General features: G+C 37.3%; 106 protein-coding genes, 1 pseudogene, 3 riboswitches and 1 other annotated feature (1 of these 111 running past the window's edge). Of the genes and pseudogenes, 78 read left to right on the top strand and 29 right to left on the bottom strand.

Annotation, left to right across the window (positions count from 1 at the left end):
- The 6 genes from JKP73_RS19195 to JKP73_RS19170 form a co-directional block, all read left to right on the top strand.
- Nucleotides 1-599: the 3' portion of a tripartite tricarboxylate transporter permease gene (locus JKP73_RS19195; RefSeq protein ID WP_021290448.1), read on the top strand. Its footprint begins 895 nt before the window's first position; 599 of the gene's 1,494 nt are visible here — the last part of the coding sequence; its start codon lies beyond the left edge, outside the window; the stop codon is at nt 597-599.
- Nucleotides 600-651: 52 nt separating this feature from the next.
- On the top strand, nt 652-1,992 hold the full coding sequence (gene gudD / locus JKP73_RS19190; RefSeq protein ID WP_160807575.1) for a glucarate dehydratase: 1,341 nt from the start codon (nt 652-654) through the stop codon (nt 1,990-1,992).
- Between the two features lie 38 nt (nt 1,993-2,030).
- Nucleotides 2,031-3,101, top strand: coding sequence for an Ldh family oxidoreductase (locus tag JKP73_RS19185; protein WP_021290450.1), 1,071 nt, complete (start codon nt 2,031-2,033; stop codon nt 3,099-3,101).
- An 89-nt stretch (nt 3,102-3,190) separates the two neighbouring features.
- On the top strand, nt 3,191-4,729 hold the full coding sequence (gene garD / locus JKP73_RS19180) for a galactarate dehydratase (RefSeq protein ID WP_200411685.1): 1,539 nt from the start codon (nt 3,191-3,193) through the stop codon (nt 4,727-4,729).
- Between the two features lie 213 nt (nt 4,730-4,942).
- A complete protein-coding gene (locus JKP73_RS23570) occupies nt 4,943-5,173 on the top strand; it encodes a DinB family protein (protein WP_308436513.1) in 231 nt (76 codons plus the stop codon).
- Nucleotides 5,174-5,560: 387 nt separating this feature from the next.
- Entirely contained in the window at nt 5,561-5,971 is a 411-nt protein-coding gene (locus JKP73_RS19170) for a GNAT family N-acetyltransferase (protein ID WP_038245881.1), read from the top strand.
- Nucleotides 5,972-6,036: 65 nt separating this feature from the next.
- Here JKP73_RS19170 and JKP73_RS19165 read toward each other — a convergent pair whose 3' ends face one another.
- Nucleotides 6,037-6,285 (bottom strand): hypothetical protein, encoded by a 249-nt coding sequence (locus JKP73_RS19165; protein ID WP_021290454.1) that lies wholly within the window; start codon nt 6,283-6,285, stop codon nt 6,037-6,039.
- Nucleotides 6,286-6,648: 363 nt separating this feature from the next.
- Here JKP73_RS19165 and JKP73_RS19160 point away from each other — a divergent pair, with 363 nt between their 5' ends.
- Nucleotides 6,649-6,915, top strand: coding sequence for a hypothetical protein (locus tag JKP73_RS19160; protein ID WP_021290455.1), 267 nt, complete (start codon nt 6,649-6,651; stop codon nt 6,913-6,915).
- Nucleotides 6,916-7,019: 104 nt separating this feature from the next.
- On the opposite strand, the gene JKP73_RS19155 is transcribed toward JKP73_RS19160, so the two are convergent.
- Nucleotides 7,020-7,838: a C40 family peptidase gene (locus tag JKP73_RS19155; RefSeq protein ID WP_200411684.1), complete on the bottom strand. Its 819-nt coding sequence runs from the start codon at nt 7,836-7,838 to the stop codon at nt 7,020-7,022.
- 767 nt (nt 7,839-8,605) lie between these two features.
- Here JKP73_RS19155 and JKP73_RS19150 point away from each other — a divergent pair.
- From JKP73_RS19150 to JKP73_RS19135, 4 genes are all read left to right on the top strand, one after another.
- Entirely contained in the window at nt 8,606-9,085 is a 480-nt protein-coding gene (locus tag JKP73_RS19150) for a DinB family protein (protein WP_021290458.1), read from the top strand.
- Between the two features lie 216 nt (nt 9,086-9,301).
- On the top strand, nt 9,302-9,511 hold the full coding sequence (locus JKP73_RS19145; RefSeq protein ID WP_200411683.1) for a hypothetical protein: 210 nt from the start codon (nt 9,302-9,304) through the stop codon (nt 9,509-9,511).
- Between the two features lie 50 nt (nt 9,512-9,561).
- Nucleotides 9,562-9,762, top strand: a complete 201-nt coding sequence (locus JKP73_RS19140; RefSeq protein ID WP_200411682.1) for a hypothetical protein — start codon at nt 9,562-9,564, stop codon at nt 9,760-9,762.
- A 354-nt stretch (nt 9,763-10,116) separates the two neighbouring features.
- Complete coding sequence (locus JKP73_RS19135) at nt 10,117-11,043, top strand: S66 peptidase family protein (RefSeq protein ID WP_021290460.1); 927 nt, start codon at nt 10,117-10,119, stop codon at nt 11,041-11,043.
- Nucleotides 11,044-11,129: 86 nt separating this feature from the next.
- Here the strand turns inward: JKP73_RS19135 and JKP73_RS19130 are convergent, their stop codons facing one another.
- Together JKP73_RS19130 and JKP73_RS19125 are read right to left on the bottom strand one after the other, a co-directional pair.
- A complete protein-coding gene (locus JKP73_RS19130; RefSeq protein WP_038245877.1) occupies nt 11,130-11,384 on the bottom strand; it encodes a spore coat protein in 255 nt (84 codons plus the stop codon).
- A gap of 11 nt (nt 11,385-11,395) precedes the next feature.
- The gene (locus tag JKP73_RS19125) at nt 11,396-11,581 is read right to left on the bottom strand and encodes a hypothetical protein (RefSeq protein ID WP_021290462.1); all 186 of its coding nucleotides are present in this window, start codon (nt 11,579-11,581) and stop codon (nt 11,396-11,398) included.
- A gap of 145 nt (nt 11,582-11,726) precedes the next feature.
- Between JKP73_RS19125 and JKP73_RS19120 the strand changes: the two genes are divergently transcribed.
- Nucleotides 11,727-12,581 (top strand): DUF72 domain-containing protein, encoded by an 855-nt coding sequence (locus tag JKP73_RS19120; protein ID WP_021290463.1) that lies wholly within the window; start codon nt 11,727-11,729, stop codon nt 12,579-12,581.
- 37 nt (nt 12,582-12,618) lie between these two features.
- Here the strand turns inward: JKP73_RS19120 and JKP73_RS19115 are convergent, their stop codons facing one another.
- The 3 genes from JKP73_RS19115 to JKP73_RS19105 all read right to left on the bottom strand — a co-directional run bounded on the left by JKP73_RS19115 (nt 12,619) and on the right by JKP73_RS19105 (nt 13,881).
- Nucleotides 12,619-13,053: a TspO-related membrane protein gene (locus JKP73_RS19115; RefSeq protein ID WP_155974791.1), complete on the bottom strand. Its 435-nt coding sequence runs from the start codon at nt 13,051-13,053 to the stop codon at nt 12,619-12,621.
- A 104-nt stretch (nt 13,054-13,157) separates the two neighbouring features.
- Nucleotides 13,158-13,325: a TspO-related membrane protein gene (locus JKP73_RS19110; protein WP_021290464.1), complete on the bottom strand. Its 168-nt coding sequence runs from the start codon at nt 13,323-13,325 to the stop codon at nt 13,158-13,160.
- A 100-nt stretch (nt 13,326-13,425) separates the two neighbouring features.
- Nucleotides 13,426-13,881 (bottom strand): hypothetical protein, encoded by a 456-nt coding sequence (locus JKP73_RS19105; RefSeq protein WP_160807571.1) that lies wholly within the window; start codon nt 13,879-13,881, stop codon nt 13,426-13,428.
- A gap of 742 nt (nt 13,882-14,623) precedes the next feature.
- On the opposite strand from JKP73_RS19105, the gene thrS reads away from it, so the two are divergent.
- The 5 genes from thrS (at nt 14,624) to JKP73_RS19080 (ending at nt 19,493) form a co-directional block, all read left to right on the top strand.
- Nucleotides 14,624-16,537: a threonine--tRNA ligase gene (gene thrS, locus JKP73_RS19100; protein WP_200411681.1), complete on the top strand. Its 1,914-nt coding sequence runs from the start codon at nt 14,624-14,626 to the stop codon at nt 16,535-16,537.
- A 27-nt stretch (nt 16,538-16,564) separates the two neighbouring features.
- Nucleotides 16,565-17,296 (top strand): class I SAM-dependent methyltransferase, encoded by a 732-nt coding sequence (locus tag JKP73_RS19095; RefSeq protein WP_038245874.1) that lies wholly within the window; start codon nt 16,565-16,567, stop codon nt 17,294-17,296.
- A gap of 96 nt (nt 17,297-17,392) precedes the next feature.
- The gene (locus JKP73_RS23650) at nt 17,393-17,437 is read left to right on the top strand and encodes an erythromycin resistance leader peptide (RefSeq protein WP_126410072.1); all 45 of its coding nucleotides are present in this window, start codon (nt 17,393-17,395) and stop codon (nt 17,435-17,437) included.
- A gap of 318 nt (nt 17,438-17,755) precedes the next feature.
- A complete protein-coding gene (erm, locus tag JKP73_RS19085; protein WP_200411680.1) occupies nt 17,756-18,583 on the top strand; it encodes a 23S ribosomal RNA methyltransferase Erm in 828 nt (275 codons plus the stop codon).
- Between the two features lie 40 nt (nt 18,584-18,623).
- The gene (locus JKP73_RS19080; RefSeq protein ID WP_038245873.1) at nt 18,624-19,493 is read left to right on the top strand and encodes a putative RNA methyltransferase; all 870 of its coding nucleotides are present in this window, start codon (nt 18,624-18,626) and stop codon (nt 19,491-19,493) included.
- 54 nt (nt 19,494-19,547) lie between these two features.
- On the opposite strand, the gene JKP73_RS19075 is transcribed toward JKP73_RS19080, so the two are convergent.
- Entirely contained in the window at nt 19,548-20,075 is a 528-nt protein-coding gene (locus JKP73_RS19075; RefSeq protein ID WP_021290469.1) for a DinB family protein, read from the bottom strand.
- 169 nt (nt 20,076-20,244) lie between these two features.
- Here JKP73_RS19075 and JKP73_RS19070 point away from each other — a divergent pair, with 169 nt between their 5' ends.
- Together JKP73_RS19070 and JKP73_RS19065 are read left to right on the top strand one after the other, a co-directional pair.
- Nucleotides 20,245-21,576, top strand: coding sequence for an NAD(P)/FAD-dependent oxidoreductase (locus JKP73_RS19070; protein WP_038245872.1), 1,332 nt, complete (start codon nt 20,245-20,247; stop codon nt 21,574-21,576).
- Nucleotides 21,577-21,609: 33 nt separating this feature from the next.
- A complete protein-coding gene (locus JKP73_RS19065) occupies nt 21,610-22,638 on the top strand; it encodes a serine hydrolase domain-containing protein (RefSeq protein WP_101953565.1) in 1,029 nt (342 codons plus the stop codon).
- A 15-nt stretch (nt 22,639-22,653) separates the two neighbouring features.
- Here JKP73_RS19065 and JKP73_RS19060 read toward each other — a convergent pair whose 3' ends face one another.
- From JKP73_RS19060 to JKP73_RS19040, 5 genes are all read right to left on the bottom strand, one after another.
- Entirely contained in the window at nt 22,654-24,207 is a 1,554-nt protein-coding gene (locus JKP73_RS19060) for a polyamine aminopropyltransferase (RefSeq protein WP_021290472.1), read from the bottom strand.
- An 87-nt stretch (nt 24,208-24,294) separates the two neighbouring features.
- The gene (locus JKP73_RS19055) at nt 24,295-24,690 is read right to left on the bottom strand and encodes a DUF350 domain-containing protein (RefSeq protein WP_021290473.1); all 396 of its coding nucleotides are present in this window, start codon (nt 24,688-24,690) and stop codon (nt 24,295-24,297) included.
- A 30-nt stretch (nt 24,691-24,720) separates the two neighbouring features.
- Nucleotides 24,721-25,323, bottom strand: a complete 603-nt coding sequence (locus JKP73_RS19050; protein WP_021290474.1) for a DUF4247 domain-containing protein — start codon at nt 25,321-25,323, stop codon at nt 24,721-24,723.
- Nucleotides 25,324-25,411: 88 nt separating this feature from the next.
- Nucleotides 25,412-26,080 (bottom strand): PspA/IM30 family protein, encoded by a 669-nt coding sequence (locus JKP73_RS19045; RefSeq protein WP_038245870.1) that lies wholly within the window; start codon nt 26,078-26,080, stop codon nt 25,412-25,414.
- 78 nt (nt 26,081-26,158) lie between these two features.
- Entirely contained in the window at nt 26,159-26,668 is a 510-nt protein-coding gene (locus JKP73_RS19040; protein WP_038245869.1) for a DUF4178 domain-containing protein, read from the bottom strand.
- A 168-nt stretch (nt 26,669-26,836) separates the two neighbouring features.
- On the opposite strand from JKP73_RS19040, the gene JKP73_RS19035 reads away from it, so the two are divergent.
- The 3 genes from JKP73_RS19035 to JKP73_RS19025 all read left to right on the top strand — a co-directional run bounded on the left by JKP73_RS19035 (nt 26,837) and on the right by JKP73_RS19025 (nt 28,069).
- Nucleotides 26,837-27,484: a pentapeptide repeat-containing protein gene (locus JKP73_RS19035; protein ID WP_051739259.1), complete on the top strand. Its 648-nt coding sequence runs from the start codon at nt 26,837-26,839 to the stop codon at nt 27,482-27,484.
- A gap of 16 nt (nt 27,485-27,500) precedes the next feature.
- Nucleotides 27,501-27,809, top strand: a complete 309-nt coding sequence (locus JKP73_RS19030) for a CHY zinc finger protein (RefSeq protein ID WP_038245868.1) — start codon at nt 27,501-27,503, stop codon at nt 27,807-27,809.
- 104 nt (nt 27,810-27,913) lie between these two features.
- Nucleotides 27,914-28,069, top strand: a complete 156-nt coding sequence (locus JKP73_RS19025; RefSeq protein WP_021290479.1) for a DUF1540 domain-containing protein — start codon at nt 27,914-27,916, stop codon at nt 28,067-28,069.
- Nucleotides 28,070-28,258: 189 nt separating this feature from the next.
- Here JKP73_RS19025 and JKP73_RS19020 read toward each other — a convergent pair whose 3' ends face one another.
- The 4 genes from JKP73_RS19020 to JKP73_RS19005 are packed head-to-tail and all read right to left on the bottom strand — an operon-like array spanning nt 28,259 to nt 31,883.
- Nucleotides 28,259-29,044 (bottom strand): energy-coupling factor transporter transmembrane component T family protein, encoded by a 786-nt coding sequence (locus JKP73_RS19020; RefSeq protein WP_160807564.1) that lies wholly within the window; start codon nt 29,042-29,044, stop codon nt 28,259-28,261.
- Nucleotides 29,019-30,698 (bottom strand): ABC transporter ATP-binding protein, encoded by a 1,680-nt coding sequence (locus JKP73_RS19015; protein WP_160807563.1) that lies wholly within the window; start codon nt 30,696-30,698, stop codon nt 29,019-29,021. Before JKP73_RS19015 ends, JKP73_RS19020 begins: the two co-directional genes overlap by 26 nt.
- On the bottom strand, nt 30,695-31,276 hold the full coding sequence (locus JKP73_RS19010; RefSeq protein WP_021290482.1) for an ECF transporter S component: 582 nt from the start codon (nt 31,274-31,276) through the stop codon (nt 30,695-30,697). The genes JKP73_RS19015 and JKP73_RS19010 overlap by 4 nt, the downstream gene beginning before the upstream one ends.
- Complete coding sequence (locus JKP73_RS19005; RefSeq protein ID WP_267903277.1) at nt 31,269-31,883, bottom strand: YkoF family thiamine/hydroxymethylpyrimidine-binding protein; 615 nt, start codon at nt 31,881-31,883, stop codon at nt 31,269-31,271. The genes JKP73_RS19010 and JKP73_RS19005 overlap by 8 nt, the downstream gene beginning before the upstream one ends.
- Nucleotides 31,884-31,979: 96 nt before the next feature.
- A riboswitch (TPP riboswitch) is annotated at nt 31,980-32,084 on the bottom strand.
- A gap of 221 nt (nt 32,085-32,305) precedes the next feature.
- Between JKP73_RS19005 and JKP73_RS19000 the strand changes: the two genes are divergently transcribed.
- The 13 genes from JKP73_RS19000 to JKP73_RS18940 all read left to right on the top strand — a co-directional run bounded on the left by JKP73_RS19000 (nt 32,306) and on the right by JKP73_RS18940 (nt 45,892).
- Entirely contained in the window at nt 32,306-32,686 is a 381-nt protein-coding gene (locus JKP73_RS19000) for a hypothetical protein (protein ID WP_038245866.1), read from the top strand.
- Nucleotides 32,626-33,390, top strand: coding sequence for a membrane protein insertase YidC (gene yidC, locus JKP73_RS18995; protein WP_200411678.1), 765 nt, complete (start codon nt 32,626-32,628; stop codon nt 33,388-33,390). Before JKP73_RS19000 ends, yidC begins: the two co-directional genes overlap by 61 nt.
- A gap of 80 nt (nt 33,391-33,470) precedes the next feature.
- A riboswitch (PreQ1 riboswitch) is annotated at nt 33,471-33,517 on the top strand.
- A gap of 183 nt (nt 33,518-33,700) precedes the next feature.
- On the top strand, nt 33,701-34,219 hold the full coding sequence (gene queF, locus JKP73_RS18990; protein ID WP_438874673.1) for a preQ(1) synthase: 519 nt from the start codon (nt 33,701-33,703) through the stop codon (nt 34,217-34,219).
- A 50-nt stretch (nt 34,220-34,269) separates the two neighbouring features.
- Nucleotides 34,270-34,899 (top strand): queuosine precursor transporter, encoded by a 630-nt coding sequence (locus JKP73_RS18985; protein WP_021290486.1) that lies wholly within the window; start codon nt 34,270-34,272, stop codon nt 34,897-34,899.
- A gap of 593 nt (nt 34,900-35,492) precedes the next feature.
- Nucleotides 35,493-36,902, top strand: a complete 1,410-nt coding sequence (locus JKP73_RS18980) for an APC family permease (RefSeq protein ID WP_200411676.1) — start codon at nt 35,493-35,495, stop codon at nt 36,900-36,902.
- A 371-nt stretch (nt 36,903-37,273) separates the two neighbouring features.
- A complete protein-coding gene (locus JKP73_RS18975) occupies nt 37,274-37,933 on the top strand; it encodes a GntR family transcriptional regulator (protein ID WP_021290488.1) in 660 nt (219 codons plus the stop codon).
- Between the two features lie 284 nt (nt 37,934-38,217).
- Nucleotides 38,218-38,706 carry a thioesterase family protein gene (locus JKP73_RS18970; protein ID WP_308436512.1) on the top strand — a complete coding sequence of 163 codons (489 nt, stop codon included), beginning with the start codon at nt 38,218-38,220 and terminating at the stop codon, nt 38,704-38,706.
- Entirely contained in the window at nt 38,707-39,771 is a 1,065-nt protein-coding gene (gene pdhA, locus JKP73_RS18965; RefSeq protein WP_038245863.1) for a pyruvate dehydrogenase (acetyl-transferring) E1 component subunit alpha, read from the top strand.
- Nucleotide 39,772: 1 nt separating this feature from the next.
- Entirely contained in the window at nt 39,773-40,795 is a 1,023-nt protein-coding gene (locus JKP73_RS18960) for an alpha-ketoacid dehydrogenase subunit beta (protein WP_021290491.1), read from the top strand.
- 11 nt (nt 40,796-40,806) lie between these two features.
- Nucleotides 40,807-42,027, top strand: coding sequence for a dihydrolipoamide acetyltransferase family protein (locus JKP73_RS18955; RefSeq protein ID WP_200411675.1), 1,221 nt, complete (start codon nt 40,807-40,809; stop codon nt 42,025-42,027).
- Nucleotides 42,028-43,464 carry a dihydrolipoyl dehydrogenase gene (gene lpdA / locus JKP73_RS18950; protein WP_200411674.1) on the top strand — a complete coding sequence of 479 codons (1,437 nt, stop codon included), beginning with the start codon at nt 42,028-42,030 and terminating at the stop codon, nt 43,462-43,464.
- Between the two features lie 103 nt (nt 43,465-43,567).
- On the top strand, nt 43,568-44,995 hold the full coding sequence (gene nhaC / locus JKP73_RS18945; RefSeq protein WP_200411673.1) for a Na+/H+ antiporter NhaC: 1,428 nt from the start codon (nt 43,568-43,570) through the stop codon (nt 44,993-44,995).
- Between the two features lie 132 nt (nt 44,996-45,127).
- Nucleotides 45,128-45,892: a GNAT family N-acetyltransferase gene (locus JKP73_RS18940; RefSeq protein WP_160807558.1), complete on the top strand. Its 765-nt coding sequence runs from the start codon at nt 45,128-45,130 to the stop codon at nt 45,890-45,892.
- Between the two features lie 114 nt (nt 45,893-46,006).
- On the opposite strand, the gene JKP73_RS18935 is transcribed toward JKP73_RS18940, so the two are convergent.
- Complete coding sequence (locus tag JKP73_RS18935; protein WP_021290496.1) at nt 46,007-47,548, bottom strand: ABC-F family ATP-binding cassette domain-containing protein; 1,542 nt, start codon at nt 47,546-47,548, stop codon at nt 46,007-46,009.
- Between the two features lie 520 nt (nt 47,549-48,068).
- Here JKP73_RS18935 and ade point away from each other — a divergent pair.
- From ade to qoxD, 16 genes are all read left to right on the top strand, one after another.
- Nucleotides 48,069-49,817: an adenine deaminase gene (ade, locus tag JKP73_RS18930; protein WP_021290497.1), complete on the top strand. Its 1,749-nt coding sequence runs from the start codon at nt 48,069-48,071 to the stop codon at nt 49,815-49,817.
- A 105-nt stretch (nt 49,818-49,922) separates the two neighbouring features.
- Nucleotides 49,923-50,789 (top strand): aminoglycoside 6-adenylyltransferase, encoded by an 867-nt coding sequence (locus JKP73_RS18925; RefSeq protein WP_160807557.1) that lies wholly within the window; start codon nt 49,923-49,925, stop codon nt 50,787-50,789.
- 204 nt (nt 50,790-50,993) lie between these two features.
- Complete coding sequence (locus tag JKP73_RS18920; protein WP_308436511.1) at nt 50,994-53,246, top strand: glycoside hydrolase family 84 protein; 2,253 nt, start codon at nt 50,994-50,996, stop codon at nt 53,244-53,246.
- Between the two features lie 123 nt (nt 53,247-53,369).
- Nucleotides 53,370-54,197 carry a MurR/RpiR family transcriptional regulator gene (locus JKP73_RS18915; protein ID WP_038245858.1) on the top strand — a complete coding sequence of 276 codons (828 nt, stop codon included), beginning with the start codon at nt 53,370-53,372 and terminating at the stop codon, nt 54,195-54,197.
- A 102-nt stretch (nt 54,198-54,299) separates the two neighbouring features.
- Nucleotides 54,300-55,967 (top strand): alpha amylase family protein, encoded by a 1,668-nt coding sequence (locus JKP73_RS18910; protein ID WP_200411671.1) that lies wholly within the window; start codon nt 54,300-54,302, stop codon nt 55,965-55,967.
- 263 nt (nt 55,968-56,230) lie between these two features.
- On the top strand, nt 56,231-57,565 hold the full coding sequence (locus JKP73_RS18905) for an ABC transporter substrate-binding protein (protein ID WP_200411670.1): 1,335 nt from the start codon (nt 56,231-56,233) through the stop codon (nt 57,563-57,565).
- A gap of 56 nt (nt 57,566-57,621) precedes the next feature.
- Nucleotides 57,622-58,530: a carbohydrate ABC transporter permease gene (locus tag JKP73_RS18900; protein ID WP_160807554.1), complete on the top strand. Its 909-nt coding sequence runs from the start codon at nt 57,622-57,624 to the stop codon at nt 58,528-58,530.
- A 14-nt stretch (nt 58,531-58,544) separates the two neighbouring features.
- Nucleotides 58,545-59,366 (top strand): carbohydrate ABC transporter permease, encoded by an 822-nt coding sequence (locus JKP73_RS18895; RefSeq protein WP_160807553.1) that lies wholly within the window; start codon nt 58,545-58,547, stop codon nt 59,364-59,366.
- Nucleotides 59,367-59,484: 118 nt separating this feature from the next.
- Nucleotides 59,485-61,152, top strand: coding sequence for an ROK family protein (locus JKP73_RS18890; protein WP_200411669.1), 1,668 nt, complete (start codon nt 59,485-59,487; stop codon nt 61,150-61,152).
- 58 nt (nt 61,153-61,210) lie between these two features.
- Nucleotides 61,211-62,734 carry a DUF4127 family protein gene (locus JKP73_RS18885; RefSeq protein WP_200411668.1) on the top strand — a complete coding sequence of 508 codons (1,524 nt, stop codon included), beginning with the start codon at nt 61,211-61,213 and terminating at the stop codon, nt 62,732-62,734.
- A 68-nt stretch (nt 62,735-62,802) separates the two neighbouring features.
- The gene (locus JKP73_RS18880; RefSeq protein ID WP_438874672.1) at nt 62,803-64,368 is read left to right on the top strand and encodes an FAD-dependent oxidoreductase; all 1,566 of its coding nucleotides are present in this window, start codon (nt 62,803-62,805) and stop codon (nt 64,366-64,368) included.
- A 143-nt stretch (nt 64,369-64,511) separates the two neighbouring features.
- Nucleotides 64,512-65,219, top strand: coding sequence for an alpha/beta hydrolase (locus JKP73_RS18875; RefSeq protein ID WP_200411666.1), 708 nt, complete (start codon nt 64,512-64,514; stop codon nt 65,217-65,219).
- Nucleotides 65,220-65,690: 471 nt separating this feature from the next.
- Complete coding sequence (gene qoxA, locus JKP73_RS18870; protein ID WP_021290510.1) at nt 65,691-66,650, top strand: cytochrome aa3 quinol oxidase subunit II; 960 nt, start codon at nt 65,691-65,693, stop codon at nt 66,648-66,650.
- Nucleotides 66,651-66,690: 40 nt separating this feature from the next.
- Nucleotides 66,691-68,643: a cytochrome aa3 quinol oxidase subunit I gene (gene qoxB, locus JKP73_RS18865; RefSeq protein ID WP_021290511.1), complete on the top strand. Its 1,953-nt coding sequence runs from the start codon at nt 66,691-66,693 to the stop codon at nt 68,641-68,643.
- A complete protein-coding gene (gene qoxC / locus JKP73_RS18860) occupies nt 68,636-69,232 on the top strand; it encodes a cytochrome aa3 quinol oxidase subunit III (RefSeq protein WP_021290512.1) in 597 nt (198 codons plus the stop codon). The genes qoxB and qoxC overlap by 8 nt, the downstream gene beginning before the upstream one ends.
- Nucleotides 69,233-69,517 carry a cytochrome aa3 quinol oxidase subunit IV gene (qoxD, locus tag JKP73_RS18855; RefSeq protein ID WP_021290513.1) on the top strand — a complete coding sequence of 95 codons (285 nt, stop codon included), beginning with the start codon at nt 69,233-69,235 and terminating at the stop codon, nt 69,515-69,517.
- Nucleotides 69,518-69,611: 94 nt separating this feature from the next.
- On the opposite strand, the gene JKP73_RS18850 is transcribed toward qoxD, so the two are convergent.
- Nucleotides 69,612-69,851 (bottom strand): hypothetical protein, encoded by a 240-nt coding sequence (locus JKP73_RS18850; protein ID WP_021290514.1) that lies wholly within the window; start codon nt 69,849-69,851, stop codon nt 69,612-69,614.
- Between the two features lie 158 nt (nt 69,852-70,009).
- Between JKP73_RS18850 and JKP73_RS18845 the strand changes: the two genes are divergently transcribed.
- From JKP73_RS18845 to JKP73_RS18825, 5 genes and pseudogenes are all read left to right on the top strand, one after another.
- On the top strand, nt 70,010-70,393 hold the full coding sequence (locus tag JKP73_RS18845; RefSeq protein ID WP_021290515.1) for an ArsR/SmtB family transcription factor: 384 nt from the start codon (nt 70,010-70,012) through the stop codon (nt 70,391-70,393).
- Nucleotides 70,380-72,488: a heavy metal translocating P-type ATPase gene (locus JKP73_RS18840; RefSeq protein WP_200411665.1), complete on the top strand. Its 2,109-nt coding sequence runs from the start codon at nt 70,380-70,382 to the stop codon at nt 72,486-72,488. The genes JKP73_RS18845 and JKP73_RS18840 overlap by 14 nt, the downstream gene beginning before the upstream one ends.
- A gap of 284 nt (nt 72,489-72,772) precedes the next feature.
- A riboswitch (cyclic di-AMP (ydaO/yuaA leader) is annotated at nt 72,773-72,924 on the top strand.
- 143 nt (nt 72,925-73,067) lie between these two features.
- Nucleotides 73,068-73,724, top strand: a complete 657-nt coding sequence (locus JKP73_RS18835) for a potassium channel family protein (RefSeq protein WP_021290517.1) — start codon at nt 73,068-73,070, stop codon at nt 73,722-73,724.
- Between the two features lie 3 nt (nt 73,725-73,727).
- Complete coding sequence (locus tag JKP73_RS18830; protein WP_160807550.1) at nt 73,728-75,080, top strand: TrkH family potassium uptake protein; 1,353 nt, start codon at nt 73,728-73,730, stop codon at nt 75,078-75,080.
- A gap of 51 nt (nt 75,081-75,131) precedes the next feature.
- Nucleotides 75,132-75,412: a binding site (T-box leader), on the top strand.
- 69 nt (nt 75,413-75,481) lie between these two features.
- Nucleotides 75,482-76,724 (top strand): annotated as a pseudogene (locus tag JKP73_RS18825) (MFS transporter).
- Between the two features lie 203 nt (nt 76,725-76,927).
- Here JKP73_RS18825 and JKP73_RS18820 read toward each other — a convergent pair.
- Nucleotides 76,928-77,524 (bottom strand): YdhK family protein, encoded by a 597-nt coding sequence (locus JKP73_RS18820; RefSeq protein WP_021290520.1) that lies wholly within the window; start codon nt 77,522-77,524, stop codon nt 76,928-76,930.
- A 184-nt stretch (nt 77,525-77,708) separates the two neighbouring features.
- On the opposite strand from JKP73_RS18820, the gene JKP73_RS18815 reads away from it, so the two are divergent.
- Both JKP73_RS18815 and JKP73_RS18810 read left to right on the top strand, forming a co-directional pair.
- Entirely contained in the window at nt 77,709-79,097 is a 1,389-nt protein-coding gene (locus JKP73_RS18815) for a HAMP domain-containing sensor histidine kinase (protein ID WP_200411664.1), read from the top strand.
- On the top strand, nt 79,090-79,782 hold the full coding sequence (locus JKP73_RS18810; protein ID WP_200411663.1) for a response regulator transcription factor: 693 nt from the start codon (nt 79,090-79,092) through the stop codon (nt 79,780-79,782). Before JKP73_RS18815 ends, JKP73_RS18810 begins: the two co-directional genes overlap by 8 nt.
- A 24-nt stretch (nt 79,783-79,806) precedes the next feature.
- Here the strand turns inward: JKP73_RS18810 and JKP73_RS18805 are convergent, their stop codons facing one another.
- Complete coding sequence (locus JKP73_RS18805; protein ID WP_021290523.1) at nt 79,807-80,127, bottom strand: four-helix bundle copper-binding protein; 321 nt, start codon at nt 80,125-80,127, stop codon at nt 79,807-79,809.
- Between the two features lie 116 nt (nt 80,128-80,243).
- Here JKP73_RS18805 and JKP73_RS18800 point away from each other — a divergent pair, with 116 nt between their 5' ends.
- The 3 genes from JKP73_RS18800 to JKP73_RS18790 all read left to right on the top strand — a co-directional run bounded on the left by JKP73_RS18800 (nt 80,244) and on the right by JKP73_RS18790 (nt 84,654).
- Nucleotides 80,244-80,861: an NUDIX hydrolase gene (locus JKP73_RS18800; RefSeq protein ID WP_021290524.1), complete on the top strand. Its 618-nt coding sequence runs from the start codon at nt 80,244-80,246 to the stop codon at nt 80,859-80,861.
- Nucleotides 80,862-80,957: 96 nt separating this feature from the next.
- The gene (locus JKP73_RS18795; RefSeq protein ID WP_021290525.1) at nt 80,958-82,487 is read left to right on the top strand and encodes an FAD-dependent monooxygenase; all 1,530 of its coding nucleotides are present in this window, start codon (nt 80,958-80,960) and stop codon (nt 82,485-82,487) included.
- A 133-nt stretch (nt 82,488-82,620) separates the two neighbouring features.
- Nucleotides 82,621-84,654, top strand: coding sequence for a heavy metal translocating P-type ATPase (locus tag JKP73_RS18790; RefSeq protein WP_021290526.1), 2,034 nt, complete (start codon nt 82,621-82,623; stop codon nt 84,652-84,654).
- 88 nt (nt 84,655-84,742) lie between these two features.
- Here the strand turns inward: JKP73_RS18790 and JKP73_RS18785 are convergent, their stop codons facing one another.
- Both JKP73_RS18785 and JKP73_RS18780 read right to left on the bottom strand, forming a co-directional pair.
- The gene (locus JKP73_RS18785) at nt 84,743-85,321 is read right to left on the bottom strand and encodes an ATP-dependent Clp protease proteolytic subunit (protein ID WP_021290527.1); all 579 of its coding nucleotides are present in this window, start codon (nt 85,319-85,321) and stop codon (nt 84,743-84,745) included.
- Between the two features lie 74 nt (nt 85,322-85,395).
- Nucleotides 85,396-86,058: an RNA polymerase sigma factor gene (locus tag JKP73_RS18780; RefSeq protein ID WP_021290528.1), complete on the bottom strand. Its 663-nt coding sequence runs from the start codon at nt 86,056-86,058 to the stop codon at nt 85,396-85,398.
- Between the two features lie 283 nt (nt 86,059-86,341).
- Between JKP73_RS18780 and helD the strand changes: the two genes are divergently transcribed.
- The 6 genes from helD to JKP73_RS18750 all read left to right on the top strand — a co-directional run bounded on the left by helD (nt 86,342) and on the right by JKP73_RS18750 (nt 93,855).
- Nucleotides 86,342-88,645 (top strand): RNA polymerase recycling motor HelD, encoded by a 2,304-nt coding sequence (helD, locus tag JKP73_RS18775; protein ID WP_234447139.1) that lies wholly within the window; start codon nt 86,342-86,344, stop codon nt 88,643-88,645.
- A 561-nt stretch (nt 88,646-89,206) separates the two neighbouring features.
- Nucleotides 89,207-90,184 carry an ABC transporter substrate-binding protein gene (locus JKP73_RS18770; protein WP_200411661.1) on the top strand — a complete coding sequence of 326 codons (978 nt, stop codon included), beginning with the start codon at nt 89,207-89,209 and terminating at the stop codon, nt 90,182-90,184.
- A gap of 21 nt (nt 90,185-90,205) precedes the next feature.
- Nucleotides 90,206-91,213 carry a FecCD family ABC transporter permease gene (locus JKP73_RS18765; protein WP_200411660.1) on the top strand — a complete coding sequence of 336 codons (1,008 nt, stop codon included), beginning with the start codon at nt 90,206-90,208 and terminating at the stop codon, nt 91,211-91,213.
- Nucleotides 91,214-91,250: 37 nt separating this feature from the next.
- The gene (locus JKP73_RS18760) at nt 91,251-92,228 is read left to right on the top strand and encodes a FecCD family ABC transporter permease (protein ID WP_369759847.1); all 978 of its coding nucleotides are present in this window, start codon (nt 91,251-91,253) and stop codon (nt 92,226-92,228) included.
- Between the two features lie 13 nt (nt 92,229-92,241).
- Entirely contained in the window at nt 92,242-93,030 is a 789-nt protein-coding gene (locus JKP73_RS18755; RefSeq protein WP_200411659.1) for an ABC transporter ATP-binding protein, read from the top strand.
- A gap of 18 nt (nt 93,031-93,048) precedes the next feature.
- A complete protein-coding gene (locus JKP73_RS18750; RefSeq protein WP_021290534.1) occupies nt 93,049-93,855 on the top strand; it encodes an alpha/beta hydrolase in 807 nt (268 codons plus the stop codon).
- Nucleotides 93,856-93,914: 59 nt separating this feature from the next.
- Here JKP73_RS18750 and JKP73_RS23435 read toward each other — a convergent pair whose 3' ends face one another.
- Entirely contained in the window at nt 93,915-94,886 is a 972-nt protein-coding gene (locus JKP73_RS23435) for a hypothetical protein (protein ID WP_200411658.1), read from the bottom strand.
- Nucleotides 94,887-95,396: 510 nt separating this feature from the next.
- On the opposite strand from JKP73_RS23435, the gene JKP73_RS18740 reads away from it, so the two are divergent.
- The 3 genes from JKP73_RS18740 (at nt 95,397) to JKP73_RS18730 (ending at nt 98,566) form a co-directional block, all read left to right on the top strand.
- On the top strand, nt 95,397-96,404 hold the full coding sequence (locus tag JKP73_RS18740; RefSeq protein ID WP_021290536.1) for an ABC transporter substrate-binding protein: 1,008 nt from the start codon (nt 95,397-95,399) through the stop codon (nt 96,402-96,404).
- A 96-nt stretch (nt 96,405-96,500) separates the two neighbouring features.
- Entirely contained in the window at nt 96,501-97,361 is an 861-nt protein-coding gene (locus tag JKP73_RS18735; RefSeq protein ID WP_021290537.1) for an ABC transporter permease, read from the top strand.
- Nucleotides 97,358-98,566, top strand: coding sequence for a quaternary amine ABC transporter ATP-binding protein (locus JKP73_RS18730; RefSeq protein WP_021290538.1), 1,209 nt, complete (start codon nt 97,358-97,360; stop codon nt 98,564-98,566). Before JKP73_RS18735 ends, JKP73_RS18730 begins: the two co-directional genes overlap by 4 nt.
- A gap of 57 nt (nt 98,567-98,623) precedes the next feature.
- Here the strand turns inward: JKP73_RS18730 and pdxK are convergent, their stop codons facing one another.
- A complete protein-coding gene (gene pdxK, locus JKP73_RS18725; protein WP_021290539.1) occupies nt 98,624-99,421 on the bottom strand; it encodes a pyridoxine/pyridoxal/pyridoxamine kinase in 798 nt (265 codons plus the stop codon).
- A gap of 158 nt (nt 99,422-99,579) precedes the next feature.
- On the opposite strand from pdxK, the gene JKP73_RS18720 reads away from it, so the two are divergent.
- The 5 genes from JKP73_RS18720 to cydC all read left to right on the top strand — a co-directional run bounded on the left by JKP73_RS18720 (nt 99,580) and on the right by cydC (nt 106,946).
- A complete protein-coding gene (locus tag JKP73_RS18720; RefSeq protein WP_160807543.1) occupies nt 99,580-100,674 on the top strand; it encodes a glycosyltransferase family 2 protein in 1,095 nt (364 codons plus the stop codon).
- Between the two features lie 417 nt (nt 100,675-101,091).
- Nucleotides 101,092-102,444 (top strand): cytochrome ubiquinol oxidase subunit I, encoded by a 1,353-nt coding sequence (locus JKP73_RS18715; RefSeq protein WP_038246115.1) that lies wholly within the window; start codon nt 101,092-101,094, stop codon nt 102,442-102,444.
- Nucleotides 102,441-103,454 (top strand): cytochrome d ubiquinol oxidase subunit II, encoded by a 1,014-nt coding sequence (locus JKP73_RS18710; RefSeq protein ID WP_021290542.1) that lies wholly within the window; start codon nt 102,441-102,443, stop codon nt 103,452-103,454. The genes JKP73_RS18715 and JKP73_RS18710 overlap by 4 nt, the downstream gene beginning before the upstream one ends.
- 43 nt (nt 103,455-103,497) lie before the next feature.
- A complete protein-coding gene (gene cydD, locus JKP73_RS18705; protein WP_021290543.1) occupies nt 103,498-105,234 on the top strand; it encodes a thiol reductant ABC exporter subunit CydD in 1,737 nt (578 codons plus the stop codon).
- Nucleotides 105,231-106,946, top strand: a complete 1,716-nt coding sequence (gene cydC / locus JKP73_RS18700) for a thiol reductant ABC exporter subunit CydC (RefSeq protein ID WP_200411657.1) — start codon at nt 105,231-105,233, stop codon at nt 106,944-106,946. The genes cydD and cydC overlap by 4 nt, the downstream gene beginning before the upstream one ends.
- Nucleotides 106,947-107,185: 239 nt before the next feature.
- Here cydC and JKP73_RS18695 read toward each other — a convergent pair whose 3' ends face one another.
- The 4 genes from JKP73_RS18695 to JKP73_RS18680 all read right to left on the bottom strand — a co-directional run bounded on the left by JKP73_RS18695 (nt 107,186) and on the right by JKP73_RS18680 (nt 110,475).
- The gene (locus tag JKP73_RS18695; RefSeq protein WP_021290545.1) at nt 107,186-107,776 is read right to left on the bottom strand and encodes a 5' nucleotidase, NT5C type; all 591 of its coding nucleotides are present in this window, start codon (nt 107,774-107,776) and stop codon (nt 107,186-107,188) included.
- Nucleotides 107,773-108,882: a bifunctional diaminohydroxyphosphoribosylaminopyrimidine deaminase/5-amino-6-(5-phosphoribosylamino)uracil reductase RibD gene (gene ribD, locus JKP73_RS18690; protein WP_200411656.1), complete on the bottom strand. Its 1,110-nt coding sequence runs from the start codon at nt 108,880-108,882 to the stop codon at nt 107,773-107,775. Before ribD ends, JKP73_RS18695 begins: the two co-directional genes overlap by 4 nt.
- Complete coding sequence (locus JKP73_RS18685; protein ID WP_200411655.1) at nt 108,875-109,630, bottom strand: GTP cyclohydrolase II; 756 nt, start codon at nt 109,628-109,630, stop codon at nt 108,875-108,877. The genes ribD and JKP73_RS18685 overlap by 8 nt, the downstream gene beginning before the upstream one ends.
- 251 nt (nt 109,631-109,881) lie before the next feature.
- Nucleotides 109,882-110,475, bottom strand: coding sequence for a TetR/AcrR family transcriptional regulator (locus JKP73_RS18680; protein ID WP_021290548.1), 594 nt, complete (start codon nt 110,473-110,475; stop codon nt 109,882-109,884).
- Between the two features lie 152 nt (nt 110,476-110,627).
- Between JKP73_RS18680 and JKP73_RS18675 the strand changes: the two genes are divergently transcribed.
- From JKP73_RS18675 to JKP73_RS18665, 3 genes are all read left to right on the top strand, one after another.
- Nucleotides 110,628-111,536 (top strand): ABC transporter ATP-binding protein, encoded by a 909-nt coding sequence (locus JKP73_RS18675; RefSeq protein WP_200411654.1) that lies wholly within the window; start codon nt 110,628-110,630, stop codon nt 111,534-111,536.
- Nucleotides 111,536-113,137, top strand: a complete 1,602-nt coding sequence (locus tag JKP73_RS18670) for an ABC transporter permease (RefSeq protein WP_200411653.1) — start codon at nt 111,536-111,538, stop codon at nt 113,135-113,137. The genes JKP73_RS18675 and JKP73_RS18670 overlap by 1 nt, the downstream gene beginning before the upstream one ends.
- Before the next feature lie 142 nt (nt 113,138-113,279).
- Nucleotides 113,280-115,019: an ABC transporter ATP-binding protein gene (locus tag JKP73_RS18665; protein ID WP_234447138.1), complete on the top strand. Its 1,740-nt coding sequence runs from the start codon at nt 113,280-113,282 to the stop codon at nt 115,017-115,019.
- Nucleotides 115,020-115,343 lie beyond the last annotated feature (324 nt).

The raw sequence follows: 115,343 nt of genomic DNA, 5'->3' as shown, positions 1-115,343 counted from the left end.
TCGCAAGTGAATCAGCTAATAATGGTCTAATCGGTGGTGCATTGATCCCTTTGTTATCGTTAGGGATACCTGGGGACAGTACAACCGCGGTTTTGGTCGGAGCATTTTTATTACAGGGAATTCAAGTAGGTCCATTATTTATTCCGACAAATCCTGATTTATGGGATGGCATTATCTATGCGCTTATCATGGCAAATATCATCATGTTTTTCTTGATGTTCTTCTCGATTAAATATATGGCAAAGATTATTTATATTCCGAAATATATCATTTATCCGATTATCATTGTTATGTGCGTTGTAGGTTCTTATGCCATTAACAATGGTGTCATGTTTGATGTTTGGACACTGCTACTATTCGGTTTGGCAGGATATGTGTTTATGAAAATTGGAATACAAGTTGCACCATTCTTGATTGGTTTCATTTTAGGAGGTCAATTGGAAAAGTACTTTATTGATAGTTTAAAAGGCAGTGGAGGAGATTTAACGATCTTTTTTACGAAAGGCCCGATTGCATTGGGATTATGGCTCTTAATTGCTGTTTCGATCATCTATGCGATCGTGGATAACCGAAGAACAAAAAAATCTACTGCCATCTAACGCAAAGAAATGAAGGAAACTGATTTTACTTGGAAAGATTGGAGAGGATTGAATGAATTCGGTAATGCAGATGACTCCTACCATCGAGGAAATGTCTGTTATCCCTGTTGCAGGGCATGATAGTATGCTGTTAAATCTTAGCGGGGCACATGGTCCATTTTTTACAAGGAACATTGTTATCCTGAAAGATAGCGCCGGTAATGTAGGGGTTGGAGAAGTTCCCGGAGGTAAAGGGATTCGTAAAACATTAAAAGATACAGAGAAGTTGGTTATTGGAAGCTCAATCGGTAATTATAATAATTTGCTCAAGAAGGTAAAAGAGTCGTTTGCTGAGCGGGACGTCTACGGCAGAGGGGAACAAACATTTGATTTACGTATTACAATTCACGCTGTAACGGCATTAGAGGCAGCTTTACTTGATTTGCTAGGCAAGCATCTCAACGTACCAGTCGCTGCATTGTTAGGAGAAGGCCAACAACGAGATAAAGTAAAAATGTTAGGTTATTTATTTTACATAGGAGATCGAAATAAAACGGATCTGCCATATATCGGCGCAAGGGATGAAGAAGAAGAGTGGCTACGACTCCGTCATGAAGAAGCATTGACACCGGAGGCGATCGTCAATTTGGCTACAGCTGCTGAAAAACGATATGGATTCAAGGATTTTAAGTTAAAAGGTGGTGTATTAGATGGAAAAGAAGAGATGAAAGCAGTTCGTGCATTGGCCGAGTGTTTTCCTGATGCTCGTATAACGCTTGATCCCAATGGAGCGTGGTCGCTTAAGGAAGCAATTGACTTATGCAGGGATCTAGATGGAATATTGGCTTATGCAGAAGACCCGTGTGGTGGGGAGAACGGTTATTCCGCAAGAGAGGTAATGGCGGAATTTAAACGGTATACAGGATTACCGACTGCAACGAATATGATTGCCACTGATTGGCGGCAAATGGGACATGCGATTCAGTTAAATTCTATTGATATCCCGCTTGCCGATCCACATTTTTGGACGATGCAAGGATCGGTACGGATTGCCCAAATTTGTAATGATTGGGGATTAACCTGGGGTTCTCATTCTAATAACCACTTTGATATTTCATTAGCAATGTTTACGCATGTCGCAGCAGCAGCTCCGGGTAAGATAACAGCAATTGATACACATTGGATCTGGCAGGATGGTCAACGCCTTACAAAGGAGCCTTTTCGTATTTCAGGAGGCCATGTGACTGTTCCAAACAAGCCAGGACTTGGAGTAGAGGTAGATATGCAACAAATAAAGAATGCACATAGGCTTCATGATGAAATGAAGTTGGATACTAGAGATGATTCTGTTGCAATGCAATACCTCATTCCTAGTTGGGAGTATGACCCAAAGCGTCCTAGCATGGTTAGATAATGTCAGATGACTGAATATGAAATACGGAGGGCTTCATTTTGAATTTTAATAAGGACCAATTAATTCACTATGTGGAAAATATTTTTAAAACAGTCGGATTATCGTCAAAAGATAGTCATACGGTTGCAGATAGTCTGGTTGCTGCTAACTTGAGAGGTGTGGACTCTCATGGAGTCACGAGAGTTCCGATTTATGTGAAGCGTTTGAAAGAAGGTGCGGTGAATCCTCGTCCAAATATCAAGGTGATCCAAGATAATAATTCAACTCTTTTGGTTGATGGGGACGATGGGATGGGTCAAGTAATTGGGCAAAAAACAATCGAAATCGGCATTGAAAAAGCAAAGAAAAACGGTGGGGTTCATATAGGTGTTACTAGATCAAGCCATTTTGGTGCTGGAGCGTATTTTGTAAAACAAGGTGTTGAAGAAGATATGATAACTTTTGCAATGTCAAATGCACCTTCAACAATGGCTCCTTGGGGTGGGGTCCGACCGTACTTTGGGACCAATCCATATACCTTTGCAATTCCTACAGGCAAGAAAGAACCAATCATATTGGATATGGCAACGAGTGTAGTTGCAAGAGGGAAAATCATTATGGCTGCTCAGAACGGAACAGATATACCAACTGGGTGGGCGATTGATAATAAAGGTCAGCCGACCACTGATTCTAATTCTGCTCTCAAAGGGACTGTTTTGCCATTCGGTGGGCCGAAAGGATATGGGATTGCAATGATGATTGACATTATGAGTGGGGTGCTAACCGGTGCAGGGTTTGGCCCCCATATCAAGAATATTTATGGTGACTTTGATAAACCACAAAATGTCGGGCATTTCTTTCAGTTGATTGATATCAATACCTTCATGCCAGCTAAATTATTTAAACGACGCATTAATCAAATGATTGATGAAATTAAATTATCGCCAGCAGTTGAAGGAATCGATGAGATATTCATTCCAGGTGAAATTGAGCATAAGATGGAGCAAACAAAACGTAAAAATGGCATCGACTTATCAAAGGAAGTCTATGATGATATCAAAAAAGTAGGGGCTGATTGCGGGGTGGACATTCGAGATTATGAAGGAAAACGGAACGACACCATCCGCTGATTAAATGAGACTAAGACATGGAACAGGTATATTATTGTACCTGCTAAATAAAAGAGGGAATGCTTTAAATTAGAAAGGGTGAATTAGCCATGTCATTAAATAATTTAAAAAAAGAAACAACGCTTTATATTAGGTTGAATGATAAAGATAATGTTGCGACAATTGTAAATCCAAGAGGGGTAAAAGAAGGAGCTGCACTCTTTAATGGATCTCGAATCCAAGAGTTTATACCGGAAGGACACAAAGTAGCTTTGACCGATTTAGATAAAGATGAAGCGATTGTTCGTTACGGAGAAATAATTGGCTATGCAGCAGTCTCTATTAAAAAAGGAAGTTGGGTAAAGGAAACCTTGGTTAGGTTGCCGTCTCCTCCTAAACTAGATGATTTGCCAATCGCAACAAGGAAACTTGAAGAACAACCTCCCTTAGAAGGCTATACATTCGAAGGATATCGCAATAATAATGAAAGCGCTGGAATTAAAAATATCCTCGGAATTACAACAAGTGTTCAATGTGTGGTTGGTGTTTTAGATTATGCAGTAGCAAAAATTAAACAAGAATTGTTACCTAAATATTCGAATGTTCATGATGTAGTAGCACTTAACCACAATTATGGTTGTGGAGTTGCCATTAATGCACCCGAATCTGAGATTCCAATACGCACACTTCAAAATATGTCAACCCATCCAAACTTTGGAGGCGAAGTCATGGTTGTAGGATTAGGATGTGAAAAACTATTGCCTGATCGGCTTATTCAAGCGGATGACAAACAGCTCAACATTCTATCCTTGCAAGATCAAAAGGGATTTACAAAGATGATAGACGCCATTATGAAGATGGCAGATCAGCGCTTACAAAAGTTAAACCAACGAGAGAGAGTCACCTGTCCAGTTTCCGATTTAGTGGTGGGGTTGCAGTGCGGAGGTAGTGATGCTTTCTCTGGGGTGACGGCAAATCCTGCTGTAGGATACGCCGCAGATTTGTTAGTACGTGCTGGTGCAACCGTAATGTTTTCAGAAGTGACGGAAGTTAGGGACGCTGTCCATTTATTAACTCCACGTGCTGTTAATAAAGAGGTTGGACAAGCGTTAATCGATGAAATGAAATGGTATGATACGTATTTACAAAAGGGGATGGCAGATCGAAGTGCAAATCCTTCCCCGGGAAACAAAAAAGGTGGTCTTGTTAATGTCGTTGAAAAGTCTCTCGGATCGATTGCTAAATCAGGAAGCAGCCTAATCACCGATGTTGTAGCACCAGGAGAGAAGGCAACAAAGAAAGGATTAATTTTCGCAGCTACACCTGCCAGTGATTTTGTCTGCGGGACATTGCAGCTAGCATCTGGAATGCACCTTCAAGTGTTTACGACAGGCCGTGGTACACCCTATGGATTAGCGATGGCACCTGTCATTAAGGTATCTACACGGAATGCGTTGAAGAATCAATGGGATGACTTAATAGATGTCAACGCGGGGCGAATTGCAACTGGAGATGCTACAATCGAAGAGGTTGGCTGGGAACTTTTCCATTTTATATTGGATGTAGCTAGTGGCCGTAAACAAACTTGGGCAGAGCATTGGGGGATTCAAAATGACTTGAGCCTATTCAATCCAGCACCAATCACGTAGGTTAGTTGGATCATTCATAGCAATGATATATATTTTATTGAAGTGACCGCAGAAGGTCACCTTTTTTTGTTTGTAACAAACATTGATACTGAAGATATAAAGGGTTATTAAGTAGGACTGTCGAACATTGAATATATAGGAAGGAGCTCAGGTCCATGGGAACAGATACAAGTTCTGAGATATTATTTAACCAGTTACAAACTTATCGTTCAGATGTTTTATCCGTTACCTGAAAACGTCACCCGGGATGATGCTGAAGCCATACCCGAAAATTTCAATAACAATATCCGCTGGAATCTTGGTCATATATATCTTGATCAATTTCTTTGGATTGAAGCTTTAACAAAAGAACAGAGTGAAACAACAACACTAGTTAATTCTTGGTTTGGATTTGGGACATCCCCCAGTGATTTCACCACGGATACCCCAACATTCAAGCGTTGATATCATTGCTTGAAAACCAGCCTGCAATCCTCAAAAAAATATATGGTCAAAGACTTAGAGTAGAATTCCCTCCTATCGATATGGGGGTAAAAACGATTGAGCAAGTTTTAATTCGAACGATTTTTCATGAAGGAATGCACTTACAAGCGATTATGGATATTAAAAAATGTCTGAAGTAAGGCGGGAGCCTACAAATGGTTAATCGTACAATGAGTTATGAATGGTTAAAGGAGCAATAAATATGGTTATGCGTGGTATTGTTATGTAAATGAGCTGTCAATTTTTATTGAATTAGCCTTTGATCATTATTCGTTAATGGAAGGGGGGACTACTGTGGTAAAATTGCGATTAAACTCTTCAAACTAACTAATTGAGGAGGAATGTAAATTGGTTATAACGTATAAACATGATAAAACAATTGATAAAGAACCATTAATTTGTTTATATAATGATGTACATTGGACGGCATATACGAAGGATATACCTCTTCTTCAACAAGCTTTACTGCAATCAGAAGAAGTGATTTCTGCTTGGGATGGGGAACAGTTAGTTGGCCTAATTCGTGCGATCGGAGATAGGTTAACCATTATTTATATTCAAGACCTACTAGTATTAACTGCCTACCAGAAACAAGGCATTGGCACACAATTAATGCAAATGATCTTGAAGAAGTATCAACATGTACGCCAAAAGGTTCTTTTGACTGAAGAGGCGCCTGATGTAAGATATTTTTATGAGAAAAATGGTTTTCAATCTTGTGATAGGGGTAGTGCTATAGCATTTGCTAAGATAAATTAGCAAAGAAAATCCTGCTGTTTACAGCAGGATTTTTGAGTTAACCAGAGAATATCGGAAACACGATTCTATTTTTTAGGTCGTTTGATTTTCGTTTTCAGTTTTACAAATCGTTCTTTCAATGTTTCCTCTGTAGCTACAAAAAAGATTCCCATAATAAAGATAAATACAGCTCCCATTACTGTTCCAATACCAATTCCTGTGAAAGAGCTTCCTTTATGGATGAAAAATCCATATAAAAAGATCGCAATACCAATAATTAAAATAGTTGCACCTGTAAATTTCACGGCACGCATGATTTTTTTTCGTTTTTTCATTGTTGTCATCCTCTCCTTGAATGGATGAATCGATATTCTAATATCATCTCTTCTTATTACATACCCGTTTTCATAGAAAGGAAAAACTAGCAAGTCTATTCGTATGTGGAATATTTTGGGGATAGAAATGTAAAGGATAAGATGGGTGTGTTATTAAAATACAATAAATGGTATAAAATAACACACGAGTTACATTAGCCTCTAATGAGCTTAACCTCTTAACTTTTTCTAATCTTGGACCTTCTAAGTTTGTAAAATGATGTATAAATTAGAAAAATATAAAGTTAATGTATAAATATGCTATTATTGCAAACGGTAAGAATGAGTTGCATAAGCAACAAAAATTTCTAGGAGGTTTTTATAGTGGCACAACAAAACCAACAGCTACAACAAGCACAACAACAGGCACAACAAGCGCAACAAGCTGTTCAACAGGCACAAGCTAGTGCAGATCCGCAACAATTACAACAAGCTCAACAGCAGTTACAGCAGGCGCAGCAAACGTTGCAAAATGCACAAAACCAAGCAGGAGCTAATGCACAGCAGGATCCTAATTTCCAACAGGTGCAGCAGCAATTGCAACAAGCTCAACAGCAGGCACAGCAAATTCAACAAAATCAACAACAATAATTATTTAGATAGAAAGCTGTCTACATTCGTAGACAGCTTTCAATAATAAGAAAAAATACAAGTGCAACACGTTTGCACTTGTATTATTATGTTTTTATTGGCGATTATTCTGTAATAGACTTAGCGCCAATATAGTGGTTTTTCCAGTAATCGATACTGATATCTGCTACGCTAACCCCATCATTTCCAGCATGGATCATTTGATTATCGCCAATATAGATTCCACTATGAGATGCACCTTCTGTTTCATAGGTACCTTCAAAGAATACAACATCTCCAACACTTGGAGCATCTACATGGACACCATCGTTTTGCCACATTTCACTATGTGTACGTGAAACATCAATACCCACTTGGTCAAACACATAGTTAATAAATCCACTGCTGTCCATTCCGTCCGTAGTGGTTCCTCCCCATACATAAGGAGTTCCTATTACACTTTCTGCAGCAGCAACGATATCAGCTTGAATATCAGAATTATCCCCAGACTCTGTAATCGTTAGATCAGTGGAAGATTCACTTCCTGATAATCCCATTGCTTCAGAAGTATTTGGACCTACTATACCATCAACTTGTAAACCTTGATCTGCTTGATAATCTCTTACCGCTTGTTCGGTTATTGGACCAAAAATGCCGTCAACTGTATATGTATAATAGCCTTGGTCTTGTAGCAATGCTTGTACATCTTCTACAGATTCACTCACATCCCCGCGCTGAATGAGTGATGCCTCATTTGATGAAGTATCTTCCTGCTGTTCTACATTAGGGATATTGCTCTCGCTAATGGTTAAATCTCCTTCCGAAGCACCAGCTCCTGCATTGGCAAAAACACTCCCGCTAAAAATAGGGGTAAGAGCCAAGGAAGTAACAAATGCTGTAGAAAGTACATATTTTCTTGCTTTGTGATTGGTCTGTGCCAACATAATTCCTCCTTTGCCTTTATTAACTCTACTATCTAACTAGTAAAAATCAATGAAATATGATTCGACAAATTCCATCATATTTTTTAACTATCTGTAATGTATCACATAAAAATATCAGTGAGATAACATAGTGATTAAGGAGAAATAACAAATTATTTTAATAAATGACATCAAAAATAAAAGTAAAAAAGGAACTATTTTCATAGAAATGAAGGAAATATCTCCATTATTTTCATGGCTTCCTCCGTTGTTCATATTACATTCATGTTAGGATCTTTACGAATTTCATACCGTCAAGAAACATTCGTGGCAGTTTGTTTCCTTTCTTTTCCAACTTCACGTGAATCTTTTTAAAGGATTTTTAGCTTACGGGGTGGAATCAATTACTATATGATAACAACACGCAAAAATGGATAAGTAGATGGTAAAGGAGGAAGATTCTATTTTTGTGTCAAATGAATATGGCCGTGTCAACGCAGCTTAATAAACATCATCAACAGATGCATATAAAAAAACAAAAAATAAAGAGATCCAGCAAGAATGGACACTTGACTGGATCTCTTCTCCCAAGTGGGGATTTAGGATAGTATCACTTTTCTGGGACCAGACTTTTTCCGAGTGAAAAACAATGGAACCATCGAAAAGGATTATGGAAGTATCTTTATCTTACGAGTTTAAAGGCCTATATGCAGTAATGTTGTAAGAATATCTGACAGGGTTTTTTAAATTTAATTTGTAGTGGAGCTTTTAAATAAGGAGGAAATAGGATGAAGAAGTTGTTTGAATATAATTGGCAAGTACGGAAAGAGTGGCTTACCTGGTGTGAATCGTTGTCCGAACAAGAGCTATTAAAGAGAAGGGTGGGTGGCATCGGAAATATACTCCATACTTTACTGCATATTGTAGATGTAGAGTATAGTTGGATTGCCTTGTTGCAAGGAAAACCAGAGCCAATAGAACCATCCTTGCTAGATTATGCGAGCTTGGATAAAGTAAAGCAGCTATCGGACCACTATCATCCAGAGGTTAACCATTTTGTGGAGAATTGGACAAGTGATTTGGAATGGGTATTACTTGAAGACGTTAATGCGAAAGGTGAACAGGAAATATTTTATTATGGAGAGGTAATGCGCCATATAATCGCACATGAAATACATCATATTGGACAACTTTCGGTTTGGTCACGTGAAATCGAGAGGAAGCCTATTACGGCAAACTTCATTCGAAGAGGGTTGTTTGATAAGTAAATAGTTTATATGAAAAACTCTGTTAGATTAACTTACAAGATAATTGCAGTTACGTTCCTTCACTATAAAATGAAAGCATAGACAAACATTTTGTATTCTATCTATTAATAGGGAAAAGGAAAGGAGATACCAGTTTGAAGGATAGTACAGTCTTCTCATCCATTGCAAATAGTAGTCTTTTGGAAGAAGTGACGGTGGAACAATTAATGCTATGGTATGAAGAAGGTTCACCCATTTCAAGGAATGGAAACTTTTTTCTATGACTTGGAACAATACATAAAACATTTGAATCCGGACGATGAAACACTAACCATGGCCAATGTCTTTCATCGTAGTGGGATTATTCCTTCGGTCGATGGACCACTGGGGACGGTTCATGATTTTGTAAATGAAGAAGCAGCTAACGTACACCATGCTCACTTCTAAACTTAACGCAATTTCAAGAAATAAAAGAAAAACTACTTCACATGATAAACATGGTGTTAAATAAGGTGGGATTAGATGGTTTTGTTTATCCGCAAATGTCGGAAGCTATTCCTGGTATTAAAGCAGAACAGGTAGCATCAACAACAATCCCGGAAATCAACATTAGCGGCCTTCCATTAATTACAGTGCCGGCTGGCTATTATACAATGGTTCACCCTTTGCTTTGGCTTTTTGGGGAAAATGTGGAGTGAGGCAGAATTAGTTGGTGGCATACGCTTATGAACAAGCTACAATGCATCGAATAGCTCCCAAGCTTGAAAGTAATTTCTAAGCAGTGCAGACTCTCGTCTGATCGGGAGTCTCTTTTTATTTTCTCACAAATAATAAAATTTACGACAGTGGCTAATTAACCAAGTATCTAGCTGCATCCTGCTTAGCGAACAGCGCCTAGTGAAGCATCCCTTATCTCATTACGATAAAGAGACTTTGTCGCACATATGCCCTTGTGACGGTTAGTAGCGCCTACTTGAGCAATTGCTCTTAAGTAACAAATTAATCGCCCACGAATAAGATGAAAGAGAGATTATTTGTGAGGAGGTTCCATAATGGCAATTAAGCCACCCATTTTGCAACAAGGCGATACGATCGGCATTGTAACTTTAGGTAGTCCTTTAGCTGCAAATATCATTAATGATCGAATAAATACCTTACAAAACTTCGGCTTTCAAGTCGTATTAGGACAACAAGTTTATGCAGAGAATGGCTTCCTTGCAGGTACGGACGAAGAACGTGCCATGGATCTTATGGATATGTTTTCCGATGAACAAGTGAAATTGATATTGCCTACTAGAGGTGGCGTAGGAGTTGCGGGGATACTTCCATTTCTCGATTATTCGTTTATTGAGGATCATCCAAAATTAATTAGTGGATATAGTGATATTACTGTTTTATTAAATGTATTAGCACAGAATAGCAATTTAATCACATTACAAAGTCTTATGCTTATTGATTTTTCTTTGAGTACGCCGAGTTACAATTATGATCAATTTTTCAATGCAACATCACTTTGGTCTCCTCAAAGACAAATTCAAAATCCTCCCCAGTTGCCGCAAGTAAGCAGGGTAAGCGGAAATGTTACAGGCCCAATTGTTGGTGGGAATCTCACCTCTTTTGTCGATACGCTTGGAACCCCTTATGAAATTGATACAACAGGTAAAATACTACTACTTGAGGAGACGCATGAACCGATAAATACTGTTTATCGGTACATGAATGCACTAAAGTTAGCTGGTAAGTTCGATGATTGTATTGGCATTGTATTAGGAGAATGTACAAATTGTCCAACAGCCTATGGGGTAACATATGAGGACTTTATTAATAACTTTGTGGTGCCATTAGGTAAACCGTTAATGACGAATGTTGCTACTGCTCATGGTATATATAAAGCGGCGATTCCAATTGGTGCAACGGCAAATTTGGATACAGTGAATAATAGGCTGACCGTAATGGAACCTACCATTACTTTACCTTAAATAACGATTAAATGAGCCATTTGGAGATCGAATAAATGTAGAGACGGAGCATCGAAAATCAATGGATTATTCGATACTCCAACTGATTATTGACCAGCAGATAGTTCTGATTGAACCTGCTGGATTTCTTGTTGTGTTGCCGCTTGTGGCGGCTTATAAAACCCGTGTTGTGTTGCATAGCTGTATACAGTTCGTTGTCTTGACTCATCGCCATTTCTTAAATTAATTAGGGTTTGTCGTAGTCCCGGATTGTTTGCTTCACTAATGTAACCAGCATAGCTTTTTAAACTTGCATTTAAGCCATTTAAGTAATCGTTGACAATATCCTTATCTTGTAACATCTATCTTCCTCCTATTGTAAAAATGGTAATAACTGCTGTTGTGCCTGTCTAGCAGATTGCGCATCTCTCAGCAGAATGGACTTCAATTCTGGATCCATTGCAGATTCAGCATAAGTCTCTAATTTATTAGCGATCATCCCATGCTCACCAATCATCTTTCTTAGGTTTTCCAACTCTGTTTGTGTTAGTTGGTTCATGGCACAAGCTCCTTTCCATATTAGTAAAGCCTAGTTTTTCCATTTTAATGAGGAATATGCAGTGGCAAAGGTATAGCTCTTGCTGAATTTTTGTTATTCATTTTGCAATTCCTCTTGTGCTATTATATTGGCAGGAGGGTTCATAATGATTTACATAGGATTGACTGGTTGGGGGGATCATTATTCACTCTACCCTGATCAATTGAAATCAAAAGATAAACTTTCAGAATACAGCAGCCATTTTCTTGTAGTTGAAGTAGATGCTTCTTTTTATGCAGTTCAGCCTGTACGTAACGCAGAAAAATGGGTACGTGAGACACCAGAGAACTTTCGATTTGTTGTCAAGGCATATCAAGGTATGACAGGACATCAGAGGGGAGAAGAAGACCCGTTTGAGACAAAGCAGGAGATGTTCCAAGCGTTTAAAGATTCTTTGGCACCATATCAACGTGTTAATAAATTAGCAATGGTCTTATTTCAATTCCCGCCTTGGTTTGAATGCAATAAAGACAATGTCACGTACCTTCGTTATTGTAAACAAATGATGGGAAATATACCAGTTGCCTTAGAATTCAGAAATCAATCTTGGTTTCATGAGCGCTTCCGAAATAGTACATTATCATTTATGAAAGAAGAAGGCTGGATTCACTCCATAGCTGATGAACCGCAGGCTGGTAATGGATCAGTCCCATGTGTACCAGTTGCCACTAACTCCTCGAAGACACTTATTCGAATGCATGGCCGCAATATACACGGTTGGAACAAACCAAGCAGCGCTGAAACCAACTGGCGGGATGTTCGTTATTTATATAAATATAATCAACAAGAATTATTGGAATGGAAACAGCGAATTACCGAGCTTAGTAAGAATTCAAAAGATATCATTATTGTATTTAATAATAATTCTGGTGGAGATGCTGCAGGAAACGCAAAAGAATTGCAGGAATTGCTTGGAATAGAGTACAAGGGACTATCTCCAAAACAATTGGATCTATTTTAATGTAAACAAAACCGCGACATTATCGTCTCGGTTTACTTCATTTCGTTTTAGCTGCAATCAATATGCCGATGCCAACCAGTATACTGCAAGCGACTAACACCCACTGCAGCAACTCATACGGAGCTTTGACATAAATAGCAATAAAGGTCCATATAAACACAAGCGGGTATAAGAAATCAGATTTACGAACTGTAACTAGAAGAGTGATTATACTTACGATAATTAATGTAAGGATTGTCCATCCTAATTCACTTATCCTTAAAATAGGCCAGAGATTGTTACGTACCAAGTATGTAAATAAGTTAACAATACTTGCTAAAGAAACCCAACCAAAGTAAATAGCAAAAGGCGCGTAATCAAGAAAGGTGCTATTCGGATTAGAGGTTACTCGTTGATACATCTGAATAAGCGAAAATAATAATAGGAATATAATGATAGTAGAAAGGAATATATACTCAACGTAAGAATCCATGCTGCATTTAACAAAAGGTTAACAGGAAAGAGGGTTTTCATCGAATGATAAAGAGGTTGATTATCAGGTTTAGCAAAGAATCCTTTAATTACCCATATAACCAATCATATATAAATGATTCCCCAAATGGAAAAAGCGTAGCCAGCTGGTTGAATAAGTGTATCCTGCTGATCAGCGATACGTCCTACATTTGAGCCGACTGAATAATTAATACTAAGTGTAAGAATAAGAAAGATCAGATTACGGATTGTTATTCCAATTGGTGGATTCAAATGGTCTTCCTCCTTTTGTTAAATGGTATACAGTCCTTTTATACAAAAAGGCTAAACGTACTTTACTTATATTTAGAATGGAGAAAGACCATTATGTTGTTTAATTTATTATTGTACTTGCAATGCCACGAATTTGCCATTCTCCATCTATCAAGGCGAGAAGTACATAATCCAAAAATTCCGCGCCACCTTCTCTTGTTGCATTGACTTTAACCAGATAGTGTTCACTATCTGTTATTCGTTCTTGTAAAGGAAGCGGAATTTCTTCACTTAAGCTAGCTTTATCTAATGCTTTAACGGAAACGACGGCTATTTCTGAAACGCTATTCCCTTGTTTCTCAGCGAATTCAAACTCGTCAATAACCTCTCTTTTTGTCATTCCAATAAAATCAAGATATTCTTCTCCTAATAATTGTAATGATGCTTCATAGTTGCCTTCCTTCAACCCTTGGTAATAATTTGTGACAAGGTCCTCCACTTTGGATTCATCAGATTTCATACACCCAATACAAGTAATCAGGAATAAGCAGGCAATAAATAAACCGATCTTTTTCATTCTCTTTCTCCTTTGCAAGTTGCTATCAGTTGGTTTCATGTTGGGACACCTAACTAAACAGCTTTCTGTTTTTACATCAATGTAAGTTTATGCAAGTAATCTAATACTTGTTAGTTGTTTTAAAAATTTTCTGCGGTATTGTATAAATCACCCTTGTTTTTTATGGACGAATAGTGTAGGATATATAAAAATAAAAACGTTAAAGAAGTGATGAACAGGACATGGGTTACTTTTGATGGTTAGCAGAGAGGGGAGGATGCTGGAAACTTCCTATCCTAGCAAAGTAACTTACCACCTTGTGAGCAGTATTGGAGAAATCAAGTAACCATTATCGTAAAGCCTGCGTTAAAGGACCATAAGTCAATCGGCATAGCTTGTCGGTTGGGAAAATGGGTGGAACCACGGATCAACACATTCGTCCCTTGTTTTGGGATGCATGTGTTTTTTTAATACTACAAAAGTTTATATCAAGAAATGCAAGGAAGGGGACATGGATGATTGTCACTCGTTACTAGAGAGGGAAGAGATGCTGGGAACTTCCTAACGAAAGATAATCATTTACCACCTCGGAAGCTGTATTGGGGAACCATAGTATCCAATTACCGTTAGCTGCGTTAAGGCATATAAAGCCAATTTAAGTTTTATTGGAAAATTAGGTGGAACCACGGGTTACGCACTCGTCCTTTGTTTTAAGGATGGGTGTGTTTTTTATTAAATTATTTTATAAAGGAGGACGAATAAAATGGAGAAATTCGTTCACATTCAATTTCCCGATGGAAAAGAGAAGAAATATGAAAAAGGTATACAGTTATCAGAAATTGCATCGTCCATTAGTCAAAGTTTACGAAAAAAAACAGTGGTAGGAAAAGTTGATGGCAAATTAGTTGATCTAAGTTATCGTATTGAGAGAGATGCATCTGTATCTCTTCTTACAACCAATTCTGAGGAAGCATTAGAGGTATTGAGGCGTTCTACAGTACTCGTTTTAGCGCAAGCGGTGAAAAGGTGTTATTTCAATGTTAAATTAGGAACTGGTTCTGTCTTAGACAATGGATATTATTATGATTTTCAGATTCATCAGAGCATTCCTTTAGATGAATTAAAAAAGATTGAAGCCGAAATGGAAAACATTATTCAAGAAAAGCTAGAATTTAAACGCAAGGTTTTATCCTATGAAGAAGCTGTTCAATTGTTCAAAGAGAGGGGAGAATTATATAAGCTAGAAGAAATACAAGAGCTTCCGAAAGATGGAGAAATAACACTGTATAAGCAAGGAGAATTCATTGATGTTTCTCATGGTCCCCAGTTACCACATACTGGGTTCATTAAGGCTTTTAAATTGACGCATATTTCAGGTGCCTATTGGCGCGGAGATAATCAAAATCAGGTTCTCCAACGTGTATACGGTACTGCCTTTCATAAGCGTTCCGAGTTAGAGAGCCATCTTCTTTTCTTAGAAGAAGCAAGTAAACGGGATCATCGGAAGCTAGGGAAGCAACTAGAGCTCTTCATGTTTTCAGAAGAGGCACCCGGGATGCCGTTTTATTTGCCAAATGGCCAAATTATTCGAAATGAGTTAGAGACATTTTTACGAGAATTACAAGATAAGGCAGGTTATAAAGAGGTACGCACACCGCTAATTATGAATCAACGTCTTTGGGAAGAAACTGGACATTGGGACCATTATCATGAAAATATGTATTTCTCGGAAGTAGATGGTATAAGTTTTGCGATGAAACCAATGAACTGCCCAGGACATATGTTAGTGTTTAAAAATAGTCTTTATTCTTATCGTGATCTACCACTTAGAATGGCTGAATTTGGTCAAGTACATCGCCATGAATCTAGTGGAGCTTTGAATGGGCTGTTTCGTGTACGTTCTTTTTGTCAGGATGATGCTCATATTTTTGTGCGGGAAGATCAAATAGAAGACGAGATCAAGCAGGTGTTTCACCTAATAGATCAAGTTTATAATACCCTTGGTTTTTCTTATACTGTAGAACTATCTACCCGGCCAGACCATTCTCTAGGAGAGGATCATCTTTGGGAAATAGCTGAAAAAGCATTAATTCATGTACTGAAGGATTTGAATATAAATTACCAGCTTAACACTGGCGATGGGGCTTTTTATGGGCCAAAAATCGATTTCCATATTAAAGATGCTTTAAATCGAAGTCACCAATGTGCGACAATTCAGTTGGACTTTCAAATGCCAAATAAATTCGATTTATCTTATGTTAATGAAAATAATGAAAAGATACGTCCCGTTGTTATTCATCGCGCTATTTTTGGTTCTATTGATCGGTTTTTAGGGATTTTGATTGAACACTTCGCGGGAGCATTTCCTGTATGGCTAGCCCCAGTGCAGGCGCAAATACTTCCTATTTCAGAGGTACATCTAGAGTATTGCTTCTATATTCAAGCTAGACTAGAAGCATTAGGAATAAGGGTGGGAATAGATAATCGAAATGAAAAATTAGGGTATAAAATTAGAGAAGCGCAGCTGAAAAAGATTCCGTTTATGTTGGTGCTTGGAGATAAAGAAATGGAGAATAGAACCGTCAATGTTCGGCACTATAGTGAACAGCAATCCACGAGTTGGAAGTTAGGTCGTTTTGTAGATCATATTTGTGAAAAGGTGATGAAAAGACTGTGATAGTCATTTATTAGGGAGGAAGAAGTTATGAAACAGAATAAATATGATGACGTTCTATTTTTTAATGAATATAAGAAGATGCCACGTTCGATAGGTGGATTAGAAGCTACTGGTGAGTGGCCGGTTTTTCAGCAGATGCTTCCAAATATGAGAGAAAAGCGTGTGCTTGATCTAGGATGCGGTTTTGGATGGCACTGCCGCTATGCTAAAGAACAAGGAGCTCGTGCAGTGGTAGGAGTGGATATTTCTGAACGGATGCTCGAACGTGCCCGCGAAGAAACGAAACACCATTCGATTACCTATAAGCGAACAGCTATTGAAGATATCGAATTTGCACCCGATTCGTTTGATATCGTAATAAGCTCCTTAGCATTTCATTATGTGAAAACAATCGATGTTGTTTTTTATAAAGTATTTCAATTGCTGAAGCGTGGCGGAGCATTTGTTTTTTCTGTAGAGCATCCGATTTTCACATCCCAATCTGCTCAGGATTGGTATTATGATTCAGATGGAAATCGCTTGCATTGGCCGGTCGATAATTATCAAACCGAAGGCATACGACATACAATGTTTTTAACAGAAAATGTGGAGAAATATCACCGAACGATTTCAACCTATATGAATGATTTAATTAAAGCAGGCTTTCGAGTAACGAAGGTCTCGGAACCAAAGCCTCATTCAGGAATGCTAGATAAACAGGGGATGGAAGATGAAATAAGAAGACCAATGTTTCTGTTAGTAGCTGCTGAGAAACAGTAGCATCTACTGGGTAGAGGTCAAAACTTGATTTTGACTTTTCCTATCAAGCTATTTATAATGACAACTAGATGACAAATAAAGGAGGATTATTAAAAATTGACACATTTTATGAGACTTCGTTTCCCAGCTTTGAACCAGTAATTAAATACGTTCAGAGGCTCTGTTTGTTGATGCAGAGTAAACGGGATCAGTCTGTCTTTTTTTAATAATTTTATTTATATCGTACTGCTGACTGAAAGGTGACTCGTTTTGCCTTTCTTTTTCTATGTTTCTAAAGTATGTACGTTTAAAAAAACAACAAATTTATCGATTGAATGAACCTTTGAATGGATGTTCATTGATTTCAACGAAGTTGTATGGTTGGGGACATCCAAATGATTGTCACGTCTTACGTACTTCTTTTCCTTTTTACTCTGATCACAGGCAGTTGCCTGTGATTTTTTAGAAAGGAAGAGGAAAATGACAAAGCGGATTCATAAATATGGCCGGAAAAAATTAAGTAATGGTGAACCACCAAATTATTTAGGTCAGCATTTACTTCATCATAAGCCTATCATTAATGAAATGGTTAAACAGGCGAATATAAGTAAGGAAGATAGCGTACTGGAGTTAGGAGCGGGGGAGGGTGCTCTAACAACAATTTTAAGCAAAAAAGCTAGGAGAGTAATCGCTGCCGAATATGATCAGAGATTTGTATCTATTTTAAAGGAAAAAACAAAGAATGGTTCAAATACGAAAAATATTCATGAAGACATTTTAAAAATTCAATTACCAAGTCAAAACTTTATTGTTGTTTCTAGTATTCCATATGCAATTACAACACCGATTATGAAATTGCTCCTTAACCACCCATCAAGTGCCTTTCAAAGGGGAGTACTCGTCATAGAGAAAGGTGCAGCAAAACGATTTCCTTCTAAGTTTATTAAGGATGCATATGTACTAATTTGGCGTATGTGGTTTACTATTTCCTATTATAAAGATATATCTAGATACCATTTTTCTCCCCCGCCTAGCGTGGACTCTGCGATGCTGGTGATAATTAGAAAAAAAGAATCGTTTCTTTCTACAAATGATTATTTAGCTTTTTATGGACTCGCAGAATATGCATTAAGACGACCGGAATTGGAGTTTCAAATGGTTTTACGACCGATATTTACTCCACCTCAAATCAAGCATTTAAAAAGAAACTTGGGAATTCATAAAGAGACACCAATTGGATTATTAACGGAATTACAATGGTCTATCCTGTTTACTACAATGAAACAGTATGTTGCTCGTCCGCTCTGACCGAAGCCAAGTAAACGAAAAAGCAAACGAGGTGCTTATCATGACAAAAAGCAAAAAAATAAAAAGCGCTGAACTTGTATCTGAATGGAGTGATATATTTAGATGCCCGCATTGTGGTACAAAGATGCAGGTGGAAGCATGGAAGAGCTTGACTTGTGTCCATCATCATACGTTTGATTTTACGAAACAAGGCTATCTTAACTTAATGAAGCAGCCAATCAAAAGTAACTATGATAAAACGTTGTTTGAAGCAAGGCAGCATGTAGTTGGAGAAACTGAGTTATTTCAGCTTTTGCATCAACGTATAAGTGAAATTCTGTCACGTCTGAATAAAGAAACCATCACCATATTAGACGTTGGCTGTGGTGAAGGATCGCATCTACACCAGATAATGGAAGGTCGATTGGATCGTTCATTAGTGGGCATTGGCTTGGATATTGCTAAAGAAGGCATATTGCAAGCAGCTAAAAATTATATAGACCCGATTTGGGTGGTGGGAAATCTTGCGAATGCTCCCTTCCAAAAAAATGTATTTGATGTAGTAATAAATATCCTTTCGCCATCGAATTACGTTGAGTTTAAACGGTTGGTGGCTTCTAATGGCCTTATTATTAAGGTAGTGCCTCGTAATAACTATTTAAGCGAATTGAGAGAAGTTCTTATGAAGAGTGAGAAGCGAGAGATGAACAATAAGGATGAAGTGGTGAGCCTATTTCAAGACCATTTTGAAACAACTAAACGCATCCCCTTAACGTATCGTCATAAATTGAACCAAACGGTACTACAGGACTTGGTACGAATGACTCCACTTGCTTGGTCGGCCGATCCAAAGCGTATTCAGTCATTTACAGAGCAGGAGTCAGCAGAGATTACGATTGATTTGGATATTCTCATTGGTAGGAATAATTAGAAACTAGAGTAAAAAAACATACACCTACTCGCTTAGTGGGTGTATGTTTTTTGCTTATTTATTCGTTAGTATCCCTAAATAGGCTTGCCAAGGACCAACGTCTTTTTGATATCGCTTTGCCATGACTCGTACTATTTGAGCGATATGGGTTAGATCATGGACTACCCATGTAGATAGTAACTCGCTTAACTTTACTTCGCCAAAGACTGGATGTAAGCCTATGGCGTCCAGATGCGATTCAAGCGAAGGAATGGTTTCTAGTCTAGATAAGTTATGCGCACGAAGCGTTTTAAAATCCATAAGTTTTTGTTGAATTGGGTTATTCGTATCTTTATTTAAATGAGCATACCGATCAAATGGTGGAATAGGTGCATGTTCATCTCCATGGAGAATAGCTTCTAATCGAGGAATCCAGTTATGCTTTTCACTTTCAATAAGATGGTCTATTACCTCATAACTATTCCACGTCCTATCTCCCTCGTTACATTGTAACCAACCATGAGATAAGTTGGATAATAAACAATCCAGTGCTTGTGGGGTGTTATCTAGAACCTCGAGAGCCCCTTTTAATGAAAATTGCATTCCATCACTCCCTTAAGAGATCGCCTTGATACATTTAGTATATCATGATGATGTTAGCTATAGGGTGATATTTCGAAATAATATGTTATTTCAAAAAACAATCAATTACCGTATACTGGATATAAATAAAGGATGGGTGAACGGAGATTCGAGGAAGGGGAGGAAAAGCATGTTAGAAAGAGCAATTATTATTGGTGGAAGTATTGCTGGAAAATTGGCTGCGAAGGCCTTATCCACATCTTTCCGAGAAGTAATTATCCTAGAAACTGGTCCAAGATGGGATGAGAAAACACCAAGAAAGAGAGTTCCGCAAACATATCATCCACATGTGCTGCTAAAGGGGGGAGAAGAAGCAATAGAGGAATTATTTCCTCGTTTTCTTGATGAATTAATTGCGGATGGCGGAATTATAACGAACTTTACAAGGGATCTAAAGTGGCATCACTTTGGAGCATGGAAACAGCGATTTACCGGCGAATTAGTAATGGTTCAACAAAGTCGACCAATGCTGGAATGGCACTTGCAACAACGAATTAATAACATAGCTAATATTGAAACCAAATATGGGATGCGGGTGGACCGGCTGTTGGCAAATTCACGTTATAACCAAGTCATCGGTGTTAATGTTCGTTCATTGCAAACAAACGAGGAAGAAAATATGACAGCTGATTTAGTAGTTGATGCTAGTGGATTCGGTTCAAACGTAATGAATTGGTTGAAGCCGTTTCGAGTAAATGTAGTGGAAGAAAAAGTCGCGATTAAGCTGTTTTACGCCACAAGGTATTTCCGTTTACATCATCATGAAGAACTGGATTGGTGTAATATGTTAATATCCCCAAGTTTTCCAGAAAACCCTTATGGAGCTTTTATTCAAACGGTTGAAGGAGAGCGATTTTCAGTAACATTTAGTGGTTATGCTAATGAACAGCCTCCAAAAACGGAAAATGCGTTTCAGGCGTATGCAAAAAAACTGCCAACATCTGAAGTTACGAAATTTTTAGCAAAAGCGGACCCCATTTCTAAAATAAATATTCATAAGATCCCTTATCAAGTAAGGCGGAGATTTGATCTAGTAAATCTTCCAGCCGGATTGTTGGTAATAGGCGATGCCCACTGCCGCTTTGATCCTGTCTTTGGACAAGGGATTTCTGTAGCTGCAATGGAGGCTTTGGCCTTACAAGAAAGCTTAGTAGAAACGAGAACGTTTAATCGTAAGTTTGGTAGGGAATTTCATCGTGCTATCGCCAAAGTGATAGCAACGCCATGGGATATGGCAACTACAGAGGTATTGCGTCACCCCGACATTAAAGGGGATCGATCCGTTATTCTGCCATTTAAGCAATGGTACAGTAGAAAGGTTTATGAGCTATCCGCTGTCGATCCAGAAATATATTTACGGCTAGTGAAGGTTATGAATTTAATGGAGCCTCCGACGCATCTATTCCACCCTAGCGTAGGTAATGCCATCTTAACAAGTAAGAAGCAATCGAGGAAAGTCTAGTTAACGAATAAAACAATTAAGGGGGGGTACATGATGAATAAAAACGTAACTAAAAGGTTTCAATATATAACCAAACAAATGAACTATTCAGGTGCATTGTTGGTACGTGAGGGTAGACAACCATCCATAAAATTAAGTTCTGGCTATAGGAATCGTTCAGAAGAATTACCAAATGAAGTGAACACCAGGTTTGGAATTGCATCTGGTTGTAAGCTCTTTACTGCTATTGCCATTTGTCAACTTATTCAATTAGGGAAGTTATCCTTTCATGACGATATTCAAGATTACTTAGATATTGAATTGCCATGGACGAATGGAATTACGGTGCATCATTTACTGACACATACGTCGGGGGTGCCTGATTATTTTGATGAGGAAGTGATGGGAGATTTTGAAGAATTGTGGGAAGAAAATCCAATGTATCAATTTCGCCAATTATGTGATTTTATTCCATTATTTCAACAACAGCCAATGAAAATGCAGCCTGGAGAAAGGTTCCATTATAATAATACCGGCTATATATTACTTGGTCTTATCGTGGAAAAAGTAACCGGAACATCGTTTACGCAATATATAGAAGAACATATTTTTAAAAAAGCTCATATGTATCATTCGGGTTACTTTTCATTTGACTCATTACCAAGCCAGACTGCTCTAGGGTATATTGATGAACCTGATGGAACATGGCGTACAAATATGTATTCATTACCTATACGAGGGGGGGCTGATGGAGGAGCATTTATTACGGTTGATGATATGGAAAGGCTTTGGGATGCATTAATGAATTACGAATTATTAAATGCTGATTATACAAAAAAATTACTAACACCACATGTTCATGAAAACGAGAACTCTTTCTATGGTTATGGTATTTGGATTGAGAAAAGTAGAGAATCCATACGAAAGTATCATTTGATGGGGTATGATCCTGGGGTGAATTTTCATTCCGCTTATTATCCAGATAATGCTATTACTTTCGTTGCATGTTCCAATACTTCAAATGGATCTTTTCATCTTATGAAAGAACTAGAAAATAACTTACGTTTAAAGCAGCTCCATTGATGAGCTGCTTTTCTATTAATAACTGCGCCATGCCTTTTCATATTTTTCAATTAGGCTTGGACGTATCAGGGTATTCACCTCTGGGGAAACTGTATCTCCCTTATTATTGGTAATATGCTGCTGATCGATGTCCTTTCCAAAAGTAGTTAATCCAGCTAATACGTCATTGGTTAGGAATTTTGTATCTACGTTTATATCGACTTCCTCCAGGTTGACTGCTTCTCGTTTAGCTAATACAAATCCCCAATCACCAAAGCTTGGTATATCAACATGAAGGTTATCCGTTTCTAGATTTGCTGCCTCGATGGTCTGATTAATGGACCAATATACCTCTGTTGCAAAGGTTGGACTAGTTGCTTGAACCATCATGGACCCGCCGGGTTTTAGATGATTACGAAGTAGTTGGTAGAATTCTAAGGTGTATAACTTGTTTAATGACTCATTGTTCGGGTCTGGCAAGTCAACTAGGATGACATCGTAAAATGTTTGGTCTTTCTTTAAATATTGAAAGGCATCTTGATTAACGACTTCTACTCGGTCATCTTCAAAGGCATGATTGTTCAATTCGGTAATTTCATGATTTGTCTTGCCCAATTCAGTGACTTTTGGATCAAGGTCGACCAATGTCATTGATTCTATCTGATCGTATTTTTGTAGCTCACGTAAGGCTAGACCGTCACCCCCACCAAGAACAAGTACATTTTTAGGTGATTTTGCTGTTGCCATGGCAGGGTGTACTAGTACTTCGTGGTAGCGGTATTCATCTTCTGAACTGAATTGCAGCTGCCCATCAAGGAAGAGTCTTAGATCTCCTTGTTCTTTTGTTAAGATCACTTGTTGATAATCGGTTTGCTCATTGTAAACAATAGGGTCTTCGTACAGCTTTTGTTCAAATAAAAATGCTGTTTTTTCACCAAATAAAACGCCGAAAACAAGAATAACAAAGATAATTATTCCAGCAATAAAATGTCGTTTAAATGTTCGTATCTCTTTTCTGAAGTAGTATAAAACCCACAATGCGACAAGGACATTAATAATAGCAACAAGAAAGGCAGTTTTCACAAGGCCGAATTGTGGTCGAAATAAATAAACAAACAATAATCCACCAATTAAGCCACCTGCATAATCAGAAAAAAGTACTTTTGCCGTACTTTTTTGCACGGTTACGCCTATCTCGTTTGCTTTTCGGATCAATATTGGCAGTTCTACACCAGTTAAACCACCAACCACAAGGGTAATAAAATATAAGAAAAATGCGTCCATGCCAGAACTCAAGAAGGCGGTTACTCCAAATAATACAAAAGTAGAGAAACCAGCAAGAATACCAATTGCGTATTCAATCCAAACAAAAGACAATATTAAGTTTTTCGTTACTTTTTCACTTATGGAGGCTCCTATCCCCATACCGGTGAGGAAAAGGGAAATAGTGAGCGTATACTGTTTAACCCCATCCCCAAGTAAGTAGGATCCAGCGGCACCAAATAAGACTTCAAATATAATACCACAAATAGAGACGATTCCTGACGCCCAATAGATAGCTTTGCTTTGCTTTATACTTAAATCATTCACAGTTAGGACTCCCTGTTCAAATTCATCTAAACCTATTTTAAAGAAAAAGGCAATCGACTGCTAGCCGATTGCTGCGTGTGGATTTTATTATGTAATGGATGCTCCAATAACAAATCCTAATCCCACGGATACACACATACTGATAATTCCAACGGAAATATTCCCTTGTTTTAATTGTTCTTCTACGGAGAACTTGCGGGTGAACAGCTCGAATAATACGTATGCTACCATTTGCAAGACAATTCCAACTACACCCCAAATAAGCGTATCAAGAATATGTGCGCTATTATAGATAGAAAATGCAAGAACAATAGATATACCTACGATTTTACCGCCGATAGATAAAGAAACTGCATGATTTCCTTTTAATACTTCATCCCAATCTTTATATTGCTTTGTTATCATTTCAAAGATAGCCAAGCCAACTAAAATAATTGCAACCGCGATAAGGAAATATACAATTGTTAATACGAATGGTTCCATTCTTTTCTTCCTTTCTCCATTAGTTTATTTTTACTTCCCAGATCCAGGCCCTCCACCACGTACGGAGGAAGAACGTATGGATTTGGAGTCGCCTGAATTTTTATAAAAACCACCAGATGAATAATAGCCGCCATAACAATCATTGGTGTTGACGCATTTATTTTTTCTCTTTTTAGCCCAATCGTCGACATCAAGAACTTCGTCCAATAGCCACAACGCAAATAGCCCATTAAAAAAACTTGGTTGATAGTTATCACGTACAAAGTTTTTCGAGGCAACTTCTACTGTAGAATTATCAGGATCTTCCTCATCCTCTGTTATAATGACGAATAAATTATTATAGACAAGTGCTTGCTTTTGGTCACTTTTTTCACTTACTTTTTGAGGTTCCTTATACTCCTGTAATTCAGAAACTACTTCATCCACACTTTTATTTTCCGCTATGTAGATTTCTGAGATGTCAGAGGAGTCTTCTTGACTGCTAACCACATCATGAAAGGTATAAGTATCATTTATAAATTCAGCAATTCCATCGTTAAACGCGGTTGAGCCTGCTGCTTGATTCATACTACCACCACAAGCTGATAGGACAAGCGTAAAAGAAACCAGCACAAAGAAAAGTGATTTTTTCATGGTTTCACCTTCTTCTTTTATGGAATCAATTTTTCAGACATCAGAGGGGGGACCTTTCCTTTCCTCTGATGTCTGATGTTAAAACCAGTTATTCTTTCCCTAGTTTTTTCTTTAATGCTGCAAGCTCATCATCTACATCATTTTTTTCTAATGCTTCAAATTCGTCGTCTAAGCTACGGTTTGACTGACGTAAATCTTCGCTTGTTTCTGCCTCAGCTTCAAATTTTAGTACCTTTTCTTCCATACGCTCGAAACCTTGTTTGGATTCATCACTGCCAATACCAGATAATGTGCGATTCATTTTGGTTCTCGTTTTGGCAGATTCTGCTCTTGCTTTTAAGGAGTCTTTTTTCAGCTTCATTTCTTGATATTCAGCTTTCATCTCATCCAATTTCGTACGTAGAGAAGTAGAGTCTTGCTTCGCGCGATCATACGATTCTTTTAGAGAATCAGCAGATTGTTGATGTGCTTTTTTATCCTCTAACGCACGTTTTGCTAAATCATCATTTCCAGCTTCAATCGCTTTAATCGCCTGCTCATCCCGTTTTTCAACCATTTTTTTAGCATCTTCGTATTTACGGAGCATCATTTTTTCATTGGCAATTTGCTTTGCTACAGCGGATTCGGCTTCACGGATATCTTCTTCCATATCACGCATGAATTGATCGAGCATTTTTACAGGATCCTCTGCTTTATCAAGGGCAGAATTCAATTCGGATTCGACCACGGTTTTCATTCGTTTAAAAAATTTAAACATCTTGTTCATTCCTCCAATAATTTTATTTAAAATGTAAGTAACTTAATGATGAAATTTGTGAATGTTTAGCTTAGGAAATTATTTACTCGCGATAATTTTTAATTCAAATTCTTCAATGGTATAACCAGTACTAACTTCTAGTTCGGATCCCCATTTTTCAACTGATAGGAATTTTTCTTCTTCATCATCCATGTAATCAAAGTAGTTACACGTGGTTCCAGACAGATTTTCGCTTCGCCCAACACCTGATACATTAGCAGTACCAGATTCGTCTAAATAATATGTTGTACCATTGTATTCTATTTGTTTGGGGATAGGTTCTTGAAGAGGTAATTTGATTTTCTCATACATTCCAAGGTTCAGTTCATCATCCATCTCAACACTCAACCATAATGTTTTATGCGTACCTTGCAGCTGATATGCGTGCCATTTAAAACCATGGTCATTATAATTGATTTTACCTACTACTTTGTAATCTTCTAGATCAAAAGTTACAATATCATCCATTTCAAGATTAAACATATTTCGCTCTTCAATCGCGTTGCTTGATTCTTTTTTCTTACCAAATAATTTTCCCAGTATGCTCATCTATTCACCTCAACTTATCTATTCTTAACTTCATTATACTAATACGAATGAAAAATGTATAAGTTTCAGTTTTTATAAAAATCATTAAGGACTTTTGTATGAACATTCCGTGACAGAAAAATTTCATGTACAATTTAAGTAATAAGTAGAATGGAGAGGAGGGAATGTATGAAAAGAAAACAAAGAGCCATTCACGAGCCGGAACTACCTGAGAATTTGGAGGAAATCGAGCTAACGCATCTTTCTTATCATGATCTAATTGAGCTGTCGCGGATTGAAAAGATAAAGGGGCCATTAGTGGGGGAGCATGTTCGTTTTGAAGAAGTCTACTTGAAGAAAGTAACGTTATCTCAATCACGACTCTCCTTTTCTAGATGGACGGATGTGATTTTTAATGGATGTGACCTATCAAACGTTGATTTTCAAGATGCATATTTTAATCGTGTTGCATTTCATAATTGTAAATTAGCAGGTGCGGATTTTGATCAAGCAAACTTTCAAGATGTGCAGTTCATCGAATGCGAAGCCCCCTATTGTTTATTTAATCAAACGCTATTACGAGATATGGCTTTTCGCCAATGCTTGTTAAAGGGCGCTAATTTTATGGAAGTTCAATTTGACAATGTTCAGTTTGGCTATTCTGTCATCCAAGATGTTACATTCACAGGCTCCTCATTAGCTTCGATCGATCTAAGTAATTGCCAGTTTCGTACCATTCATCTAACTGGAGAAGAGTTAAGGGGAGCAATCATATCAGCTGAACAGGCTGTTTCATTTATTGAATTATTTGGCGTGCAAGTAAAATACGACGAATAGTAGAGGTGATGAACAGGTGATACCTATTTATGGACAAGTAGTTGATCAAGAAACGAGATGTGTACATTATCATTCAACAAAGGATATCATTGCAATCAAGTTCAAATGTTGTGGAAAGTATTATCCCTGTTACCAATGCCACCAAGCAGAAGGTCATAAAATAAGTGTTTGGAAAAAAGAGGAATTTGATCACAAGGTAATCCTCTGTGGTGTATGTAAAACGGAATTTACGATTCGCCAATATCAACAAATGGATAAATGTACTTGTTGTGGATCTATGTTTAACGAAGGATGTAAGCTGCATCATCACTTATACTTTGAATGAAAAGGATGTAAGCCGCAGTATGTTGCATCGAAAGAATATACAGAGACTAAAGTATCAATCACCTCCTAATTGTTAATCCTAATACATTAAGGAGGTGTGATACGTTGGCTAAAGATGTACTTTGTGAAGTGAATAACTGTGTGTATTGGAGCAATGGAAATAAATGTAATGCAGATGCCATTTATGTAGTCAGTCATAAAGGTAAGCAGGCGTCCACTAGTAAAGAAACCGACTGTAAAACCTTTGTTCCAGAATCTTAAAATTTGTTTGGGGGGATAACCTTGGGAGGTTATCCCTTTTAATATGATTATTATTGATAATAATAATCAATTTCATTCCTGTTTATACATTAATTTTTTCTAAGGTGATTTCTCCCTACAATGAAGCCAAACAATCGCTTATTAAGCGGCCAAATGCAGAAGAATTTAAAACGAATATCCTTTTCTCCCCTAGAACTGTCCCTTGTACCAACTGAAATATCCTAACTTCATGGAAAAGAGTACGGTAATTAGAAATACGATTAGCATCATGCCTAAAAAACCCCAATCCTTCCATTTCAATGTAAATTGACGATAAAACGTACGATCTCGATCCCCGTTAAATCCTTTTGACTCCATCGCTATTGCGGTACGTTCCGCTTTTCGTATAGCCCCGGCCAGCAAGGGGATAGCAAATCGTTTATATTGTTGAATGGAACCTTTGATGCCATTAGCACGATGGATTCCTCTAATACGATGCGCTGATCGGATTTGAATTAATTCTTCTTTTATTAATGGTAGAAAACGGTACCCTGCTAATACGCCATAAGCAAGTTTAGGTGGAAGCTTGAACTGCTGCATGACACTCAAAATAAAATCAACCATGTTTGTTGTAAAAATAAACATAAATGATAAAGAAGCAAAGGCGAGCATTCGTAATGTTAATGCGGCTGCTACTGTTACATCTTCTTTTGGTAAATCCCAAAATAGAATGTGCATCGTGACACCCGGATTCGTTGGTTGATCTGCAAACGCAATGGTTGTCCAAAGCATGCCAAAGGATAATAAAAAAATAACCGAGAAATAAAGCGTGTACCATTTCCATGCTACTTTTCCACATATAATGGTAACCATTACGGTGAACATGCAGTAAATTAATGGTGTAAAAGGGTCGAATACAAACGTCAGTAAACAAACTAAGAGAACAACTGTAATTGCTTTCAAACTGGGGTTAAGTTGATTTAGAAACGAACGCATGGCGATCCTCCTCCATTTGTTGTTTCAATTGAATTCGATTGGGATAATCTAAATGCCATCGTTTAATTACTGACTTTTCTTGTTTCCATAATTGATCAGGCGATTGATCAGCTACAATTTCCCCTTTTTCTAAAACAAGCACACGATCAGCGTACTTATCAACCAGATCCATATCATGTGTAACCATGATAATCGTAGTGCCTTGTCTATGTCTTTGCTCCAACAGATCCATTATTTTCGCAGTGGAGGCAGCATCTTGTCCAAATGTCGGTTCATCTAAGAAAAGGACCTGTTGATCATCCACAATCATTGTTGCTACACTCAGTCTTCGTTTTTGTCCTTGACTTAATGAATAGGGATGCAGATGCCCCAAACCCTGTAATTCACAATGTGATAGCGTGTTCTGAACTTGTTCCTGAATCACGCTTTCTCGATGCTCACCGCCTAGTCGTAAACTAAAGGCAATCTCGTTATAAACCGTATCTGTGATAAATTGATGTTCAGGATTTTGAAAAACGTATCCAATTTGTTTTCGTACATCTTTCTCCTGCCATTCATTAAGGGGACGTTGATATAAGCGAATATCACCATTGGAAGGTCGGTCTATTCCGCTTAATAAACGCGTCATGCTTGTTTTTCCGCTTCCATTCGGTCCGACGATTGCTACAAAGGATTGATCGTATAGACGGACAGTTAATTGGTTTAGAATTCGCTGCTGGTTTTTATAAAGATTCACATCCGATGCAGAGAGAATAACGTTCTTTTTCTGTGGCTTTGCTATCTCTACACGGTTTCTTTCTAAGAAGCTGGCATCCATAGTGACTGATGATAACACATCCTCGTTTGACAATGGTATCTTCTTATAACTTGCCTTGTTTTGTCTGGTAGCTGTAAGTACAAGATCAGTTATTTTAGGTAGCCTAATCCCTTGCTGCTGAAGCATTTCTCTATTTGTTTCAATAAGTTTAACGAGAGGACCATCATAGATACCTTTGCCTGTTTTGGACAAGATAAATGCACGGTTGATAAAAGTAATCCAGCCTTCCAGTTGATGTTCAATAACGATAAGCCCGATCTGCTGTTCTGTCCATACATGTCTTATTGTTTGAATAAATTCCTTAGTTGATTTTGGATCTAAATTAGCAGTTGGTTCATCGAGAACAAGATAATTTGGTTGTAGTGCAAGTACGCAAGCGAGTGCTAACTTTTGCTTTTGTCCACCAGAAAGTGTATTTATTGAAGCATGCTTATACGAGCTTAATTGAACCAATTCTAATGCCTCATCGATCTTTGCTTCTATTTCGTTGGAAGGTGTGCGAATATTTTCTAGTCCAAAAGCAATCTCATCTTCCACCGTTAACATACAGAACTGCGTTTCGGGGTCCTGAAATACGACTCCTACTTGTTTACTTATTGTACCAGGATGAGCCTCTCGAATGGAGTGATCGTATATATGGATATCGCCTTTGAGCATACCTTCCAATTCTCGAGGGTATATCCCATTTAAACAACGTGTCAGTGTACTCTTGCCACTTCCACTTGGGCCTAGTAATAGCATTGCTTCCCCTTTATTTAATTGGAAACTTAGCGTTTGGATAATTGCTTTTTCATCATTTCCATCAAACCAAAGAGAAAGTTCGGAAACATTAATCATGATACGGAACGTTCCTTTCTTATTTGTTTTCCTAAAGCAAAACTGGAAAGTACGCCCGTTTTGGCAAGGGAATCGCTGATGGTTTTCCCAATTAAGCCAGCAATAATGGCACCACTAATCATTCTGATGACCAGCATACTTACAATATAAGGGGTGGAAAGAGCGGTAAAACCGGATCTAAAGTAACCCCATACAAAACTAAAGATAGCGGCGCCAATACCAGCCAGCATAAGGACCCATAAGGAATAACGCTTGTATCGAGTGGCAGCAAAGGCAGCCTCTGCTCCTAACCCTTGAATCATTCCTGTAATAATAATAATCGGGCCCATCGCGTTTCCTAGCAACATTTCGACGGTAGCAGCAATCGTCTCTGATAAAAACGCTGCTCCTGGTTTGCGAATGATATAGGCAGCAATGATAGATACGATAAACCAGATTCCAAATATAAAATCGTAACCAATTGGTCCTAGCAAGGATACGAGGAGTTTTCCAACTGGTAAAAATGCTAAATAAACAATTCCGAACACGACGGCAAGTACGGACATCACAATGATTTCTTTCAACTTCCAGTTATTCATTTATTTTCTCCTTCTTTGAAGGGCTGTTGGCAGAAATCGTGGTTGTCATAACAGTATGTGAAGATTTTAAATTTTCCATGTTGGTAAATACGCGTTCAAGGCCATCAAAAACCTTTTCACCATCGCCATCTAGTCGTGTTGCATAGTGAATAGAAGAAACATCAATACCATGTAATTTCATTTCTTCGATTTGGTTATAAATCATATTCATATAATTTCCGCCTCCTAGCGGATACAATGAAAACTTTCCAGCTACTTCCTGGCTCATTCGTTTTAGTAATTTGGTATTTAACCGCTCATCATCCTCTGATAAATAAACATCTCCATCAGAATCTCCAGGACAGCCGATGGAATAGGTGCCACTGAAAACTACATGATGACCAGTGTTTGCCGCATGTAGAAAGAGCGCCTTCGTTACATCAAAAACATGAGATATTCTCCCTCGGACACAGGTTTCTACATCTGTCGTTTTCATCCAAACCTTCGATGTATCAACTTCCTTTAATGAAGCTGTAATAACATCTACGAATTGATCCGTCATTGGATAAATAGCAAATGTACAGCCTGCAATCCTACTTGTGCTACATGTGATCGGTTGGTTGTTCAACGTAATCTCCTCCTTATCGATACATACACAAAAAAACTGCATTCTTGGGAATGCAGTCTTCATAAATAATATGATAAGGCAATGCCTGTTCCATTTTATTGAACGACTGCACTTCCCCACGCTAGTATTATCTAGATCGGGTTCTAAGGGTCAGATCATTTTCCTCTCAGCCATCTTAAAATAGCTCCCCTAGTGCAATAAAAATAGATATGCAGTTTTTATATGTCCATCTATTAGAATAGTTGAATTCGAATCATTTGTAAATATGTTAGATTTTATCTTGTCTTTTAACTAATTAAAAAAATCCAGGAAAATTTTTCAGGTCATGTTGAATCATGATAATCAGGTATTAGGCTTAGGAATAGGTTTTAAGCTGTGTTATAATTAAGAAAGATTTAAGCAAGAAAAGGAGGTGAGTATAAATGACGATTGAGTTGTTAAATGAACTTTTTAATGATGTATCTCCGCTATCACTGTATTTAAGTCTATTATTGACGATTGTCACGACATATCAATTTCTAGCTATCGATGCTAGAAGTATAATGGAAAATAACAATGTATTAACGAGGGAATATCATAATCAGCGGGTAAGATTATTGCCAATGCAGGAACTGCTAGGAGAATGTGCAGAAATCTTGCAATGGTTAGTTAAAAAGACGAAGCGTATCGCTTCACCAGACGATGATACAGACCAGCAGTCCTTCTCGTTTTTTAAGGATTTATTACAACGAGGAGGAAAACAATGCAAGGTCAATTTATACTCACTTTTCTTAAAAAATATGCCATTGTCGGTATCATTCTAATCTTCTTTTTAACGGGGTGCCAAGCAGATAGTGGATTATTTCATTTTGACAATCCATTCTCCGGGCTCATGAAATATGTAGCTGTGTTATTTGGAGGGGATTATGGTTTATCCATTATTTTAATAACGGTGCTTATTCGTTTGCTCTTAATGCCTTTATCATTAAAACAAACAAAAAGCGGCGCTAAGATAAAAGAGAAAATGAATGAAATGAAGCCTGATATGGACGCTATTACAGAAAAATATAAAGGGAAAACAGATCAAGAGTCCAAAACCAATATGCAACAAGAAATGATGCAGCTTTATCAAGAGCATCAATTCAACCCGTTAACCTCTATGGGATGTTTGCCAATGCTTATTCAATTTCCGGTGATTATCGCTTTTTATTATGCAATTAGAAACTCACCGGAAATCGCGACCCACTCATTCTTATGGTTTAATCTAGGCGAAGTTGATCTCATTTTGCCATTTATTGCAGCTGCGATATATTTTATTCAGTCACGTGTTTCAATGATTGGTATGGATGAAAAACAAAAGAAACAAATGGCCATTATGGGACTTCTTTCACCTGTGATGATTGGGTTCATTTCATTTAATACCCCAGCAGCTTTGCCGTTATATTGGACGGTCAGCGGGATATTTCTAGTATTTCAAACATTACTTGCTAAAAAATTATATTACCCTAAAAATGCTGTGCAGCAATGAGTTTAGTAAAGATGTGATTGACATCCTTTTACTCGATATATATAATTAGGCGAGAAAATGGATATTCGGATCCATATAAAATTGGAGAGGTTCTTAGCTATAACCCTCTATAAAAAACTAAGGACAACTGATGCGATAAAAAGCCATGTGCCTTGGGCCATGGCTTTTTTATATGAAAGAATAAACATATGTGACAACTGTCTAATTCAGGATCCCCCCCTTAAGCTTTCCTTCATACGTTGGGTTACATTCGATGAAAAAGTTTGCTTTAGGAGGAGCTTGAGCTGTGTGAGCTCGAAGGGCAGTAAACATGGAAGAGGAGGTTTTACTTGTGTCTGGAAGAAGTAATGATGAGTTGCATGGCGTAACGTTATTGGGAAGTCAGGGGACGAACTACGCTTTTGGTTATACCCCCGAAGTATTGGAGGTATTTGACAATAAACATCCAAATCGTAATTATATTGTAAAATTCAACTGTCCTGAATTCACAACATTGTGTCCGAAAACAGGACAACCTGATTTTGGGACAGTCTATATTAGTTATATTCCTGATCAGAAAATGGTGGAAAGTAAATCGCTAAAGCTCTATCTTTTTAGTTTTCGTAACCATGGCGATTTTCATGAGGACAGTATGAATATAATTATGAATGATCTTATTCATCTTATGGAGCCACGTTATATCGAAGTTTGGGGAAAATTCACACCACGCGGGGGTATTTCCATTGATCCATATTGTAATTATGGAAAACCTGGTACCAAGTTCGAACAAATGGCAGAGCATCGTCTGCTGAATCATGATATGTATCCAGAGAAAATAGATAATCGTTAAGTTTATGAGGGTTAGCTATGTTCCTCTACTTCAGAAGAGGATGAAATACGATGTTTGTTTACTTAAATGCTTTGTTTGTGGGGCTTTTACTTTTATCAAATATATTAGCAGTGAAGCTATTTCAAATTGGCGAATTTATTTTGCCAGGTGCTGCAGTAGTTTATGTCATTACCTATTTGCTAACAGATGTTATTGGGGAGGTTTATGGGAAGGAAACCGCTAGAAAAACGGTTCAAGCAGGGTTTATAACACAATTGATTGGGATGTTATTTATTTTCATTGTGGTTCACTTACCTGCTGCTCCAGCATTTGGCCTGCAGGAAGAATTTGAACAGATCCTTGGGGGTAGCTTTCGAGTAATGATTGCAAGTCTTCTATCCTACCTTGCCAGTCAACATCTAGATGTTACTATATTTCATAGGTTGAAAGCGAATCATGGGGAGAAAAAACTTTGGTTGCGAAATAATATTTCAACGATGACCAGCCAACTCATAGATACTTCCATTTTTATTGTGATTGCATTTTGGGGAGTTGTACCTTTTAATGTATTGATTGGTATGGTTATTACACAATATGTATTTAAATTAATTATTGCTATTATTGATACCCCTTTCGCTTATCTATTAGTAAAGTGGGCGAGAAAGCAAGAAGTACACCAGGAAGGCTTGCGTGTTTATTGAATTTTCGGTAAACTCAAGTTATATAAAAATTAACTGCTGAATCTAATTGACTTTACTGATAAAGTAAAGCGCTCCGTTAGATCAAAACCAGTTATATTGATAGATCTACCTTAGGTGATTTCTGTCTATATGACTGGTTTTTTGTATAAAACGGAGGTATTACTGGGAGCAATTTATTCGAATTAGATAAGAAGCATTTTTTCAACCAATATCATCCATTCATGAGCAGCAAGCTAATGGGACAAAAGTGATTTTGCAAGAAGGCAGCGGCATCTATGGGACGCTGTTTCTTCCCTTTGGAATCTAAATATTGGTCTTATAATAGAAGAATTGGCAGAAACGGCAGTACTGCAAATGGAATAATTGGTCTTTAGTTCCCTTCTCCACATTGTGTCATGAACCAGCAATAACATTGGCTGAAAAGAATGCTTCACTTGCATCTGAAGGATTGAACGCTGTTTTCTTTACGTTGGTTGGATCAGAACCCAATTTATTTGATGTATATCATAGGTAACATCGTAAAAGGAAGAATTTTTATCATGATATTTCGGAATAGTTTGTTAATATAAAAACACATGATCTGGAGGGTTTTTATGAATGAATCTGATAAGTTATTAAAAATTCTAGGTAATAAAGATGTGCTAGCACTAGCATTTGGAGCTATGATCGGCTGGGGATGGGTGGTTACATCTGGATTATGGATTACAGAAGCTGGATCAATAGGAGCTATTTTGGCATTTGTTATTGGCGGCCTACTTGTCGTTTTTGTAGGATTAACCTATTCGGAGTTAGCTTCAGCGCTTCCCTTGGCTGGTGGAGAACATGTGTATACATATAAGGCAATGGGGAGAGTGGCTTCTTTTATTGCTACATGGTCAATTATCCTTGGTTATGTATCTGTTGTAGCCTTTGAAGCTGTTGCTCTTCCAACTGTATTTGAATATGTTATACCTAATTATAGTCAAGGTTATTTATATACCATTGCGGGCTGGGATGTTACGCTCACCTGGGCAGGTGTAGGTATTATTGGTTCCATCCTAGTTGCTTGGATTAACTACCGGGGGATTAAGCTGACTACAGTTATTTCATTTATATTAACATTAATCATTTTAGTAGCTGGCCTTATGTTAATTACCGGGAGTACATTCGGAGGAAAAGTGGAGAACATGCAGCCCTTGCTAGAAACAGGGCTTGCTGATATATTGACGGTTGTTATCATGACACCATTTATGTTTGTAGGTTTTGATGTTATTCCACAAGCAGCTGAGGAGATTAATCTACCACAAAAGAAGATTGGGCAGTTATTAATATTCTCTGTTATTCTGGCAGTGATTTGGTATATTGCAATTATCTTTGGAGTTTCTCGGATATTAAGTCCTGCAGAACTTAATGCGTCTAGTTTAGTCACGGCAGATGCAATGGCAAAGGCGTTCGGCGGCAGCCAACTAATGGGGAATTTCCTTGTGCTAGGTGGGATTGGTGGTATATTGACAAGTTGGATCGGTTTTTATGTTGGAGGCAGCCGAGCAATCTATGCCCTTGCCAAAGCTGGGATGCTGCCGAAATCACTTGGCGACATACATCCAAAATATAAAACCCCACATAAAGCAATTTTATTAATTGCTATTCTCTCCACTGCTGCACCTTTATTAGGACGTCCCGCCTTAGTTTGGCTAGTGGATGCTGGTGGATTAGGCTTAGTCGTAGCATGGCTAATGGTAGCTATATCATTTATTTTATTAAGGAAAAAAGCACCTACCATGGCTCGACCGTTTAAACTACCTTTTGGAACCACGTTTGGTTGGGTCGCTGCCGTGATGTCTTTTGGTGTTATGATACTGTATATGCCTGGTATGCCGTCGGCTTTGATATGGCCATATGAATGGGTTATTGTTGGGGTGTGGGCCATCTTAGGGGTGATCTTGTACAATTATTCAATGAAAAAATACGGTAAGGCATATGCGGATGATCATATGAAGAAAGAAATGAATAGAGTGGCATAATTTGTTGATGTCCCTCAGCTGGTAGAGCAACTCGTATTTTATTTGCCTTTAGGAGCACAGATCTTCCCCTTCCCGCGGACAACGCTCAAGCCTCCTCGTGGAAAAAACACACGGTGGGGTCTGGAACTGTCCGTTTTGCTGCAGGGAGTGTCACGCTCTGTGCTTCTTCGCTCTTTGCCTATGGCTGAAAAAGACTCTTCTCGATAGTGTGCCCCACAAAGTTAGCGATCCTCTTTATTTAAATAAAGTTTTTCCTTTCATTACAGTTTTTAAAATTTCATAAACAAAGACATTGAGATTTTGATATAATATAACCTATATATTCAGAAAAGAATGAGAATAAAGAACTAGCTTTCTGATTGGAGGTTATTATGACACGTATTATTAAACCTGAATCATTACATTTACAGGCTTATCATATTCTGAAAGAAGAAATCTTGGAAGGGGAGTATAAACCTTCTGAACGTATTGTTGAGGCAAAAGCAGCTAGTAAGCTAGGCATCAGCAGAGGACCAGTAAGAGAAGCTATTCGAATGCTTATTCAAGATGGTTTACTTACTTATAATGAAGGCTATGTTCGCGTTTACACACCTACCGTTCAAGATGTAGTGGATATTTTTCAGTGCCGAGAGAGCTTGGAAGCTTTAGCTATTAGCCTTGCCATTTACCATATCACGGAAGTAGAGAAAGAGCAGCTAACCAATAATTTACAAGCTACATACCAAGCATATGAGCAGCAGAAGACAATTGAATTAGGGAAGCTGGATCAAGAATTTCACGATATCATCATTCATGCATCCAAAAATAAACAATTAAAAGAATTGTTAGAAGTAATTCGTACAAAAATTCATTATATGCGAATAAGCATGGTAAAGGGTGAATTTTATCCTTCTTTTGTAAGTGAACATGAACGACTTGCTGAGCTGCTATTTAAGAGAAATGAAGCAGAAGCAAATGAATTGATGAAACAACATATTAAAAAAGGACTAGACGGTGTACTCATGCATATAGAAAAAGCTCAATCCAGATAGGCAACGTTATCTGGATTTTTTCATGTAAAGCTAAAGCGCGAGCAGGTGACTTTTAAGGATATTCAAGAGCTGTAGTTGTTCGAAACGTTTCTTTGTTTATATTCCTTAACAATTATGCCATTCTTATATTTTAGTTAACTGTATGCAGTTGACTATAATTATAAGATATTGTAACATACAAAATATACTAAAAATTTAGATACGTACGTTTCGAAAGCAACCGGATAAGGATTAAATCATATTGAAAGCGCATACATTATTTACTTAGGAAAGAGTGATAGTCAATGAAGGAAGGGCTGTGTATTGGGGATACAAAGACAATTACGGTAGAAGTAACTAGAGAAATGTTTGCTCAATTTGGAGGAGAAGTTGTGCATCCAGTTTATTCCACTGCGTCAATGGTTTATCACATGGAATGGGTATCTAGACAGTGCATTCTTCCATACTTAGAAGAAAATGAAGAAGCTATGGGTGCAGCAGTTGCCTTAAATCACATAGCACCATCCGCGTTAGGGACGAACGTTAAATTGACGGCTGCGGTATCAGAGATAACAAAGCGAATGGTAACAACTGAACTGATTGTAGAGAATGATAATGGAAGGATAGGTGAAGGAGAAGTTAGGCAAGCTATCTTACCTAAGCACATAATTCAAGAGAAAGTCAGAGCAGCAAGCATTGGAGGAAACGTTTCAATATCTAGCCAGTTAGAAAGGAAACCAATTAGACCTTCTTATAATGAAGGGAATATAAAAGTAGAAAAAGGTGGGATATAGATGAAAGAGAAATATCCATTATTTCAAGTTATGGGTAAAGACGGGAAATGGCAGGATCAAACGTATGAAAAAGAATTAAATGAAGCCAAAGTAAAATCATTATATTACCATATGTTACGTATTCGTACGTACGACCAGAAGGGGGTAGCTTTACAACGACAAGGAAGAATTGGAACATACGTACCATTTGCAGGTCAGGAGGCAGCCCAAGTAGGTAGTGCACTTGCTTTGGGAGAAGAGGATTGGATGTTTCCTACATATCGGGACCATGGTGCGTCTCTAGCCTTTGGCGCAGATCTAGACATGATGCTATTACATTGGAATGGCCGGATAGAGGGGTGTCTTCCATCAAGGAAAAAACATATCATGCCTGCTTCAATACCAATTGCTACTCATTTGCCTCATGCTACTGGTGCAGCAATGGCCGAAACGTATAAAGGAAGTAAAAATGCGACAATCGCTTATTTCGGGGATGGAGCAACCTCAGAAGGGGACTTCCATGAAGGATTAAATATAGCTAGTGTTTTTAAAGCTCCAGTTGTTTTCTTTAATCAAAATAATGGATATGCTATTTCGCTTCCGGTTGAAAAACAAATGAATTCGGAAACAATTGCCCAAAAAGCGGAAGCATATGGAATCCCCGGTATTCGAGTAGATGGAATGGATGTATTGGCTGTATATATCGCTGTACAGCAAGCGCTAGATAAAGCGAAAAGAGGGGAAGGTCCTACATTAATTGAAGCAGTAACAATGAGATTTGGTGCACATACAACTGCTGACGATCCATCTAAATATCGTAACCAAGATGAAATCAACCAAAAACGTGAAGTGGTTGACCCGTTAATTCGTATTGAAAAGCATATGAAGGGGCGTCATATCTGGGATTCTGCATGGCAGTCCTCCCTATCTGAAGAAATAGGAGAAGAACTGGACAATGCAATAAGTCGAATGGAAAACTATCAAAAACCCGTAGTCTCGGATATGTTTGATTATGTTTTTGAAAAACCAACATGGACGATTGCGAAACAGAGACAACAGATTATTTCTAGAGGAGGACGGGGCTAGTATGGTTATGTCAAAGGAATTAGCCAAAACAGGGGAAAAAGTAAAAACAAATTCATTCAATATGATACAAGCGATTAATGATGGGCTAAAGACAGTACTGGAAAAAGATAAGCGAACACTCTTACTAGGTGAAGATATTGGCAAAAATGGTGGGGTGTTTCGGGCTACTGATGGACTACAGACAAAATTTGGTGAACAGCGTGTAATGGATACACCCTTGAGCGAAGCCGGTTTTGTTGGCACGGCTGTAGGGATGGCCTTAAATGGACTAAAACCAATTGTAGAAATTCAATTTTTAGGGTTTATCTATCCAGCTTTTGAGCAAATTGCAACACATGTGACACGAACACGAACACGTACGTTAGGTCATTATCATATGCCGATGGTAATCCGGGCTCCATATGGTGCTGGGGTACGTTCTCCGGAGATACACTCGGATAGCGTAGAGGCATTTTTCGCCCATATGCCTGGGATAAAGGTGGTATGTCCGTCTACTGCATATGATGCGAAGGGATTATTGCTCGCAGCAGTAGAAGACCCGGATCCAGTTCTATTTTTAGAACCAATGCGGCTGTATCGCGGTAAGCGCTACGAGGTACCGGTGGAGGAATATCATATTGAACTTGGCAAAGGAACAATGGTTGCTCAAGGAGGAGATGTGAGCATTTTCGCTTGGGGAGCAATGATGCCAATTGCGTTGGAAGCAGCTGAAAACATGAAGCAGCAAGCTATCTCATGTGATGTCATCGACTTGCGTAGCTTATACCCACTGGATAAAGAGATTATTGCTAATTCCGTACAAAAAACGGGAAGAGTGGTTATTATTCATGAAGGTCATGAAACTGGAGGAATTGGTAGTGAAATCATATCGATCATTAATGAGACCTCCTTCCTTTATTTAAAAGCACCGATTGAGAAAGTGACAGGATTTGATGTTCCCGTACCACTCTTTGCCTTAGAAAATGATTATTTACCAACAACAGACAGAATAGAGCAGGCGATTCTAAAGGTGTATGAATTTTAGGAGGTGATATTATGGTTCAGATCAAATTTAGCGATATAGGCGAAGGTATGACAGAAGGAGAAATTATACATTATTTTGTCGAGGTAGGAGATGAAGTATCTATCGATCAGCCTTTGGTCGAGCTACAAACAGATAAGATGGTAGCAGAGATACCTGCCCCATCCGCTGGTAAGATTACATCTATTCTATATGAACCAGGGGACGTTGTAATAGTTGGTACAGTAATAATGGAGATAGCTAATGATAAACAAATTAATTCTAATAATCAGGAGCAAACAACAGAAATAATGGTTGATGATACGAAACCTCTCATAGAAGAAGCATTCCCTGCTGCTTCGTTCAATCAATATAACCGCATTTTAGCTGCGCCTTATACGAGGAAGATTGCTAGAGAGCTAGACGTTGATATAGAGGAAATAAAGGGAACTGGCCCTTCTGGACGCGTTATAGATGAAGATGTGTATCGCTTTGCAAATCAATCTGCACCTTCAGATGACATAGAGGTTGAAAAAACAATCGAAAAGAAACAGGTAGATGAGCAAGGTGAAGTTATTCCATTTACTGGAATTCGTAAACAAATAGCGCAAAAGATGAGCTATTCGTTGCAAACGATCCCGCATGTTACCCATTATGATGAAGTAGATGTTACGTATTTAATCGAGGCTAGTAATGCCTTGAAGGAATCGAAAGATACGGTTTCCCTTGCTGCCTTTTTTGTAAAAGCAATCGTTGTTTGTTTAAAAGAATATAAGCTTTTTAATGCAAGACTTGATGAAGAAGCTGAGGTCATCCAATTACTAACGGATTATCATATTGGAATTGCAACGAATACAGAAAATGGTTTAATGGTACCCGTTGTTCCGGATGTAAATCAAAAATCGATTCGTACCATTGATCAACAAATGAAAGCCGTTGCTGCGAAAGCAAATAGTGGTCAACTTGCATCGGAAGCCCGCGTCCAAGGTACATTTACTGTTAATAATGTAGGTCCACTTGGAGGTACTGGTGCAACACCCATTATTAATCATCCCCAAACCGGAATTATGACTTTTCATAAAACAAGGAAGATGCCAGTCGTTATGAAAGACGATGAAATTAACATACGATCGATAATGAATGTCTCCTTATCTTTTGATCATCGTGTAATTGATGGGGCACAATCCATTGCTTTTACGAATCGCTTTAAAGAACTGATTGAAAATCCGGCGAAGTTATTATTGGAGTTGATGTAAATGGTTGTGGGCGAATTTGCAGAACAACGGGAATTAATTATTATTGGCGGTGGGCCTGGGGGCTATCATGCAGCAATTCGCGCTGCAAGGTTAGGTTTACAAGTTACTATGATCGAGCAAGAGCATCTAGGTGGGGTATGTCTAAATAAAGGATGTGTTCCTTCTAAAGTATTTGCAAATGCCGCTAAGCATTTAGATGAAGTAAAGCATCTTTCATCATTTGGTATTTCAGCAGAGAACCTGTCTTTCCAAATCCATCAATTGGTCTCCTATAAAGAACAAACGATGCAACAATTACGAGCTGGTGTAGAAAACCTATGTAAAACCAACCAAATTGAAGTGATTCATGGTAGGGCCAACTTTATTAATGAACATCGAATTGGTGTAGAAATGGAGCATCGTTTTGAACTGTTTGAGTTTAAACAAGCAATTATTTCAACCGGCAGATCACCAATTTTGCCTAACTCCCTCATGGGCAACCCTCGTATCATGACAGAACAGACCATATTTAATTTAAATGAGGTCCCGGAAGAACTGGTGGTTTATGGAGCGGATTATATCGCAATAGAAGCAGCTTTTAGCTATCGGAAAATGGGATCAAAGGTGTCGATTGTTTTGAATAATCGAGCCGATTTTCCATTTGATCATGCGATCAATCGAGAATTAAAGCGAATTTTAAAGAAAGAGAAAATACATGTTTACCGTGAATATCAATTGAAACAAGTGACTCCGAGAGAAGATCGCATTCTTCTACAACTTACCAAGCATGATAATCAATTAACACTTGCAGGAACGCATCTTTATGTAGAAACAAACCATCAGCCAAACATTGATTCTTTAGGCATTGACCAAATCGGAATTCAACTGTCAGAAGCAGGTTTTATAGCCATTAATCAAGAAATGAAAACTACCATTCCTTCCGTATTCGCTATCGGTGACGTAACCGATGGAGTCGCTTCAGCTGTTAAAGCTATGAAACAAGGGAAAGTAGCGGCTGAAATTGCCGCCGGGTTATCAAGTGAGGTTGACTTAACAATGATTCCAACAGTTGTTCATAGCATTCCTCCAATTGCAGTCGTAGGTTTAACCGAACAAGCAGCAGAACAGCAAGGATATCATGTGAAAACAAGCCAGTTTGGATACGTTGCGAATAGTTATGCAACGATATCGAATCAAACAGATGGGATAGCAAAGGTTATTAAAGATGCTGATTCTGACCTTCTATTAGGTTTCCATACAATAGGAGCAGGTGCAATTGAGCTAATAAGTACAGGGGTCACGGCATTAGAATTAGTAGGAAGGGATGAAGATTTGTCATTCCCGCTTTATCCTCATCCTAGCTTTAATGAAACTATCTTAGAAGCAATTGAAGGATTAACCGATAAAGCTATTCACATAAAGCCAAAGAATAAACCGTTAGACTTAGCAAACAAATAGATATGCTCAGATTCTTTTGCCACGTTTGGACATGTATTCAACTAACGATAGAACCCACATGATCTTGTTTTAACGTGAATAAAACAAAAAAAGGGGTAGTTATATGTATCGTATTAAAGCTGTTCAAACACCATCTTTATTGGAAGCTGTCATTATTACTTTAGCTATTGTGGGCATTATCAGTACGAGTATTATATTTTTTGAAGCTGCTCCTCATGTGCCGCTAGTGATCTCATTATTACTCTTGTGCACATATGGTCTCACTAAGAGGATTTCATATAAAGCGTTGGAAGCTGGAATTATCGAAGGAGCAACATCCGGGATGGGCGCTGTCTTTATTTTTTTTCTGATTGGTGTATTAATTGCTTCGTGGATGTTGGGTGGAACAATCCCAACGCTTATTTATGGAGGGCTTCAGTTAGTTACCCCTAGCTTCTATTTCGCGGTCGTATTTATTATAACCTCACTGATTGGAATTGTGGTGGGCAGTTCCTTAACTACTATTGCGACGGTTGGTGTGGCTTTTATTGGCATATCGGAAGCTGTCGATGTTTCCTTAGCGATAACTGCAGGAGCTATTGTGTCTGGGGCTTTTTTTGGAGATAAGATGTCACCATTGTCTGACACAACTAATATGGCATCGGCAACACTAAAGGTGGACTTATTTGATCATATAAAAAATATGATGGGTACGACGGTTCCCGCCTTCATTCTTACGTTAATCATCTTTGGCATTATTTCTCCAACGCTTACAGATGCTAATTTTGGCAAAATGATCGATTTTCAAAATGGTCTACTAGATACTGGATTAGTACATTGGTATAATGGATTTTTTCCGCTTGCAGTACTGCTTGTACTTTCAATAAAAAAAGCCCCAGCGATGTTAACGTTAGCTGCAGGCTCTCTAACAGCGATCCTACTGTCTTTATTCCATCATATTCCTTCACCTGAACGTTTATTCGGGGTTTTAATGGGTGGGTTTGTTTCGGAAACAGGGGTTGAAGCGATAGATGCTTTATTAACACGAGGTGGTATTAATGGAATGTTATTTACCATTGGCTTAGTACTGCTTGCATTAAGCATGGGTGGCTTGATGTTTACACTCGGAATAATCCCTAGATTGTTGGCTGCAATTGAACATTTATTGCATAAGGTATTTTCAGTTATCATGGTTTCGGCACTAACTGCAGTAGGATTGAATGTATTAATAGGAGAACAATATTTATCCATTCTCCTAACAGGGGAGACTTATCGATCGCAATATGAAAAGGCTGGTCTTGCTAAAAAGAACCTATCTCGTGTAGCAGAAGATGCTGGAACGGTTATTAATCCATTGGTACCTTGGGGTGTTTGTGGTGTATTTATTACAACTGTTTTAGGTGTGTCTACACTGGAGTATCTTCCATTTGCATTCTTTTGTTTATTATCCCCATTACTGACTTTACTATATGGTTTTACTGGATGGACATTAACCTATGAAGTTAATGTCCAGAAAGAATCCGGTGCTGTACGAGCGACGGGTACGGAATAAAGGTGGAGCTTTTTTATCCCTTGCTTTTATAGCGAGGGATTTTATTTTATCGTGTAATGAGCACAAACAACAAGATTTTCTGTATAATAGATATTGCGTTCATTTTAACATAGAGCTGTTAGGAGAAAAAATATGAATAGATTGAGCTTTGAGAACATATATACAGCAGGTGAAATCGTATACCAGTCGGATTTATATGTACATTATCATTATCCCGAAATGTTAATAAAATTTGATAGTAATTATTTGAAATTTCAAAACATGCCAACGTTAACTGCTTTTAAAGAAGCAGCTACTTATTTGTACAATTTTCATTTGCAGCAGCATCAATATCATGTCAAATTCACGTTTCCAGAGAATAGGAAGCCAACAGAAGAATTAATTCATCATTTTTTACAGAATAATTACGCGTATAGTTATTTGGAATTGTTCTCGATTCAACCCGACCAGTTTCCTCGCATCGAGAAAAATATGGATATAGCTATTGAGTTAGTAACAGCAGCTAATTTTGATACATACTTACAATTACAATATCAACAAGATATCTCATACGGGAAGGCGTTTGCCGAAGCAAAGCCATATGAATATCGACAACAATTTCAATCGGAAAATGTCATGCAGATTTTGTCTTATTTCCAGGGAAATATTGCAGGTTCTGTAGATGTAATTCTCGACAAGGATACTGCAGAAATTGACAGCTTATTCGTTCTTGAGGAATATCGTAGAAAGGGGATTGCTGCTAGATTACAGCAATTTGTTATGGATCAATTTCCTAATAAAACAATCATTCTAGTGGCAGATGGCGAAGGTACGCCCAGAGAAATGTATATTAATCAAAATTACCGCTACCTTGGATTCCAATATGAAGCGATTAAAGTATTTAAAGAAGAGAACTAGGTGTGTGTAATTTTGTAGGTTTGTTATCAGATATCGTCACATACCATAGATGAATAGCTATAAAAAGACAGCAATCTTGATATCAATGATTGCTGCCTTGAAAAAAGAAATTGGTTACTGCCATTTTTCCATATTCCATACGTTTGTGACCCAGTCCTGATAAAATGTTGCCTCATGTGATACAAGAAGTAATGTTCCAGTATAGTCTTGCAGTGCTTTTTTAAGCGCATTTTTTGTTTCCACATCCAAATGGTTGGTGGGCTCATCTAGAATAAGGATGTTGCTTTTAGCAAGCATAAGCTTACATAAACGAACTTTTGTTTGCTCCCCTCCGCTAAGCGAAGCTAACGATTGAAAGATATGCTCTGTTTTTAATCCGCATCGTGCCAAAGTCTGTCTTACTTGTTTTTGAGTTAAATTTGGATAATTACCCCAAACCTCTTCTAATGCTGTATGTTTGGCAGCAACCCCCATTTCTTGCTCGAAAAATGCAGGTATAACACAATCGCCGATGCTTATACAGCCATTTAGTTCCGGGATTTCACCCAGTAATGTTTTTAAGGTGGTTGTTTTGCCAATACCATTATGTCCTATTAAGGCAATTTTATCACCACGCCTTAACTGTAAGTTGACGTTGCTAAATAACGGTTGATCATATCCAATATCCAGGCTTTCCGCTTGGAAGACAATATTGTCTGGTTGATTTGTAACGGAAAAAGAGAAGGTCGGCTTTGGGTTCATTGTAGGTTTTTCTATTCGCTTGATTTTATGCAACTTTTTCTCGCGACTTTTTGCTTGCTTGGCAGTAGAAGCTCGAGCTTTATTTTTTCGAATATACGTTTCAAGTTTTGTAATTTCTTCCTGTTGCTTCTGGTATTCCAAGTGTATTTGTCTTCTTCGTAAATCATAGGCTTCTAAAAATTGTTCATAATTACCAGTATATTTAGTTACCTTCTTATGTTCCAAATGATAAATAATTTGCACCACATGATTCATAAAAGTCGTATTGTGTGTAATTAAGATGAATGCATTTGGATAGTCGGTTAGATATAAAGTCAACCAGTCAATATGTGAAACATCTAGATAGTTCGTCGGTTCATCAAGTAATAATACATCTGGCTGCTGTAATAGTAGTTTTGCCAGTAATAGTTTTGTCCTTTGCCCACCACTTAATTTACTTACATCTGTATCTAAGCCTAATTGCGTAATTCCAAGTCCTGCAGCCACTTCTTCAATTTTTGCTGGGATACGATAAAAATCATGGCGGTCCAGTTTTGCTTGTAATTGACTGTAGTGATGTAATAATTGTTCAAGATCTTCTGTGGATGTACGCATTTTTTCGGTTAATATCATCATTTCGTTTTCGGTATCAAATAAATCATGAAAAGCCCCTTGAAGAAATTCCAGTATCGTCTTTCCTTGACTTAATTGAATATGTTGATCTAATGTTCCAATTCGTGCCTTAGGATGCCAGGTTATTTCCCCTTCATCTGGTACGAGCTTTCCAGATAGGATTTGAAAAAGTGTCGATTTTCCAGCACCATTTGCACCGACAAGTCCGATATGTTCGCCTTTTAACAAACGAAATGAAAGATCACGTAAAACAACTTTATCACCAAAAGCATGGGATACATGGTGAACGTCTAAAATACTCATCTTTATTCTCTCCTTTAACCCGAAAATCGTCCTTTTGCCTACAAGTACAAGGAGAGCAAACACCTTTTACCTTTTTAAGGTATAAAAAGAGCAGAGCGCAACGCCCTGCTCCACCAATTAGATGTTGACATAAATCTGCCATCCATATTTTATGAGTTCAGGTGTTAATCCGCTGCTTGTAACTTGCATAGGCTTGTTAAAAATGGACAGACTTCTCCCATTCTTAAGCACAAACAAGTTGAAGCAGAACAGATAAAAACATGGATCACCTTCACTCCTTTTGATGTTAGAATAATCAATCTTATTTATGAATATACCATGTAATCGCTAGTAAAGCAAATGAGTAAACATAAGAAATAAATTGTATGTTATAGTAAGTAAAATATTTGCTAGAAAATATCACACTACTGTTGATTGAAAAGAATGACATGCTAAAATAAATACATTTATTCGTGAGTAGACGTTTATGTAAACATAATTGAGAAAAAGGCAAAGAATAAAATGATTGGAGGCTGAAGGAATGAGTGATAAAACATTTATTAATAAAATTCAGGTATCTTCTGGGCGGGAGCTTGCTGATATTGTGATAAAAAATGGAAAAATCGTCAATGTTTTTAGCTCAGAGATCATGGAAGGCGATCTAGCAATAAAGGATGGCTATATTGTAGGTATAGGTGAATACGAAGGAAAAAAAGTAATTGATGCAAATCATCGTTATATATCACCAGCGTTTATTGATGGACATGTTCACATTGAGTCTTCTATGGTAACTCCCAGTGAATTTGCTAAGGTTCAACTCGTTCATGGGGTAACTACAATGATTTGTGATCCGCATGAAATAGCGAATGTGGCAGGAGTTAAAGGCATTGAATATATGCTGAAAAGTGTACTTGATTTGCCATTTGATTATTATTTTATGCTGCCATCCTGTGTGCCAGCAACACCGTTTGAACATGCAGGTGCAACCGTTACATCAGAGGAGCTGCTTCCTCTATATGATTATGATCATGTACTTGGCTTAGCTGAAGTAATGAATTTCCCTGGGGTGGAAAATGCCGACAAAGATATGATTGATAAATTAGTTACTGCTAAAAATCGAGGGAAGAAAATTGATGGTCATGCAGCAGGGCTTTTTGGAAAACAGTTAGATGTATATATGACTGCTGGAATTCGCACGGATCATGAAGGTACAACAGTTGATGAAGCTAACGAACGCTTGCAAAAAGGAATGTATGTCATGATTAGAGAAGGGACTGCAGCAAAGGATTTTAGGCAATTAATACAAGTAGTAAATGAAAGAAATGCACGGCGCTTTTTGTTTGTAACAGATGATAGACATTTGGATGACATTATAAAAGAAGGAAGTATCGATCATATGGCAAGAATGACGATTGAAGAAGGGATAGATCCTATTACTTCCATTCAAATGGCTACGTTAAATGCTGCTGAATGCTTTGGTCTTAATGAGCATGGAGCAATAGCACCTGGTTATAAAGCAAATTTCCTGTTTCTTGATGATTTATCAAGTTTACACATATCTTCCGTTTATAAGGATGGGATATGCGTGGTTAACAATGGGGAAATTAAAGTAGACCTAGAATCGGTATCTCCACCTTCTGAATTAATGGATAGTATAAACTTTCATCCTATAAAAGAAGCAGATCTATCTATTCCATTGCTGGGAGAATCGGCTAATGTCATTGAACTTATCCCAAATAGCATTGCAACAAATCACCTGATTGAGTCTGTCCCTACTAATAATGAGCAACATTTTATTCCCTCCATAGAAAGAGATTTATTGAAATTAGCGGTTGTTGAGAGACATGATGCAACTGGAAACATTGGGTTAGGTATCTTAAAAGGACTAGGTTTACAGGCTGGAGCAATTGCTACCACCGTTGCTCATGATTCTCATAATTTAATTATTGCGGGAGCGAATGACCCAGATATGGTACTTGCTGCTAAAACAATTCAAACAATACAAGGTGGATTAGTAGTTGTAAATGCTGGAGAAGTAATAGCAACAATTGCATTACCGGTTGCGGGATTAATGTCATTGGATTCGTATGAACAAGTAAATACCAAGCTGGAAGAGATCTCCCTTGCCTTACAATGGATAGGTGTAAAAAAAGACTTTAACCCTTTCTTAACGTTAAGCTTTTTAGCATTACCAGTGATACCAGAATTGAAGCTGACAGACCAAGGGTTATTTGATAATCGTAAATTCAAACATATATCGGTTGATGTATTAAATCATCCGATCGAGTAGTCTATAATAAAGAGGGTGGCTTATTTAAAAGGCCATCCTCTTTATTTCGAAAGTATCATTATCTATTCAAATTTAAAAGAAAGCAGGATATAAGGAGGAAAAAGGATGCGGACAGAAAGTGAAATGCTGGATTTGATCTTACGCGTAGCTAAAGAAGATGAACGGGTACGGGCTGTCGGTATGAATGGATCTAGAATAAATCCAAATGCACCTGTAGACCCATTCCAAGACTTCGATATTGTTTATTTAGTAAATCATATGCAATCATTTATTGAAGACCCAGAATGGGTTGATGTGTTTGGAGATCGATTAATAATGCAGACACCAGAAGCAATGGCGTTATTCCCTTCTGAACTTGGGGAGAGGTTTTCATATTTAATGTTGTTTACAGATGGAAATAGACTTGATCTGATACTCGCCCCAATTCAAGAAAAAGATATGTATGAAAAGGAAGATTCATTAACGATCCTATTACTAGATAAAGATGATCTACTCCCAGAAACATCCGCTCCAACAGATCAAGATTATTGGGTGAGCGAACCAACCGGCATTCTTTTTGACAATTGCTGTAATGAATTTTGGTGGGTATCAACATATGTAGCAAAAGGTTTATGGAGGAAGGAAATTCTTTATGCGTTGGATCATATCAACTTGGTTCGTAACATGCTAATAAAAATGCTAGAGTGGCGCGTTGGATTCGAAACAGATTATAGCGTCAGTATTGGAAAAAATGCAAAGTATTTAGAACAATTTGTTGATAAACAAACATGGTTAACATTGTTGTCCACCTATCCACCGGGAGAATATGAAGCGATTTGGGGATCTTTATTTAAATTATGTGAATTATTCATTGAAACAGCAACATATGTAGCAAATTCGTTACATTTTGACTATCCATACAGTACCGAAAGGAATGTAATGCAGTATTTACGCCATATTAAAGATTTGCCTTCGGATGCTACTGTTATTTAAAATCAATTGTGGAATTAGAAAAGAGTTATCATACTCTTTAAAAAATGAATATCTTTAGACCTAAGGACAATCAAATCATTTAATTCAGAATATTGATAATTATATTGACAAATTAAATGGTGTATTGTAATGTCAAGAATGAAGAATAATTCCAAGAAAATATAAAAATTTGAAGATTTATTTCTTCATTAGAATTTATTTCGAATGGAGGGGGTTTCTATGTTCCAGTACACAAAACATAGAAAAGTATTATTAATTTATTTAATCCTATTACTATGTTTCATACTAGTAAGTATAAGTCCCCAGGTGTACGCTACAGAGAACGAAACAAACATATCCGTGTACCCAACGCCCAAAAATATGGATGTCAAAAAAGGCTTAAGATTTCCATTAACACCAAAAGTCGGTGTTGTTGTTCCTAATGAATATGATCCAACGGTTTTAAAAGAATTAGAACAAGTACTGAAATCCTTCAATGTGAAGAAAATACAGAAATTCACTCCTCATGATAAAGTAACCACACCAGTAACTATTTATTTAAGCAGTAATTTGAAAGCCCCATACATTGTTACCCAATTAAACACATTAGATATAGAACCCCAAAGTTATCCTGCAGAGGGTTATCTCTTGGCATCAGGAAAAGGAAATGATGGAAAGAAAAAAATAATAATTGCAGGCGAAGATTGGGATGGAACTTATTATGGAGTGAAAACCCTTAAGCAGATTATAGAACAAAATTCTGGACGGGCCAGTGTTCCTGAACTAGTAGTAGAAGATTATCCAGAAATGGAATATAGAGGAGTAATTGAAGGGTTTTACGGTACGCCTTGGTCACATGAAGAGCGGGTTGATCAACTAAAATTTTATGGTGATAATAAGATGAATACTTACGTCTATGCTCCAAAGGACGATCCTTATCATCGGGATGCATGGAGAGAGCCTTACCCCACTGGTAAACTGAATGAATTGGCGGAGTTAGTGGACATTGCTAAAAAAAATCATATTGATTTTGTATTCACAATTTCTCCTGGTTTAGACATTTGCTACTCGGATAATCAAGACTTTAACTTGCTTTTTGAAAAAGCGCAAGCATTATATGATGTAGGTGTTCGTGATTTTGCTATTTTATTCGATGATATTTTCATGGAGATGAGTTGCAAGATGGACGAGAAAATGTTTGGAGATGAACCTAGTCCTACAGCAGCAGCACAAGCATTCTTACTTAATAAATTTCAAGATAAATTTATTGAAAAAAATGAAGGTACAAACCGTTTAATAACTGTACCGACCGAATATTACCAAGAGGGCACTAGTCCCTATAGAGAGCAATTTGCAGACTTGGTAGATTCCAGTGTTCTTGTTTATTGGACGGGTATTGGAATTACAACTGACACTATTACAAACGAGGATGCACAAAGGATTTCAGATATATTTAAGCATGATTTATTAATTTGGGATAATTATCCTGTTAATGACTTCTCTGAATACCGAATTTTTTTAGGTCCGTTAACCGGAAGAGATGCAGGCCTAACAGAACATGGTGTTCATGGTTTAACTGCAAATCCAATGGAACATGCAGAAGCATCAAAAATTCCGTTATTTACTATTGCAGATTATACATGGAATCCAAAAGACTATACTTCTAAAGATTCATGGGATGCTAGTATTAATGATTTCACAGGATCTTATACGGAAGAGGTAACAACCTTTGCGGAAAATGTATTATCTTCACCCTTAAACCAAAGTGAATCGAGAACGATAAAACCAATAATTGATAAGTTTTGGGAAGGTTTTAATGGAAGAAATGATTTTCAGGAGATTGCAAGTAACTTATATAATGAGTTTTTCATACTTGAAAATTCTGCTGACACTTTAGAAGAAGATTTTACAAATAGGGAATTCATAAAAGAGATGAACCCATGGATAGATAAAATGAGACATTACGGCATAAGTGGAAAGTTAGCAGTACAAATGGTACGTGCAAATTATAATGGTGATACGGAATTAGCCGAAAAATATAAAAATCTGCTTGAATATGAGCTAGAACATGATACAACGGATGTTGTCTATAGAGAAGATCAAATAGCTTCAAGGCAACTCGATGGGATTAATAAGGAGAGGGGCTGGGCTGAGTTCGTAATGTACACTCCGGAATATGGAGAAAGCACGCAAACAAATCAGTGGGGATTTGAAATCACAGTGATAGATGGAGAGGTTACCGATGTGGGAGGAAATAATTCAACTATCCCATCTGATGGCTATGTCCTAAGTTTACATTCTGGTGGAGATGGTGACTGGTTAGCTAATAACTCAATCGTTGGTGCAAGCTCTTCTATTAGTGAAAACATTGTTACATTAGAAATTGAAAAAGGTGAATATGATATACCTAATGAAGCGAAATATGGATTTAATGTTTTTGAACCATTTATTAATCAAGCACTAAAAGTGGTTGATTAGAAGTCGTTTGTAGTTTTACCACTAATAGAAATTAAACAAAGTTTGTCAGATGAAACATTTGACAAGAGGGCTTTGTGAAAGCAGTAGGATTAATGAAAAAGACGAGTAAGGATGATCTTAAAAATGAAGAAGCCGATAAAAGAAATCATCAATCGTTCCTTTCCAATATTAACAAATTCCGAAAAAAAAGTAGCAGCATTTGTATTAAAGAATTTAGAAAATGTAATATATTATTCGATAACTGATCTAGCAGACAAAGCTGGCGTTGGTGAAACAACGGTTCTACGATTCTGCAGAAAAATTGGTTTAAAAGGATATCAAGAATTTAAACTTACTATTGCGCAAAATATACCAGAGGATAATGCGAAAGAAAATTCTGGGTCTATAAATCTTATTCAATCCATCTTAGTAAATACTACAAAAGCCTTAGAGAATACCACCACAATGATAAACGATGAGAAACTAAATAATGCAATTGAGTTACTCCATCATGCGCGTTCGATACACTTTTTCGGAGTTGGAACCTCAGGTTTAACAGCTCAAGATGCAAAAAGTAGGTTATTGAGAATTGGAATCATTTCAGAAGCAATTACAGATCCACATCTACAAGCAATGTCAGCTGCAACATTAACGAGTGAGGATGTTATTGTAGCACTTAGTGTATCTGGTAGCACAAGAGATACATTAGAGTCCCTTGAAATAGCCAAGAAATCAGGAGCAAAAATTATTGCGATAACTTATTATCACCGATCACCAATTACACAGTTTGCAGATGTCGTTTTACCAGGGGGTGCTATGGAATCCCCACTAGAAGGGGGGTCATTAACGGCTAAAATCTCTCAGCTTTTTGTAATTGATTTACTATACACAGGATTAGCTTTAATGAAGAAGGATAAAGCGCTTGAAATGAAAAAGAAAACAGCAGAAGCAGTTGTAAATAAAATCTATTAAATTAAAGGAGGTGAATTACAATTTCTGTAAGAGATAGACAACTATATTATTAGTAATAGGGTGTTATAGAAGAAAATAGTATAAAAATATGGAGGGACAGTAATGAAAAAGTGGCTTCATATCCTACTGACAGTAATTATTGTTATGACAATGACAACTCCAATTCAAGCTGCATCAGACAAAGGCCGAGAACAGGTACTATCAAATTTAGTTAAAAATAAAAATATGAAAGGCCGAGTACTTTGGTATGATCTATCAGCAAATATTCACAATCTAAATACACCCGAAAAAGTTTCAGAAGTTGTCCAAAAAACAGCGAATGCAAATATTGACACGATTGTATTAGATGTAAAAAATTACACAGGTTTCGTAGGTTATAATAGTGAGATCGCTCCTCATATGAGTGAAGCAAATATCTCTAATTACAGTGATTTTCCAGCTGGATATGATTTATTAGCTACTGTTATTGAGGAAGCAGATAAGCATGGGCTTGAGGTTCTTGCAAATGTAAACGTATTTTCTGAAGGGAATAATACTTACAAAGATGGTCCTGCTTTCGACCATCCCGAGTGGCAATCTCAATTTTATACAGCTATTAGGGTAGTAGAAGCAGTAAATGGTGAGTCAACAGAAATTGACGGTATCAATACAGATAGAGGTAAGGACCAGCTTGTTCTTTATACGCCAGATCAATATGATCAATCTCCTTCTAATAGATGGGGCGTGGAGATTCAAGTTGTTAATGGAGAAATTACTGCGATTGAAGATAGATCGATAACTGGAGCTGACCCATTAGAAGTTCCTGAAAATGGGGTGTTGTTATCTGCTCATGGAGAGGCGCGTAATTGGGTATTAGAGAATTTGAGAATTGGAGATAAGATTGACCATGAGAAGACAGAACAAAATTTTATTCCAGCATCTGAATACCCAGCTTCATCGGTGTTCATTAACCCAATTAGAGAAGATGTTCAAGAATATGAACTCAGTATCATTGAGGAGATTATTACAAATTATGAGGTTGATGGTATTGTATTAGATCGAGCAAGATATGCAAATGAGCATGCAGACTTCAGTAATTTAAGTCGTGAAAAATTTGAGGAATACATTGGCGAACCAGTATCGAATTGGCCAGAGGATATTTATGAAATTCAATTAGACGGGTCAGAGAAAACAATTGAGGAAGGTCCACAATACAAAGAATGGATTGAATTTAGAGCGCATAATATACAGTCTTTCTTTACAGAAGCTGAAAACCTGATCCATTCTTATGAAGAGGATTTGATATTCACTACTTATGTCGGCTCCTGGTACCCACTTTATTACAATGAAGGGGTAAATTGGGGAAGTCAAACATATCAGCCTGATTACGATTGGGCAAGTGAAGATTATCATAAGACTGGCTATGCAGAATACCTTGATTTTTTAATGACAGGCAATTATTACTATGAAGTAACTGAAGAGGAATTAGAAGGATCTGGACTGCCGTATTGGTATAGTGTGGAAGGCTCAGCTCAATTGGCAATGGAGGTGGTCAATTATGCGACACCATTATATGGCTCCCTTTATCTTGCGCAATATAAGAATGATCCCGAACAGTTTAGAAAAGCAATAAAAGCCGTAGAGGATAATACTCATGGAACGATGCTATTCGATTTGGTATATTTAGAAAACTATGACTGGTGGTCTATTTTGGAAGAGGAATTTGCCAATAATACAAACGCTCCTCATCAAAATCCTGGAATATTGAAAATGATTAGAGAAGACAACTAGCATATACGAATAATTAATTATCTTTATTTTATGGACTGGGTAATCCAGTCCATTTTTTAATAACGGATTAACTCGCTGTAATGGCATGAAAGTAATTCATTTTAATATTAATAAGTTTAAAAATTATTTTTAAAATTAAAAATAAAACAAAAATATTTTTTAAAAAGCATTGATATATGTTGGTTGACCAATTAAGATATACATAAGAAAGCGTTTTCTTGTGTATATCAAGCTGACTATTAATGAAAGGGAGGAAAGGGAAAATGGGGGAAAGTGTCAAAAAGATCACATTAGCTTTACTTACGGTATTACTTTCTATCGGGTTAGTAGCTTGTAGTGACGGAGAGGAAGATGCAGGGGCGGCATCCGATTCTGGTTCATCGAATGAGCTATCAGGAGAAGTCACGATGTGGACCGCATCTTTATCAGGGGAACCGTTTGATAGTTATTTTGCTGATTTGGAGCAACAGTTTGAAAAAATCCATCCAAACTTAGACGTGATAATTGAAGATATCCCACAAGGGGAAATTGAACAAAAGGTATTAACTTCTCTTACTACAGATGATGTCCCCGATCTTGTTAACTTAGCACCCCGATATATGGTTAGTATTGCAGCTCAAGGCGGTCTTTTGGAATTAGATGATTTAGTTAGTGAAGGAACAAAGAGCTCTTTCTTAGAAGGTCCTTTTGAATCAGGGTATTTTGATGATCATTTATACGCTCTTCCATGGTACTTAACAACAACTGTTAGTTGGTATAATGACAATCACTTCGAACAGGCCAATGTAACTAAACCTCCTCAATCTACTAAAGAAATTTACGATACAGCAAAAACAATTACAGAAGCAACTGGAAACCCTTCTTACTATCAAATTATTAATGAAGGAGACACGGTTATTCAAAAGATGATTACACTTGCAAATGGGGAACCAATTGTAGAAGAAGGTAAAACAGTGTTAGCAGATAATGAAGCTATTGTAGAGTTCTTTACTTTAACACAACAAATGTACGAAGAAGGTATTATGCCTCAAGAAAATGCCGAAGGTTCGTTCTCTACTGCACAGGAATTATATATGGCAGGTAATCTATCTTTGCTTGAGAGCGGTGTTACTTTCCTAGGTCCGATTGAATCTGGTGCACCAGAAACCTATGAAGTCTCAAAAGCTGGGCAACCGTTAAATGATCCAAATGCACCAGTTAATGTTGCTGTAATGAACTTCTCTATCCCTGCGAAAACAAAAAATCCAGATGCAGCAGTTGCATTAGCAGAATATGTAACAAATGCTGAGAATCAACTAGAATTTGCAAAAGTTGCAGGAACCGTACTGCCTTCAACTAAAGAATCATTAGAAGCTGTTTATTTTACAGATCCAGGTGATTCACCAAAAGCATTGGGAATGCTTGAAGCGTCAAAGACGCTCGAACGGTCAAAAGTATTAATTCCACCACTTGAAAATAGTGCAGAACTACGTGAAATCGTAAAGATGGCTTTTGTTAAAAACTTACAAGGGGAAGTAACATCGGAAGAAGCCTTAAAAGAAATCGCTGAAAAATGGGATACATCTTTTGAAGAAACGGGTATTGCACCGACATTTTAATGTGGAAAAGATGAGACTAGCAATATTGCTAGTCTCTATATATAGGAGTGAATACGATGAGTAGAATCACCTTTTCGCTAACAAAAAAGAGAATGATAAAAAACATCACCCCATGGTTGTTTTTACTTCCATCCATTGTGATTCTGGTGACATTTTTAATTATACCAATTGTTGAAGCTTTTCAATGGAGTTTTTTAGATTATAAGATTATTGCTGGTACAAGTGAATTTGTAGGATTTTCTAATTTTAAGGAAATATTTTCAGATGAATTATTTTGGAAAGCACTGGTTAATACAGTTTTATATGTGGCTATTGTTTTACCCTTAAATGTATTTCTTCCAATGATCTTAGCCGATTTAGTCAATCAAAAGGTGCGCGCAGTAGGATTGTTTCGTGTGCTTTATTATTTACCAGTTGTTACTCCAATCGTTGTCGCTGCTTTGATGTGGAAAATGTTGTACTCACAAGACGGGGCTTTATCAAACTTCTTAGTAGGGATCGGGATCATTGATGATCCAATTAATTTTCTTACTAATTCAACAACTGCATTAATGGTTGTCGCTTTTATCACAGTTTGGAAAGGTCTTGGATATTATATGATTATTTACTTAGCCAATCTACAGTCCATTCCAAATCAATTATATGAGTCTGCCAGTATCGATGGGGCAAATAGTATTCAAAAATTCACAAAAATTACAATGCCAATGACGGTACCTTCAATGACGTTGGTTTCGGTTTTAACAATTATAAATGGACTGAAAGTGTTTGAAGAAATTGCATTAACTACTAATGGTGGTCCAGCTGGGGCAACGACAACGCTTGTTATGTATATATATGATAAATTTATGAATCTGGAAGTTTCGATTGCTTCTGCTGCTGGCTTGGTGTTATTGGTATTAGCTATTGTGGCATCTTTACTCCAAATGAGGTTAACTAGCAAACGTGAAGATGATTTGAGGGCATAAAGGAGCTGGAAAAATTGGATTCTACGAAGTGGAGAAAACTATTGGTTTACAGCTTGATGATTTTTATTACTGTTATTACGGTAGGTCCTTTTCTATACACTTTATTTATTGCTTTGAAGTCTTCAGGTCAAGGAATATATGATGGGATACTACCAACCGATCCGACCTTTACGAATTTCGTCTATGCGTTTAATCAAACCGATTTTCTGCAATATTTATGGAATACCGTAATTGTTACTGCAATTGCAGTTCCATTCAACCTGTTATTTAGTAGTATGGCTGGTTATGCACTTGCTCGAATTGACTTCAAAGGAAGAAGTATTGTACTAACCATTATTATCTCTACTATGACAGTACCATTTCAACTTTATATGGCACCACTCTTTCAAAGTGCTGGGGAATTAGGTTTACGGAATACTCATGTTGGACTAACAATCTTACAAATTTCAACAGCCTTTGGTATATATTTTATGCGACAAGCATTCTTAAATGTTCCGAAAGATTTAGAGGAATCTGCTTATTTGGATGGAGCTAATCGTTTCCAAGTTTGGTTCAATGTTGCTATACCGCTTGTGAAACCAACACTAATTTCTCTCGCAATCTATACCTTTACTTTTACTTGGGGAGATTACTTATGGCCATTAATTAATACAACTGAAAGTAGCATGTATACCCTGTCCATTGGGTTAGCTCAGATGTCACAGAACTTTAATGGTGGGAATTTGAAATTAATTAGTGCAGCATCTATTTTAACCACCATACCAAGTTTATTAATATTTATATGGTTACAAAAGTACTTTATTTCAGGTCAGACAGATGGTGCATTAAAGGGATAATGGAAGATTGTACGTTGTCTAAAAAACTACTTTTAATGAATAATAAATACATAGGACTAGACTCCCTATTCTTAACTTAATATAGGAATGATAGGGTCCATTTTTAAGGAGAGGTAGCATGAGAAAATTCCTAGCAATAGATATTGGGGGTACGTTTATTAAATATGGTGTACTTACTGAAATGGGTAACCTTATTAACAAAAATGAAATACTAACAGATGCTCATCTAGGGGGAGCAGGAGTATTAAGAAAAGTAAAAAAAATAGGTAAACAATCTTTGGAAGAGCATGATCTAAGAGGGATTTGCATTAGTACAGCTGGTCAAGTGGATTCAAAGAAAGGGGTGATCTTGTATGCTTCATCCCTTATCCCTGATTACACAGGTATGTCAATTAAGAAAGAGTTAGAAAGTTATTTTGGCTTGCCTGTAGAGGTTGAAAATGATGTGAATTGTGTTGGATTAGCAGAATCATGGGTTGGAAAAGGAAAAGACGTAAAAAGCTTGTTTTGTATAACTATTGGAACAGGAATCGGTGGGAGCTATATTATTGATAATAAGCTACATACTGGTCATAGCTTTAGTGGAGGGGAAATTGGTTATATTCCAATAGAAGGAAGCCAATTTGAAGAACTTGCATCTACAAGAACACTTATTAAAAATGTAGCCATTAAAAAAGGCATACCTGAAAAGGCAATTGATGGGAAGCAGATCTTTGAGTTAGCAAGAGATGGAGATGAAATTTGTAGTCAGGAAATAGAAAAACTGGTTTATTTTTTATCGAAAGGAATTTCTACTATTGCTTATATGATGAATCCAGAAATGATTGTTATTGGAGGAGGAATAACCCATCAAAAAGATTATTTGTATCCATTAATCATGGAAGAATTAGAGAAAGATCTTATTCCTTCCATTCTCCGTAAAACAAAAATAGAAATTGCAGGTAACCTTAATGATGCAGGAATGATTGGAGCATTACGTCACTTTCTAATACAGGAATCAATGAAACCATTTAATCGAATTACAACGTTAATTGAATCAAATAAACATAAACTCACAAAAGGAGAAGGAAGAATAGCAAAGTATGTCATGATGAATCTTAGTGATGTGCCAAGTAAAACAATCTCAGAAATGGCTGATAAGATAGAGGTTTCTGAATCGATGATAACCCGATTTTGTAAAAAATTAGAAATTGGTTCATTTAATCATCTTCGTTTAATGGCTAAGGAAGCAATTGTAGGTACACGAATACATGACAAAACGGAAACAAGTAGTTTAATGGAGATAAAGCAAAAGTATATTAATGTACTAAATAAACTCGAAACATTAAATCAACCAAAGGATATCTCAAAGTTGAAAAACCAGTTTCTAATAGCAAAACAAATATTAATATATGGTTCAGAAGGAATGGAGTTTGTTATTAACCAAATAAAATACAAATTAATGCAATTTGGAATTCCTGTGGACGCTTTTTCGACTAAGTTTCAAATGGAGATGTCAACGCATTTAATGCAACCAGAATCTATTGTTATTGGGATTAGTATATCGGGATTTGATTCAAATATTATAAACATACTACAAAGCGCGGAAAGTAAAAATGCAATTACAATTGGTGTTACGAGTCAACGTGATTCCCCAATTTCAGAGGGGGCCGATATTTCGTTTCTAATTCCATCGTCAAACGATTTGGAAGCGGATGTATGCTCAATTCATGAGGTATCGGTATTTTATTTACTGGATATTTTTTTAAAAGAATTTCAACGTAAAATTCAGAAAGAGGTGATATAAGATATTGTTCATAAGGCTATGTGGTAATTGTTAAAATTAAATAAGAGGGTGAGAGCCTATGAGAATTATCTATATTCCAATAGATGAAAGACCTTGTAATACGGAAATTGTTAAAAGAATAGCGAATTCAACACCTGAAATTAAACTAATTTTACCGCCAAATGAATTTTTTGGAAACAAAAAATCTCCCGCACATACCGAGGAGCTATGGGAATGGCTGAACGTGGAAGCAAAGAATTGTCACGCACTTATCCTTAGCATCGATATGCTCATATATGGCGGGTTGATACCATCCCGTCTACATTATTTGTCTGAAGATACAGGTATGAGATGGTTGAACAGATTGCGTTCATTCCATAGAAACCATGCTAACTTACCCATTTATGCATTTAATTTAATTATGCGCACACCAAGTTATAGTTCAAGTGATGAAGAGCCGGATTATTATGAGGATTGGGGGCGTGAGATATTTTTAAACTCGTATTTGCATAACAAGAGTAAGCACGAAGATTTATCTCAGAAGGAATTAATTCAATTACATGATGTGCAACTTCGATTACCAGAAAAGTATGTTGAGGACTATGAAACTAGAAGGGAATATAATCTTCATATTAATGAATCGATGCTTGAACTAACGAATGAAGGGGTTTTCACCTTTTTAGCTATTCCTCAAGATGATAGTTCGGAATATGGCTATACAGCAAAGGACCAAAGAGTGATTCTATCTAAACGAGAATCCTTACATTTATATGAGAAGGTATTAATTTATCCAGGAGCAGATGAGGCAGGTGCCACATTACTGGCACGTGTATATAACGATTTAAAAGATTGTTGTCCTAAAATATTCCCAATATGGAGTAGTATACATGGACCACAAATCACCCCCATGTACGAGGATCGAACATTTGAAGAGAGCATGAAATTCCATATACGAGCTGCTGGCTGCTTACTGGTAGATGATGCTAATAGTGCAGATCTAATCCTTGCTTATAATACACCTGGACTTGTAATGCAGGAATCTTGTGATCAGTATAATAAGGATGCAACTTATACTAGTTTTCGAGATATGAAGGAATTTGTTAGCCAAATGAAGCGTTATATTCTTCATGGGAGAAAGATAATTGTAGCGGACTCGGCTTATGCAAACGGGGGGGATTTTGATTTAATAACGCTAATGGATGAAGAAGGGATTCTCGATAAAATAGTATCTTATAAAGGGTGGAATACAAACTGCAATACGTTAGGTACGACACTTTCACAAGGGGTTATCGGACAGAATGGATATTCAGAGCGGTTACAGGAAAATATAATATATCATTTATTAGATGATTACTTCTATCAAGCTGAAATTCGTAAGGAATTGACAACTAAATTCCTGCCAAATCATAATTTGAGTTATTTTGATCTAAAAAATAAAGCTGATTTAGTAAACAAGGAAAGAGATAGACGAATGATTTGCTATTTTACAGAAAAGATTAAAAATAGTTTTCCTCAGATTAATATTGAGGAGTTGTACACATACGCCCCATGGAATAGAATGTTCGAATGTGGCGTTCGATTGAAAGTAAAGTTTCTAAGATAGTATGAATAATGTACTGCTCAAAAACATTTTGGATTGAATTAAAAATAGAAACGAGGGAGATCGTTTTGTTGACTCAAGATAGTGCTGACGTAATTATTGTAGGTGGAAGTCTGGGGGGCTGTATGGCCTCTTTAGCAATTGCTAAAATGGGATTAAATGTCATCATGACTGAAGAAACAAATTGGATTGGTGGTCAGCTTACAAGTCAAGCAGTACCTCCAGATGAACATCAGTGGATCGAAAAATTTGGTTGTACTTCTACATACCGGGAATTTAGAAATCGAGTTCGTAACTATTACAAATCTAACTATCCGCTAACGAAATCTGCAAGGGATAATGAATTGATAAACCCTGGAAACGGATGGGTTAGTCGATTGACCCATGAACCAAAGGTTGCGTTACAGGTAATTGAAGATATGCTATCCCCTTATCTTAATAGTGGCAGAATTCAGATACGCTTAAACTTCAAACCAGTAGATGCCAGCATGATTAAAGATAACATTACTTCTGTTATTGTTCAACATGTATATAATCATATAAAGGTAGAATTAACAGGTAAATACTTTTTAGACGCAACGGAATTAGGGGATCTTTTACCATTAGTAGGTGCCGAGTATGTAACGGGAGCAGAGTCCCAAAAAGATACTGGAGAACCTCATGCATTAGAAGAAGCGAATCCATTTGATACACAATCGATTACACATGTTTTTGCTGTTGATTACGTAGAAGGTGGGAATTTTACAATAGAGGAACCTGAGCAATATAATTTTTGGAAGAAATTTGTCCCTGAATTTTCTGATATGCCGCTATTAAGTTGGTACACCGTAAATACAAAAGATACAACAAAACTAAGAGAATTTACTTTACTCCCGAATGATAAAGGTATTCCTTCTTTATTTACCTATCGCAGAATACTAGATGTGATGAATTTAAAAGAAAATCTATATGAAGGCGATATTTCGCTCATTAATTGGGCACAAAATGATTACTTTTTAGGTTCAATTATTGACGTTTCTACAGAAGAAAAGGAAAAAAACTTAAAGAATGCGAAACAACTTAGTCTCTCTCTTTTATATTGGCTACAAACCGAAGCTCCTCGTTTAGACGGAGGAAATGGATATCCAGGATTACGACTGAGGAAGGATGTCCTAGGTACAGAAGACGGTCTAGCTAAATCACCATACATTCGTGAATCACGCAGGATTAAAGCCGTGTACACGATTACAGAACATAATGTAAGTCGTGAGTTAATAGGTAATAAAGGGATACATAGCTACTTTGACAGTGTGGGAGTAGGAAGTTATCATTTAGACTTACATCATACGACAATAACAAATCGAGCTTTTTATATTCCCTGTTATCCTTACGAAATCCCATTGGGGGCATTCCTGCCGATTCGAATTAAAAATCTATTACCAGCATGTAAAAATATCGGGACGACTCAAATCACCAATAGTTGCTATCGCTTGCATCCAACAGAGTGGAATATTGGAGAGTCTTCTGGGTATCTAGCAGCTTATTCAATCCTTAATAATATAGATGCCCATGTAGTCCGGCAAGATCAGAGTCATTTATCAAAATATCAAAATCTATTAAACAAATTTGGCATCCAAATCCACTGGCCAGAAGTTTAGATTTGTCCTGGTTAACAGAGGAAGTAAAGACTCATAACTCACCTTAAACAAAAGAGAAAAAAGGTGTGGAATCATTCTGTAAGAGGCCTATACTTATTGAAAATACTTTTAAAAAAACGGGTTGGGAAAGGAATTTTGATGTTGTGAAGAAATTTGAAAAGGTATTTTATAGTCAATTTCTAAACAAGAATTTTGATTACTATCTCTTAACATCCGATGATACAGTTAATGCATATGTTTTGTATATGCAAGATGGCAAAGATTATTTAGAATTAGGAGGATTAGAGAACACCGTAGAGAATATAATAGAATCCTATCCTGAATTAGCTAAAAAGCTTGTTTTTGTTTTAATACACCCTGGAGATTCCCTTGAGAGATGGCATTCCTACCATCATAGTGGCAACAATTTTTGTATGTATATTCAGTTCATGAACGATGAGTTCATTCCTGAAATTGAGGCTTCGTTAAAAAGGAATGTTGTAAAACGGGGGATTCTTGGGAGTTCACTAGGTGGGAACGTCTCGTTAAATATTGCGATAAAGGAACCTAGTAATTGGACACATCTGTTACTCCAATCTGCAGCAATTTCAAAGAAAGACATTGCTGTTATAAACAATGTCGCGATACTAAATTGGAATATTTATCAAACCGTGGGGATAGACGAGGAACAGTTTGTTTCTCCCATTACCAAAGAAAATCTATATATTCTAACGAGAAATCGTGAGTTATATCATACGTTTCTTAAGCAAGAAGCAACAGTTCAGTATAAAGAACAAAAGGAAAGACATGAATGGGCGTTTTGGGAAAAGGATTTAACTAGTGTTTTAGATTTTTTTATAAATACCCCGTAATGAGTTATAGCAGAGCCAAGCAGTTTATTAACTACTATAATGTTATATAGCATAAAAACTAAATTTTGTAATGTATCTAGTAGCTTCTAAAAATAAAAAAGTAGTAAAAAACCTCCATAAACATTTAATGGAGGTCTTTTACTACTGGGTTTGTTTTTCTTTGATAAAAGGTAATTATTACCTATCAAAAAAGTTGTCATTAATTAGCCCAACCATGAAAGCGCTAAGAAGGTTAGTATATTGCTAATAAGTCATTTTATCCCAATTTTTACTACCTATATTCTGCCATATTTTATTCATTAAATGTTCATTTTTTGTATGATAAAACTTGAACATTTTCTGACATCCAACACATCAATATTGTTTTTCAATGGTTATGGTATTAATATTGATGATGGATTTTGTGAAGTGTGTAACAAAAGTATTTCAATATATTTTCATTTAAACAACATGCAGGGGAGGGTATCTCTTATGAAAATGAAATGGGTGATGCTAGCATCGTTATTCACATTATTAGCGGTTCTTACTGGTTGTGAGCCATTATTAGTATTAGACCCTGAAGGTCCGCAGGCTCAAACCCAGGCGAATGTCATCTGGATATCAATTGCTATTATGTCTGTTATTGTAATTGTGGTATTTGCTATGTTGGCTTATATCCTATATAAATACCGCGCATCAAAACAATCAGACTCATATGAGCCACCGTATATAAAAGGGAATGTTATAGTTGAATCACTTATTGTAGGGATTCCGGTACTTATCGTAATCGTACTATCTGTAATTTCAGTTCAAAGTAACTATAAAGTAGAAGCTACTCCAGAAGGATATGAGAATGATGAGCCACTAGTGGTTTATGCTTCTTCTTCAGATTGGAAATGGCATTTTAGTTATCCTGAACAAGATATTGAAACGGTTAACTATCTTTATGTTCCAACTGATAGACCACTAGAGTTTAGACTTTATTCTTATGGACCAATTACAAGCTTTTGGATACCGCAACTGGGCGGTCAAAAATACGCAATGTCCGATATGATAACTACGCTGCATTTAGCCGCAGATAATGCTGGAGAATTTATGGGTAGAAATGCGAACTTTAGTGGGGAAGGTTTCGCTGAGAATACATTCAGCGTAGAAGCAATGCCGCAACAAGAATTTAATGATTGGGTGAAAGAAGTCAAACAAACAGCAGATCCACTAACGGAGGATAAATTTAATGAATTGCTTGAGCCCGGTCATCTTGGTCAATTAACCTTTACAGGCACACACTTAGAATTCAACCCTCCACCACAAGGGCATCATGAAGGTCATGGTGCTGGTTCGGAAGGTGAACATAATGATGAATCTAGTTCAGAACACGATGCACATGGTGAACATGAATCAGATTCCGGTCATGCAGATGAAACAGAGGAAAACACAGAGCATCAACATTAAGAATTAGTACATCTGGGTTATCCGGAAAGGAGAAATAAGAATGGACTTTTTTGAACGATTTCTAATTCCGCATCCGAGTCCAATTATTTACGCATCGATGGCTGCTATTGTTCTTACTACAATAGCAATCATCGTCGGTCTTACCTATTTTAAAAAATGGGGATATCTATGGCGTGAATGGCTTACAACGGTTGATCATAAGAAAATAGGAATTATGTATTTAATCTCTGCCTTGCTCATGTTGTTTAGAGGTGGAGTAGACGCTATCATGATGAGGGCGCAAACATCCATGCCAGAGAATACGTTATTGGATGCACAGCACTATAATGAAATATTCTCTACGCACGGTGTTGTAATGATCTTCTTTATGGCAATGGGATTCATTATTGCTTTAATGAACTTTGTTATTCCTTTACAAATTGGTGCAAGGGATGTAGCATACCCACGGTTAAATGCTGTTAGTTTCTGGCTGTATTTTATGGGAGCAATGTTATTTAACTTGTCATTTGTAATTGGAGGTTCTCCTAGTTCTGGTTGGACGTCCTATTTTCCACTGGCGGGTAGTGAATTATCGCCTTCGGTCGGAACGAATTATTATATGCTTGCACTACAAATTTCTGGTCTAGGTACGTTAATGACGGGTATTAACTTTATTGTTACCATCCTAAAAATGCGTGCCCCTGGCATGACCTTAATGAAAATGCCGATGTTCACATGGTCAGGACTAATTACAAATATTATTATTGTATTTGCTTTCCCAGTCTTAACCGTAGCATTAGCGATGGGAACGATGGACCGTTTGTTTGGAACCAATTTCTTTACAACCACAGACGGTGGTATGGATATGCTTTGGGCTAACCTATTCTGGGTTTGGGGACACCCTGAGGTCTATATTCTAATTTTACCGGCCTTCGGAATTTATAGTGAGGTTATCTCTACCTTTGCTAAAAGGAATCTGTATGGATATAATTCCATGGTCGCTTCGATGGTCGTTATTTCCTTGTTATCCTTTGTTGTATGGGTTCACCATTTCTTTACAATGGGGCAAGGAGCAATGGTAAATAGTATTTTCTCTATTACAACGATGGCAATTGCCATTCCAACAGGAATTAAGATCTTCAACTGGCTCTTGACCCTTTGGAAAGGAAAAATTGTGTTCACGGTGCCGATGCTCTATTCATTAGCATTTATCCCGATCTTTACGATTGGTGGAGTTACCGGTGTGATGCTTGGAATGTCAGCAGCAGACTATCAATATCATAATACGATGTTCTTAGTGGCTCATTTCCACTTAGTAATCATACCAGGTGTTGTATTTGCAATGCTTGCAGGTCTAACTTACTGGTGGCCGAAAATGTTTGGGTTTATGCTTAATGAGCGTATTGGTAAATGGGCGTTTAGTTTCATTTCAATCGGAACTTGTGTAGCATTCTTCCCAATGTTTATTTCTGGATTAGATGGGCAAGCACGTCGTATGTACACGTACTCTGAATCGACTGGTTTTGGTATCTGGAATATGATTTCCTTTATTGGTGCAATCGGTCTGGCCATTGGATTTATCCTAATCGTATACAATATCTACTATAGTACGCGTTATGCTTCTAGAGATGTTGGAGACGACCCTTGGGATGCACGTTCCCTTGAGTGGGCAACGCATAATCCAGTACCTGAATACAACTTTGCAATTACACCACATGTTAATTCTAGTCAAGCATTGTGGGATTCGAAGAAAAATGGTCATACGTTATTTAGAGATGGACTGAAAGAAATCCATATGCCAAACAATAGTGGTGTCCCATTTGTTATGAGTGTCTTCTTCTTTATCTTTGGATTTTCATTTATCTTTAGTATGTGGATCACAGTCATAGCTTCTCTAATTGGTATTTTTGCTTGCATGCTTCATCGTTCGTTTGAGAATGATCATGGGCATCATATTTCCGTAGAGGAAATTAAAAGAACAGAATCGGAAGTGCGGGGTGCTAAAAATGAATAATAATAATACGCAACCGCTTGAATACAGTACAGAGCAAGGACGTATGAATATACTTGGTTTCTGGATCTTTATTGGAGCAGAAATCATGCTGTTTGGAACGTTATTCGCTTCGTATTTCACATTAGAAACCCGTACAGGATCGGGACCAGCTGGTGCGGAGATTTTTGAACTGCCACCAGTTCTTGCGGAAACACTTTTATTATTAACGAGTAGTTTCATTATTGGTTTAGGTATCCATGCAATGCGGCTCGGCAGAAAAAAGGCAATGATGACATTTTTCATCATTACGCTTATTCTAGGAGCAGCCTTCTTAGGTTTTGAGATATATGAATTCATTCACTATGTTCATGAAGGTGCTAGTCTACAAACAAGTGCTTTCACGTCCATCTTGTTAACAACCTTAGGAACGCATGGGTTGCACGTTACGTTTGGCTTAGCGTGGGGGATCGTTATTCTAATTCAAGTAATTAAACGAGGATTAACTCCGCAAACAGCCAATAAGTCATTCATATTCTCTCTTTACTGGCATTTCTTAGATGTTGTTTGGATCTTTATTTTCAGCTTCATCTATTTGAAAGGAATGATGTAAATGAAAGAATTATTCCCAGCTAAACACGTCATGGGCTTTATATTTTCACTAGTGTTAACTGGTGTTGCACTATCTGTGTATTTCTTCGATATGTCATTTTTCATGGGAATGACTATTCTGCTTGTTACAGCATTTGCCCAAGCTGCATTGCAGTTAGTGCTGTTCATGCATGCCGGTGAATCTGAAGATAAGAATACGATTTACACCAGTGTATATTATGGGATCATTATAGCTGTCATCACTGTACTAGGTACGATGCTAGCAATGATCTGGGGTTATGTATAAAATAAAAAAGCAATCGGCGAGAAATATTGTCGATTGCTTTTTTATGTTTTTTGATCACAGCACAAGTGACACATTTCTTTTGTTTGCTTCATTTTTATTTATGAAAGGGTTCTTCCATTTTCTTATTACGCTTTTCTAGCATTTCCTCTGTAGCAACAAAGAATATTCCCATTAGAAAGATAAACACTGCCCCCATGATTGTACCAATGCCAATGCCGGTAATTGTGCTGTATCCGCTTACAAAAAATCCATATAAAAACAATGCAATTCCGATCAATAATACAGTTGCCCCTACATACGTAACAGCATGAAGCATTTTATCATTCTTTTTCATCTCGCTCATCCTCCTTATACATATATTATTCACATTGTTCACAAAGTTGTCAAATACTTTACAAAAAATTGTTAAAAAATCCAATTGACATAATTAGTTCACTCTCATAGACTATAATCAAACAATCAAATAATTATTTGACTGAGGTGACGGTATTGATGAAAGACAATGTTCAAATGAAAAATGATACATGTGAAACATTCTGTTTTGATGAAGATAAAGTAAATCGAATTCAACCGAAGATAAATAAAGTAGAAGGTGTTGAACAGATCTTTAAAGCACTTTCAGATGCAACTCGTTTAAAAATCGCCTATGCACTCACACTAGAGAAAGAACTATGTGTTTGTGATGTAGCTAATATAATCGGTTCTACAAAAGCCACAGCATCCCACCACCTTAGACTTTTGAGGAATATGGGTTTGGCAAAATATCGAAAAGAAGGGAAGCTGGTTTTTTATTCGTTAGAAGATGAACACATTCATCAATTAGTAACGATAGCTACTGTTCATGCTAAAGAGGGTGTAGCAAGTGAAGGAAAATAAACAAGTTTATCGTTTAGAAGGCCTATCATGTACAAATTGTGCTGCGAAGTTTGAAAAGAATATTCGCGCTATCGATGCAGTTGAAGATGTTCAGTTGAATTTTGGGGCATCCAAAATAACGGTTCAAGGGGAAGCGACCATTGATCAACTTGAAGAAGCTGGTGCTTTTGACGGAATTAAAGTTTATCCAGAACGTCAACGAATGGCTCCGAAGAAACCTTTTTGGAAGAAACGTGAAAATATAACGGTAATGGTTTCGCTATTATTAACAATGGTTGGGTATGGTTTTTACTTCCAGATAGGAGAAGTCAGTCCGATAACGATTGGAATATTTGCTGCAGCGATCCTAATTGGTGGTTATGATTTATTTAAAGTTGGATTTCAAAACCTTATTAAGTTGCAGTTTGATATGAAAACACTAATGACGATTGCTATCATTGGAGCTGCTATTATAGGTGAATGGGCAGAAGGTGCAGTTGTCGTATTTCTCTTTGCCTTAAGTGAAGCATTGGAAGGGTTTTCGATGGATAAAGCAAGACAATCCATCCGCTCCTTAATGGATTTAGCACCAAATAGAGCAACGATTCGTCGTGGTGATACTCTTATTGAAATCGATGTTGAGGATGTCCAGATTGGTGATATTATGGTCATTAAACCTGGACAAAAGATTGCGATGGATGGTGAAGTTGTAACTGGACAATCTTCCATTAATCAATCTGCTATAACTGGGGAGTCGATTCCTGTGTATAAGTCGATTGGAGATGAGGTGTTTGCTGGAACAATTAATGAAGAAGGTTCTATGGAGATTCGGGTTACCAAGTATGCCAAAGAGACAACGATTGCTAAGATTATTCATTTAGTAGAAGAAGCACAAGCTGAGCGAGCTCCTTCTCAGCAATTTGTTGACCGATTTGCAAAATACTATACACCTGCGATCTTAATCATCGCTTTCTTGGTTGCAGTTATCCCACCATTATTTATGGGTGCTGTTTGGTCAGAATGGATCTATAGTGGTCTAGCTGTTCTTGTTGTTGGTTGTCCTTGTGCATTAGTAATATCAACACCTGTGGCAATTGTAACGGCAATCGGTAATGCAGCAAGGCAAGGTGTATTGATTAAAGGCGGTATTCATCTAGAACAAGCTGGTAAGTTAGATGCTATTGCATTTGATAAAACAGGCACACTTACAGAAGGAAGGCCTGTAGTTACAGATGTCATTCCGGTAGGTAATATGACAAAGGAGGATGTCCTTGCTACTGCTTCAGCAATCGAAGCCTATTCGCAGCACCCACTTGCTTCAGCGATTATCCGTAAAGCCAAAGAAACAGGAGTAGTGCGATGTGTGGCTACTGATTTTCAGTCTTTCACTGGTAAAGGGGCAAAAGCCTTTATCCAAGAAAAGGAATATATCATTGGCAGCCCCTCTTTACTCAGTGAAAAGCTAAATCGTTTAACTGAAGTGGAACAAACCGTTCAACACATGCAATTAGAAGGAAAGACAGTCATGTTGCTTGGATCAGAGGTAGGTATTGAAGGTATCATTGCTGTTGCCGATGAAATTCGCAGAGGCAGCCCAACTGTTATTCAAAAACTAGTCCAATTAGGTAAGAAAACGATTATGTTAACCGGAGATAATCAAGCAACTGGGCAAGCAATTGGGGAGCAAATAGGTATTTCAGAAACAAGAGCAGAACTTATGCCAGAAGAGAAACTTAATGCTATTAAACAACTAAGTAAACAACATGGAAGTGTAGCAATGGTGGGAGATGGAATTAATGATGCTCCTGCTTTGGCTGCGGCTGACATTGGAATTGCTATGGGTGGAGCGGGAACGGATACTGCTATGGAGACTGCAGATATAGCGCTTATGGCAGATGATCTCGGTAAGCTTCCATTTACGATGGATTTAAGTAGAAAAACATTACAAGTAATAAAGCAAAATATTATTTTTGCTCTAGGGTTGAAAGTTATTGCCTTGCTTCTGGTTATTCCAGGTTGGTTGACCTTATGGATTGCTATTTTTGCAGATATGGGTGCGACATTGATTGTCGTCTTAAATTCATTACGGCTGATGAAAACCAAGGTTAGTGAGTAATGGTAAAGTGTAACCTCAAGCTTTGAGAGGGTTACCTCTTCGGATTAAAGATACTGCTTAATGCTAGTTACAACTGATATAAAAAACTTTACAAAAATGTTATTGACAATGAGAATGAATCGGAGTAAATTATACTTTATCATAGGCACTTATTCATCGTAAGGATCAGTGATAGAGGCTACTGATAAACGCAGATTTTTGCCATGAACATGCAGAGCATAAACGGAACTTCGTTCTTTGATTCTGTGTGATGTTGAATGTTTAATAAAATAATGAATATCCAAACCTTTTAATCGCTTAATCTCAATGAGCGGGGGAACCATTTTTTGATAAGATGAAATACTTATCTAGGGGTGAATCTTACTTGCTAGTAAGATGGGATACTCTCAGTCCCTAATCCGACAGCTAACCCCGTAAGCGTCCATAAACACGAGAGAAAGGTCCAAGGGGTTACCTTTAGACCATTCTATTTGTAATGGTCTTTTTTATTACCATTATTTAATGAACTGTTTTTGGATAGAATGATAAAGGTATTTGCGATGGTTACACATGGGGAGGATATAGAAAGAAGGATGCAACTTGGGAAAACAATTTGCGGTTATTGGTCTAGGGAGATTCGGAAGTAATGTTTGTAAAGAATTATACCAGCTAGGACATGAAGTATTGGCAATTGATGCGAACGAAAATATTGTAGATAGATTAAAACATCATTCTTCTCATGCGGTAGTTGCGAATGCGACCGATGAAGCGATTCTGAAATCACTTGGTTTGAGAAATTTTGATTATGCAATTATTGCTATTGGTGAACATATTCAACCGAGTATTTTATGTACATTGATATTAAAAGAAATGGGTATCAAACAGGTATGGGTGAAAGCGCAGAATACACAACATCATAAAGTGCTGGAAAAAATAGGTGCAGATCGAATTATTCAGCCAGAGAAAGAAATGGGGATGCGAATTGCACATCAACTGGATTCTGAGAAAATCATTGATTATATTGAGCTGTCAAAAGAATACAGCATTGTGGAAGTCGTTGCTACTGCTAAGATAAGTAACCGCACATTAGTAGAAGTCGATGTTCGTAAGCGATTCGGCTGTACAGTTTTAGCAGTGAAACGAGACGAACAGGTTAATATATCTCCATTACCAAATGATTTTATATACGAAGGAGATATATTAGTTGTAATGGGGCATAAAAATGACATCAAACGATTTGAGAATAAAGGAATGTAAGCAATGATTAAAATCATTTCATTGCATCCATTAAGAGGAAAAACCATCCGTTTAAGCCCGCCACAGATTCTAGCGTTAGGATTTTTAGTATTTATTATAGTAGGGACGCTTTTATTAAAGTTACCATTTGCTACTACTGTTTCTGTTTCATGGTTAGATGCCCTGTTTACGGCAACTTCTGCGATTACGGTCACTGGTCTTGTTGTCGTTGATACAGGCAGTGCTTATAGCTTGTTTGGCGAGATTGTCATTATGAGTTTGATGCAGCTAGGCGGTTTAGGATTAATGACATTTTCTGTTTTGTTATTAATGATGCTTCGGAGAAAGGTTGGATTGCATCAACGGATTCTGACGCAGGAGTCATTAAATTTAAATGAGACCTCAATTGGTGGTTTGCTTCGATTAGTAAAACTATTATTTGTTTTTTCTATTGCCATAGAGGCTATTGCCTTTGTTTTATTATCTATACGCTGGATTCCTGAATATGGCTGGTCAGAGGGGATACATCAAAGTGTTTTTCATAGTATTTCTGCCTTCAATAATGCTGGTTTTTCGCTTTGGTCTGACAGCCTGTCTGGTTATGTTGGAGATCCTTTGGTTAATATTGTAATTACGGGATTATTTATTACAGGTGGTTTAGGCTTTACCGTTTTGGTGGATATCTGGGATAAAAAGAGCTTTCGAAAGCTATCGTTACATTCGAAATTAATGCTCGTCGGTACATTTATTATCAATATAACCGCGCTATTAACGCTATTTAGTTTAGAGTTTTCAAATCCTGAAACAATTGGTAGTTTTTCATTTACAGATAAGTTATGGGGTTCTTATTTCCAAGCAGTTACCCCCCGTACTGCTGGATTTAATTCACTACCTATAGCGGAAATGACAGTACCATCCATCTTATTTCTGATGTTACTAATGTTCATTGGCGCAGGAAGTGGTTCAACTGGAAGTGGAATTAAAGTAACGACATTTATCGTCATGTTATTAGCAACTGTCTCCTTTTTACGAGGTAAAAGCGAAACGACGGTATTTAATCGAATGATTAAGGTGCATACAATTGTGCGTGCACTATCGATTATGATTATTAGTATCTTAGCTATCTTTATCGCTGTTTTTATCCTGTCCATTACAGAAGCTGCACCGATTATGGAGATTATTTTTGAAGTGATATCTGCTTTCGGTACAGTTGGGTTATCAATGGGGTTAACAACAGATCTTACTTCATTTGGGAAATGCATTATTATGGTTATGATGTTTATTGGAAGGCTGGGACCACTAACATTGGCTTTTGTATTTGCTAGGCAGAAGCAATCATCTATTCGTCATCCGGAGGAAGAGGTGTTTACCGGTTAATTCAAGGTTTACAAAATAATCATACTTCAGTACAATAATAAAAAGTTTTAGCTAAAAGCAATGATGAGAAGAGTAGTTGAATAAGAGCTTCTGCAGAGACCTTCCATATGCTGAAAAGGAGGGAGTATCAAGTTCATTGAAACAAGTCTCGGAGCTGCACACAGGAGTTTTCTAATAGAATTGGAAGAGGATGGTGTGACGGGATCTCCCGTTATTGAGATAGAGTATAAGCATGCGATATTTTAGCTGCCGTACTTGATAAGATTTCTGTGGCGACACAGAAATAAACTGGGGTGGCACCGCGATTTTGGATTCCAAATCTCGCCCCCAAGACGATGTTCTTGGGGGTGGGGTTTTTTATTTTGATTTACTAGATGATGAATAACTTAGGGGGAATCTAAATGCGGTTAAAAGGATTGGTTCAAACTTGGCGCTATCCTGTTATCTTATTGTTCAGTATCGGCATTTCCGGTGTGGGGAATTGGGTTTATTTTATTGCTCTAAATCTTATCGTTCTAAACATGACAGGATCTGCACTTGCCGTTTCTGTTCTATATATTGTTAGAGCTTTGTCGACGGTATTCACTACCATTTGGTCGGGAACATTAATTGATCGTTTAAATAAAAAATACCTTATGAATCATACTAAATGTATTCCAAACGGTGCTAATTACGATATTACCTTTTGCGTCTTCTTTCGTGTTCATTTATTGTATGGTATTTATTATTACCATAGCTAGTTCTATGTATCATCCAACATCTATGACATACATTACGAAGTTAATACCGTCCAAACAAAGAAAACGATTTAATTCTTTACGCAGCTTACTTGATTCTGGAGCCTTTTTGACTGGTCCAGCAATTGCAGGCATGTTGTTTACCGTTGGTACCCCTAATATGGCTATTTTTATTAATGCTATTGCTTTGTTCCTATCAGCCTTATTTACACTAGCAATGCCTAATTTGGAGAAGTCTAGACAACTAGAAGGAACGATAAATAAAAAAATGTCGTTAGTGAAAGCTGATTGGAGTATTGTAATAAGCTTTAGTCTTCAAAACGTATACCTTATGATTGTCTATTTTTTATTTAGTGTCATGATCGTTATAATGACAGCTACGTTAGAAGCAGCCTTTGCAACCCAAGTGCTGTCTTTATCTGAAGGAGAATACGGGGTTTTAGTCAGTATTGCTGGTGCGGGAGTATTCGTAGGTTCTTTCATAAATACCATCGTAGTCGAGAAGATACCAACTTCTTGGTTGATTAGTGTAGGATCAATCATAACCGCAATTGGTTATGTTGTCTTCTCGATGTCTGTAACATTTTTGATTGCCTCCGTCGGCTGTTTTGTTTTATCATTTGCTACTGCCTTTGCAAATACTGGCTTTTATACATTTTATCAAAATAATATACCGGTCGATATGATGGGAAGAGTAGGAAGTATCTATGGATTTGCTGAAGCCTTTCTAATTATTTTAGCCACTGCCATATTTGGAGTTGCTGCTGAGCTTATACCAATTAGATGTATTGTTGTTTTTGGAGCTACCCTGATGTTGTTCGTAGCAATTACCCTATTTATTTGTGCAATTCGATCATCAAAAGCAGGGTATTATCAAAATGTTACAGCAAAGGCAGAAGAAATATAAGTATCTTTTGGCTCCTCAGTATATAAGTGTAGTTCGGGTAACCACAGATAGAATGCATCCACCTTGAAACAGGCTTACGTTCACATGGTTCAAGGTGGATCAGAAATTCAATAAAATGAAAAATGGATTTGGAATAACAGAAGGAATACATGAATCCAGTCTGGGAAGTAATTGGACCATGTATATGATTAGTAAGTAAAAACTTATTTGGTTATAGGAGCAAGTTCATCTTCTGTTACCCATTTGTGGTTTTTAACCGCCTCTCCATCTGTTGTGGATTGATAATCAACCATGTATACCGTTGTTTCTTTAGCTGAAGTTATCGTCGCAGTTGCTCCGACCATTCCTTCCATATGTGACGCGTTTATGGTTGCTGTTGAACCAGCATTAATCGGCTCTTGTTCTACATCAGCTAGCTCTTCACGAATAACCCATTTATGGTCTTCTACTTTTTCACCACCATTGGTTGGGGTGTAGGTTATTGTATATACGGTAGTATCATATGCGCCAGAAATGGTTGCTTTTGCACCATTCATCCCTGCCATGTGATCCGTTTCAATGGTGGCTTTACTTCCAACTTCATACTTTGGATTATCTGCCTCTTTCAAATCATCTGGTACCTCTCCAGAACTAGAATGATTCATACCTTCATGTCCATCGTGTTCACTAGAGGTAGCTTCTGTTTCTGTCGTTTGCTGTTCACCTGAGTTATCTGGCTCATCCTGACTATTGGAACAAGCGGTGAGTACGATGAGAGACAATAGGGAGATCAAGCCAATTACGTAAGCTTTTTTATTCATGCCGATAGTTCCTCCTGTGTTTATTTTGTCTATATTATTCTAGCCAATAAATTTGCAGATTATCTGCACTTTATATGACACCTTTTCTACAACAATAGGAAAATATATTTGCAAATATGCACAAAAAATTGATAATCAAGGATTAGTATAGATTATAGTTAAAGCAGATGAAGGGGATAGGAAAATGTTTAATAAGCTCTCTTTAAAGGTAGGGATTCTCTTCTTTTTCGTTATTGTAATTATTGAAGGGTTCCTTTATTTTGTTCTTTATATTAATTTAGCTAATGAGCGGATCGATGAAGTAATTGGAAATTTATTAGCTAGAGGGAACACACATCGTGAAGTATTGGAGGATAATTTCACACAAACCACCTTAGAACATGTTGGTTTAATGGAATCAACCTCTGATTTTGTCGTTGTCATTACAGATCCAGCAGGTGAGGTTATCGTGAACTCAGATCCTATTGATCCAGAAATGACAGAACTGATTCATAGCATAAATTATGATAAGATACCTACAGAGGGTATCGTTATAGAGGATCGTTGGAAGGATGAGCCATTTATTGCTACGGATAGTCCAATAAATATAAGTGGAGAACATCGTGGTCATGTGTTTATGTTTGCAAGTACCAATCAAGTGAAGAAAATCTTGAATCATCTAAGTGATCAATTTACCTTAATCGGATTAATTACAATTGGTTTGACCATCATTACGATTTTTTTACTCACACGGTTTATTACCCGTCCCTTATTAAATATGAAACATGCAACTGAACAATTAAGTAAAGGTAACCATCAAGTTGTATTACATACAGAGCGGAATGATGAACTTGGAGAACTTGCAAAATCAATTACATCATTATCAAATGATTTGGATCGAATGAAAAAGGAGAGGAATGAATTCCTTGCAAGTATCTCACATGAACTGCGAACACCTTTAACATATGTCAAAGGGTACGCAGATATTGTTCAACGTCAAGATCTAAAAGCTTCCGATCGAGAAGCGTATTTGGAGATTATTAGGGAAGAAACAACCCGGCTTTCCATGTTAATCAAACATTTGTTTGAATTAGCTAAAATGGATCAGCATACATTTACCATTCATCGAGAAAAGGTGCCTTTTCATCTGATATTAAAACCAATTGTTGATTTAATAAATCCTGTACTGACGAAGGAGAAATTAACCTTGGCGATTGCATGCCCTGAGAGCATAGAGGGAATTGTAGATCCAAACAGATTTCAACAAGTATTGTTAAATATTCTTGATAATGCAATAAAGCATACACATGAACACGGACATATTTCTTTGGAAGTAAAGCAACAAAAAGATCGCCTTCACATTTCGATTTCAGACAATGGCGAAGGTATACCGGAAAAGGAATTACCCTATATCTTTGATCGATTGTATCGAGTAGAAAAATCACGATCCAGAAAAAGCGGAGGCAGTGGTTTAGGGTTAACCATTGCCAGAGAAATAGTAGAGGCACATGGTGGTACAATTGATGCTTTCAGTAAAAAAGGTGCTGGTACAAGAGTAATAATTAAACTACCAAGGAGTGAGGTTGATGAATAGCATATTATTAGTTGATGATGAACAACGAATGTTAGATTTATTAGCTTTGTACTTAAAACCTCATGGTTATGTCTGCGCAAAGGTAAAAAGTGCCATGGAGGCACTAAACTATTTAGACAAAGAAAACGTTGACATCATACTGCTGGATATTATGATGCCTGAAATAAACGGATTGCAGTTATGCCGAACCATTCGAGATTTTTCTGATGTTCCTATCATTATGATTACCGCTAGAGATCAACAAGAGGATATTGTTAAAGGTCTACGATTAGGGGCGGATGATTATATTACCAAACCGTTTGATGAATCAGAGCTATTGGCCAGAATAGAAGCTTTAATAAGAAGGACAACGTCGAAGGCGCTTATTGAAGTAGACGGATTATTTTGGGACAAGGATCGGTTTGAGATTACCTATGATAATCAGGTCATTCCATTAACACCAAAAGAATTTCTGATGCTTGGTCATTTAATGAACCATCCGAATATCGTTGTTACTCGGGAGCGTTTCTTTGAATTCATTTGGGGGCTGCATGCAAGCACGGAAGCACGTACGATAGATTCTCATGTTCGTAATATACGAGATAAATTGAGAAAAGCAGGTTTCCCTATTGACCTTTACCTCAAAACAGTTTGGGGTATTGGCTATAAGTGGGTAGTACCCAAAGGAAAAACAGATCGCATCTAATGCGATCTGTTTTCCTTCATTACATTAAGCTGCTTTACATGCTTCTGCACAAGTAAAGCATTTTTCTGCGCAATGCTGACAATGATTATGTGCATGTTTCTTGCATTCTTTTCCACATGCTTCACAAATAGCGGCACAAACATTCGTTAGTTCAGATAAGAATGGGGTACCTCTTGTGATTGCTTGTTCTACATAACCACAAATATCTGCGCATTCTCTATCTAATTGAATACATGTTGTCATCATCTTTATATCTTCCTCCTGAAGACATGCATTATAACAATGATTACATGCTGTCATACATTCATGCAATGTGCTAATAAGTTCTTGTTGTTGGTGTGGCATTCGAATCCTCCTGTTTTACTTTATCATGAATTAGGATCCCCTAGAATTTTATAAATAACCACACAGATTATTCTGTTAGACTTAAAGAAAAAGAAGCGTGAAGGAGGAATGTTAAGGTGAAGGACCAATGGCTGAAGTGGGCTCAAAGGATACAAGCATTATCACAGGCTGGGCTAACATTCTCAAGGGATGCATTCGATCGAGAACGGTATGAAGAACTTCGGAAGATTAGTAAAGAAATGATGGCGTTACAATCAGAGCTAACGATGCAACAGCTAAATCTTTTGTTTGATAAGGAACAAGGATATCCAACTCCAAAAGTTGATGTTAGAGGGGTGGTATTTAAAGACAATACAATATTAATGGTTCGTGAAAAAATGGATGATAAATGGTCTCTGCCGGGAGGTTTTTGTGAGGTAGGGCTTTCTCCAAGTGAAAATATTGCAAAAGAAATAAACGAAGAATCCGGCTATCATGTCGTTCCAATTAAATTACTCTCCTTATTAGATACGAATAAACATGAACATCCACCGCAGCCATTTCACTATTATAAAATATTCATACAATGCGAAATAGTCGGCGGATCGCAGCAGATTGGAATAGAAACCAATGATATTGCTTTTTTCTCTGAGAATCATTTACCGAATCTTTCGTTACGAAGAAATACACAAGAACAAATTCACATGCTCTTTGAATTTTATCGTAATCCTAATAAATCAACAGTTATCGATTAAAATAGTAAATCAGAGATTCGAGAAAGGTCATGCAGGGAACAAATAAGTAATTGTAGAAATTATACCTAAAACAATATTAATTGAGGGGGAAACAAGATGGGTTCCGACGTTTTAATCGTAGGTGCAGGTCCTACTGGTCTGGCGTTGGCTTTAAGTATGGCAAAACAAGGTGTGTCCACAAAGATTATTGATAAAGCAGCAGGACCTGGTACTGCATCTCGAGCGATGGCTGTTATGCCGAGAACATTAGAGTTTTATGATCAATTTGGATTTGCGGATGAAATGGTTACAGAGAGTATTAAAATAGAAAATATCAACCTTTATGTAGATGGTAAGAAACGAGCCAGAATGCATGTGGGATCATTAGGGGAAGGAATAAGCAACTACACGTCACCGTTTAGTTTTCCGCAAGATGAGCATGAGAAATTATTGCTGAAAAAACTAAGCTCCTTTGGGGTTACGGTAGAGTGGAATACAGAGTTGATTTCTTTTCAAGAAAGACAGAATAATGTTACAGCAACCTTACAGAGTTACGATGAAACGGTGGAGGAAGTGTTTTTATATGTATGTGGTTGTGATGGTGCTGGAAGTGCTGTTCGCCAAGAAATACAAGCAGATTTTCCTGGAGGAACTTATGAAGAGAAGTTTTATGTAATGGATATTAAAGCTACAGGAAAACCCGTAGGGTCTCATAATTTGTCTTTATGTTTGCGTGATAATTCATTTGTAGTTCTATTACCCGTAAGGAGCACTGGTACAACCAGAGCAATTGGTGTGTTCCCCCCACAAATGTCCATGCAATCGGATGCTGGTGACAATGAACAATTGGTGTCATTTATTGAAAAAGCATATCAATTGCAAGTCAGCGATGTGAATTGGTTTTCCTCTTATAACGTTCATCATCGAGTTGCTAGTCATTTTCGAAAAGGGAGAGCATTCCTCGTCGGTGATGCTGCGCATATTCATAGTCCTGCGGGTGGACAAGGAATGAATACAGGGATTGGCGATGCAATGAATCTTGGCTGGAAGCTTGCAGGGGTGATACAGGGAAAAAGTAACCTTAAACTTCTGGATACTTTTGAACAGGAAAGAAAAAGCTTTGCCGAACGATTAGTGAATACTACGGATCAAGCCTTTACTAGAGTTGTATCAAAACGCTTGTTGGACCGTGTTTTACGCAAGCAACTGGCACCTGTTGCTATCCCTTTTATTAATCGTTCCAACCGAATTAGACAAGGCCTATTTCGGGTTATCTCTCAGACTCAAATTTCATATCCAAATAGTTCGATAAGTAAGGGGGAAGTTGGGGATATTCAAGCAGGGGATCGACTCCCATATACAAAGGAGAATTACAAATCATTACAAATGGTTGATTGGCAAGTTCATATTTATGGTTCTGCAACTTCGAAAATGCAACATTTTTGTTATGAAAATGGGATAAAGCTCTATACATTCAGTTTTGATTCGATTGCAGAAGGGAAAGGATTACAGAAAGAAGCAATATACTTAATAAGACCAGATGGCCATATTGGGTTTACCAATTCCCATCAAGATATTAATAAACTGAAAGCTTACCTTGATCACTGGGGTATCATTCCATTTCGGAAAACAAAATCAAATAGTTAAAATATGGAATTGAGCCCTTTTATTAAAAGGGTTCAATTTTATTGTTTGACAATTACCTTAGGGGGGTATAGTATTTGTGTATAGGATTTATATATAAAATAATAATAACTTATTAAATAGAGGAGGCTATATAATGGAACACGAGAACCATAACCATACAAACCATCAACATCACGATAGTGTAGAAAATGAGCATTCACACGGACATCATCATGGTGGACATGATCACAGCCATATGGTAGATGATTTTAAAAAGCGGTTTTTTATATCAATTGTTATCACGATTCCAATTCTTGCATTATCTCCGATGATCCAGGGGTTTCTAGGTGTAGATTGGCGTTTTCCGTTTGATTACTATATTCTATTTGCGTTATCTACCTTTGTCTTTTTCTATGGTGGATGGCCATTTATTACCGGAGCTATCGATGAATTAAAAGATCGCAGTCCTGGAATGATGACATTAATTGGGCTTGCTATTGTAGTTGCTTATGGTTATAGTACTTTAACCGTATTTGGCTGGGAAGGTAAGGACTTCTTTTGGGAATTAGCAACGTTAATTGATATTATGCTCCTCGGTCACTGGGTAGAAATGCGCTCGGTAATGGGAGCCTCCAATGCACTTGAACAACTGGTTAAACTAATGCCTAATGAAGCGCATAAAATAGATGAAAATAATGACAACGTACAAGATGTGCCTTTGGCCAATTTAGTAAATGGCGATTATGTATTAGTGAAACCCGGAGAAAAGGTACCGGTAGATGGATTGATCATTGAAGGGAAATCTGCCGTTGATGAATCCTTACTAACAGGTGAATCTGTACCGATAGAGAAATCGAAAGGCGATGAAGTTATTGGCGGCTCCGTGAATAAAGAAGGTTCATTAACAGTCCAAGTAGAGAAAACAGGAGAAGATTCATTCTTATCGCAAGTTGTTACTATGGTAAAAGAAGCTCAAGAATCCAAATCAAAAACACAGGATCTGACAAATCGAGCGGCAAAGTGGTTGTTTTACTTAGCGCTATTTGCTGGATTTGTAACCTTAGTTATTTGGCTGCTATTAGGGTATCCGTTTGATGTTGCTATTGAACGAATGGTGACTGTGATGGTTATTACATGTCCACATGCTTTAGGTTTAGCTGCTCCTTTAGTTGTTGCGGTATCGACATCAATTTCAGCAAAGAAAGGTTTGCTTATTCGTAACCGAGCTAATTTCGAAGGAGCAAGAAATTTGAACGCTGTCGTATTTGATAAAACTGGAACATTGACAAGGGGTGAGTTCGGTGTAACGGATATTGTTACTAACGATTCACATCAAGAGGAGGACGTAATAGCATATGCTGCAAGCATTGAACAACATTCAGAACACCCGATAGCTACAGGTATTATTCAGGCAGCGAAGGATAAGCAAATAACTTGGAGTAAAGTGGCTGATTTTGAATCGATTACCGGCAAAGGAATTCAAGGAACGGTAGATGGAAAGGTTGTCAATGTTGTTAGTCCTAAATATGTTCAAGAGAAACAATTTAAATATGATAAAGAGGTTTTCGAACAACTTTCTGAGGAAGGTAAGACAGTTGTATTTGTGTTAGTAAATGAATCGATAATCGGAATGATTGCATTGGCAGATATGATTCGGGAAACCGCAAAAGAGGCAGTTGCATCACTTAATAAACAAGGAATTCATCCCATTATGCTAACAGGTGATAATCAGAAAGTAGCCAATTGGGTGGCTGATCAATTAGGGATTGATGAGGTATATGCTGAAGTAATGCCAGATGATAAAGCAAATCAAGTGAAAAAAATTAGACAAAAGGGTTGGAAAGTCGCTATGACTGGTGATGGTGTTAATGATGCTCCAGCACTCGCTACAGCTGATTTAGGAATTGCAATTGGGGCAGGCACTGACGTAGCGATGGAGACTGCTGATGTCGTACTTGTAAGAAGTAATCCAAATGATGTTGTTGCCTTAATGGACTTATCGCAAAAGACATATCGAAAAATGGTCCAAAATCTTTGGTGGGCGGCAGGATATAATATATTTTCTATCCCGCTGGCAGCAGGTATACTGGCTCCAATTGGTATTATTCTGAGTCCAGCTGTTGGGGCTGTACTAATGAGTTTAAGTACTATCATTGTTGCCATTAATGCCAAGTTATTAAAGGCGTAAGAACAGAAAATCGAGTGATGCACAAAGCTTTTAGTTTTAAAACTTGCATAAAGAAGAGCCAAGACTTGAGCTTGGCTCTTTGTTTATTCTATTCTAATATTTTATCTACAATACCATATGCTTTTGCCTCTTCAGCGCTCAAAAAGAAGTCTCTATCTGTGTCTTTAGCTATTTTTTCATATGGCTGGCCGGATTTTTCAGCAATAAATTGATTAATCTCTTTCCGTTGATTAATGATTCGCTTGGCATAGATATTCATATCGGCTGCTTGGCCTTTCATTCCGCCATGTGGCTGGTGAATCATAACTTCTGAATGCGGAAGTGCGATTCGCTTACCTTTTGTACCACCAACAAGTAGGACTGCAGCAAAGGATGCTGCCATTCCCGTACATATAGTTTGAACATCTGGCTTAATATGAGTCATCGTATCTAGGATAGAAAATCCAGCAGAAACAGAACCCCCTGGACTGTTTATATACATAGATATATCAGCTTTAGCATCTTGAGATGCGAGAAATAATAATTGTGCTGTGATGCTATTTGCTAACGTATCATCGATTTCAGAACCAATAAATACAATTCGGTCTTTTAAGAGCCTTGAATAAATGTCATAGCTTCGCTCACCGTGATTTGATTGTTCCACAACATATGGAATTGGTACGCTCATTTGTAAAAACACCTGCCTTTTTTGATAAAAGGTCATTGAAAAAGGATGAAATTACTGTGAGTTTCTCATATGAATTAAGCAGCCATTTTGCATTCCATAGGAGTAGTAGTTGTTTGTTGTTGGGCGTATAATGAACGAACGGTAGCATTGTCTGTCAATAAGCTGGCCAGTAACTGCGTATCTTCTGTTTGTAGAGCAGTTATATAAAGCTGCACGCGAAGTACTTGATCCTCTTCTATAGGGGGGTCCATGTCAATATTTTCTCTAACATGAGATTTAACCTTTTGACGTGCTCTGAAAAGATTGGCCTTCACTGCACCAACACTTAAATTTGTTAATTGGGCTACCTCTTTTAGACTACAATGACAGACGTCTGCTAATAAAAATACAATTTGTTGGTTAATGGTTAATGTTGAGGCGAGCTGATTTAATATGGGAACAAGAGATATACTTGCGATGTTATCTGTTTGTTCATCTACGGGCTGCTCATCATCTTGATATGGTATCGTAGTATGTTTTCTTTTACGGCATTCGTCGATCCATGTATTTCTGGCAATTGTTGAAAAATAAGCTTTTGTTAATGAGCCCTGCTTTTTCTTTTGCCAATACGTAAACGATTTTAGCCAAGTGGTTTGCATTAAATCTTCGGCCTCATAAGAATCCTTTGTGTAAAATAAACAAGCTTTCCATATCGAGGGTGCATACTCTCTCCAAGCATGATGAAAATACTCATTCATGAAAAACACTCCTTTTTCAATTTCCCCTTTCATTTATGAAAACGAAAAAAAGGCAGAAAAAGATACGTATTAAAATGAAAAATGTAAGGCTGACGGTAAAAAAGAGGAGGTAAGAAGTGAGGAAATAGAAAATACCTGTTGCACCGAGGATAGAAACATGGTATGATTAACAGGTTACGAACAAAAATAATATAATTTATATGTATATCCAATTATATTATAACCTTTTCGTTTTGTAAAGTCAATACAAATGATCAAATTGATTTGAATGGGGTTGGTAAATGTGAGCAAAGAAGGTCAAACTTGGCAAATAGAACAGCGTCGGGTGGATAAAGTAATTAATGAAATTAACAAAAAGGAAGATCAACTTGCATTACGCGCCACCGATTTAAAGGATAGCGTTATTGAGTTACGTGAAACATTTTGGGATGATGTAACTGTTAATTTAGATGAACCAGATGATGTGATTGAAACAGAAGCAAGTATTAAACAGCAAGCTGAGCTATTAAAACAAAAAGAACTGGTTCACGGAAATATAGATGACGAACGTAAAACCTTGAAACAATTAAAAGATAATCCATATTTTGGGAGAATTGACTTTAAAGAAGATGATGAGTCGAGTAAAGAAGCGTTGTATATTGGAATTTCTTCGTTAATGGATGCTGCTGAAGAAGATTTTTTAATTTATGATTGGCGTGCTCCTATATCAAGCCTGTATTATGATCATTCACTAGGTAAGGCTTCATACGAGACCTTAGATGGAGAAGTTACCGGAGAAATTACTTTAAAACGACAATTCATTATCCGAAATAGTCAAATAAAAGGTATGTTTGATACAGGATTAACAATTGGAGATCAATTATTACAAGAAGCTTTAGGGAATAATGCAAGTACGACAATGAAAAGTATTGTTTCTACCATCCAAAAGGAACAAAACAAAATTATTCGAAACGAACAAAGCAAATACCTACTTGTTCAAGGGGTTGCTGGAAGTGGTAAAACATCTGCTGCCTTACAGAGAATTGCCTACCTCATGTATCGTTATCGAAAAGAATTGAATCCAGAAAATGTTATGCTGTTCTCACCTAATCCGTTATTTACAAGTTATATCAATAATGTTCTACCAGAGCTAGGAGAAGCAAATGTGAAGCAGGTAACTTTTTTTGATTATTTGCAAGACAAGATAGGGAATAAGTTCACAATTGAATCTCCTTTTGCTCAAATGGAATATACGTTAACGAAAACAGAAGACATCCATTTTAATCGTCGATTATCTAACATTGGGTATAAGTCAACGCTAGCATTTATGAAATTAATTGATGAATACTTGTTCTCGCTGCTTACAGAAGGAGTTCAATTTAAAAATATCTCTTTTCGTAAGGAAGTTCTTATCTCCAAACACCGAATCAGCGAGTATTTCTATTCATTGGATAAGCACATGACTTTGCCTAATCGACTAGAATTGGTTGTGCGATGGTTGGTTAAAGAGCTGCGTCCATTCCAAAAAGCCGAAGTGAAAAAGGATTGGGTAGAAGAAAAAATCGAGCTTTTAGATAAAGAAGCCTATGTGAAAGCTTATTATGAATCACAGAAACAGGAGAATGAAAGTGCTGCGAATGAAGAGTTGATTTTAAGGAAAGTCGTCGTCGCAAAGATGTTTGGTTCGTTAAAACAACAAATTCAACAGTTTGCTTTTGTAGATGTGTCGGGTACGTATTATCAGATGTTTGCAGATTGGAAATCGGATAATAAGCCAGAAGAGTGGCAATCCCTTGCAAAACAAACGAAGAAAAATTTGGAAAAGAAACATTTATATTGGGAGGAAGCAGCCCCGTATGCTTACTTTAAAGGGAGATTACTTGGGCATACTTCTGACCGACAAGTGCGCCAATTATTTATTGATGAAACACAAGATTACGCTTCTTCTCAATTCGCTTATATACAGCATATGTTCCCTTACACGAATATGACGTTGTTAGGAGACATTAATCAAGCAATTTATGTTCAAATGACGAAGGAAAACCCGTTAATCCCAAGTTTGGCTGGTAGGAATGCAGAAAGAATAACGTTAACAAAAAGCTATCGATCAACAAAGCAAATCGTTGAATTTACAAAACATTTTGCTCCAGGGAATGAAGAAATTGAGCCATTTGAAAGAGAGGGGAAGAAGCCAAGAGTTATCATGGTCAATGACAATGCGGAGGTAATAAAAAGGATTAACGAACAAGTAAACAAATTAACAGAACAAGGCTATGAGAGCACAGCTATTATTTGTAAAACCATGCAAGAAAGTGAGATTATTTATTCTGCATTGAAGGATCACATGGATGTAACGTTATTATCGGAGGATACCTATTCATTAACTAAAGGGTTACTTATTGTGCCGATATATTTAGCAAAAGGGATAGAGTTTGATGCAGTTATAATTCCTGACGCTTCGTCAGAACATTATACGTTATCGGAGCGTTCTTTGTTTTATACAGCATGTACACGAGCGATGCATGAGCTTGTAATAATAAATCCAATGTCTCCCAATGTGTTTATTAAAGAGGCAGTAACGTCTACGTATGAGCAAATTATTCGATAGCTAAGAAACCCTAACTATAAAAAAGTTAGGGTTTCTTAGCTATCCTGTTCTTTAATTAATTTTAAGTAAAAGTGCTTGATTTATTTGTGAATATACTATAGGTTTACTTTGTGCAACATTTATACATTCGGTAAATTATTATTCCTTTAGGTAATTAAATTTCCTGAAGGAGTAACAGCGATGATTCAGGTAATTCAATATGCTCTTCTGGGGTGGTAGCCGGAAGAGCACCCCTTTTTATAGAAGTAATTCATGTTATATCTATAATCGATTAAGATGCTAAAAAAGAAGGAAAGTAGCTATTACAAAACATATACGATAAGAGCCATGCCTGAACAAAGTATTTTCTGTTCAGGTTTTTTCTTGTAGAAAACGGATAAAAGAGCAAATATAGTTGATCGAAAATGTTAAAAAACTATTTGACAAAGTATACCTTTTCCCATAAAATTTTAGATGATATTAATAATCATTCTCAATTAAAATAAATCTAATCTAGAAAGAGGAGGCGTTATTTTCTGTTTTTTGTTGTTTTCATTAGTTAAAAGAGAGAAGGAGTAAAAAATGAAAGCGAAATTATTTATATTTACGATTGTATGTCTATTATTAATTGTCTTATCTGCTTGTGGTAGTAGTGCTAGCAGTGATTCGGAAGAGTCTGCTGAGAATACTCAAAAAAATACAGAAGCAAGTAGTGGAAATGAAGAGGAAAAAACAGTTACATATTTAGAAGAAGAATATACGGTTCCTTCTGAGACAGACAAAATTGCTGCAGCCAGTTTAGAAGCGATGGAAGATGCAGCTATGTTAGATGTACAACCGATTGGTGCCATTACTTATGCGGGAGAATTGCCAAGTTATCTAGCAGAAGATCTTGAGGGTGCGGAATCAATTGGAGAAAAAACCCAGCCTAATTATGAAACATTGTTAAGTATGAAACCGGATGTAATATTGGGGAGTTCTAAGTTCCCTGCCGATGTAACGGAACAATTAAACAAAGTTGCAACGACGATTCCTGTCTCACATATCTCTACGAACTGGGAGAATAACTTAAATTTAATGGCAGAGTTAACAGGAAAACAGGATGAAGCAGAAAAGGTTATTAACGGTTATAAAGAAGATGTAGAAAAAATCTCAAGTTCTGTGGAATCAATGGTTGATGAAAAAGTACTTGTGATTCGAGTGCGCAGCGGTAACTTATTTGTTTATCCACAAGATGTATATTTAAATCCTGTCTTATATAATGAGTTAGGAATTTCTGTGCCTGAGGAGATTAAATCTGTAGAAGCGCAGGAGATGATATCCTTAGAACAACTAGCGGAAATAAATCCGGATCACATCTTTTTACAATTTGCAGAAGATGAAAATGCGGACCAGCCAAATATGTTGGAAGATTTAAAAGAGAATCAAATCTGGAAAAGTGTAAAAGCAGTTAATGAAGATAATGTCTACGTGAATACAGTAGACCCATTAGCCCAAGGTGGAACAGCGTGGAGCAAGACTAAATTCCTTCAAGGTGTACAGGAGAATTTAGCGGAATAAAACATAAGGTGCGTAGAAGTTATGAGGAAAATAAGTAATGTGCATATGCTTATATTAGGAACAGCACCTATATTTGTTATCTTAATCACTTGTTTATCCGTTATTTATGGAACAAAACCAATTGAATTAAGTACAGTTTGGGAAGCTGTAGTAGATTATGATGCTGAAAATGTTGATCATGCGATTATTATGACGTCGCGTATACCTAGAACGATCGGGGCAATTGTAGTAGGGGCATTTCTAGCCATATCGGGAGCTGTGATGCAGGGGATGACAAGAAATTATCTTGCGTCCCCTTCCATTATGGGAGTAACAGATGGTTCTGCGTTTGTAATAACAATTTGTATGGTATGGCTTCCAGGTATGTCGTCTATGCAAATGATTCTTTATTCAATGGTAGGGTCATTAATAGGTGCCGCCATTGTATTTGGATTCGGTTCACTTATCCGAAATGGTCTTTCGCCTGTAAGGCTAGCAATCATTGGAACGGTTATTGGTACTTTTTTAAGTAGTATCTCTTCAGCTATTTCTACGTATTTCCAAGTATCCCAAAATGTTAGTTTTTGGTACAATGCACGACTACATCAAGTTGATCCAGAAATGTTAAAATTAGTAATCCCCATTGGATTAACTGGGATTCTATTAATAATTTTTCTTTCTAAATCAATTACGATTCTATCGCTTGGTCATGAGGTCTCTGTAAATTTAGGTCAACGGACAAAATTTGTAAAAGCCTTTGCTATTTTAGCAGTGGTTATGCTGACAGGGACGGCAGTAGCATTAGTAGGGAAAATTGGCTTTGTCGGGCTTATTATTCCACATATTACGAGATTCCTAGTTGGTGTAGACTATCGATGGATTATTCCATGTGCAGGAGTTATTGGTGGTATTTTCTTAGCACTATGTGATTTATTAAGTAGGTTTGTTAATTATCCATTTGAGACACCGATTGGCGTCATTACCGCTTTTATTGGTATTCCTTTCTTCCTTTATTTAATACGAACTAAAGGAGGAGAGAAACATGCCTAACTATTTGAACGGTCGTTTTATCCTCACCATTTTTATTATGTTATGTCTTATTTCGGTGGTCTTTTATATAAGTATTACGAATGGGTCGTTTGATATAAGTGTGTCAAATGTAATTCGTACGATATTACGAATCAATCCGAATGAAGATTATGATTTAGTCATTTTTGATTTTCGTCTCCCTCGTATTGTGATTGCTGGATTAGTAGGGCTTGGTTTTGGAATGGCAGGGGCAGTTATTCAAGGGGTAACTCGTAATGGGCTAGCTGATCCGGGAATTCTTGGGATTAATGCCGGAGCAGGTGCAGCGATAGTTGCTTTTATGTTTTTCTTCCAAGGAAATATGAACGGTACGGATCTTCTTTCTATTATGATGCAGCCAATCTTTGGTTTAGTTGGAGGATTACTAGCAGCTGCCATTATTTTTCTATTTGCATGGAAGAATGGAAAATTGGACCCACAAAGGCTTATATTAACTGGAATTGCTATTGGTTCCGGATTCGGCGCTTTCTCTTTGTATTTATCATTAAAAATGAAGGCATCCGATTTTGAAATGGCCACTGTCTGGATCTCAGGCACAATATATAATGCAAACTGGTATTATATTCTTTCGATGCTACCTTGGTTAATTATATTTATTCCCATTATTTATAAAAAAGCATATTCTCTCGATCTACTTCAATTGGAAGAGACGAGTCTGAAGAGCTTAGGAATGGCAGTTGAAAGAGAAAAGTCCTGGCTATTGATTAGTGCAGTAGCAATAGTTAGTGCGTGTGTATCTGTATCCGGTAGTATTGGATTTGTCGGATTGATGGCCCCGCATATTGCTCGAAGACTAATCGGACTGAAACATAGGTATATCCTGCCAGTAAGTGGTTTGCTAGGAGTATTGCTTGTTATGGCTTCTGATTTTGTTGCTAAAACTGTATTTGCTCCAGCTGAATTACCAGTGGGTATTGTAATATCACTAATTGGGGTTCCATATTTTCTATATTTACTAGTGAAAACAAAGGCGTAAGGAGGGGGAGCAAATGAATAGTTTACGAGTAGAAGCGTTAGCATCAGGTTATGAAAAGTACACGGTCTTCGAGGATTTGAATTTGCAAATTAAAACAGGCGAGATTACCACGATTATTGGGCCAAATGGTTGTGGTAAATCAACTTTATTAAAGACAATGGGAAGAATTCTTAAGCAGCGTAATGGCAAGGTCTTTTTACAGGAAAAAGACTTGAACCGTATTCCGACAAAGAAAGTTGCTAAACATCTTTCATTGCTTCCACAAAATCCTATTGCTCCTAATGAATTAAAAGTGGAAGAATTAATAACCTATGGTAGGTATCCGCATCGAAAAAACGTAAATAAAATTACGAAGGAAGATCAAAAGATAGTGGATTGGGCCTTGGATATTACAAGGACAACAGGGTTTCGAGATAGAGAACTTGGTAACTTATCAGGTGGTCAACGACAAAAGGTTTGGCTAGCAATGGCGTTAGCCCAAGAGACAGATATTTTGCTTTTAGATGAACCAACCACGTATCTTGATTTGGCTCATCAGTTAGAGGTGTTACAAATCGTAGAGCGGCTTAATGCCGAGCATGGTTGTACGATTGTAATGGTTTTACATGATATTAATCATGCGGCTAGGTTTTCAGATGAATTAGTTGCTATGAAAGCTGGAGAAATTGTATCCGTTGGTCCTCCATCAAGGATTATCACGAACCCCGTACTAAAAGAAGTCTTTGAAATAGATGCTCGTGTAATGATAGATCCACATGATAATGTTCCGGTTTGTTTTGGTTATGATAGTATAGAAAAGTAATGGTAAGGAGGAGTACGCATGGTACAATATACAACATCTCCAGTAACTACTTGGAGAGCAGAGAATTGGTCTATGACTTCAAAACAAGGGCATTCTTATGAAATGTATATATCCATCCCCAAACAACCGGCTCCCCCAACGGGTTATCCGGTAATATATGTATTAGATGGAAATGCTTTTTTTCACACCTTCCAAGAGGCTGTTAAAGTACAATCTGTCCGTTCACAAAAAACGGGCATTGTTCCAATGGTGGTCGTAGGAATTGGTTATCCTGTAGAGGAGGCATTTGCTTCTAGCTATCGCATGTATGACTTTACCCCACCAACAAAGATCTCCGATTTGCCAGCTAAGCCTGATGGGAATAAATGGCCGGAAAATGGCGGAGCAGAGGAATTTATGATGTTTATCAATCAAGAATTGAAACCTGCTGTAGAAGAACATGTTTCCATTAATCGTGAGAAGCAAACGTTATTTGGACATTCATTAGGTGGCTTATTTGCCTTACAGGTACTTTTCTCAAGGATGAATTCATTTCAATCATTTTTTATTACAAGTCCTTCTATTTGGTGGAATAACCGATCGATTATTGATCAAGAAAAAGAATGGTTAGATGGAATAAATGATACAGAAAACTTACGTTTATTTATGGCTGTAGGTGAATTGGAAAAGGATCATATGATAAATGATGCCAGAAATTTTTCCGGTCGACTGAAGCAAATAGAAGGCAAAGGTATCTCATCTGTTTATTATGAGGTCGAGGAAGAGAATCATGTCTCCGTCGTGCCGACCGTTTTAAGTAAAGCAATGCGATTTATAGGACAATAATAACTAAGGAATGCTTAAGTATGGCCCCCGATTTAATCAGGGGCCATATATTTGTTTGATCAAAAGCCAGAAATCCAAGGTGATACTAAAAGGCTTTGATCACTGACATTAATTGTTTGACCGATTGAAAACCCTGGGAGGTTTTGAGATCTAAAGTTAATTGGGGGAGCGTCTTGTACGGTGGCGAGACCAGTTATTCTTCCTCCAATATCAGATCCATTTACCTGATTATAAACAGCAAAGTAATAGGGCGAGTTTAAATTAAGTGTCACATTAGTTAGAAGCGGTAATGTGAATAAACCTCCTGCAATGCTTGTTGCTGTATCGGTTATACCTACAACTACTGAATCCGTATTTGAAGTTACTTCTAGTACTGCCATTTGAAAATTGCCTGTAATGCTACCGTCTTGAACGATATAAGCAGATAAATTTGAGATGGTTGAACCCTTTCCGATAGTTAATGCACCGACAGCCTGATTATTTCCTGAACCTTGATTAAATGCTATTTCGGTATCAATATCACCTATTTTTACTGTCTGATAAAAGGATGATCCACCAGTTGAAGGTCCTGTCGGCCCTGTTTCACCCGTCGGTCCAGTAATGCTTATCCCCGTAGTTCCAGTTGGCCCGGTCGATCCCGTCGGTCCGATGCTGCCCGTTGTTCCAGTAACCCCAGTCGGTCCGATACTGCCAGTTGGCCCGGTGGCACCAGTGCTGCCAGTAACACCTGTAGTCCCTGACGCTCCAGTGGTCCCAGTTGGTCCTGTGGGTCCCGTGGCTCCCGTAGCACCAATATCGCCATCCTCTCCAGGAGGTCCGGTGTTGCCTTTTCCTGAATAGTAGGTGGTATTATTAATTTGATTAATAATTTTTCCATCAATTTTATCACAACAACAAACATCATCTGGTCGTTTACAGTAATTACAAAAATGTTCAATGTTTGATGTCCGTTTATTAAAATGCTTACAGTGCATGCAGTTATATTTATTGGCGGCACAATTACACCGTTTTCGATTGTACTTCTTTCCCATTATAATTTCTCCTCTATATAAAAATGGACTTTTATATCCTATTTCAGGCAGGATGAAATCGTGTAAGCAAGAGCTTGCTTAATTGTATATAGCCTAAAAGATGAAGATAGAAATAAAAACCTGTATTACGACAAATTTCGAGTATTAGCGTGTATTTTATATGAATACGCTATAAGGTACATTTAAACGGGAGGGATTACGTTTTATGTAGACTAATCCCTGCTGATCCCTGTTAAATCAGTTTGAGAAGCAACGGGGTTTTCGATAAAATATAATATGTTGTAAAAACAAAGGAAAACATTACACATACTCTCCGAACTTTGTCATACAAGAACCTCTTGTGTAACAGGTAGCTTGCCTGTTCAACCATTTTCAATATTTTCCTAGATTAAGGTGAATATGGATTTAGTTTCTACTCAATTTTCTTATTATTGGTATTCCAATGATTTGTTTTTATATTACCAATTAACAGAATCTATTGAGAATATATTATAAAAGGAGTAGTCATTCATGAAAAAAATACTATATTTATTTTTTGCTGCTATATTAATAGTTCTTTCGGCCTGCGGAAGTTCCGACTCGGGTTCAGCAAGTGAACAAGGCATTGATACCATTACCTTTGCAGATGCCGGATGGGATAGCATTAAGGTACATAATAGTATTGCTCAAACGATTATTGAAGAGGGGTATGGTTATCAAACAGATGTAACGAGTGGTTCAACTGCAGCTACTTTCCAGGGCCTTCGAGATGGCGATATTAATGTATATATGGAAGTTTGGACAGATAATATCAAAGAAATTTATGGAGAAGCAATGGATACAGGAGATATTGAAAAATTATCTACAAATTTTGATGATAATACACAAGGACTCTATGTTCCAACCTATGTTATCGAAGGCGATCCTGAACGTGGGATCGAACCGTTAGCACCAGACTTAAAAACGGTGGAAGATTTAAAGAAGTACCCGGAAGTATTTGAAGATCCAGAGGATCCGGGTCGAGGGCGGATTATTAATGCTCCAAGTGGCTGGGCAGTAGCTGAAGCAATTGATGCAAAATTTGAAGCTTATGGTTTAGAAGAAACGATGAATAATTTTATGCCAGGATCAGATGCCGCAATTGTTGCTGATTTAACAGATGCTTATGAGGCAGGACGTGGTTGGGTAGGTTACTACTGGTCGCCCACAGCAGTTACAGCAAAGTATGATTTAACCTTATTGGAAGAACCTGCTTATGATGAAGAAACGTGGAATGAAACGAAGGCGACGGAATTTCCTCCAAATGATGTAGTGGTTGCAGTGCATAAAGATATGCCAGAACAAGCATCGGAGGTTGTTGAATTCTTAAAAAACTATGAAACTAGCAGTGAGCTAACGGAAGAAGCATTAAGCTACATGGATGAAAATGATGCTTCAGCAGAAGAAGCTGCAAACTGGTGGATGAAAGAACATGAAGATATTTGGACAAGTTGGGTGTCCGAAGATATTGCAAACAAGGTGAAGGATGCGATGCAATAAGAAATAAGCAGCTTGCCACGTGGTTGGCTGCTTTTTCTGCTATTTTTTAAACTATTACAAGAGAGGTGAAACGACTGCTTATGCAGTCGATTAAAGATGGGAAATTTTCCAGATATACGGACACAAATTGGTGATTATGTCGACCAATTTGTAAGTTTTTTAGATACCTCATTAGAAGGATTTTTTGATTTTATCTTTTTTATATCTTCACGAACAATCAACGGCATAGCTGATTTCTTAATGTGGATGCCATGGTGGCTGTTTATCATCCTTATTGTCCTGATGGGTTGGTATTTTAAGTCAGTAGTTTCGGGTGTTTTATATGGATTATTTATCTTTTTGATTGGTACATTTGGCCTTTGGGAAGATATGATGACAACCATTTCGATTATAATAACAGCTGTCATCATCTGTTTAATCATCGGTATACCTTTAGGTGTATGGATGGCATTTAGTAAAGGTTTTTCAACCGTCATGCGTCCATTATTAGATGCTATGCAAACAATGCCAAGCTTTGTATATCTCATACCAGCAATATTTTTCTTTGGTCTTGGTAATGTATCTGCCATATTTGCAACATTGATCTATGCTTTACCTCCAGTTATTCGTCTAACAGAGCTAGCGATTCGTGGTGTCGATAAAGAGGTGATTGAATCCGCACAATCATTCGGATCATCCAATTGGCAAATGCTTAAAAAAGTGCAACTACCACAAGCCCTTCCAACTATTATGGCTGGTGTCAATCAAACGACCATGATGGCACTTGCAATGGTTGTTATTGCTTCCATGGTCGGTGCTTCAGGATTAGGAGAACAGGTGCTAGTAGCAATTAATCGAATTGATATTGCACTTGGATTTGAGGCAGGAATCAGTATTGTATTTTTAGCAATCATTATTGACCGGATAACAAATGGTGTTGCTGGAAAATTCCAAAAACATGGAGGTGCGACTGAATGACAGCGCAAATAAGAGTTGAGAATGTGTCCAAGATTTTTGGTCCTAAACCAAAGTCAGTTATTCCGATGATTAAGGAAGGCATGTCCAAAGAAGGCATTTTAAATAAAACAAATCATACGGTTGGTGTATACAATGCTTCGTTTGAAGTAGAAAAAGGGGAAGTCTTTGTCATTATGGGTTTATCCGGAAGTGGAAAATCGACACTAATCCGTTGTTTTAATTTATTAAATAAGCCAACGGACGGGTCTATCTATTTAGATGGAGAGGATATTGTCGCTTTTAACAAGAATGAACTTAAGAAAATACGGCAAGAAAAAATAGCGATGGTATTTCAGCATTTCGGTTTGTTTAGTCACCGGACAATTTTAGCGAATGTGGAATATGGTTTAGAGATTCGAAATGTTTCAAAGGAAGAACGCAGGGAAATTGCTATGAATAATATTGAAACAGTTGGATTGAAGGGGTATGAAGATAAATATCCAGATGAATTATCAGGAGGAATGCAGCAACGCGTTGGATTAGCCCGAGCACTGGCAAATGATCCGGATATTTTATTAATGGATGAACCATTCAGTGCATTGGATCCATTAATTCGTAGAGAAATGCAGCTAGAACTGTTGGACATTCAGGAGAGATTACAAAAGACGATCATTTTTATAACACACGATGTTAATGAAGCATTTAAACTTGGCGATCGTGTTGCTGTTATGAAAAATGGGCAAGTAGAACAAGTTGGTACACCAGAAGAAATTATTACGTCACCAGCTAATCATTATATCTCCGATTTTATTAAGGATATTGATCGTTCTAAGGTTTTTCAGGCAGAGCATATTATGACACGACCAAACGCCTTAGTGTCGTTGAAGGACGGTCTGAACGTTGCTGTTAAAGAAATGAAAGAAAATGGTATCTCTAGCGTGTTCGTAGTTAATCGTAGTCGTCAGGTAGAGGGCATTGTCACAATTGATGATGCTATTCAAGGAATAAAAGAAAAACAACGTTTATCTGATGTATTACGCCATGATATTACCGTTGTAAATCAAGAAGAATATATTAACGATTTAATACCGAAAGCATTAGAGTCCCAGTTCCCGTTAGCTGTTGTGAACGGGGAAAATAAATTAATTGGATTTATTTTAAGGGTACATGTGTTGTCAGGTTTAGTTTCCGAAGAAATAAATAAAAGTGAAGCATATTATGTTTAATAACAAAACCCATTGATTGATGAACTCAATGGGTTTTGTTGTAGACAAAGATCTTGATTATTTGTGGTAAGCGCCATGCATGACAGGCCCTACATATTCATTCAATTTCCATCCATGCGTAATGGCTGCAGTTACAAATTCTTTGGCGTCTGTAACGGCATCTTTTACCGATTTGCCATTCGCTATATTAGCTGTAATCGCTGCCGCGAAGGTACAACCAGCACCGTGATTATACGTTGTATCAATCTTATCTTTTTCTAATAATGTGAAGTTGTTCCCATCATAGAAAAGGTCAAGTGCTTTTTCATAATCAAAGGCCTTTCCACCTTTAATAATTACATTCTTTGCACCTAATTCATGAATTTTCACAGCCGCCTCTTTCATGCCCTCTACTGTTTTTATTGGACCGGTTTGCGCTAACTGTCCAGCTTCAAATAAATTTGGAGTAGTTACAATGGCATGAGGTAATAATAGCTCCCGCATTGCCTCCGTATTCTCTGGTTGAAGTACTTCATCGTCGCCTTTACAAACCATTACTGGATCAAGTACATAATTCGTTAATTGATAGGCTTCAATTTTCTTCGCACCTAATTCAATGATGTCAACCGATCCAAGCATTCCTGTTTTCATTGCATCCACGCCAACGGAGAGGATCGTATCCAGTTGTTTCTCTACAATATTTACATCAATTGCAGACACATTGTGACTCCAACCGTCAGGATCCATCGTTACAATGGAAGTGAGGGCCGTCATACCATATACATCATGTTCCTGGAATGTTTTAAGATCAGCTTGGATACCGGCACCACCGCTGGAATCTGATCCTGCAAGCGTTAAGGTTTTCTTCATTGTCATATATATCGCTCCAAACGTTAGATTCTCTATAAATCCTTCTTTCTATAGAATATAACAGAAATAACGAGAATGAAAGTGTTAGACGTTCTGGAATATTATTAACAAATTTAGGTATCTGAATCATATAGTAGTGGTAGTTAGAGAAGGTGGTGAGAAATATGAAAACAATCAGTTTGTGTATGATTGTTAAAAATGAAGAAGAGGTCTTGGAACAATGTCTAAGTAGTGTGGAGTCTATATGCGATGAAATAATTATCTTAGATACTGGTTCTAAGGATAGTACAAAGGATATAGCTAAGAAGTTTACAAATAAGGTGTTTGATTTTGAATGGATAGATCACTTTGCAGCAGCACGTAATAAAGCTTTCAGTTATGCTACCAAGGATTTTATATTCTGGTTAGATGCAGATGATGTTTTATTACCTGAAGATATTGATAAACTAAGGAAGTTAAAGCAAGAATTACATGATGACATTGATGCGGTATCAATGTATTATTATACAGCTTTTGACGAAGAGGGAAACCCAACGTTTAAGTATCGACGAAATCGATTAGTAAAGCGAACGAATAATTTCAAATGGTACGGGGCTGTCCATGAATATCTACAAGTGGGTGGCAACGTTGTTCCATCAGAGATTGGCGTAACCCATCGAAAACAAGATAAGCCTGCTGATTCCATTAAAAGTGATCGGAATTTAAAGATCTATGAAAAGCAGTTAGCAAATAAAGAACCATTTACTCCTAGGGATATGTTTTATTATGCGAATGAATTGAAAGATCATATGCGTTTAGATGAAGCAATTGATTGTTATCAACAATTTTTGGATACAAAAAGAGGTTGGATTGAGGACGAGATTCGAGCTTGTATTTATATAGCAGATTGTTTTAAGATTATGCAGCTCCCAGAAGAAGAGGTTGAAGCCTTGCTGCAATCACTAAAGTATGATCTGCCCCGTGCAGAAGTTTCGTGTCGTGTTGGCGATTATTTCAAGGAGAAAGGAATGTTTAAGAAGGCAATTATCTGGTATGTCTTTGCTCTAACATTAGAGGCTGATAATGATAGTGGATTTGCCAATATTGCTTATACTACTTGGTACCCTCATTTGCAAATGTGTTATTGTAATTGGCAGATAGGAAATAAGAAAGATTCCTATCAGCATCATTTGCAAACCAAAAAGTATCTCCCAAATAATGAGCAAGTACTTTACAATGAAGCTTTTTTTAATAGTTTAGATCAAGAAGAATTAACATAATTAAGTAATGTTGCACTTGATGGGGCTGACTTATAGGTTTGCTTTCATTCACAATTGGATTATTGGCTATTCGATCCTGCTATGGGAACCTATTTCTTGTGGGAAGAGTGTATCTTCCGATTGTATAGGTATAGAGCTAACTTTTGCTTCAGCCTCCTTTTTTATAAGCAGAAAAAATCTGAAGTTTTTGGTGTAAATTATGTACATTAGGGAATTAACTAAACAGAGATAGACAAATTTTTGTTTAACCTTTGTCAATGTTTTGTCATAGCAATGAACGTTCATCTGTACGAAAATAGTTTATACTATGGAAGATATGGAAATCTATCCCCTAAAGGAAATATATGGATGGATTTTCACTTGATCAATACTGAGCAAGTGCAATGATCGCTACATAATAAAGGAGGGATACCAATGATGACTGAGTTGGATCCAGTTCTTATGAGTCGACTCTTAACAGCATTAACATTAGTATTTCACGTTATATTTGCTACCCTTGGCGTTGGTGTTCCATTAATGATTTCCATTGCTGAGTTTATCGGGATAAAAAAGAATGATCCACATTATCTAATGATGGCACGTAGGTGGACACGTGGTTTTGTTATTCCTGTTGCTATTGGAGTGGTAACAGGTACAGCAATAGGATTACAGCTTTCTTTGCTATGGCCAGAGTTTATGCAAGTTGCGGGAAATGTTATTAGCTTACCGCTATTTATGGAAGTCTTTGCTTTCTTCTTTGAAGCAATCTTCTTGGGTATTTATCTATATACATGGGACCGATTCAAAAAACCAATGATGCACTGGTGGTTGTCGTTACCAATTATTATCGGTGGTGGTCTATCCGCAGTATTTATTACTTCCGTAAACGCCTTTATGAATACACCTGAGGGGTTTACAACAGGAGCAGGTGGATTCGCAACCGTTAATCCACTCGACGCGATGTTCAATCCGGCAACGCCGACAAAAGTATTTCATGTTTTAGCATCAGCCTATTTAACAGTAGCTGCTATTTTAGCAGCAATTGCTGCATTTAGTATGTTACGTAAAAAACACACGGAGTATCATAAAAAAGCACTGAAACTAACGATAACACTAACATTCATTTTTTCTATTTTGACAGCTATCGCCGGAGATGTTTCAGCGAAGTTCTTAGCAGAGCATCAACCTGAAAAGTTAGCAGCGGCAGAATGGCATTTTGAAACGGAAGAAGGAGCAGATCTTGTTTTATTTGGCTGGTTAGGTGATGAGAACACTCCAGCTGGTGCGCTTCGCTTCCCAGGACTTTTAAGCTTCTTAGCTTATGGTGATTTTCAAAGCGAGGTAACTGGTCTAGAAGAGTTCCCAGAAGACGAGCGACCACCATTATGGATTCACTATATGTTTGACTTGATGGTTGTTATCGGGTTTTTCCTATTAGGGGTTTCCTTATTATATATTTTAGCCTGGAAAATTAAACGGTGGAATGAGCATAATAAATGGATGCTTTGGCTTCTCGTAGTTAGTGGACCTTTAGCAATGCTAGCAATTGAATTTGGCTGGATATTTGCAGAAGAAGGCAGACAACCATGGATATTACGAGGTTATATGTTGGTTGAAGATGCTGCTACGACTTCTCCGTATGTAGGTTGGATGTTCTTATTATTCCTTGGGCTTTACACTGTATTAGGTGTACTAGGAGTGGCAGTATTGCGAAAGTTATTCAAAAATAACCCTGCTGAAGAGGAACTAGAGAAGAAGTACCCGACGATAGAAAAGGGTGATAACAAATGAGTTATGAAATAATTGGGATTACCGTTTTATGGATCTTTCTATATGGTTATTTAATTGTTGCATCGGTTGATTTTGGAGCTGGTTTCTTTGCCTATTATGCGAAGGTTACCAAAAAAGACCATATAATGAACCAATTAATTTCTAGGTACTTGTCCCCTGTTTGGGAAGTTACAAATGTATTCTTCGTGTTCTTCTTTGTTGGAATCGTTGGGTTTTTCCCCGATTCAGCTTATTACTATGGGACAGCATTGCTAGTTCCTGGTAGCATTGCAATTATACTGCTTGCCATAAGAGGGTCATTCTATGCTTTTGAGAATTATGGTTCGAAAAAGAGCAATGTATATATGTTTTTGTATGGGGCAACAGGATTATTAATTCCTGCATCCTTATCGATTGCATTAACATTGTCTGAGGGTGGATTTATACTCGAAGAAAATGGCGTTGTATCATTGGATTACCTTGCGTTATTTACGAGCCCTTATTCTTGGAGTGTAGTTGTACTTGCAGTCGTTTCTGTATTGTTTATTAGCGCTGCATTTCTAACCTTTTATGCAGCTAGAGCAAATGACCAGGCAGCATTAAAGTTAGTTCGTAAATATGCATTGTTTTGGGCAACACCGACCATTATTGCAGCGTTAACTACATTCATCGCATTAGGTCAGCATAATGAGCGACATTACCAAAATATGTTTGATCTTTGGTGGATGTTTGGTCTTTCCGTTGGTTTCTTTATCATTGCCATGTGGTTAATTTATGAAGGGAAACGATTTGGATTGGCATTTATCAGTGTAATGCTACAATTCTTCTTTGCGTTTTTTGGGTATGGTGCTAGTCATCTTCCATATATATTGGATCCATATGTTACGATCTACGAAAATGCAACACATGAAGCAACAGGTATTGCTTTAATAGTGGTATTTATCCTAGGGTTGTTTTTATTAATTCCTTCATTAATCTTGCTGATGCGTCTATTCCTGTTTGATGCAGATTATGTGAAAGGGAAGAAATAGTGATTGATGTAACGAAAGATACTGTTGAACAGGAGCATATATAATGCGTACGATAAAAGCGTATCTGAATGCCAAAAAATTTAGCATGGTTTACCTCTTCTTCTTTGCTTTGTTAACGGGTGGAGCGATTGTTGGCCAAGCCTTTTTACTTGTTACCGTTATTGATGGTGTGTTCCTAAAAGACCAAAGGTTTCAAGAAATCCTACCATTATTGGGAGGGTTGTTCTTCATTCTTCTAGCTCGTTCGATTTTTACGTATATGAGTGGAAGACTTGGCGTACGATTAGGAGCGGAAGCAAAAAGACATTTACGTCATGAATTGCTTGATAATTATTTAAAAAATCCGGTTCAAGCATCACTGAAGGGACAATCAGGACAAAAGGTCAGTATGATGATGGATGCAGTTGATGAGGTAGATAGTTACTTCAGCCAATACATTCCACAATTGATTCGATCTTCGGTCATCCCTGTCGTTCTATTAATCGTTGTATTTAATCAACATGTGAATAGTGGAATTATTATGGTAATCACTTCTCCATTTATTCCACTTTTTATGATTATTATTGGTATGCAAACGCAAAAAAAATCCGAAGAAAAAATGGATGAATTGGCTGCTTTTTCAGGTAAATTTTTAGATACGGTACAAGGGCTAGTTACTTTAAAGTTATTTGGTAAATCTAAACAGAAGAAGGAGACGATTAAACAAAGCAGCTTGCAATTTCGAGACGCGACGATGGAAATTCTAAAAGTCGCCTTTACCTCATCCTTCATGTTAGAACTCATTTCGATGTTAGCCATTGGAATCATTGCATTGGAAATAGCTCTACAGTTAATTATCTTTGATGGAATTAGTTTCTTTGCAGCATTCTTTGTACTCGTGCTCGCACCTGAGTACTTCACTGCATTACGTGAATTAGGAACTGCCTTTCATAATGGAAGAAGCAGTATGGGTGCCATTCGTAAAGTGGAAGAGGAACTTAAAGAAACAGATGAATTCACTGTGCAATGGGGGAGTAAACCTATACCAGAAAAAGGTTTGCCGGTAAGAATAGATATTGAGAATGGCGGTTTTCAGTATGGAGAAGCCGATTTTCAATTAAAAAAAATGAGTACCAGTTTCTCCTCTTTATCCAAAAATGCGATTGTCGGTAAAACGGGTTCAGGGAAGTCCACGCTCTTGCATATGATTGCAGGAATCATTCCAACACATCAAGGGTCCATCCTTATCGACGGAGAACCTTTAACGAAATATAGAGAGGCAGACTGGTTTCATAGACTCAGCTATATTTCTCAGCACCCCTATATTTTTTCAGGCACGATTGCAGATAATATTGCGATCGGAAGTCCTAACCAAGTTACTCGAAACGAAATAGAGCTTGCAGCAAAGCGAGCCGGGATTGCAGAAACAATAGCATCGTTTACGTATCGTTATGACACAGTTGTAGGGGAAGGTGGCCGAGGGTTATCTGGCGGTGAAAAACAACGTTTAGCTCTAGCAAGGGCTTTTCTAAAGCAGCCTTCTATTGTACTATTCGATGAACCAACGACCGGATTAGATTTGAAAACAGAACGAATCTTACAGGCTTCTATTGAAAAACTAGCTCAGACAGCAACAGTTATTACCGTAGCTCACCGATTGCACACGATTAAAGATGCGGATAAGATCTTGATTTTAGATGATGGGGAACTTATTGCTGAAGGTACACATGAGCAATTATTGCAAATAAATTCTGTTTACCGAGATATGATTGTTGTGCAACAAGGAGGGAAGGCAGAATGAGGGATCTAGTGTTTGTTACGAAACAAATGATGAAAGAAAAAAGAGATATTCTGCTTTCAATCTTATTAGGATTTATTGCGGGGCTATCTACAGTGGTATTGTTCTCAGCTAGCGGGTATTTAATTGCAAAAGCTGCTTTGCAGCCACCATTTTATACATTGATTATCTTAATTGCATCTGTAAAAATGTTAAGTTTTATTCGTGCCTTTAGTAGATATGCAGAGCGGTTTGTATCCCATCGCGGAACCTTCACAATGCTAAGTAATTTACGGATGGCGTTTTATGAAAGGCTAGAGCCCTTAGCGCCAGGTATATTTACTTCGTTTCGAAGTGGAGATCTCTTAGCAAGAATTGTAGGGGATGTAGAAAGTCTGCAAAACTTTTTCTTACGCGTGGTATACCCGCCAATCGTGCTAGCTTTAGTGTTTATCAGTACGATTTTCTTTGCATCCTTTTATTCTATCCATACAGCAGTAATTCTACTAATTGGTTTATTATTTACCGCCGTTGTAATCCCTGCTATTTTTGTTATACGTCAACGTTCAATAAAAAGCCAAGTTCGAAATAAACGAGCGATATTATCGACAGAAGCTACCGAATTTCTTTATGGTTTCCGCGACTTAAAAATATTTCAGCAAATGGATGAGAAAAGAAAGCAACTTTTAGCACATTCGGATGCTTATATAAAGGAACAGGAGCAGGAGGAAATCAATACGTTATATAATCAATCAGTGAATCAATTTGTATCGTTACTCGTTACATGGACTGTGTTATCCATAAATGCATATCTAATTGGTCAAGGGCAGCTTGATGGCGTGCTATTAGCAATGTTAGTAATGCTTTCGATTACTTTATTTGAAGATGTGGGGCCGATGGCGGTTTTCCCGATTCACTTTGAGGATAGTAAGCAAGCTGCGAATCGTTTATTTTCTGTGGTTGAACAAGAAAGAGAAGAATGTGAAGAATCATCCACATTATCTGTTGGTTTCCGTACGCCTCCTAAAATATCTATGTGTGATGTTACCTTTACCTTTCCGGATGATGGAAGGCCAGCTGTTCATACGGTGAATATGGAACTTCCTGCTGGTTCGAAAACAGCTATTGTTGGCGCTAGTGGATCTGGCAAATCAACGTTACTGCAGCTTATAATCAAATTAATCATGGCTGATAGCGGGGAAGTTCGACTGAATAATATGGAGATAGCGCAGTTCTCGCAGAAAAGTGTCCTGGAAGAAGCAAATGTCGTTCTTCAAGATAATCATTTCTTTTACGGTACGATACGAGATAATCTTAAGCTCGCCAGTGAAACGGCTACGGATGAGCGCTTGCAAGAATTACTGGTTAAAGTTCGATTAGAGCATCTTGACTTAGATCATTCTGTCTATGAAAAAGGAGAGAATTTATCTGGTGGAGAGAAACAACGATTAGCCATTGGAAGAGCAATGTTGAAAGGAGGGCAATTCTGGTTGCTGGATGAACCAACCTCCTCCCTTGATACCGTAACGGAACAATCCATTTATGCACATCTTTTTGATCAAGCGTCTAATGACACCGTTGTGCTCATAAGTCACCGATTAGCTGGTATGGAGCAGATGGATCAGATTATTGTCATGGATCAAGGTACGATCGTAGAAACAGGAACATTTACAGAGTTAATGACGAAACAAGGGTACTTCTATGAAATGAAAGAACTAGAAAGAAACCTGCTATAAAGCTGAATAGGGGTTTAATAGAAAAAAAGAAGGAGAGACCAAAGTATTTTGGGCAAAGCATCATCGGCTAATTACTACGGTGAGGAATGGCGAGCCTAGGCGTAAGTCACAGCAAATAAAATAGGCATGGCCTCTGCGAGAAGGTACGCCCCAAGTTAGCTCGGTACGGAGTCGCAGAGCATGCCGTATTTCAAGTTGTGTTTTTAAATGAATTATATTGATTTTATTCGGATTTCAATTTATCGTTTTCTGTTATGTTTCAGGCTCTTTTCATACATATGCTTGAATTCGCTCCAGTGAAAGAGACGAGTGGCTTCTCTGTATTCCTTATTATAGGATTGATCTTTTATGATTGGTGTTGTATCTATATTTTTTAACGTACGCAGCACAGTGGGTTTATCATCTACATAGTAGTCAAGGTTCAACTGATGAATAATGTTAATTTTTTCATTATCTTTCATTCCATAGTAGAATTTATCATCTTCAATAGGAAAGCCTTGTTCTCTCAACCATACCTTTGTACGCTCGCCATGTTTGTGTGGTCGCGCAGTAATATAATAGATATCATGCCCACTATATTTTAAATCTTGGATTGTTTTTAAAGCTCCAGGAAAGATTGGACAATCTGTATAATATATGGTTTCTAGGGTGTTTTCCCACAATTTTTTCCCTTCCTCATCAGTAAGTCCGAAAGGTTCATGGATTTCTACTCGCTGTAGCGAATAGAAGGATTCCATCGGTAGCTGCATATTTAACTTTTCTCTATAAATGAGAAAGGCATGTTCTCGTAAATTGATTAGTGTATCATCAATGTCAAAGCCAAATTTCATTCGCAATCCCTCTTGTCACTATAAATTGGATAACCTGTCCATTTAAAGTCTTTGCCAATTGGCTGTATTTCTGTCTCGCTCAGCTCAATGGCATCATGCATCTCATTTATCCCTGTTCCCTCAAGAAAGCTAGGAGCATGTTTACCCCCAATTAATTTAGGAGCCATATATAGTATCATTTTATCTATTAAACTATGTTCAATAAATGACGCATTGATTGCACCACCAGCTTCAATTAGCAAGGAAGAAATGCCGTGTTGTCCTAAATAAGTGATTACTTTTCGTGGATCAACTGTGTTTGTACCTTCTGTCGGAATAACGATTATACCAAGCGATTCCAATTCTTTACGCTTTTGTTTGTCATAATTTTCAGTTGTAAATATCCATGTACCTGCTTGTTTATCCTGAATAAGCTGGTAATCAAGTGGAATTTTTAATGTAGAATCCATCACGATTCGTAGAGGGTTTCTACCGTTTGGAATCCGTGCTGTTAATGCTGGATTATCTTTTAATACTGTATTAATCCCGGTTAAAATCGCCATATGTTCATGTCGAAGTTGATGTACATCTGCTCTAGCCTCTTCAGATGTAACCCATTTGCTGCTTAAGGTATGACTGGCAACTTTGCCATCTAGTGTTATTCCTGATTTTAATGTAATAAATGGGCGTCTTTTGGTTATAAAGGTATTAAATACTTCGTTAATTTTACCTGCTTCTGCTTGTCTGATACCAACTATTACTTTAATACCTGCATCCTCTAAGATAGCTACTCCATTTCCCGAAACAATTGGGTTTGGATCTAACGTTGCGATTACTGCTGTTTTAATACCTGCTTTTACGATGGCTTCTGCGCATGGACCAGTACGACCATGATGGGAACAAGGTTCAAGGGTTACATAAATCGTACCACCTCGTGCCTGCTCTCCGGCCATTCGTAAGGCATGAATTTCAGCATGTGGCTCCCCCGCTTTTAAATGGGTTCCAACACCGACAATTCGATTATGATTAACGATGACGGACCCAACTAATGGATTGGGGTCCGTTTGACCTTTCATAGCTCTAGCATTGTTTAAGGCAATATCCATATAAACAGCATGACTAGTCATTAAAACAAGTCCCTTCGGATTTTAGGTGGCCAGATTTAGTTACCTTGGTCTGTAAGTATTTTCGGTTGTATTCCGAGATATCTCCCCATAATGGCGTTCTCCCTGAAACAGAAAGGCCAGCTTCTTCTAATGCATCCAATTTACTGGGGTTATTTGTGATTAATGTTACTGCTTTGCTGCGTAATGTCTTTAACACAAGGATGGCATCTTCATAATTTCTAGCGTCATTTACAAAACCGAGTCCTTCGTTTGCCTCAACTGTGTCATAGCCATTCTCTTGAAGAAGGTAAGCCATCGCTTTGCTAAACAGACCAATACCTCTACCTTCATGATTTGCTAAATAAAATAGCGCACCGGCTCCATTTTCCTTTATACGTTTCATTGATTCCTTCAATTGAAATCCACAATCGCATCGTTTACTTCCAAATATATCTCCAGTATGACAAATAGAGTGCATACGAATTAGGGCATTTTCAGCATTAGCGAAATCACCGTATACTAAAACACTGGATTGTTGATACTCTGCCAGATTCGAAGAAGCTAATTTATGGATAATCTCTTCATAGTCCTCCGTGACTTCATCATAATTAAGCCAGCAATACCATTGGAATACGGTTGTTTCACCTTGTAGATTGACTGGTAGTTGAATCGGTCCAACCAAATATATGGAACGTTCATTTTTTTGAATCAGTTGAATTTTATCTTTCAAAATAGAAAAAACGTCAGATTTAAGCTTCATTTGTTCCATTTTGTAATCTCCTTTCATTTGCACTAAGTATAATGAAAAAAACGGATATCTTCAATTTTTCGTGCTTCAAACGAAATTTTTTGATGTTTTTTGTTATAGTATGTACCAAATTGCCTGATTGATTGGGGAAAGTTAAAACAAAGGCGTGAATTCCTTGTTTAGGAATAAAATGAAGTTTTCCATTGTTACTCGGTCATACCAACAAAAAAGCTTGTAGAGGCATATAGCTGCTTCTCTACAAGCGGAAAGATCTAATTAGGATGATCTCCTTTCCCAATAATCCCATAGAATAAGATCTTCATGATATCTTCCGTCATTGGCAGTATTTTATTATATATATCTTCACGCTGCATGGCTTCTTTAAAAATGTGGAAATACATTAAAATCGACTCATTCGATAGATCTGGATCAACATATCCTTCGCGTTTCCCTTCTTCAAATAACTCCATCATTTTCGGTATCGCCTTTTTTTGGTATAACTCTTCAATATAACTAATACCAGCAGAATATTCTTTCATAATCACATTGTAGAAATTGGAATTGATATGTTGGGCTGTTTCTGTCTTAGCGAAGATAAGCTTCTTTATCTTTTCAGGAAAGGGTAAATCGTTATCAAATAATGACTCAAACTCCCACCATGTTTCGCTTATATAATGTTTAATTACTTCATGAACAAGGTTGTTTTTGCTCTCAAAATAATTGTAAATCGTTACTTGAGATACATTTGCTTTTGTAGCAATTTCTTTAATAGAGACTTTTTGTACGCCAAAATCCATGAATAATGTTAAAGCAGCCTGCAATATATGTGATTTTTTTAATTCGCGTCTTCGTTTAAAACCATCCAAGTAGTTTCACCTCATTCTAATTTTAATAAAAAATATGTAATAAAACAATAAATATATTTCATAAGTTATTGCATAAACAATTTTATTTATATATTATGAAATATATGGGTTAAAATATTTCATAATTTAGATGCCATAAGGGGGAAGTAAAAATGCCTGTGTTACAAACAACTAACTTAACAAAGAAATTTGGAAAGTTTACTGCGTTAGATGGTGTGAATATAGAAGTTAATGAAGGAGAAGTTTATGGGTTTATCGGTCCCAATGGGGCAGGCAAATCAACAACCATTCGGATATTATTAGGGATATTAAAAGCGACAAAAGGGAACGTAACTATCTTTGGTAAAGATGCGTGGTCCGATGCTGTTTCTATTCATGAGCGAATTGCTTATGTTCCAGGGGATGTGAATTTATGGCCGAATTTAACGGGAGGAGAAGTTATTGATCTGTTTGTAAAATTACGTGGCGGAAATAACCAAAGCAGAAGAGAGGCTTTGATCAAACGATTTGAATTAGATCCAACCAAAAAATGCCGTACTTATTCAAAAGGAAATCGGCAAAAAGTGGCATTAGTAGCTGCTTTCTCGTCTGATGCAGATTTATATATTTTAGACGAACCTACTTCCGGTCTTGACCCATTAATGGAGAAAGTATTTCAAGATTGTGTCTTAGAAGCAAAACAGGCTGGTAAAAGTATTTTGCTTTCTAGTCATATTTTATCGGAAGTAGAAAAGTTATGTGACCGTGTTGGAATTATTCGGCAAGGTAAGATTATTGAATCTGGATCTCTAAGTGAAATGCGACATCTGACGCGAACGAATTTATTAGTAGAAACAAAACAAGATATTGTTGCGTTAAGTGAAGTCGAAGGCGTACATGCTATCGAAAGAGAAGGGAATGAAATTTCTTTTCAAGTAGATACCGAAAAATTGGATGATGTCATACGTTATATTAGTAAATTTGGTTTGGTGAAACTGGAAAGTGCTCCTCCAACATTAGAGGATTTATTTATGAGACATTATGAAGGGAATATAACGGCTGGAGCTGGGAGGGAAGTGTAATGGCAGGTTTAACAAAAAACACAGGGAAGTTGTCTCGTTTTCTCCTACGGAGGGATCGTATACGAATTCCTGTCTGGATTTTGTCATTAGCTATCATTACCTATACCATTGCCTTATCTTTTACGGATCTCTATGGATCAAAAGCGGATCGTCAAGCGATTGCTGAAACCATGTTAAATCCTGCAATGACAGCTATGGTTGGTCAAGGGTATGGGCTGGATAATTACACATATGGAGCCATGATGGCACATCAGATGCTCCTGTTCACAGCGATTACGGTGGCAATCATGAGTATTTTATTAGTTACAAGGCATACGAGATCAGATGAGGAAGACGGTCGAATTGAACTGATCCGATCATTACCAACTGGTAGGTTATCAAATTTATTCGCAGCGTTAAACGTTGTTTTCATGACGAATTTTTTTATGGCGCTTCTCATTGGATTTGGTTTAGCGGCATTAGATATTGAGAGTATGGACTTAGAGGGTTCTCTTTTATATGGTGCAGCCCTAGGGGCAATAGGCTTTTTCTTTACAGCAATCACAGCGGTATTTGCACAGCTTTCTGAGAACTCCCGTGGTGTTATTGGATTGTCCTTCTTTGTGCTGGGTATTGCTTATATTTTACGAGCGATTGGAGATGTAAGTAATGAGACATTATCTTGGATTTCTCCATTGGGCTGGATTTTAGGAGCGGAGGTTTATGTTAATAACTATTGGTGGCCAATTCTATTAACCATCGGTGTATCGTTCATTCTTTGTATATTGGCACTCTATTTAAATGGTATTCGGGATTTGGGTTCTGGATTTTTACCAGCCAAGCCAGGTAAAAAACATGCATCTGTACTGTTAAAAAGTCCATTAGGGCTGTCCTTTCGTCTTCAACGTACGGGGATAATTGCTTGGGCAATAGGAATGTTTGTATTAGGTGCATCCTATGGTTCCGTATTAGGGGATTTAGATACCTTTTTTGAAGATATTGATATGATGAAACAAATGCTAGCACCTGTAGATGGTTATTCGCTGACAGAACAATTTATTACCATGTTAATGAGTATTATGGCTATGATTAGCACGATACCAGCTTTAATGGCACAATTGAAATTAATGGGTGAAGAAAGAAAAAATAGAACAGAGCATTTGTTAAGTCGTGCAGTTTCTCGTACACGGCTATTAAGTAGTTCATTAATCATTTCTATTCTTGTTTCGTTTGTTATGTTATCTTTGGCAGCACTTGGTCTTTGGTCAGCAGGCTCTGTATCGATTAATGACGGAATGGATATTACAGTTGTGTATCAAGCGGCAATAGTCTATTTGCCTGCGATGTGGGTAATGATTGGGCTGACGGCATTTCTTATCGGCTTTCTCCCACAGGTAAGTAGCTGGGTATGGGGGTATTTAATTTATTCATTTATTGTTGTGTATTTAGGCAATCTAATTCAATTTCCTGAGTGGATGAGCAGCTTGTCCCCGTTCGGGCATATACCTCAGATACCTATTGAAGATATGAACATAACTGCAGTTACCATCCTTACAATTTCTGCAATAGGCTTGATGGTACTCGGGTTTATTGGTTATCGTCAACGGGATATTGGTGGATAAGGCATGCTTTTAAATAAAAACGCTGTTTTGTGGAACAAAGCAGCGTTTTTATTATTTAAGGCTGGAAGGGGAGAATCATGTATTATGTTCTTTTTTCATTTATAATAAAAGGATAGATATTCTAAGATAGGAGTACATGGTATTGGAAAAATCCCGTAATGATTTGAAGCTATTTATTTCGTTTATCTTGTCTACCAACATTCCAAAGCTCCCTCTTTCAATAGGATTAGTTGGTAGTGTAATCACAACACTTGTAGGTCTAAGTATCCCTCTGCTAACTAGGGAATTGGTTGATGGGTTCTCCTTAGAATCGGTGAGTATCATGCTGATAGTGATGATAGCGGTTATTTTTATTTTGCAAGCCGTAATCGATGGTGTATCTACTTATATGTTAGCATTAGTTGGACAGAAGATTGTTGCCCGGCTTCGCGAACGGATGTGGAGGAAGTTAATCCATCTACCAGTTAGCTATTTTGATAAAACAAACAGTGGGGAATCGGTAAGTCGTGTGGTCAACGATACCGGAATTGTGAAAGATCTGATATCTCAGCATTTTCCACAGTTTATAAGTGGGTTAATTTCTATCATAGGTGCCGTTGCTATACTATTAATTATGGATTGGCAAATGACACTGATGATGTTAATTGCTGTTCCCATAACGATTTTACTGATGATGCCATTAGGTAGCAAAATGGCTAAGATCTCTCGAAGTCTACAGGATGAAACGGCGGTATTTACTGGTAATATTCAGCAAACATTAAGTGAAATAAGGTTAATGAAGTCGTCTACAGCGGAAACTTTTGAGGAACGAAAGGGATTACATGGAATTAGTAAGCTATTTTCATTCGGCTTAAAAGAATCAAAAATCTTTGCTTTGATTGGGCCACTTATGTACTTAATTATTATGGCTGTAGTAGTGGTTATTATTGGATATGGAGGCATACGTGTGGCCAATGGTTCCATGTCTACCGGATCATTGGTGGCATTCTTGCTTTATTTGTTCCAAATCATTATGCCAATTACCACATTTGCTATGTTTTTTACCCAATTACAAAAAGCAAAGGGTGCAACAGAGCGAATTATCGATATTTTGGATTTATCAGAGGAACCAGGGAAAGATGGTGCTTCTTTAACAAACGTAAATCGCATCATTCAGTTTCATCATGTATCCTTTTCCTATAATCCAACGGAACAAGTTTTAAGAAATATCACTTTTGCTGCCCATCCTGGTGAAATGATCGCATTTGCTGGTCCAAGCGGCGGGGGAAAAACAACGTTATTCGGTTTGTTAGAACGATTCTACCAACCAACAGAAGGTGAAATTTTCATTGGTGACACGTCGATTGAGAAAATGTCGTTGCAAACATGGCGAAGTCATATTGGTTATGTCTCACAAGAAAGTGCGATGATGGCTGGTACCATTAGAGAAAACTTAACCTACGGTTTAGCTGACGCAACAGATATTTCAGATGACCGGCTTTGGTTGGTTACCAAGATGGCTTATGCAGATAGGTTTATAGCAACGTTTCCCGATCAATTAGATACAAAGGTTGGCGAAAGGGGAGTTAAACTATCTGGGGGACAAAGGCAACGCATTAATATAGCTCGAGCATTTCTTCGTAACCCAAGTATACTGATGATGGATGAAGCAACTGCCAGTTTAGATAGTCAATCAGAAAAGGTTGTTCAACAAGCCTTAACTAAATTAATGGAAGGACGCACAACCTTTGTAATCGCTCACCGCCTATCAACGATTGTAGATGCGGATAAAATTATATTTATCGAAAATGGAGAAATAACAGGGGTGGGAAAACATCAAGAACTAATGGATCGGCACGCATTATATAGAGAATTTGCCCAGCAGCAATTAACAGATCGGTGACATGAAAGGGGAGTAGCTGCGATTAGAGGGAGTAGAACCCCCTTTGTTTTAAGGCACCTTAAAGTTGGATTTGTTTTCTAACTTTTCTTACCTCCAGTCAAGTGTTTTACACAATTTATTTGAATTATTTACCTTGATTTATTCAGGGGGGATAAACCTCCTGAGTAAGTCAAAATTTCCGCATGACTAATAGACCTAACGTTTTTCCATTTTTTTCGCAAGGTCTTTATGGTATAGTGAGATTAGCCTAGGTGATTATGAATGAGTAGAAGCAATTTCATAATCGTATGGTATGTTGTGTGAAATAAGGTGAAATGCCACTTT

Source organism: Virgibacillus salexigens (genome assembly GCF_014905415.1).
In the GTDB taxonomy this organism is placed as follows: domain Bacteria; phylum Bacillota; class Bacilli; order Bacillales; family Amphibacillaceae; genus Virgibacillus; species Virgibacillus salexigens.
The sequence above is the reverse complement of the archived record's forward strand: the minus strand, read 5'-3'. Positions and strand labels throughout refer to the sequence as shown.

What these genes read in the sequence shown, in the direction of transcription:
- JKP73_RS18935 (WP_021290496.1), bottom strand. Translation starts at nt 47,548, where the DNA reads ATGAGTATTTTAGACGTTCACCATGTATCCCATGCTTTTGGTGATAAA.
- JKP73_RS18820 (WP_021290520.1), bottom strand. Translation starts at nt 77,524, where the DNA reads ATGAATAAAAAAGCTTACGTAATTGGCTTGATCTCCCTATTGTCTCTC.
- JKP73_RS18740 (WP_021290536.1), top strand. Translation starts at nt 95,397, where the DNA reads ATGAAAAAAATACTATATTTATTTTTTGCTGCTATATTAATAGTTCTT.
- JKP73_RS18980 (WP_200411676.1), top strand. Translation starts at nt 35,493, where the DNA reads ATGAATGAATCTGATAAGTTATTAAAAATTCTAGGTAATAAAGATGTG.
- JKP73_RS19040 (WP_038245869.1), bottom strand. Translation starts at nt 26,668, where the DNA reads ATGAGCATACTGGGAAAATTATTTGGTAAGAAAAAAGAATCAAGCAAC.
- JKP73_RS18940 (WP_160807558.1), top strand. Translation starts at nt 45,128, where the DNA reads ATGAATAGATTGAGCTTTGAGAACATATATACAGCAGGTGAAATCGTA.
- JKP73_RS18910 (WP_200411671.1), top strand. Translation starts at nt 54,300, where the DNA reads ATGAAAAAGTGGCTTCATATCCTACTGACAGTAATTATTGTTATGACA.
- JKP73_RS18900 (WP_160807554.1), top strand. Translation starts at nt 57,622, where the DNA reads ATGAGTAGAATCACCTTTTCGCTAACAAAAAAGAGAATGATAAAAAAC.
- JKP73_RS19120 (WP_021290463.1), top strand. Translation starts at nt 11,727, where the DNA reads ATGATTTACATAGGATTGACTGGTTGGGGGGATCATTATTCACTCTAC.
- JKP73_RS18770 (WP_200411661.1), top strand. Translation starts at nt 89,207, where the DNA reads ATGAAAGCGAAATTATTTATATTTACGATTGTATGTCTATTATTAATT.
- JKP73_RS18785 (WP_021290527.1), bottom strand. Translation starts at nt 85,321, where the DNA reads ATGAGCGTACCAATTCCATATGTTGTGGAACAATCAAATCACGGTGAG.
- JKP73_RS18715 (WP_038246115.1), top strand. Translation starts at nt 101,092, where the DNA reads ATGACTGAGTTGGATCCAGTTCTTATGAGTCGACTCTTAACAGCATTA.
- JKP73_RS18780 (WP_021290528.1), bottom strand. Translation starts at nt 86,058, where the DNA reads ATGAATGAGTATTTTCATCATGCTTGGAGAGAGTATGCACCCTCGATA.
- yidC (WP_200411678.1), top strand. Translation starts at nt 32,626, where the DNA reads ATGCAAGGTCAATTTATACTCACTTTTCTTAAAAAATATGCCATTGTC.
- JKP73_RS18960 (WP_021290491.1), top strand. Translation starts at nt 39,773, where the DNA reads ATGGTTATGTCAAAGGAATTAGCCAAAACAGGGGAAAAAGTAAAAACA.
- JKP73_RS18815 (WP_200411664.1), top strand. Translation starts at nt 77,709, where the DNA reads ATGTTTAATAAGCTCTCTTTAAAGGTAGGGATTCTCTTCTTTTTCGTT.
- JKP73_RS19035 (WP_051739259.1), top strand. Translation starts at nt 26,837, where the DNA reads ATGAAAAGAAAACAAAGAGCCATTCACGAGCCGGAACTACCTGAGAAT.
- JKP73_RS19165 (WP_021290454.1), bottom strand. Translation starts at nt 6,285, where the DNA reads ATGAAAAAACGAAAAAAAATCATGCGTGCCGTGAAATTTACAGGTGCA.
- JKP73_RS18685 (WP_200411655.1), bottom strand. Translation starts at nt 109,630, where the DNA reads ATGGAACAAATGAAGCTTAAATCTGACGTTTTTTCTATTTTGAAAGAT.
- JKP73_RS18845 (WP_021290515.1), top strand. Translation starts at nt 70,010, where the DNA reads ATGAAAGACAATGTTCAAATGAAAAATGATACATGTGAAACATTCTGT.
- JKP73_RS18955 (WP_200411675.1), top strand. Translation starts at nt 40,807, where the DNA reads ATGGTTCAGATCAAATTTAGCGATATAGGCGAAGGTATGACAGAAGGA.
- JKP73_RS19105 (WP_160807571.1), bottom strand. Translation starts at nt 13,881, where the DNA reads ATGAAAAAGATCGGTTTATTTATTGCCTGCTTATTCCTGATTACTTGT.
- JKP73_RS18905 (WP_200411670.1), top strand. Translation starts at nt 56,231, where the DNA reads ATGGGGGAAAGTGTCAAAAAGATCACATTAGCTTTACTTACGGTATTA.
- JKP73_RS18790 (WP_021290526.1), top strand. Translation starts at nt 82,621, where the DNA reads ATGGAACACGAGAACCATAACCATACAAACCATCAACATCACGATAGT.
- queF (WP_438874673.1), top strand. Translation starts at nt 33,701, where the DNA reads ATGGAAGAGGAGGTTTTACTTGTGTCTGGAAGAAGTAATGATGAGTTG.
- JKP73_RS18915 (WP_038245858.1), top strand. Translation starts at nt 53,370, where the DNA reads ATGAAGAAGCCGATAAAAGAAATCATCAATCGTTCCTTTCCAATATTA.
- JKP73_RS18850 (WP_021290514.1), bottom strand. Translation starts at nt 69,851, where the DNA reads ATGAAAAAGAATGATAAAATGCTTCATGCTGTTACGTATGTAGGGGCA.
- nhaC (WP_200411673.1), top strand. Translation starts at nt 43,568, where the DNA reads ATGTATCGTATTAAAGCTGTTCAAACACCATCTTTATTGGAAGCTGTC.
- JKP73_RS23570 (WP_308436513.1), top strand. Translation starts at nt 4,943, where the DNA reads ATGTTTTATCCGTTACCTGAAAACGTCACCCGGGATGATGCTGAAGCC.
- JKP73_RS18920 (WP_308436511.1), top strand. Translation starts at nt 50,994, where the DNA reads ATGGAGGGGGTTTCTATGTTCCAGTACACAAAACATAGAAAAGTATTA.
- JKP73_RS19135 (WP_021290460.1), top strand. Translation starts at nt 10,117, where the DNA reads ATGGCAATTAAGCCACCCATTTTGCAACAAGGCGATACGATCGGCATT.
- ade (WP_021290497.1), top strand. Translation starts at nt 48,069, where the DNA reads ATGAGTGATAAAACATTTATTAATAAAATTCAGGTATCTTCTGGGCGG.
- JKP73_RS18670 (WP_200411653.1), top strand. Translation starts at nt 111,536, where the DNA reads ATGGCAGGTTTAACAAAAAACACAGGGAAGTTGTCTCGTTTTCTCCTA.
- JKP73_RS18830 (WP_160807550.1), top strand. Translation starts at nt 73,728, where the DNA reads ATGATTAAAATCATTTCATTGCATCCATTAAGAGGAAAAACCATCCGT.
- JKP73_RS19115 (WP_155974791.1), bottom strand. Translation starts at nt 13,053, where the DNA reads ATGGATTCTTACGTTGAGTATATATTCCTTTCTACTATCATTATATTC.
- JKP73_RS19125 (WP_021290462.1), bottom strand. Translation starts at nt 11,581, where the DNA reads ATGAACCAACTAACACAAACAGAGTTGGAAAACCTAAGAAAGATGATT.
- JKP73_RS19145 (WP_200411683.1), top strand. Translation starts at nt 9,302, where the DNA reads ATGAAGAAGGTTCACCCATTTCAAGGAATGGAAACTTTTTTCTATGAC.
- JKP73_RS18810 (WP_200411663.1), top strand. Translation starts at nt 79,090, where the DNA reads ATGAATAGCATATTATTAGTTGATGATGAACAACGAATGTTAGATTTA.
- cydD (WP_021290543.1), top strand. Translation starts at nt 103,498, where the DNA reads ATGCGTACGATAAAAGCGTATCTGAATGCCAAAAAATTTAGCATGGTT.
- JKP73_RS19015 (WP_160807563.1), bottom strand. Translation starts at nt 30,698, where the DNA reads ATGATTAATGTTTCCGAACTTTCTCTTTGGTTTGATGGAAATGATGAA.
- qoxC (WP_021290512.1), top strand. Translation starts at nt 68,636, where the DNA reads ATGAATAATAATAATACGCAACCGCTTGAATACAGTACAGAGCAAGGA.
- JKP73_RS18805 (WP_021290523.1), bottom strand. Translation starts at nt 80,127, where the DNA reads ATGCCACACCAACAACAAGAACTTATTAGCACATTGCATGAATGTATG.
- JKP73_RS19055 (WP_021290473.1), bottom strand. Translation starts at nt 24,690, where the DNA reads ATGGAACCATTCGTATTAACAATTGTATATTTCCTTATCGCGGTTGCA.
- JKP73_RS19140 (WP_200411682.1), top strand. Translation starts at nt 9,562, where the DNA reads ATGGTGTTAAATAAGGTGGGATTAGATGGTTTTGTTTATCCGCAAATG.
- JKP73_RS18765 (WP_200411660.1), top strand. Translation starts at nt 90,206, where the DNA reads ATGAGGAAAATAAGTAATGTGCATATGCTTATATTAGGAACAGCACCT.
- erm (WP_200411680.1), top strand. Translation starts at nt 17,756, where the DNA reads ATGACAAAGCGGATTCATAAATATGGCCGGAAAAAATTAAGTAATGGT.
- JKP73_RS18675 (WP_200411654.1), top strand. Translation starts at nt 110,628, where the DNA reads ATGCCTGTGTTACAAACAACTAACTTAACAAAGAAATTTGGAAAGTTT.
- JKP73_RS18885 (WP_200411668.1), top strand. Translation starts at nt 61,211, where the DNA reads ATGAGAATTATCTATATTCCAATAGATGAAAGACCTTGTAATACGGAA.
- JKP73_RS19150 (WP_021290458.1), top strand. Translation starts at nt 8,606, where the DNA reads ATGAAGAAGTTGTTTGAATATAATTGGCAAGTACGGAAAGAGTGGCTT.
- JKP73_RS19045 (WP_038245870.1), bottom strand. Translation starts at nt 26,080, where the DNA reads ATGTTTAAATTTTTTAAACGAATGAAAACCGTGGTCGAATCCGAATTG.
- JKP73_RS18750 (WP_021290534.1), top strand. Translation starts at nt 93,049, where the DNA reads ATGGTACAATATACAACATCTCCAGTAACTACTTGGAGAGCAGAGAAT.
- JKP73_RS18970 (WP_308436512.1), top strand. Translation starts at nt 38,218, where the DNA reads ATGAAGGAAGGGCTGTGTATTGGGGATACAAAGACAATTACGGTAGAA.
- pdhA (WP_038245863.1), top strand. Translation starts at nt 38,707, where the DNA reads ATGAAAGAGAAATATCCATTATTTCAAGTTATGGGTAAAGACGGGAAA.
- JKP73_RS19065 (WP_101953565.1), top strand. Translation starts at nt 21,610, where the DNA reads ATGAATAAAAACGTAACTAAAAGGTTTCAATATATAACCAAACAAATG.
- JKP73_RS18710 (WP_021290542.1), top strand. Translation starts at nt 102,441, where the DNA reads ATGAGTTATGAAATAATTGGGATTACCGTTTTATGGATCTTTCTATAT.
- JKP73_RS18795 (WP_021290525.1), top strand. Translation starts at nt 80,958, where the DNA reads ATGGGTTCCGACGTTTTAATCGTAGGTGCAGGTCCTACTGGTCTGGCG.
- JKP73_RS18760 (WP_369759847.1), top strand. Translation starts at nt 91,251, where the DNA reads ATGTTATGTCTTATTTCGGTGGTCTTTTATATAAGTATTACGAATGGG.
- JKP73_RS19130 (WP_038245877.1), bottom strand. Translation starts at nt 11,384, where the DNA reads ATGTTACAAGATAAGGATATTGTCAACGATTACTTAAATGGCTTAAAT.
- JKP73_RS18925 (WP_160807557.1), top strand. Translation starts at nt 49,923, where the DNA reads ATGCGGACAGAAAGTGAAATGCTGGATTTGATCTTACGCGTAGCTAAA.
- cydC (WP_200411657.1), top strand. Translation starts at nt 105,231, where the DNA reads ATGAGGGATCTAGTGTTTGTTACGAAACAAATGATGAAAGAAAAAAGA.
- JKP73_RS19155 (WP_200411684.1), bottom strand. Translation starts at nt 7,838, where the DNA reads ATGTTGGCACAGACCAATCACAAAGCAAGAAAATATGTACTTTCTACA.
- JKP73_RS19050 (WP_021290474.1), bottom strand. Translation starts at nt 25,323, where the DNA reads ATGAAAAAATCACTTTTCTTTGTGCTGGTTTCTTTTACGCTTGTCCTA.
- qoxB (WP_021290511.1), top strand. Translation starts at nt 66,691, where the DNA reads ATGGACTTTTTTGAACGATTTCTAATTCCGCATCCGAGTCCAATTATT.
- JKP73_RS18735 (WP_021290537.1), top strand. Translation starts at nt 96,501, where the DNA reads ATGGGAAATTTTCCAGATATACGGACACAAATTGGTGATTATGTCGAC.
- JKP73_RS19070 (WP_038245872.1), top strand. Translation starts at nt 20,245, where the DNA reads ATGTTAGAAAGAGCAATTATTATTGGTGGAAGTATTGCTGGAAAATTG.
- pdxK (WP_021290539.1), bottom strand. Translation starts at nt 99,421, where the DNA reads ATGACAATGAAGAAAACCTTAACGCTTGCAGGATCAGATTCCAGCGGT.
- JKP73_RS19020 (WP_160807564.1), bottom strand. Translation starts at nt 29,044, where the DNA reads ATGCGTTCGTTTCTAAATCAACTTAACCCCAGTTTGAAAGCAATTACA.
- JKP73_RS19010 (WP_021290482.1), bottom strand. Translation starts at nt 31,276, where the DNA reads ATGAATAACTGGAAGTTGAAAGAAATCATTGTGATGTCCGTACTTGCC.
- JKP73_RS19080 (WP_038245873.1), top strand. Translation starts at nt 18,624, where the DNA reads ATGACAAAAAGCAAAAAAATAAAAAGCGCTGAACTTGTATCTGAATGG.
- thrS (WP_200411681.1), top strand. Translation starts at nt 14,624, where the DNA reads ATGGAGAAATTCGTTCACATTCAATTTCCCGATGGAAAAGAGAAGAAA.
- JKP73_RS18755 (WP_200411659.1), top strand. Translation starts at nt 92,242, where the DNA reads ATGAATAGTTTACGAGTAGAAGCGTTAGCATCAGGTTATGAAAAGTAC.
- JKP73_RS19095 (WP_038245874.1), top strand. Translation starts at nt 16,565, where the DNA reads ATGAAACAGAATAAATATGATGACGTTCTATTTTTTAATGAATATAAG.
- JKP73_RS18985 (WP_021290486.1), top strand. Translation starts at nt 34,270, where the DNA reads ATGTTTGTTTACTTAAATGCTTTGTTTGTGGGGCTTTTACTTTTATCA.
- qoxD (WP_021290513.1), top strand. Translation starts at nt 69,233, where the DNA reads ATGAAAGAATTATTCCCAGCTAAACACGTCATGGGCTTTATATTTTCA.
- JKP73_RS18720 (WP_160807543.1), top strand. Translation starts at nt 99,580, where the DNA reads ATGAAAACAATCAGTTTGTGTATGATTGTTAAAAATGAAGAAGAGGTC.
- JKP73_RS23435 (WP_200411658.1), bottom strand. Translation starts at nt 94,886, where the DNA reads ATGGGAAAGAAGTACAATCGAAAACGGTGTAATTGTGCCGCCAATAAA.
- lpdA (WP_200411674.1), top strand. Translation starts at nt 42,028, where the DNA reads ATGGTTGTGGGCGAATTTGCAGAACAACGGGAATTAATTATTATTGGC.
- garD (WP_200411685.1), top strand. Translation starts at nt 3,191, where the DNA reads ATGTCATTAAATAATTTAAAAAAAGAAACAACGCTTTATATTAGGTTG.
- gudD (WP_160807575.1), top strand. Translation starts at nt 652, where the DNA reads ATGAATTCGGTAATGCAGATGACTCCTACCATCGAGGAAATGTCTGTT.
- JKP73_RS18890 (WP_200411669.1), top strand. Translation starts at nt 59,485, where the DNA reads ATGAGAAAATTCCTAGCAATAGATATTGGGGGTACGTTTATTAAATAT.
- JKP73_RS18975 (WP_021290488.1), top strand. Translation starts at nt 37,274, where the DNA reads ATGACACGTATTATTAAACCTGAATCATTACATTTACAGGCTTATCAT.
- ribD (WP_200411656.1), bottom strand. Translation starts at nt 108,882, where the DNA reads ATGACTAGTCATGCTGTTTATATGGATATTGCCTTAAACAATGCTAGA.
- JKP73_RS19000 (WP_038245866.1), top strand. Translation starts at nt 32,306, where the DNA reads ATGACGATTGAGTTGTTAAATGAACTTTTTAATGATGTATCTCCGCTA.
- qoxA (WP_021290510.1), top strand. Translation starts at nt 65,691, where the DNA reads ATGAAAATGAAATGGGTGATGCTAGCATCGTTATTCACATTATTAGCG.
- JKP73_RS19075 (WP_021290469.1), bottom strand. Translation starts at nt 20,075, where the DNA reads ATGCAATTTTCATTAAAAGGGGCTCTCGAGGTTCTAGATAACACCCCA.
- JKP73_RS18695 (WP_021290545.1), bottom strand. Translation starts at nt 107,776, where the DNA reads ATGAAATTTGGCTTTGACATTGATGATACACTAATCAATTTACGAGAA.
- JKP73_RS18730 (WP_021290538.1), top strand. Translation starts at nt 97,358, where the DNA reads ATGACAGCGCAAATAAGAGTTGAGAATGTGTCCAAGATTTTTGGTCCT.